General features: G+C 67.5%; 109 protein-coding genes and 4 tRNA genes (2 of these 113 running past the window's edge). 59 read left to right on the top strand and 54 right to left on the bottom strand.

The features are described 5' to 3' along the window. The 7 genes in view from asnB to SD37_RS38390 are tightly spaced (at most 15 nt apart) and all read left to right on the top strand, a layout consistent with a single transcriptional unit that may run on beyond the window. On the top strand, positions 1-1899 hold the 3' portion of the coding sequence (gene asnB / locus SD37_RS38420; protein WP_044855798.1) for an asparagine synthase (glutamine-hydrolyzing). 9 nt of this gene lie to the left of the window's left edge; 1899 of the gene's 1908 nt are visible here — the last part of the coding sequence; its start codon lies off the left edge, out of view; it ends in the stop codon at positions 1897-1899. Between the two features lie 15 nt (positions 1900-1914). After that, entirely contained in the window at positions 1915-4086 is a 2172-nt protein-coding gene (locus SD37_RS38415; RefSeq protein WP_044855797.1) for a bi-domain-containing oxidoreductase, read from the top strand. After that, positions 4086-6032: a heparinase II/III family protein gene (locus tag SD37_RS38410; protein ID WP_044855796.1), complete on the top strand. Its 1947-nt coding sequence runs from the start codon at positions 4086-4088 to the stop codon at positions 6030-6032. The genes SD37_RS38415 and SD37_RS38410 overlap by 1 nt, the downstream gene beginning before the upstream one ends. Then, on the top strand, positions 6029-7564 hold the full coding sequence (locus SD37_RS38405) for a right-handed parallel beta-helix repeat-containing protein (protein ID WP_044855795.1): 1536 nt from the start codon (positions 6029-6031) through the stop codon (positions 7562-7564). The genes SD37_RS38410 and SD37_RS38405 overlap by 4 nt, the downstream gene beginning before the upstream one ends. 1 nt (position 7565) lies before the next feature. After that, entirely contained in the window at positions 7566-8783 is a 1218-nt protein-coding gene (locus SD37_RS38400) for an O-antigen ligase family protein (protein WP_044855794.1), read from the top strand. Continuing rightward, positions 8780-9961, top strand: coding sequence for a glycosyltransferase family 4 protein (locus SD37_RS38395; RefSeq protein ID WP_044855793.1), 1182 nt, complete (start codon positions 8780-8782; stop codon positions 9959-9961). Before SD37_RS38400 ends, SD37_RS38395 begins: the two co-directional genes overlap by 4 nt. Next, positions 9958-10593 carry a phosphatase PAP2 family protein gene (locus SD37_RS38390; protein WP_044855792.1) on the top strand — a complete coding sequence of 212 codons (636 nt, stop codon included), beginning with the start codon at positions 9958-9960 and terminating at the stop codon, positions 10591-10593. The genes SD37_RS38395 and SD37_RS38390 overlap by 4 nt, the downstream gene beginning before the upstream one ends. Before the next feature lie 170 nt (positions 10594-10763). Here SD37_RS38390 and SD37_RS42920 read toward each other — a convergent pair whose 3' ends face one another. From SD37_RS42920 to SD37_RS38305, 17 genes are all read right to left on the bottom strand, one after another. Further along, positions 10764-11720 carry a hypothetical protein gene (locus tag SD37_RS42920; RefSeq protein ID WP_145926833.1) on the bottom strand — a complete coding sequence of 319 codons (957 nt, stop codon included), beginning with the start codon at positions 11718-11720 and terminating at the stop codon, positions 10764-10766. Positions 11721-11842: 122 nt separating this feature from the next. Continuing rightward, positions 11843-13282: a right-handed parallel beta-helix repeat-containing protein gene (locus SD37_RS38380; RefSeq protein ID WP_145926832.1), complete on the bottom strand. Its 1440-nt coding sequence runs from the start codon at positions 13280-13282 to the stop codon at positions 11843-11845. A gap of 56 nt (positions 13283-13338) precedes the next feature. Next, on the bottom strand, positions 13339-14838 hold the full coding sequence (locus SD37_RS38375; RefSeq protein ID WP_236725210.1) for a right-handed parallel beta-helix repeat-containing protein: 1500 nt from the start codon (positions 14836-14838) through the stop codon (positions 13339-13341). Then, the gene (locus SD37_RS38370) at positions 14835-16151 is read right to left on the bottom strand and encodes a glutamate-1-semialdehyde 2,1-aminomutase (protein WP_083255194.1); all 1317 of its coding nucleotides are present in this window, start codon (positions 16149-16151) and stop codon (positions 14835-14837) included. Before SD37_RS38370 ends, SD37_RS38375 begins: the two co-directional genes overlap by 4 nt. A 7-nt stretch (positions 16152-16158) precedes the next feature. Further along, a complete protein-coding gene (locus SD37_RS38365; protein WP_044855789.1) occupies positions 16159-16707 on the bottom strand; it encodes a dTDP-4-dehydrorhamnose 3,5-epimerase family protein in 549 nt (182 codons plus the stop codon). Next, complete coding sequence (locus SD37_RS38360) at positions 16704-17891, bottom strand: polysaccharide pyruvyl transferase family protein (RefSeq protein WP_044855788.1); 1188 nt, start codon at positions 17889-17891, stop codon at positions 16704-16706. Before SD37_RS38360 ends, SD37_RS38365 begins: the two co-directional genes overlap by 4 nt. Next, on the bottom strand, positions 17888-18838 hold the full coding sequence (locus SD37_RS38355) for a glycosyltransferase family 2 protein (RefSeq protein ID WP_044855787.1): 951 nt from the start codon (positions 18836-18838) through the stop codon (positions 17888-17890). The genes SD37_RS38360 and SD37_RS38355 overlap by 4 nt, the downstream gene beginning before the upstream one ends. Then, positions 18835-20109 (bottom strand): MATE family efflux transporter, encoded by a 1275-nt coding sequence (locus SD37_RS38350; protein WP_044855786.1) that lies wholly within the window; start codon positions 20107-20109, stop codon positions 18835-18837. Before SD37_RS38350 ends, SD37_RS38355 begins: the two co-directional genes overlap by 4 nt. 2 nt (positions 20110-20111) lie before the next feature. After that, entirely contained in the window at positions 20112-21389 is a 1278-nt protein-coding gene (locus SD37_RS38345) for a DUF4910 domain-containing protein (protein WP_044855785.1), read from the bottom strand. After that, positions 21389-22411 (bottom strand): NAD-dependent epimerase/dehydratase family protein, encoded by a 1023-nt coding sequence (locus SD37_RS38340; protein WP_044855784.1) that lies wholly within the window; start codon positions 22409-22411, stop codon positions 21389-21391. Before SD37_RS38340 ends, SD37_RS38345 begins: the two co-directional genes overlap by 1 nt. Positions 22412-22416: 5 nt before the next feature. Continuing rightward, the gene (locus tag SD37_RS38335) at positions 22417-23070 is read right to left on the bottom strand and encodes a PIG-L deacetylase family protein (protein WP_044855783.1); all 654 of its coding nucleotides are present in this window, start codon (positions 23068-23070) and stop codon (positions 22417-22419) included. Continuing rightward, complete coding sequence (locus SD37_RS38330; protein ID WP_044855782.1) at positions 23067-23864, bottom strand: sugar phosphate nucleotidyltransferase; 798 nt, start codon at positions 23862-23864, stop codon at positions 23067-23069. The genes SD37_RS38335 and SD37_RS38330 overlap by 4 nt, the downstream gene beginning before the upstream one ends. After that, the gene (locus SD37_RS38325; RefSeq protein ID WP_044855781.1) at positions 23861-25096 is read right to left on the bottom strand and encodes a class I SAM-dependent methyltransferase; all 1236 of its coding nucleotides are present in this window, start codon (positions 25094-25096) and stop codon (positions 23861-23863) included. The genes SD37_RS38330 and SD37_RS38325 overlap by 4 nt, the downstream gene beginning before the upstream one ends. A gap of 232 nt (positions 25097-25328) precedes the next feature. After that, the gene (locus tag SD37_RS38320; protein WP_044855780.1) at positions 25329-27296 is read right to left on the bottom strand and encodes a S8 family serine peptidase; all 1968 of its coding nucleotides are present in this window, start codon (positions 27294-27296) and stop codon (positions 25329-25331) included. Positions 27297-27446: 150 nt separating this feature from the next. After that, positions 27447-27971: an acyl-CoA thioesterase gene (locus tag SD37_RS38315; RefSeq protein WP_044855779.1), complete on the bottom strand. Its 525-nt coding sequence runs from the start codon at positions 27969-27971 to the stop codon at positions 27447-27449. A 10-nt stretch (positions 27972-27981) separates the two neighbouring features. Beyond that, on the bottom strand, positions 27982-29169 hold the full coding sequence (locus tag SD37_RS38310) for a BtrH N-terminal domain-containing protein (protein WP_044855778.1): 1188 nt from the start codon (positions 29167-29169) through the stop codon (positions 27982-27984). Positions 29170-29209: 40 nt separating this feature from the next. After that, entirely contained in the window at positions 29210-30178 is a 969-nt protein-coding gene (locus SD37_RS38305; RefSeq protein ID WP_044855777.1) for a YncE family protein, read from the bottom strand. A gap of 143 nt (positions 30179-30321) precedes the next feature. On the opposite strand from SD37_RS38305, the gene htpX reads away from it, so the two are divergent. Further along, complete coding sequence (htpX, locus tag SD37_RS38300; RefSeq protein WP_044855776.1) at positions 30322-31188, top strand: zinc metalloprotease HtpX; 867 nt, start codon at positions 30322-30324, stop codon at positions 31186-31188. A gap of 214 nt (positions 31189-31402) precedes the next feature. Here the strand turns inward: htpX and rfbA are convergent, their stop codons facing one another. Continuing rightward, positions 31403-32284, bottom strand: coding sequence for a glucose-1-phosphate thymidylyltransferase RfbA (gene rfbA, locus SD37_RS38295; protein ID WP_044855775.1), 882 nt, complete (start codon positions 32282-32284; stop codon positions 31403-31405). 53 nt (positions 32285-32337) lie between these two features. After that, on the bottom strand, positions 32338-33486 hold the full coding sequence (locus SD37_RS38290; protein WP_044855774.1) for a sialidase family protein: 1149 nt from the start codon (positions 33484-33486) through the stop codon (positions 32338-32340). Positions 33487-33669: 183 nt separating this feature from the next. On the opposite strand from SD37_RS38290, the gene SD37_RS38285 reads away from it, so the two are divergent. Next, a complete protein-coding gene (locus SD37_RS38285; RefSeq protein WP_044855773.1) occupies positions 33670-34353 on the top strand; it encodes a hypothetical protein in 684 nt (227 codons plus the stop codon). Between the two features lie 51 nt (positions 34354-34404). Here the strand turns inward: SD37_RS38285 and SD37_RS38280 are convergent, their stop codons facing one another. After that, positions 34405-34896 (bottom strand): YajQ family cyclic di-GMP-binding protein, encoded by a 492-nt coding sequence (locus tag SD37_RS38280; protein ID WP_044855772.1) that lies wholly within the window; start codon positions 34894-34896, stop codon positions 34405-34407. Positions 34897-35015: 119 nt separating this feature from the next. Between SD37_RS38280 and SD37_RS38275 the strand changes: the two genes are divergently transcribed. Then, a tRNA-Tyr gene (locus SD37_RS38275) sits at positions 35016-35097 on the top strand. Positions 35098-35228: 131 nt separating this feature from the next. On the opposite strand, the gene SD37_RS38270 is transcribed toward SD37_RS38275, so the two are convergent. The 11 genes from SD37_RS38270 to SD37_RS38220 all read right to left on the bottom strand — a co-directional run bounded on the left by SD37_RS38270 (position 35229) and on the right by SD37_RS38220 (position 44888). After that, the gene (locus tag SD37_RS38270; RefSeq protein ID WP_044855771.1) at positions 35229-36596 is read right to left on the bottom strand and encodes a tyrosine-type recombinase/integrase; all 1368 of its coding nucleotides are present in this window, start codon (positions 36594-36596) and stop codon (positions 35229-35231) included. Beyond that, positions 36596-36784: a helix-turn-helix transcriptional regulator gene (locus SD37_RS38265; RefSeq protein WP_044855770.1), complete on the bottom strand. Its 189-nt coding sequence runs from the start codon at positions 36782-36784 to the stop codon at positions 36596-36598. Before SD37_RS38265 ends, SD37_RS38270 begins: the two co-directional genes overlap by 1 nt. A 245-nt stretch (positions 36785-37029) precedes the next feature. After that, a complete protein-coding gene (locus SD37_RS38260; protein WP_065913054.1) occupies positions 37030-38184 on the bottom strand; it encodes a DUF3631 domain-containing protein in 1155 nt (384 codons plus the stop codon). Beyond that, positions 38184-39056, bottom strand: a complete 873-nt coding sequence (locus SD37_RS38255; protein ID WP_044855769.1) for a bifunctional DNA primase/polymerase — start codon at positions 39054-39056, stop codon at positions 38184-38186. Before SD37_RS38255 ends, SD37_RS38260 begins: the two co-directional genes overlap by 1 nt. 38 nt (positions 39057-39094) lie before the next feature. Continuing rightward, positions 39095-39727, bottom strand: coding sequence for an HNH endonuclease family protein (locus SD37_RS38250; protein ID WP_083255193.1), 633 nt, complete (start codon positions 39725-39727; stop codon positions 39095-39097). A 234-nt stretch (positions 39728-39961) separates the two neighbouring features. Then, positions 39962-42226 (bottom strand): cell division protein FtsK, encoded by a 2265-nt coding sequence (locus tag SD37_RS38245; protein ID WP_145926831.1) that lies wholly within the window; start codon positions 42224-42226, stop codon positions 39962-39964. After that, complete coding sequence (locus SD37_RS38240; RefSeq protein ID WP_044855768.1) at positions 42226-43173, bottom strand: hypothetical protein; 948 nt, start codon at positions 43171-43173, stop codon at positions 42226-42228. The genes SD37_RS38245 and SD37_RS38240 overlap by 1 nt, the downstream gene beginning before the upstream one ends. After that, the gene (locus tag SD37_RS38235) at positions 43173-43487 is read right to left on the bottom strand and encodes a hypothetical protein (RefSeq protein WP_044855767.1); all 315 of its coding nucleotides are present in this window, start codon (positions 43485-43487) and stop codon (positions 43173-43175) included. Before SD37_RS38235 ends, SD37_RS38240 begins: the two co-directional genes overlap by 1 nt. Beyond that, positions 43484-43903: an RRQRL motif-containing zinc-binding protein gene (locus SD37_RS38230; protein WP_044855835.1), complete on the bottom strand. Its 420-nt coding sequence runs from the start codon at positions 43901-43903 to the stop codon at positions 43484-43486. The genes SD37_RS38235 and SD37_RS38230 overlap by 4 nt, the downstream gene beginning before the upstream one ends. 158 nt (positions 43904-44061) lie before the next feature. Beyond that, positions 44062-44529, bottom strand: coding sequence for a Pycsar system effector family protein (locus tag SD37_RS38225; protein WP_145926830.1), 468 nt, complete (start codon positions 44527-44529; stop codon positions 44062-44064). Beyond that, entirely contained in the window at positions 44529-44888 is a 360-nt protein-coding gene (locus tag SD37_RS38220) for a hypothetical protein (RefSeq protein ID WP_145926829.1), read from the bottom strand. Before SD37_RS38220 ends, SD37_RS38225 begins: the two co-directional genes overlap by 1 nt. Positions 44889-45010: 122 nt before the next feature. On the opposite strand from SD37_RS38220, the gene SD37_RS38215 reads away from it, so the two are divergent. From SD37_RS38215 to SD37_RS42915, 4 genes are all read left to right on the top strand, one after another. After that, positions 45011-45811 (top strand): GntR family transcriptional regulator, encoded by an 801-nt coding sequence (locus SD37_RS38215; protein ID WP_044855833.1) that lies wholly within the window; start codon positions 45011-45013, stop codon positions 45809-45811. A gap of 3 nt (positions 45812-45814) precedes the next feature. Then, entirely contained in the window at positions 45815-46666 is an 852-nt protein-coding gene (locus SD37_RS38210; protein WP_052675137.1) for a glycosyltransferase, read from the top strand. 118 nt (positions 46667-46784) lie between these two features. Next, positions 46785-47987 carry a DUF262 domain-containing protein gene (locus tag SD37_RS42315; RefSeq protein WP_167369683.1) on the top strand — a complete coding sequence of 401 codons (1203 nt, stop codon included), beginning with the start codon at positions 46785-46787 and terminating at the stop codon, positions 47985-47987. Positions 47988-47995: 8 nt separating this feature from the next. Further along, positions 47996-48613: a hypothetical protein gene (locus SD37_RS42915; protein ID WP_145926827.1), complete on the top strand. Its 618-nt coding sequence runs from the start codon at positions 47996-47998 to the stop codon at positions 48611-48613. Between the two features lie 274 nt (positions 48614-48887). Here SD37_RS42915 and SD37_RS38205 read toward each other — a convergent pair whose 3' ends face one another. From SD37_RS38205 to SD37_RS38190, 4 genes are all read right to left on the bottom strand, one after another. Next, positions 48888-49883: a hypothetical protein gene (locus tag SD37_RS38205; RefSeq protein ID WP_044855765.1), complete on the bottom strand. Its 996-nt coding sequence runs from the start codon at positions 49881-49883 to the stop codon at positions 48888-48890. Positions 49884-49892: 9 nt separating this feature from the next. Further along, entirely contained in the window at positions 49893-50216 is a 324-nt protein-coding gene (locus SD37_RS38200; RefSeq protein ID WP_044855764.1) for a hypothetical protein, read from the bottom strand. Between the two features lie 113 nt (positions 50217-50329). Beyond that, positions 50330-50707 (bottom strand): hypothetical protein, encoded by a 378-nt coding sequence (locus tag SD37_RS38195; RefSeq protein WP_044855831.1) that lies wholly within the window; start codon positions 50705-50707, stop codon positions 50330-50332. A gap of 49 nt (positions 50708-50756) precedes the next feature. Next, complete coding sequence (locus SD37_RS38190) at positions 50757-51374, bottom strand: dihydrofolate reductase family protein (protein ID WP_044855763.1); 618 nt, start codon at positions 51372-51374, stop codon at positions 50757-50759. A 39-nt stretch (positions 51375-51413) separates the two neighbouring features. Between SD37_RS38190 and SD37_RS38185 the strand changes: the two genes are divergently transcribed. Continuing rightward, positions 51414-51953, top strand: a complete 540-nt coding sequence (locus SD37_RS38185; RefSeq protein WP_044855762.1) for a GNAT family N-acetyltransferase — start codon at positions 51414-51416, stop codon at positions 51951-51953. Here the strand turns inward: SD37_RS38185 and SD37_RS38180 are convergent. Next, positions 51935-52573: a TetR/AcrR family transcriptional regulator gene (locus SD37_RS38180; protein ID WP_044855761.1), complete on the bottom strand. Its 639-nt coding sequence runs from the start codon at positions 52571-52573 to the stop codon at positions 51935-51937. The two genes, SD37_RS38185 and SD37_RS38180, sit on opposite strands and share 19 nt — an antisense overlap. 96 nt (positions 52574-52669) lie before the next feature. On the opposite strand from SD37_RS38180, the gene SD37_RS43325 reads away from it, so the two are divergent. Both SD37_RS43325 and SD37_RS38175 read left to right on the top strand, forming a co-directional pair. After that, entirely contained in the window at positions 52670-52813 is a 144-nt protein-coding gene (locus tag SD37_RS43325) for a hypothetical protein (RefSeq protein WP_167369682.1), read from the top strand. Positions 52814-52859: 46 nt separating this feature from the next. Further along, a complete protein-coding gene (locus SD37_RS38175; protein ID WP_044855760.1) occupies positions 52860-53240 on the top strand; it encodes a VOC family protein in 381 nt (126 codons plus the stop codon). 61 nt (positions 53241-53301) lie between these two features. On the opposite strand, the gene SD37_RS38170 is transcribed toward SD37_RS38175, so the two are convergent. Genes SD37_RS38170 through SD37_RS38155 form a run of 4 tightly spaced genes read right to left on the bottom strand, consistent with a single transcriptional unit; the run spans position 53302 to position 55814 of the window. After that, positions 53302-53691, bottom strand: a complete 390-nt coding sequence (locus SD37_RS38170; RefSeq protein WP_037314028.1) for a VOC family protein — start codon at positions 53689-53691, stop codon at positions 53302-53304. Next, a complete protein-coding gene (locus SD37_RS38165) occupies positions 53688-53984 on the bottom strand; it encodes an ArsR/SmtB family transcription factor (RefSeq protein WP_044855759.1) in 297 nt (98 codons plus the stop codon). The genes SD37_RS38170 and SD37_RS38165 overlap by 4 nt, the downstream gene beginning before the upstream one ends. A 43-nt stretch (positions 53985-54027) precedes the next feature. Beyond that, a complete protein-coding gene (locus SD37_RS38160; RefSeq protein ID WP_044855758.1) occupies positions 54028-54672 on the bottom strand; it encodes a response regulator in 645 nt (214 codons plus the stop codon). Further along, a complete protein-coding gene (locus tag SD37_RS38155) occupies positions 54663-55814 on the bottom strand; it encodes a sensor histidine kinase (RefSeq protein WP_044855757.1) in 1152 nt (383 codons plus the stop codon). Before SD37_RS38155 ends, SD37_RS38160 begins: the two co-directional genes overlap by 10 nt. Positions 55815-55949: 135 nt before the next feature. Between SD37_RS38155 and SD37_RS38150 the strand changes: the two genes are divergently transcribed. Beyond that, on the top strand, positions 55950-56600 hold the full coding sequence (locus SD37_RS38150) for a DedA family protein (RefSeq protein ID WP_044855756.1): 651 nt from the start codon (positions 55950-55952) through the stop codon (positions 56598-56600). Between the two features lie 62 nt (positions 56601-56662). Here the strand turns inward: SD37_RS38150 and SD37_RS38145 are convergent, their stop codons facing one another. The 4 genes from SD37_RS38145 to SD37_RS38130 form a co-directional block, all read right to left on the bottom strand. Further along, positions 56663-57823, bottom strand: a complete 1161-nt coding sequence (locus tag SD37_RS38145; RefSeq protein WP_044855755.1) for an alkaline phosphatase PhoX — start codon at positions 57821-57823, stop codon at positions 56663-56665. 140 nt (positions 57824-57963) lie between these two features. After that, positions 57964-60366, bottom strand: coding sequence for an endopeptidase La (lon, locus tag SD37_RS38140; protein WP_044855754.1), 2403 nt, complete (start codon positions 60364-60366; stop codon positions 57964-57966). 326 nt (positions 60367-60692) lie between these two features. Next, entirely contained in the window at positions 60693-61544 is an 852-nt protein-coding gene (locus tag SD37_RS38135; protein WP_418189797.1) for an SAM-dependent methyltransferase, read from the bottom strand. A gap of 36 nt (positions 61545-61580) precedes the next feature. Beyond that, positions 61581-62519 carry a GNAT family N-acetyltransferase gene (locus SD37_RS38130; protein WP_044855753.1) on the bottom strand — a complete coding sequence of 313 codons (939 nt, stop codon included), beginning with the start codon at positions 62517-62519 and terminating at the stop codon, positions 61581-61583. A 280-nt stretch (positions 62520-62799) separates the two neighbouring features. On the opposite strand from SD37_RS38130, the gene SD37_RS38125 reads away from it, so the two are divergent. From SD37_RS38125 to SD37_RS38100, 6 genes are all read left to right on the top strand, one after another. After that, positions 62800-65415: a putative bifunctional diguanylate cyclase/phosphodiesterase gene (locus SD37_RS38125; RefSeq protein WP_037314049.1), complete on the top strand. Its 2616-nt coding sequence runs from the start codon at positions 62800-62802 to the stop codon at positions 65413-65415. A gap of 79 nt (positions 65416-65494) precedes the next feature. Further along, positions 65495-65567, top strand: a tRNA-Thr gene (locus SD37_RS38120). Between the two features lie 50 nt (positions 65568-65617). After that, positions 65618-65690, top strand: a tRNA-Met gene (locus tag SD37_RS38115). Between the two features lie 45 nt (positions 65691-65735). Then, the gene (gene rpmG, locus SD37_RS38110; RefSeq protein ID WP_005152047.1) at positions 65736-65900 is read left to right on the top strand and encodes a 50S ribosomal protein L33; all 165 of its coding nucleotides are present in this window, start codon (positions 65736-65738) and stop codon (positions 65898-65900) included. A gap of 89 nt (positions 65901-65989) precedes the next feature. Next, positions 65990-66439, top strand: a complete 450-nt coding sequence (locus SD37_RS38105; protein WP_037314051.1) for a MaoC family dehydratase N-terminal domain-containing protein — start codon at positions 65990-65992, stop codon at positions 66437-66439. Further along, the gene (locus SD37_RS38100; protein WP_037314065.1) at positions 66436-66840 is read left to right on the top strand and encodes a MaoC family dehydratase; all 405 of its coding nucleotides are present in this window, start codon (positions 66436-66438) and stop codon (positions 66838-66840) included. The genes SD37_RS38105 and SD37_RS38100 overlap by 4 nt, the downstream gene beginning before the upstream one ends. Positions 66841-67049: 209 nt before the next feature. Here the strand turns inward: SD37_RS38100 and SD37_RS38095 are convergent, their stop codons facing one another. From SD37_RS38095 to SD37_RS38085, 3 genes are read right to left on the bottom strand one after another with little or no spacing between them, the layout of a single operon-like run. Further along, the gene (locus SD37_RS38095) at positions 67050-67982 is read right to left on the bottom strand and encodes an SGNH/GDSL hydrolase family protein (protein ID WP_145927027.1); all 933 of its coding nucleotides are present in this window, start codon (positions 67980-67982) and stop codon (positions 67050-67052) included. 28 nt (positions 67983-68010) lie between these two features. Further along, the gene (locus tag SD37_RS38090; RefSeq protein ID WP_145926826.1) at positions 68011-68907 is read right to left on the bottom strand and encodes a TIGR03619 family F420-dependent LLM class oxidoreductase; all 897 of its coding nucleotides are present in this window, start codon (positions 68905-68907) and stop codon (positions 68011-68013) included. Next, positions 68904-70133, bottom strand: a complete 1230-nt coding sequence (locus tag SD37_RS38085; RefSeq protein WP_044855752.1) for a pyridoxal phosphate-dependent aminotransferase — start codon at positions 70131-70133, stop codon at positions 68904-68906. The genes SD37_RS38090 and SD37_RS38085 overlap by 4 nt, the downstream gene beginning before the upstream one ends. A gap of 206 nt (positions 70134-70339) precedes the next feature. Here SD37_RS38085 and SD37_RS38080 point away from each other — a divergent pair. The 6 genes from SD37_RS38080 to SD37_RS38055 all read left to right on the top strand — a co-directional run bounded on the left by SD37_RS38080 (position 70340) and on the right by SD37_RS38055 (position 73964). Continuing rightward, positions 70340-70412: transfer RNA gene (locus SD37_RS38080), tRNA-Trp, on the top strand. Positions 70413-70439: 27 nt separating this feature from the next. Next, entirely contained in the window at positions 70440-70892 is a 453-nt protein-coding gene (gene secE, locus SD37_RS38075) for a preprotein translocase subunit SecE (RefSeq protein WP_037314071.1), read from the top strand. 76 nt (positions 70893-70968) lie between these two features. Continuing rightward, complete coding sequence (nusG, locus tag SD37_RS38070) at positions 70969-71814, top strand: transcription termination/antitermination protein NusG (RefSeq protein WP_044855751.1); 846 nt, start codon at positions 70969-70971, stop codon at positions 71812-71814. Between the two features lie 78 nt (positions 71815-71892). Continuing rightward, the gene (rplK, locus tag SD37_RS38065) at positions 71893-72327 is read left to right on the top strand and encodes a 50S ribosomal protein L11 (RefSeq protein WP_020633284.1); all 435 of its coding nucleotides are present in this window, start codon (positions 71893-71895) and stop codon (positions 72325-72327) included. 81 nt (positions 72328-72408) lie between these two features. Next, positions 72409-73122 (top strand): 50S ribosomal protein L1, encoded by a 714-nt coding sequence (gene rplA / locus SD37_RS38060; protein ID WP_037314083.1) that lies wholly within the window; start codon positions 72409-72411, stop codon positions 73120-73122. Between the two features lie 77 nt (positions 73123-73199). Continuing rightward, complete coding sequence (locus SD37_RS38055) at positions 73200-73964, top strand: alpha/beta fold hydrolase (protein ID WP_044855750.1); 765 nt, start codon at positions 73200-73202, stop codon at positions 73962-73964. Between the two features lie 131 nt (positions 73965-74095). Here the strand turns inward: SD37_RS38055 and SD37_RS38050 are convergent, their stop codons facing one another. After that, positions 74096-74896 (bottom strand): hypothetical protein, encoded by an 801-nt coding sequence (locus SD37_RS38050; protein WP_236725209.1) that lies wholly within the window; start codon positions 74894-74896, stop codon positions 74096-74098. A 329-nt stretch (positions 74897-75225) separates the two neighbouring features. On the opposite strand from SD37_RS38050, the gene rplJ reads away from it, so the two are divergent. The 13 genes from rplJ to SD37_RS37985 all read left to right on the top strand — a co-directional run bounded on the left by rplJ (position 75226) and on the right by SD37_RS37985 (position 88126). Then, positions 75226-75777, top strand: coding sequence for a 50S ribosomal protein L10 (gene rplJ / locus SD37_RS38045; RefSeq protein ID WP_005152070.1), 552 nt, complete (start codon positions 75226-75228; stop codon positions 75775-75777). A 48-nt stretch (positions 75778-75825) separates the two neighbouring features. Then, positions 75826-76212: a 50S ribosomal protein L7/L12 gene (rplL, locus tag SD37_RS38040; protein ID WP_037314094.1), complete on the top strand. Its 387-nt coding sequence runs from the start codon at positions 75826-75828 to the stop codon at positions 76210-76212. A 532-nt stretch (positions 76213-76744) separates the two neighbouring features. After that, positions 76745-77914 (top strand): ABC transporter ATP-binding protein, encoded by a 1170-nt coding sequence (locus SD37_RS38035; protein WP_044855749.1) that lies wholly within the window; start codon positions 76745-76747, stop codon positions 77912-77914. A gap of 38 nt (positions 77915-77952) precedes the next feature. After that, entirely contained in the window at positions 77953-78705 is a 753-nt protein-coding gene (locus SD37_RS38030; RefSeq protein WP_020633292.1) for an MlaE family ABC transporter permease, read from the top strand. Between the two features lie 3 nt (positions 78706-78708). Next, positions 78709-79545 carry an MlaE family ABC transporter permease gene (locus tag SD37_RS38025; protein WP_037314104.1) on the top strand — a complete coding sequence of 279 codons (837 nt, stop codon included), beginning with the start codon at positions 78709-78711 and terminating at the stop codon, positions 79543-79545. After that, positions 79542-80885: an MCE family protein gene (locus tag SD37_RS38020; RefSeq protein ID WP_083255191.1), complete on the top strand. Its 1344-nt coding sequence runs from the start codon at positions 79542-79544 to the stop codon at positions 80883-80885. Before SD37_RS38025 ends, SD37_RS38020 begins: the two co-directional genes overlap by 4 nt. Continuing rightward, a complete protein-coding gene (locus SD37_RS38015; RefSeq protein WP_044855748.1) occupies positions 80882-81913 on the top strand; it encodes an MCE family protein in 1032 nt (343 codons plus the stop codon). The genes SD37_RS38020 and SD37_RS38015 overlap by 4 nt, the downstream gene beginning before the upstream one ends. After that, complete coding sequence (locus SD37_RS38010) at positions 81910-82896, top strand: MCE family protein (protein WP_044855826.1); 987 nt, start codon at positions 81910-81912, stop codon at positions 82894-82896. Before SD37_RS38015 ends, SD37_RS38010 begins: the two co-directional genes overlap by 4 nt. Further along, entirely contained in the window at positions 82893-84071 is a 1179-nt protein-coding gene (locus tag SD37_RS38005) for an MCE family protein (RefSeq protein WP_044855747.1), read from the top strand. The genes SD37_RS38010 and SD37_RS38005 overlap by 4 nt, the downstream gene beginning before the upstream one ends. Then, positions 84071-85270 carry an MCE family protein gene (locus tag SD37_RS38000; RefSeq protein WP_044855746.1) on the top strand — a complete coding sequence of 400 codons (1200 nt, stop codon included), beginning with the start codon at positions 84071-84073 and terminating at the stop codon, positions 85268-85270. Before SD37_RS38005 ends, SD37_RS38000 begins: the two co-directional genes overlap by 1 nt. After that, on the top strand, positions 85270-86535 hold the full coding sequence (locus tag SD37_RS37995) for an MCE family protein (RefSeq protein ID WP_044855745.1): 1266 nt from the start codon (positions 85270-85272) through the stop codon (positions 86533-86535). The genes SD37_RS38000 and SD37_RS37995 overlap by 1 nt, the downstream gene beginning before the upstream one ends. A gap of 31 nt (positions 86536-86566) precedes the next feature. Then, positions 86567-87100 carry a hypothetical protein gene (locus SD37_RS37990; protein ID WP_044855744.1) on the top strand — a complete coding sequence of 178 codons (534 nt, stop codon included), beginning with the start codon at positions 86567-86569 and terminating at the stop codon, positions 87098-87100. Between the two features lie 84 nt (positions 87101-87184). After that, a complete protein-coding gene (locus SD37_RS37985) occupies positions 87185-88126 on the top strand; it encodes a hypothetical protein (RefSeq protein WP_044855743.1) in 942 nt (313 codons plus the stop codon). Positions 88127-88322: 196 nt separating this feature from the next. Here the strand turns inward: SD37_RS37985 and SD37_RS37980 are convergent, their stop codons facing one another. Further along, a complete protein-coding gene (locus tag SD37_RS37980; protein WP_044855742.1) occupies positions 88323-89561 on the bottom strand; it encodes a hypothetical protein in 1239 nt (412 codons plus the stop codon). Between the two features lie 640 nt (positions 89562-90201). Between SD37_RS37980 and rpoB the strand changes: the two genes are divergently transcribed. From rpoB to SD37_RS37965, 3 genes are all read left to right on the top strand, one after another. After that, positions 90202-93702: a DNA-directed RNA polymerase subunit beta gene (gene rpoB / locus SD37_RS37975; RefSeq protein WP_044855741.1), complete on the top strand. Its 3501-nt coding sequence runs from the start codon at positions 90202-90204 to the stop codon at positions 93700-93702. Positions 93703-93787: 85 nt separating this feature from the next. Continuing rightward, positions 93788-97699, top strand: a complete 3912-nt coding sequence (locus SD37_RS37970; protein WP_044855740.1) for a DNA-directed RNA polymerase subunit beta' — start codon at positions 93788-93790, stop codon at positions 97697-97699. A 244-nt stretch (positions 97700-97943) separates the two neighbouring features. Further along, positions 97944-99059, top strand: a complete 1116-nt coding sequence (locus tag SD37_RS37965; RefSeq protein ID WP_044855825.1) for a serine hydrolase domain-containing protein — start codon at positions 97944-97946, stop codon at positions 99057-99059. A 214-nt stretch (positions 99060-99273) separates the two neighbouring features. Here the strand turns inward: SD37_RS37965 and SD37_RS37960 are convergent, their stop codons facing one another. Further along, positions 99274-100080: a M15 family metallopeptidase gene (locus SD37_RS37960; RefSeq protein ID WP_044855739.1), complete on the bottom strand. Its 807-nt coding sequence runs from the start codon at positions 100078-100080 to the stop codon at positions 99274-99276. Positions 100081-100719: 639 nt separating this feature from the next. On the opposite strand from SD37_RS37960, the gene SD37_RS37955 reads away from it, so the two are divergent. The 6 genes from SD37_RS37955 (at position 100720) to SD37_RS37930 (ending at position 106138) form a co-directional block, all read left to right on the top strand. After that, the gene (locus SD37_RS37955) at positions 100720-102519 is read left to right on the top strand and encodes a hypothetical protein (RefSeq protein ID WP_044855738.1); all 1800 of its coding nucleotides are present in this window, start codon (positions 100720-100722) and stop codon (positions 102517-102519) included. 80 nt (positions 102520-102599) lie between these two features. After that, the gene (locus SD37_RS37950; protein WP_044855824.1) at positions 102600-104360 is read left to right on the top strand and encodes a hypothetical protein; all 1761 of its coding nucleotides are present in this window, start codon (positions 102600-102602) and stop codon (positions 104358-104360) included. A 61-nt stretch (positions 104361-104421) separates the two neighbouring features. After that, positions 104422-104655, top strand: coding sequence for a hypothetical protein (locus SD37_RS37945; protein WP_044855737.1), 234 nt, complete (start codon positions 104422-104424; stop codon positions 104653-104655). Between the two features lie 26 nt (positions 104656-104681). After that, complete coding sequence (locus SD37_RS37940) at positions 104682-104915, top strand: hypothetical protein (RefSeq protein ID WP_044855736.1); 234 nt, start codon at positions 104682-104684, stop codon at positions 104913-104915. A 55-nt stretch (positions 104916-104970) separates the two neighbouring features. Next, positions 104971-105462: an MmpS family transport accessory protein gene (locus SD37_RS37935; protein ID WP_044855735.1), complete on the top strand. Its 492-nt coding sequence runs from the start codon at positions 104971-104973 to the stop codon at positions 105460-105462. A gap of 175 nt (positions 105463-105637) precedes the next feature. Then, a complete protein-coding gene (locus SD37_RS37930; RefSeq protein ID WP_044855734.1) occupies positions 105638-106138 on the top strand; it encodes a GNAT family N-acetyltransferase in 501 nt (166 codons plus the stop codon). A gap of 63 nt (positions 106139-106201) precedes the next feature. Here SD37_RS37930 and SD37_RS37925 read toward each other — a convergent pair whose 3' ends face one another. Genes SD37_RS37925 through SD37_RS37910 form a run of 4 tightly spaced genes read right to left on the bottom strand, consistent with a single transcriptional unit; the run spans position 106202 to position 109125 of the window. Then, the gene (locus SD37_RS37925; RefSeq protein ID WP_044855733.1) at positions 106202-106900 is read right to left on the bottom strand and encodes a hypothetical protein; all 699 of its coding nucleotides are present in this window, start codon (positions 106898-106900) and stop codon (positions 106202-106204) included. Positions 106901-106940: 40 nt separating this feature from the next. Then, positions 106941-108206 carry a WXG100 family type VII secretion target gene (locus SD37_RS37920; protein ID WP_052675136.1) on the bottom strand — a complete coding sequence of 422 codons (1266 nt, stop codon included), beginning with the start codon at positions 108204-108206 and terminating at the stop codon, positions 106941-106943. Further along, positions 108206-108562: a WXG100 family type VII secretion target gene (locus tag SD37_RS37915; RefSeq protein ID WP_044855732.1), complete on the bottom strand. Its 357-nt coding sequence runs from the start codon at positions 108560-108562 to the stop codon at positions 108206-108208. The genes SD37_RS37920 and SD37_RS37915 overlap by 1 nt, the downstream gene beginning before the upstream one ends. After that, the gene (locus SD37_RS37910) at positions 108562-109125 is read right to left on the bottom strand and encodes a YbaB/EbfC family nucleoid-associated protein (RefSeq protein WP_044855731.1); all 564 of its coding nucleotides are present in this window, start codon (positions 109123-109125) and stop codon (positions 108562-108564) included. The genes SD37_RS37915 and SD37_RS37910 overlap by 1 nt, the downstream gene beginning before the upstream one ends. 190 nt (positions 109126-109315) lie before the next feature. Here SD37_RS37910 and SD37_RS42910 point away from each other — a divergent pair, with 190 nt between their 5' ends. The 7 genes from SD37_RS42910 to rplC all read left to right on the top strand — a co-directional run. Further along, a complete protein-coding gene (locus SD37_RS42910; RefSeq protein WP_145926824.1) occupies positions 109316-109462 on the top strand; it encodes a hypothetical protein in 147 nt (48 codons plus the stop codon). Between the two features lie 324 nt (positions 109463-109786). Then, a complete protein-coding gene (gene rpsL, locus SD37_RS37905; protein ID WP_003102113.1) occupies positions 109787-110161 on the top strand; it encodes a 30S ribosomal protein S12 in 375 nt (124 codons plus the stop codon). Beyond that, positions 110161-110631, top strand: a complete 471-nt coding sequence (gene rpsG, locus SD37_RS37900) for a 30S ribosomal protein S7 (protein WP_005166770.1) — start codon at positions 110161-110163, stop codon at positions 110629-110631. The genes rpsL and rpsG overlap by 1 nt, the downstream gene beginning before the upstream one ends. Before the next feature lie 63 nt (positions 110632-110694). Continuing rightward, a complete protein-coding gene (gene fusA / locus SD37_RS37895; protein ID WP_044855730.1) occupies positions 110695-112794 on the top strand; it encodes an elongation factor G in 2100 nt (699 codons plus the stop codon). A gap of 127 nt (positions 112795-112921) precedes the next feature. Beyond that, the gene (gene tuf / locus SD37_RS37890) at positions 112922-114115 is read left to right on the top strand and encodes an elongation factor Tu (protein WP_007031035.1); all 1194 of its coding nucleotides are present in this window, start codon (positions 112922-112924) and stop codon (positions 114113-114115) included. Positions 114116-114507: 392 nt separating this feature from the next. After that, positions 114508-114813 carry a 30S ribosomal protein S10 gene (gene rpsJ / locus SD37_RS37885; protein ID WP_003102098.1) on the top strand — a complete coding sequence of 102 codons (306 nt, stop codon included), beginning with the start codon at positions 114508-114510 and terminating at the stop codon, positions 114811-114813. A 31-nt stretch (positions 114814-114844) separates the two neighbouring features. After that, positions 114845-115343 carry the 5' portion of a 50S ribosomal protein L3 gene (gene rplC, locus SD37_RS37880; protein ID WP_020633317.1) on the top strand. 152 nt of this gene lie beyond the right edge of the window, so only the first 499 of its 651 coding nucleotides appear in the window; its start codon is at positions 114845-114847; its stop codon lies off the right edge, out of view.

The raw sequence follows: 115343 nt of genomic DNA, 5'->3' as shown, positions 1-115343 counted from the left end.
ATCGCAGGGGCCTACCTCTGGCCGGACGGGGGACCGCTCCGGGATCGGCTCACCAAGACCCTCGCCCACCGCGGACCCGACGGTTCCGGCCGGTACGACCACCGGGCCGGTGACGGCGAGGTCCACTTAGGACACCGAAGGCTGTCGATCGTCGACCTGACCGAGACCGGTGCGCAGCCGATGGTCAAGGACGGTCTCGCGCTGACCTACAACGGAGAGCTGTACAACGCGCCGGAGCTGCGGAAGGAACTCGAAGCCACGGGCGTGCGGTTCCGGGGGACGTCCGACACCGAAGTCCTCCTGGAGGCCTGGCGTAAGTGGGGCACCGAGGGGCTTTCCCGGCTGCGCGGCATGTTCGCGTTCGGGGTCTTCGACGAGCGTTCCGGCGAACTGGTGCTCGTCCGCGACCAGCTGGGCATCAAACCGCTGTTCCTGGTACGCCGGGGCAAGGGGGTGGCGTTCGCCTCAGAGCTGAAGGCACTGGCCGCCGAACTCGGCGGTTCGCTGACCGTCGACGACACCGCGCTCGTCGCTTCCCTGCTCTACTACTGGGTTCCGGACGGCCGTTGCGCCTTCACGGAGGCCGAGAAGCTGCCGCCGGGCAGCTGGGCGCGGTTCCGGCCCAACGGCGACGTCGAGCGCGGCACCTTCTGGTCACTGCGTCAGGTCGCCGAAGAGGGCGCCGCCTATGAGGGCGAGTTCGACCTCAACGCCGTCATCGAGGACTCGACGCGCAAACACCTGATCGCCGACGTGCCGGTCGCCACGTTCCTTTCCGGCGGGCTCGACTCCAGCTACCTGACCGCGCTCGCCGCCCGCGAGCAGCCGGGGATCTCCGCGTACACCATCGGTTTCCGGGCCGAGGACGCGAAGTTCGAGGCGATGCCGGACGACCTGATGTACGCGAAGAAGGTCGCCGCGAAGTTCGGTGTCGACCTGCACGAGATCGAGATCGCGCCGCAGGTGCTCGACCTGCTCCCGCGGATGACCTATCACCTCGACGAGCCGATCGGCGACCCGGCGGCGATCAACAGCTACCTGATCTGTACCGCCGCCCGCGAGGCCGGCGTCAAGGTGATGCTCTCCGGGATGGGCGCGGACGAGTTGTTCGCCGGATACCGCAAGCATCTCGCGAACAAGATCGCCGTGCAGTACCAGCGGGTGCCCGGGCTCGTGCGGCGGCCGGTGGAGTCCCTTGTGGACAGACTGCCGGTGGCGACTTCGAAGCGCGGGTTCCGCTCGGTCCGGTTCGCCAAGCGGTTCCTTTCGTTCGCGGAACTGCCGGAGGAGACCGCCTTCCGGCGTAGTTACACGATGTACGACCAGGCCGAACTCGTCGGCCTGGTGAACCCGGATCTCGCGGGCGCCGTCGACGACGTGATCACCGAACACGCGGACACCTATCACGACAACACGTTGACCGATTTCGTGAACCGCATGTGCCTGGCCGATTCCCGGCTCTTCCTGCCGGGGCTTAACCTTGCCTACACCGACCGGTCCAGTATGGCCGCCTCCACCGAGGTGCGGACGCCGTTCGTCGACATCGAAGTCGTCAAGGCCGCGTTCCGGATCCCCGGCGACAAGAAGATCGTGAAGCGCCAAGGGAAGATGGCGCTGAAGGAAGCGGCGCTGTCGATCCTTCCCGCCGAGATCGTGCACCGGCCGAAGGGCCTGTTCAGCGCGCCGCTGCGAGCCTGGATGAGCCGCGACCTCGCGCCGCTGGTGCGCGAGGTGACGAACGAAGGCGAATTGGTGAAGGCCGGTTTCCTCAGGCGTGAGGCCCTGCAACGGCTCGTCGACGAAGACGCGTCCGGGCAGCAGGACCGGTCCAAGCATCTCTGGCACATCTTGACCCTCGAGTACTGGTACCGCGGCGCCGTTTCGGCCCGATCCACTTGATCGCTTAGGAGCGACGTGAAGCAGGTAGTGCAGAACTACAAGAGCGGGGAGCTGGCGCTCCTCGACGTTGGAGTCCCCGCGTGCAAACCGGGTGGTGTGCTGGTCCGCACCGCCTATTCGCTGATCTCCACCGGCACCGAGATGATGAAGGTGTCCGAGGCGAGTCTTTCCCTGGTGGGCAAGGCGAAGGCGCGGCCGGATCAGGTCGCGAAGGTGATGCAGAGCGTCGCGACCAACGGGTTGGCGGCCACCTACCGCAAGGCGATGAACAAGCTCGACTCCTACACGCCGCTGGGGTACTCGCTGTGCGGGGTGGTCGAGGAGGTCGGCGCGGGCATCGACGACGTCGCCGTCGGCGACTACGTGGCGTGCGCCGGAAACGAGCACGCGCTGCACGCGGAACTCAACTGGGTGCCCAAGAACCTCTACTCGAAGGTGCCGGACGGCGTCGATCCCCGGCACGCCGCGTTCGGCACGGTCGGTTCGATCGCGATGCAGGGTGTCCGCCGCGGTGAGCCGCAGATCGGTGACATCGCGCTGGTCATTGGGCTCGGGCTGATCGGCCAGCTGGTCGTCCAGCTGCTGGTCGCCTCCGGCGTCCGCGTGCTCGGCGTCGATCCGGACCCGGCGCGCTGCGCGCTGGCCGAACAGCTCGGCGCGCTCAAATGCGGTGACCCGGGGTCCGGCGTCGTCGACACCGCGGTCGCGGAGGTCACCGCCGGGCACGGCGTCGACCAGGTGTACCTCGCCGCGGGCGGCAGCACGAACGAGCCGGTGGAGCTGGCCGCGAAGCTGAGCCGCGACCGGGGCCGGGTGATCGACATCGGCAAATGCTCGCTGAACCTGCCGTGGAACGCCTACTACGAAAAGGAACTCGACGTCCGGTTCTCGCGTTCGTACGGCCCCGGCCGCTACGACCCCGAGTACGAACTCGAGGGCCGCGACTATCCGATCGGCCAGGTCCGCTGGACCGAGCGCCGTAACCTCGAATGCGTCGTCGACCTGATGGGCAGTGGCCGCCTCGACGTCGAACCGCTGATCTCGCACGTCTCGGACTTCTCCGACGCCGTCGAGACGTACCGGAAGCTGAACGAGGGCGAGCTCAAGGCCGTCGCGGTGCTGTTCGAGTACGAGAAGCGGGCGGCGGGCGCCGCCGAGCAGGCCGTCGCCTCGGTCTCCGTGCCGAAGCCCTCGGCGGTCCGCGCGGCCCCGAAGTCCGGCGGCGTGCGGATCGCGTTCATCGGCGCGGGCAACTACGCGTCGTCGATGCTCCTGCCGCATCTGGCGGAGATGGAGTACGTCGATCTCACCGAGGTCGTCACCACCTCGGCACTCTCGGGCGCGAACGCCAAGCGCAAGTTCGGGTTCGCCCGCGCCACCACCGATCTCGACGCGATGCTCGAAGACACCTCCATCGACGCGGTGTTCATCGTGACCAGGCACAGCTCGCACGCCGAGCTGACCAGGCGCGCGCTGCTCGCGGGCAAGGCCGTCTTCGTCGAGAAGCCGCTGGCCCTGACCGAGAAGGAACTCGAGATCGTGCTCGGCGCGATCGAGGAGTCCGGCAACGACCGGCTGCAGGTCGGCTTCAACCGCCGGTTCGCGCCGCTGCTGAACGAGTCGATGCTCCACTTCGGACCGCGGATCGGCCCGGCTTCCGTGCGCTACCTGGTCAACGCCGGTCAGCTCGACGCCGGCAGCTGGTACAACCAGGCCGACAGCGAGGGTTCGCGGTTCGCCGGCGAGGGCGGCCACTTCATCGACACGGTCAGCTGGCTGCTCGGCTCCGACCCGGTCTCGGTGTACGCCACCGCGACGCCGGGGCACCAGGACCTGCAGATCCTGCTGCGCTACCCGGACGGCTCGACCGCGTCGATCGCCTACACCACCAGCGGTTCGTCGGCGTTCCCCAAGGAGACGATCGACGTCACCGCCGACGGCAAGGTGCTGAAGTTCGACGACTTCGCGCGCGCGTCGGTGTTCGGCCGCAAGAAGTGGGCGAGTTCCCGGATCCCCAAGGGTCGCGACAAGGGCCAGGCCGCGGAACTGGAAGCGTTCGTGAACGCGCTGACGACCGGGGTCGCGATGCCGGTGTCCGTCGATTCGCTGGTCTCCACGACGTTGGCCACGCTCGCGGTGAACCGCAGCCTGGAAACCGGCGCGCCCGTCCAGATCGGGCGCGACTGATGGATCCGTCCTGGTACCTGCGAAGACTGTCGCGGATGGGGCCCGCCGAGATCGCGGGCCGGGTCACCGACGTCGTGCGCAAACGCCAGTGGCGCGCGGTCGCGGGGGAGAAGGCGGCCTGGCTGCCGGACCGCCGGTTCGCGCCGGTGCCCGGTGAGGAGGTCCTCGCCGCCGTCTCCGGTGAAGCGGTGAAGGATCTGCTCGTCACGGCGGATCGCCTGATGGAGGGGCGCGCCGAATACTTCGGTGTCGAACGGGACGACCTCGTCGACCCCGACTGGTCCTTCGATCCGAAGACCGGCAGGCGCGCACCGTCCGATGTGTACTCCTTCGACATCCCGTACCGGAGCGAGGACGCGGTCGGCGACATCAAGCAGATCTGGGAGCCGTCCCGGCATCAGCACCTCACCGTGCTGGCCGCCGCGTACGCCCTGACCGGCGAGGATCGCTACGCCGAACGCGTGGCCGCGCACCTGAAGTCCTGGTGGGCGGCCAATCCGCCGATGCGCGGGGTGCACTGGGTCAGCGGGATCGAACTCGGCATCCGGCTGCTGTCCTGGGTGTGGGTCCGGCGGCTGCTCGACGGCTGGGCGCCCGCCACGGCGTTGTTCGAGGACAACCCGGTGGCGCTCAACCAGATCTGGCATCACCAGCGCTGGCTCGCCGCGTTCCCCAGCCGGGGTTCGTCGGCGAACAACCACGTGATCGCCGAGGACGCCGGGCAGCTCGCCGCCGCCTGCGCGTTCGGCTGGTTCCCGGAATCGCCGCGGTGGCGGGACGCGGCGCTGGCTTCGCTGGACAAGATGCTGGGCCACAACACCTTCGACTCCGGCATCAACCGCGAACTCGCCACCGAGTACCACGGGCTCGTCCTGGAACTGGGGCTCGCCGGGGCGCTGGAGGCGAAGGCCGCCGGTGTCGCGATTCCCGAATCGACCTGGCTCGTCCTGCTCCGGATGACCGACGCGCTGGCGTCCCTGGTGGACAGCAGGCTGCGGCCGCCGCGCCAGGGTGACGCGGACGACGGCTTCGGGCTTGTCGTGGATGGGGACGGAACCAGTCGCTGGGCGTCCCTGCTCGACACCGGATCCGTCCTTTTCGGACGGTTGGACTGGTGGCCCGAGACGCCGGGCGGCGATGTCCGCACGCAGCTGTTCTCCGCACTGGCCAAGGACATCCAGGTCGACTCGCGGCGTCCGGTGCGGCGGCGGGACGACTTCGCCGACGCCGGGATGACCATTCTGCGTGAGGGCGGGATCTGGTGCCGGTGCGACGGCGGGCCGCACGGCTTCCTGTCCATCGCCGCGCACGCGCACGCGGACGCGCTCTCGGTCGAGGTGCGGCACGACGGCGTCGACATCCTCGCCGACCCCGGGACCTACTGCTACCACGGTGAACCGAAGTGGCGGTCGTACTTCCGCTCCACGGCCGGGCACAACACGCTAGAACTGGGCGGTCGCGACCAGTCCGTGTCCGGCGGCCCGTTCCTGTGGACGAAACACGCCGTCACCACGGTGATCTCGGCCGGGACGCCGTCACGCTGGAGCGCCGAGCACGACGGCTACGCCCCCGCCGTCCACCGGCGCTCGGTCGACCTGGAGGGTTCCGGGCTGCGGATCGTCGACGAGGTCCGCGGCGGCGAGGCCCAGCCGTGCCGCCTCGCGTTCCACTTCGGCCCGGCCGTCGAGGTCGCGCTTTCCGGTGGGACGGCGACGCTGTCCTGGACGGTCGACGGCCAGGAGCGGAAGGCTTCACTCGCACTGCCGCCGGAGCTGCGTTGGTCGGCGCATCGCGGGGAGACCACCCCGCCACTGGGCTGGTACTCGGCCGGGTTCGGCAGGCGCGAGCCCGCGTGGACGGTGCTCGGCGCCGGAACCGCCGCCGACGGGGCCACGTTCACCACCACGCTCACCTTCGAATCAGGTAACGAGGATCCCCCATTGTGATCGCACGACCGCCCCGCCTCCGCCGGGCAGCGCTGCTGGTGCTGCTCGGTTCGATGACGCTCACCGCCTGCACCACCCCGGCCGACGAGGCCGGACCGGGACCGGGACCGGATCCGGCCAAGGTGCCGTCCGGTTCGCTCGCCCAGGTGTGCGACAAACTGCCGGAAGGCCCGGCGGAGGTGCCGTCGGGGGCGGTGAGAGTCGATCCGGCGGTGCCGGGTGATCTCGCCGCGAAGACGCGGTCGAGCCCGCCGGGGACGACGTTCTGGCTGGCACCGGGTACGCACAAGCTCGGTGACGACCGCTACGACCAGGTCAATCCGAAGCCGGGCAACAGCTACGTGGGCGCCCCGAAAGCCGTCCTGGACGGCCGGAAGATCAACCAGTACGCCTTCGCGGGCAACGCCGCCGATGTCAAGATCCAGTACCTGACCGTGCAGGGCTTCGTCGCACCGCACGACGAGGGCGTGGTCAACCACGATTCGGCCGACGGCTGGATCATCGAGCACAACGCCGTCCAGGACAACGACGGCGCCGCGCTGATGGCGGGCGCGCGGCAGCAGGTCCGGGGGAACTGCCTGCGGCGCAACGGGCAGTACGGGATGAACGCCTACGCCCAGGGCAACCGGATCACCGGCCTCGTCGTCGAGGGCAACGAGATCTCCGGCAACAACACCGGCGACTGGGAACGCAAGATCGACGGCTGCGGCTGCACCGGCGGTATCAAGTTCTGGTCGGTCGACGGCGCCGACATCCGCGGCAACTGGGTGCACGACAACCGCGGCGTCGGACTGTGGGCCGACACGAACAACAACGACTTCCTCATCGAGGGCAACGTCATCGAGAACAACGACGGCTCCGCCCTGATGTACGAGACCAGCTACAACGCCGTCATCCGCGGCAACACGATCCGCCGGAACAACTGGGTGGACGGCAAGGGCTACATCGACCGCGGCGACAGCTTCCCGGTGGCGGCGATCTACGTGTCCGAATCCGGCGGCGAGCCGAGGGTGAAGGCGCGGACGGACAAACTGGAGATCTCCGGGAACTCGTTCGAGAACAACTGGAACGGGGTCACCCTCTGGGAGAACTCCGACCGGTTCTGCAACAGCCCGGCCAACACCTCGTCCGGATCCTGCACGCGGCTGGTGCCCGAGCAGGCGAAATGCGCGCAACCCGGGATCGGGGCGGGCGCGCTGAACGCCGACTGCCGGTGGAAGACCCAGCGCGTCGAGATCCACCACAACCGGTTCGTACTCGATCCGGCCGCCACCGGCTGTGAGGAGAGCTGCGCGCGGATGGCGATGCTCGCGAACTTCGGCACGTTCCCGGAGTGGTCACCGTACAAGGGCGAGATCGTCCAGCACGCGATCACCTTCGCTCAGGGCAACCGGCTCTACGACAACACCTACTCCGGCCCGTGGACCTTCGTGGCCTTCGAGCCGAGCCGCGTACTGGGCTTCGGCGAGTGGCAGGGCGCACCGTACAAACAGGACGAAGGCAGCAAATTCGCCCGAGCGGGAGGTGGCTGACGTGCTCGATCCCGCGGTTCGCCCGGAAACCGTCACCCGGCCCCGTCTGCCCAAGGCCGCCGGCCTCGCCTGGACGCTGCTGATCATCAACACGCTGGGCTCGACCGGCGCGAAGACGGTCATCCCGCTGCCGAGGTCGGTCAGCCAGCTGATCACCATGGGCTCGCTCGGTGCCGCGTTCCTCATCGCGCTCGCCCTGAACCACAAGCTGAGGATCAGGCCCAGTGCGTACCTCTCCCTGCTCACCCTGTTGCTGGTCTTGAGCACCTTCGCGAGCTTGGACCTCGAAGGCGGTTTCGGCTCGCTGTTCCGCTGCTTCCGGTTCACCCTGTTCCTCAGCACCCTGTGGTTGCTCACCCGCTGGTGGGGCAGCCTCGACCTCGTCCGCACCTACATCCGCGCGTACGCCGTGGTGCTGGTGACGGTGGTGATCGGGCTCGCGCTGAGCCCGGCGAAAGCGATGCCGTTCGAGTACGGCGGACGGCTCACCGGCGCGCTGTGGCCGCTGACCCCGCCGCAGGTCGGCCAGTACTCGGCCATCGTCATCGGGCTCACGATCCTGTTGTGGCTCGGGGGACGGCTGGACCGGCGGAACGCGCTGATCGTCATCGTCCCGGCGTTCGGGATCCTACTGCTGACCCATACGCGCACCGCCATGCTCGGCCTGGTGGCCGGGACCGTGGTGGCGCTGATGTCGCAGTGGATGTCCAGCGCCCGTGCCCGCAAGGTGTTCACCGGGCTGGTCTTCGGTGGTGTGTTCCTCGTGGTGGTGCTGGGCGGACTGCTGCAGGCGTGGTTCCTGCGGGGGCAGTCCGAGGAGAACTTCTCCAGCCTCACGGGCCGGGCGAAGGTGTGGGACGCGCTCCTCGACGCGCCGCGCACGACGCTGGAGTACCTGTTCGGCGTCGGCCTGACCGACAAGTCCTACGACGGGCTCCCGATCGACAGCAGCTGGCTCGCGGTCTACCACGAGCAGGGCTTCGTCGGGATCGCGATCGTGGCGGCGTTCCTGCTCGTGCTGATCGTGGTCGCGGTGCTGCGGCCGCCGTCACCGGCCAGGGCGTGCGCGATCTTCCTGATCACCTACTGTCTTTCCGCCTCCTACACTGAGGCGGGCCTCGGCGACGCGTCGCCGTACCTGCTGCACCTGGCCCTGGCCGCGTCGCTGCTGGTGCGTGTACCCGCCGAAGAACCCGAATTCCTCAAGGAGACGGCGTGAAGGTCCTCGTGATCCACAACCGGTACAGATCCGAGCAGCCGAGCGGCGAGAACAACGTCGTCGACCAGGAGGTCGCGCTGCTGGCCGAGGCCGGACACGACGTCGGCCTGTTCGAACGGCGCAGCGACGACATCTCGGAGATGTCGTTGCCGCGCAAGGCCGTCGTCCCGCTCCAGGTGCCGTGGAACCGGGCCGTGCGCGCGGAACTCGCCCGCCGCCTCGCCGACGACCGGCCCGACGTCGTCCACATCCACAACACGTTCCCGTTGCTGTCGCCGTCGGTGCTGGCCGCCTGTGCCGACGCCGGTGTCCCGACGGTCGCGACCGTGCACAACTACACCCTGATCTGCCCGCCCGGCACGCTGTACCGCGACGGCCAGGTCTGCACGGACTGCGTGGGGCGCAAGCCGATCCCGGCGGTGCGGCACGGGTGCTACCGCGGTTCGGCGCTCGCCACCGTGCCGATGGCGGCGAGCCTGATGCTGAACCGCGGGCGCTGGTGGTCCGGGGTTTCGCGGTTCTTCTGCATTTCGCGGGCACAACGCGAGGTGCTGATCACCGCCGGGATGCCCGCCGAGCGGCTCGCGGTGAAGTACAACTACGTCGATGACCCGGGCAAGACCCGCCGGGGCGCGGGGGAGCATGTGCTGTTCCTCGGCCGGATCACCGCGGAAAAGGGCGTCGGCCTCCTGATGACCGCCTGGGACCAGCTCGCCGCGGCGGGCGGGCCGCTGCCGCCGCTGGTGATCGCGGGCACCGGCCCGATGCAGGACGAGGTCGCCCGCTGGGCGCACGGCCGCGACGACGTCCGCTACGTCGGCCTTCAGTCCAAAGAGGAGTGTCGCGACCTGATCGCCCGCTCGAACGCCGTCGTCGCCCCCTCGGAATGGCTGGAGACGTTCGGGCTGGTCGTCGTCGAGGCGATGGCCGCCGGTGTCCCCACGGTCGCCGCGGCCCACGGCGCCTTCCGCGAACTGGTGGAAGACGGCGTCACCGGCCTGCTGCACGAACCCGGGAACCCCGAATCACTCGCGGCGCGGCTTCGGGAGATCGTCGGCGACGCCGAACGGAACCAGCAGATGGGCTGGGCGGCCCGGCTGGTGTACGAACAGGAGTTCACGCCGAAGGTCGGTCTCGAACGACTTGTCGGTGGATACCAGGCCGCGATCGACGCATGATCACCGGTCCGCCCGCGGTCCCGCCGAGGGCACGGATCCCGCTCTGGGTCTTGGGCGCTTTCGGTTTCCTCGTCGCACTCGTCCTCGGCGTGCGCTACGCCGGTACCTCCCACACCGCCGGACTGGACGCGCTCCTGCTGCCCGCCATCGACCGCGTCGAAGGCCCGCTCTGGTACCTGGCGACCGCGATCGACTTCGCGGGCGAACCGGTGGGCGCGGTCGTGGTCATCGCGCTGTTCGGCTGGGTGTGCCTGCGGCACCGGCGGCCGAGGACCGCGATCCTGCTGGTGGCCGCCGCCGGGGTGACGGTGGCGCTGACCACCGGCCTGAAACCGCTGACCGGCAGGTTGATCCACGGCGAGTTCCTCTCGTATCCCAGCGGGCACACGGCCTTCGCGGTGACCGTGGCGTCGGTCGTCGCGCTGCTGGTGATCGACGTGAGCGATCTCGGGCCGGGTCGTGCGGCTTCGGTGCTGGTGGGTCTGGTCGCCTTCGCGGGGCTCGCGATGGGATGGGCCGAAGTGGCGCTGGGCGCGCACTACCCGACGGACACCTTCGGCGGTTTCGGCGTCGCTGTCGCGGTGGTGCCGGTGGTGGGGTGGGCGGTGGACCGGCTCACGCGGCGGGATTGACGTCCGGGCGCTGCCGGGCCCGTGCGGCCCGGAAAGCGGCGTGGAGCTCGGCGAGTACCCGGTCCGGCTCGGTGCGTAGCCGGGAGGGGAGGGTCTGCAGCACGACGATCCCGGCGGCGGCGTATCGGTGAGCACAGGTGAAGGCTGGGGCGGCTCTGCAATTCCTCACGTTACGCCGCCCGCTTGAGCAGGATCTCCGGCTGCGGGCGACCCTGCGCCGCCTGGAACGCGGCGTGGAGCTCGGCGAGTACCTGGTCCGGCTCGGTGCGTAGCCGGGAGGGGAGGGTCTGCAGCACGACGATCCCGGCGGCGGCGTATCGGGCGTTGCGGGCGACGGTGGCGCGGTGGTCTTCGAGGCTCGTGTGGTGACGGTAGGAGTCGATCTCCCAGGCGAAGGCGACCTCGTCACACCAGAAGTCGGAAGTGGCGATGTAGTTCCCCTTCGCGTCGAAGATCGAGACGTTCCACTGGCCGGGCGGGAGACCGGAGCGTTGCCAGAGGCGGTAGGCGTCGGCCTCGGCGACTGATCTGGCGCCGGCTACGAGTGGGGTCAGGGCCTTCCTGAGCAGGGCGGTTCCGGTGCGTCCCGCTTGGTCGAGTTCGCGGGTGAGCATGTCGGTGGTGCAGAAGCGGCGTTGGACGGCCTCGGCCATCATCGCCTGGATCTCGTCTTCATTGGTGAGCCTGCGTGCGGCGTCGATGACGGCTCGGGGGACTGGCGCGACGGGCAGACCCCCTCGGAGGTGGGGGCGGGGCAGCCGATGAGTCCGCTCAACGTGGGCGAACCCGGCGTTCGCGACCCCGCGGTTCGCCGGAATGAGGACATGGATCTTCTCCTGCCGAGGAACCCTTTCCAAGCCGTGGCGATGGAGCGCCCAAGTGCCGGTGAGCATTGCGTCCTGCCGCGAATGGAGCAACGCGGCGCGGACGCGATGTTCGTCGGTGGGTGCGCCGGTGCTCAACAGCACGATGCCGGGCAGCAGCAGTTGCCACGGCCCGCCCGCCGCGCACCGCCGGGAGATGGTCCGGCGTGGGACACCGATCTGTTCGAGGTCGTTCGCACGGACCACTTCCGGCCGATCCGGAGCGGTGAGCAAAGGATGGGTGGCCCAGGTTCCTCTTCGCACCGGATGATCATGTACCCGGGCACCGACAATTCTCGCGCTTGACCGGATGAAAGTACCTTTCACGACCAAGAGGCGGTGACGATGTAGGAATTGGGACACTCAATGTCCCAATTCCTACATCGTCAACTCCCCTCCACGCTCGACCCAGCGTCCTGCGAGTAAGGAGCCCCTCGCCACTCCGAAAACCCCACCGTCCGCGAAGTGTCATGAACGACAAACCGCCACTCACCCGAGTAAGCGTTCTCGTACCACCGATTCTCCTGCCGAAAGGTGATCGCGTCCGAAACGGAAGAGCCCCGGTAAGGCGACCAGTCCGGATAGGTCCCGAAATTCGCCAGGAGCGCCATCCGCCCGCAGAACCCCGTGCACCCCGATCCGTGAGAGAACCTGTTGCCGTGCAACGAAACCCGCTGCGTCTTCCACCGGCAGTCGTCGTACAGCGGCCGCGAAGCGATCCCCGGCGCGGAACAGGAAGACACCGAAGGCACAAGCCGGGTGCAGGAGCCCGAAGAAGTGTTCGCCGGGCTGTTGCAGAAGCGGTCCGCGTTCTCCCACAGGGTGATCCCGGCCCAGTTGTCCTCGAAGACGTTGTCGACGATCTCCACCGAAGAGGTCCGCGCCTTCAACCGGGGCTCGCCGCCGGACTCGGACAGGTAGATCGTCCCGACCGGGAAGTCGTCCCCGCGCGCGGCGAACGCGCGTCCTTGCACAAGGGTGTTGCGCCGGAACGTGTTCCCCCGGACGACGAGGTTGTAGGAGATCTCGTAGAACAACGCCTCCGCCTCGTTGTCCTCGATCACGTTGTCCTCGATGAGGAAATCGTTGTTGTTCGTGTCCGCCCACAGTCCGGCGCCGTGGTTGTGGTGGACCCAGTTGCCGCGGACGTCGGCGCCGTCGACCGCCCAGAACTTGACGCCGCCGCTGCACCCGCAGCCGGGGACCTTCTTCTCCCAGTCGTCGGTGTTGTTCCCGCTGATCTCGTTGCCCTCGACGAGCAGCCCGGTGATCCCGTCGCCGGCGCGGTAGGCGTTGATGCCGTACTGGCCGTTGTTCCGCAGGCAGTTCCGCGAAATCTCCTGGCGCGGCCCCGCCATCATCGCCGCGCCGCGGTTGTCCTCGATGGTGTTGCCCTCGATGATCCAGTGTTCACCGGAGTCGTGGTTGACCACGCCCTGATCCTGTGGCGCCGCGAACCCGCGGATCGTCAAGCCGCGGATCACGACGTCGCGCGCCTGCTGGGTGAAGGCGTAGCGGTTGACGCCGCCGCCGTCCAGGACGGCGCCGGGTGCGCCGAGATAGGCGTTGCCGTCCTTCGGGATGATCTGGCCGAACTCGTCGGGGCCCAGCGTGTGCTTGCCCCCGGCCAGCCAGAACGTCGTGCCGGCCGGGAGTTCGCGGGTCTTCGCGGAAAGATCGATTCCCGGTTCGATGACCACGGCGTCGGCCGGTTTCGACGGACTCACCGGTCCCGCGTCGCAGACCGCGGCAGGAGCCGCCGAGGCCGGTGAGGCTGTGACGACTCCCGCCGCGAGGAGCAGCGACAAAATCAGGGACACGGGCATACCGCAAACGGTAAGCCACTATGGACAGTCCCAGAGGGACACTTACAGGTGAAACTTCAGCAGGTCGTCCCCTCCCCGAACCCACTGCAAACGTCCTGTCGATACGGCTCGGCCTGCCATTGCGCCGCGGTCAGCCGCCGCGACGTGTCGTGGGCGACGAACGTCCACGGCCCGTAGTACTGGTTGTCGTACCACCGGTTCTCCTGCCGGAAGGTGATCGCCTCCGAGATCACCGCACCCCGGTACGGCGACCAGGCCGGATAGGTCCCGTAGTTCGAGAGCACCGCCATCCGCCCGCAGAGGCCGAGGCAGCCTTCCAGCGTCGAGTTGAACTCGAAGGTGTTCTCGTGCACGGAAACCCGCTGGGTCTTCCACCGGCAGTCGCTGTACAGCGGTGCCGTGGCGATACCCGGGTCGGAACAGGCCGAGGTCGGGGAGACCAGCGCCGTACAGGACAGCGTCGAGGTGTTGGCCGGGCTGTTGCAGAAGCGGTCCGCGTTCTCCCACAGGGTGATCCCCGACCAGTTGTCGGAGAACATGTTGCCGCGGATTTCGATCTTGTCGGTCCGGGCAGGCAGCCGGGGTTCCCCGCCCGATTCGCTGAGGTACACGGCGGCGACCGGGAAGTTGTCGCCCTTGGCGGCCCGGGTGCGGCCCTGGACCAGCGCGTTGCGCCGGAACGTGTTCCCGATCAGCTCCAGGTTGTAGGAGATCTCGTAGAACACACCCTCGGACGCGTTGTCCTCGATCAGATTGTCCTCGATGAGGAAGTCGTTGTTGTTCGTGTCGGCCCAGAGCCCGACACCGTGGTTGTGGTGGACCCAGTTGCCGACGATGTCGGCGCGGTTCACCGACCAGAATTTCGCGCCACCACTGCAGCCGCAGCCCGGGATCTTCGCTTCCCAGTCGCCGGTGTTGTTGCCGGAGATCTCGTTGCCTTCGATGACCAGATCGGTCAGCCCGGCACCGAACCGGTAGGCGTTGATGCCGTACTGGCCGTTGTTGCGCAGGCAGTTCCCGATCACCCGCTGGCCCGATCCGGTCATCATGGCGGCGCCGTCGTTGTTCTCGATGACGTTGCCCTCGATGACCCAGCGGTCACCGGAGTCGTGGTTCACCACGCCCTGATCGCGTTCGGCGACGAACCCGCGGATGGTCAGCCCGCGGATCACGACGTCCTTGGCCGACGTGGTGAAGGCCGCGCGGTTGAGTCCGCGTCCGTCCAGAATGGATCCCGGTGCGCCGAGGTAGACGTTGCCGTCCTTGGGCATCACCTGCCCGTACTGATCGGAACTCAAGGTGTGCGTGCCGGGGGCGAGCCAGAACGTGGTCCCCGCCGGGTTGAAGCGGGTCTTGTCGGTCAGATCCGTTCCCGGTTCGATGACCAGGGCGCCTTCCGGGGCGGTGGGGACGCCGACGGTCGTGCCGCACACCCCTCGGGTCGGCTCAGGATCCGCCACCGCTGTGCTTTCAACGGCGACCTGGAGCAATAACACCGACAACGCGACGCAAAGCGTGCGCGTGCCGGCCGAGCGGCGTGCGATCCCTAGGGTCATACCCTTCTCCGAAATACCGGCTTCACCGGACGGCCACCCAGCCACGGCGCCGGATCATCCGCGTCGAGTGCTTTGCGGTACACGAGGCAGGCCTGCGCGACCACTTCGACAGTCCGGTCGATGTCTTCTTCGGACAACGCGCTGCTGACCACGAACGACGGTCCGATGATCCCGCCGGTGATCAGCTGCCGCAGGAACAACGTTCGGTAGTCCTGCGACGGTTTCTTCTCCGCGTCGAGCGTGCCGAAGACGAGGTTGCTCGCCCGGCCGCGCACGACGACGTGTTCGCCGACTCCGGCCGAGGCCGCGACTTCGCGGACCCCGGCGGCGAGCCGGTCGCCGAGCGCGTGCAGCCGCGCGGCGATGCCTTCTTCGGTGTAGGTCTCCATGACCGCGATCGCGGCGGCCAGTGAATGCGTCTCGGCGCCGTGGGTGGTGGACAGCAGGAAGACGCGGTCCTCGCCGGTGCGGAGCCCGCCGAGTTCCATCAGCTCACGCTTGCCGGCCAGCGCCGAGACGGCGAACCCGTTCCCGAGCGCCTTGCCGAACGTCGAAAGATCCGGCGTGACACCGTAGAGCCCCTGCGCTCCGGCCTCCGACCAGCGGAAACCGGTGATCATCTCGTCGAAGATCAGCACACAGCCGTACCGGTCGGCGAGCTCCCGCAGCCCGATGAGGTACCCCGCCGGGGGTTCCTGCTGCGTGGCCGCCTCCAGGATCAGGCACGCGATCCGGCCCGCGTGCTCCCGCAGCAACGCTTCCGTCGCGGTGAGGTCGCCGTAGGGGAACGACACGGTCAGGCCGGTGATCTCGGCCGGGATCCCCGAGGCCATCGGCGTGGTGCCGATGAACCAGTCGTCGATGGAGAAGAACGCGTGGTCACGGCAGATCGCCACCAGCGGCCTGCCGGTGGCCGCCCTGGCGAGCTTGACCGCGGCCGTGGTGGCGTCCGAACCGTTCTTGGCGAACTTGACCATCTCCGCGGTGGGAACGGTCTCCAGGAACTTCGTCGCCGCCTGTTCCTCCACAATGGACGGACGGACGAAGTTGGCGCCCCGGTCGATCTCGCGGTGGGCGGCCTCGCTGACCCTCGGGTGCACGTGCCCGAGGCTGACCGCGCGCAGCCCCGAGCCGTACTCGATGTACTCGTGCCCGTCGACGTCCCAGACGTGCGCGCCGCGCCCGTGGGAGATGACCGGTGCCAGGTTCTCGGGGTACTGGTCGTCGCCCTTGGCGTAGGTGTGGGCGCCTCCGGGGATCATCGCGTGGAGACGCTCGTTGGCCCGCATGGATCGGGGAAGATGCCGATGCACCTTGTTCTCACCTCATGTTCTGTAGTGCCTCGGAAAGCGAGAGGGCCTGCCGGTCCCGTGCCGAGACGAACGCGACCGGCAGGGGCCAGGAGATCGCCAGCTCGGGGTCGTCGTAGGCGATCGCGACGTCTTCCGCTGGATCGTGGGCGCGGTCGATCCGGTAGGAGACGTCGGCGTACTCGGTGAGCGCCTGGAATCCGTGCGCGCAGCCCGCCGGGATGTACACCGACACCTGGGTGTCCCCGGTGAGTTCGAACGTCTCCTTGCCGAGGTAGGTCGGCGAATCCGGCCTGAGGTCGACGACGACGTCGAAGACGGCGCCCCACGAGCACCGGACCAGTTTCGCCTCGCCGAGACCCGACCGGAGGTGCATTCCGCGCAGCACTCCCTTGCGGGACCGCGAAACACTGTCCTGGAGGAACCCGTCCGGGTCGATCCCCACCGACCGGACGACGTCGGCGTCGAACGTGCGGCTGAAGAAGCCGCGTTCGTCGACGTGCGGCGTCGGCTCGAACAGGTACGCCCCCGCGATGGCGGGCACCGGGATCGCTTTCATCGGACTCCCCTCGGGAGGAAGGCGGCCGAGAGCTCGGAGAACTGCCGGTCCAGCAGCCGCTCCTGCTCCGCGCCTCGTTTCGCCACGACTTCGGTCAGCTCGCCGGCCCGGGATTCGAGTTCGGCGAACTGGCGGACCAGCTCGTCGAAGTCGATGTCCTTGGCCTGCTGGCAGAACTCCCCGAGTCCCAGTTCGGTCATGAGCACGTCGTTCTTGCGGGCGTACCCGATGGACAACGTCGGTTTCGCCAGCTTCAGCGCGCACAGGACGTTGTGGTACCGGGTGGCCACGACGATCTCGACCCGCGACATCGACCGCAGCAGTTCGTCCAAAGTGGACGTGTCGGCCGCCGAGACCAGCGGCGAGCCGACCACCGTCACGATCTCGTCGACGACCTGCCGGTCCGCCTGGTCGCCGATGAACAACCGGACCGGGCGGCCGTCGGCGACCAGCTTGGCGACGAACCGGGTCATCTTGTCCACATAGGACCGATAGATCTCGTCCGCGCGCGCCCTGTCCTCGTTCCCGCCGTAGTAGGCCATCACCCCGACCCCGACGGAGCGGGGCAGCACCGGTTCGGACGGCACCGGCAAGGCGAAGGCCAGATCGGGATAGACGTGATCGCGGGTGACGTCGACGCCCATCTCGCGCATCGCGTCGCGGGAAGGTTCGTCCCGGTAGGACCGGAACGCCGCCAGCCGCGCGGCGCCGCCGACGATCGCCCGGATGGCCCGTTGCCCGCTCACGTTGGCCCCGACGCTCACCAGCGCCACCTTGGTGCCGACCAGACGGCCGGACGCCGACAGCAGGAACAGGGAGTACGGGAAACCCCACGGGCGCAGGGGAAGGGTGGCTTCGAGGACGCCCATCCCCGGCACGATCACCAGATCCTGACGCCGGACCCACGCCGCCGTGCGGACGACGTCGACGAGCTTGCCGAACCCCTTCATCGCGATGGACAGCGGTCCCGATGCCGTCCGGTACTCACCCCGGTACCAGTTCAACGCCGTCGTCTGGAGCCCGTAGCGCGACGCGACGATCTCCGGACCGCCGCACATCACGCTGATCGCCGCGTCCGGATGTGCCGCGCGCAAATACCCGAGAACCGCCTCGAAGGAACCGTCGTTGCCGAGGTTCCCGGATCCGAGGAGCCCGAAAAGGCCGATCCTCGCGGGCGGGGTCAAGAGACTCTTCCCTCCTGGCCGGCGACGACTGAGACCACGGAGACCTCACGCGGGCCGAGTTCGGCCTCGGCCTGCACCGGCATCCTTCCCATGGCCGGGTTCCCCGCCCGGTTCAGCAGCCATTGCCGCAGGTACCGGAAGCACTCGCGCTTCTCCGCGCCGGAGATCGGCGCGTTGCGGATCGCCTTGACGTAGCCCAGGACGTACTCGCCGAGCAGCCGGACCATCGGGTGGCGCAGTTTGTCCGCCCGTTTCGGGTCCAGGTTGCTGGCGCGTTTGCGCACCGTCGGGTACTCGTGCTCGGAGCGGCCTGGGTGGTCGCGGCGGAAGTACAGCCAGTCCGGCACCTGGTGGAACGGGCCGTGCAGCGCCAGTTCCGAGATGATCGTGCGGTCCGCGTGGTGGTAGCTGTCCAGCGGCGCGACCCGGCGGAGCACCTCGGTCCGGATGACCGCGCCGTCGTCGTCCCCGCCGGTGGCGAACAGTGTGCTGCGGAAGCGTTCCGCGGCATGCGGCGAAACCGTGTTGAGCGGGTACTTGAGCGCCTGTGTGACGACGCCCTTTTCGTCGATCATCGCCGTCCACGAATGCGACAGCACGAACTCGGGGTGTTCGTCGAGCGCCTCGATGCAGCGCTCAAGCAGGTCACGCGCGTACAGGTCGTCGTCGGAGCCCCACTTGAACAGCTCGCCGCGGGCGACGTCGACGCAGTAGTTGTGGTTGGGCGCGCAGCCGATGTTCACCGGCTGACGCACGTAGCGAACTCGGGAATCCTGCTTCGCGTACGCACGGCTGATCTCTTCGGTGTGGTCCGTGGACGCGTTGTCCGAGATGATCAGCTCGAAGTTCTCGTAGCTTTGGCCGAGGAGTGCGTCCAGCGCTTCGGCGAGGTAGTCCTCGCCGTTGTAGACCGGGACCCCGATGCTCAGCCGAGGAGCGGTGCTCATGACGTCCTCATTTCTTCCTTTTCAGAAGTCAGGTGTTCTTTGAGAGCGGCATGCAGCTGAAGCCACCACACCGCCGACCCGCTGGTGATCGCCAACGCGACCCCCCAAGCGGATCCGGACGCCCCGGCCAAGAAGGCGCCAATGAGCCCGAAGCCGACATAGCCGGCGGAGTTGATCAGCTGGGCGCGAAGGCTCCGTTTCGCAGCGCCGAGCGCACGCAGTCCGGCGGCCGCCCCGGTGTTGAAGCCCGCCGCGGCGATACCGATGGTCACCGGGAGGATCAGTTCCGAAGCGGGATCCCAGACGTCGCCGAGGACGAACCGGCCGGCGTCGTGGGGTACCAGAAGCAAGGCGAAGCCCCAGAGCAGGGCAGCGGCCGCCTGGCCGGCGCCGAGAACGGCGCAGAAGTGCCGGAGGCGGTGCGGGGCCCGTTGGAGCACCCGCGCGCCTTCGGCCACCGTGGCCAGGGAAAGTCCCATCAGCAGGGCGAAGAACGGCCCGAGGAGCAGTTCGGCGCCGCGCACCGCGCCGACACTCGCCAGTCCCGCGATCGCGCCGAGCCCGTACATCCGCAGTTGTGACGAGCCGCTGTTGCTGACGTTCTCGATCAGGTACCGGGTACCGAGGTCCCGGTGCCGTTTGAGCCATTCGAGGGTGCCGCGCGGATCGGGCCGGACCCCGGCCTGCAGGCAGCCGTACCCGGCGGCGACCGCCCCCGACAGGCCCCACGCCAGGATGAAGGCGACGACGGTGTCGAACCATCGGTGCGCGATGAACAAGGCCGGGATCAGCGCGATACCCCAGACGACGTCGTTGACGAACGCCTTCTTCCCGTGCCCCGCGGCGAAGAACGAGAACCGCCAGGCGTCCTGCAGCAACAGCGCGGGGATGACGATGCCGAGCGCGACGAACGCGCCGCCGATGTCCTCGCCCACCAGGAGACCGACGACGACGCTGAGCACGCCTGTCGCGACGCCCGCGGTGAGGGCGGTGCCGGTCGCCCTGGCGGTCGCGGCCCGCCAGGACTCGGTGGACACGCCGGAGAACCGGACCATCAGCGGATCCGTGGTCAGTCCGCGCGAGAGGTTGAGCACCACGCCGTAGGTGACCCAGGCGAGGCTGAACATGCCGAACGCCGTCGTGCCGAGCGAACGGGCGACGTAGAGACCGACGATGAAGTTGGTGATGCTGGAGACGGCCTGGTCGCCGAGCCCCCAGCTGAGCCGTCCGGCCATGGCCCGGACGGCTTGGGAACGCAGAAGTGATCGCATGGTCAGTCCTTGAGCAATCCGGCGTCGTGCAGTGCCTGAGCGGCCGCGACGACGGAATCGAACGGCAATCCGGATCGCTCGGCGACGTCGAGCAGGCTGTGCTCGCCGTCCGAGAGGTTGAGCACCCAGAGCATCGCCATCTGGGCCTGTTTCGCGTCGCTCCGGCCACCGAGCGAGTCATACAGCCCGCGTTTGCCGAGTTGCGGCTCGCCGTAAGGACTGAGGTTGACGTAGCTGCGGTTGCGGTCGAGGACGGCGAAGGTGTCCCGCAAGGTCTGCAGGGTCTCCTCCATGGCCTCGGTCGAGACGAAATCGAGGTTGTCGGCCGAGGTGTGGTACTCGGGGTAACCCGCGTACGGCGTCCTCGTCAACGATCCGACACCGAGGTTGAAGCCGGGGGAGCAGAACTGGCGCTCGTCGTAGCCGTACGGCGAGAAGTCCACGACCTTGTGCGCGCGATCGGCGAGGACGTACGCGAGCACGCGGTCGATCTCGGCGTCGCCTCGGCGGCTTCGCTTGTACGTCAGCGATCCCGGGTCACCGGCGCAGGCCAGCACGAGCCCGGCCTTGATCCGGTCGACGCGATCGGTGTTGCGCGCGAGCCAGGTGATGGCGCCGATCGTGCCCGGCATGAACAGGAATCGGTACGTGTGGTGGGGATTCTCCAGCGTCTGCGCGAAGGCCGCGGCGATCGCGATCCCGGCCACGTTGTCGTTCGCCAGCGACGGATGGCAGGTGTGGCAGGAGATGATCACCTCGTCGGCGACCTCGCCCGGCACGACGTGCTCGGCGTAGGTGAGCTGCCCATCGTCCAAAGTGGAATCGATATGCACCTCGTATTCGCCGTCCGGCATCGCGTCGAGGGTCTCCTGCGCCAGGCAGAACCCCCACGTCGGCGAGTAGTAGCTGGTCCGGTACGGCACCCAGGACGGCTGGTCGGGCAGCGTGTGCAGGTGTTCGCGCAGCTCGGCGAGCGGCATCTTCCGCGACACCGGGACGCTGTAGCCGACGACGTGCAGGTTCGACTCACCGAAGTCGACCACGCGGCGGCCGGAGGTGTCCTTGATGTACGCGTCGCGGATGTTCCACTCCTGCGGCACGGTCCAGTCCAGTACCTGGGTGCCGGTGGGGACTTCGTGGATCTCCAGCGGGATGTGCTCGCCGACGATCTCCAGCGTGCGGCGGACGCCGTCGCCGGTGATGCTGCGGCACAGCGGATACAGGCGCTCGACCAGCTTGCGCAGGTCGGCGCCCGTCTCCAGGCGCTGGTGGTCGGTCATCAGCGACGCCGCAGGGTGTCGTCGAGCTCGCCGGCGGCGGTGCGGTCCTGCAACCGGGCCAGCCGGGTGAACAGGCGCTGGAAGCCGTGCTCGGTGAGACCGTGGGTCCGGTAGGCCTCGATCAGTTCGAGCGCGCCGTCCTTGACCGACCAGTCGCAGTCGAAGCCGGGGATCGCCGCGCGGAACCGGGAGAAGTCGACCCGGTAGGAGCGCGGGTCCGCGCCCGCCTCGCCGGTGATCCGCAGCGTCGAACCGGGAACGGCCTCGACGACCTCTTCGGCGATCTCGGCCACGGTCACGTTGTTGCGTTCGGTGCCGATGTTGAACGCCTTGCCGTGCACGGCCTCCCTCGGCGCCTCCAGCGCCGCGGTGAAGGCCCGCGCGATGTCCTTGGCGTGCACCAGCGGCCGCCACGGCGTGCCGTCGGAGAGCACCAGCACCTCGCCGGAGAGGTGCGCGTGCGCGGTCAGGTTGTTGAGCACGATGTCGCCGCGCAGCCGGGGCGAGAAACCGAACGCGGTGGCGTTGCGCATGTACACCGGGCTGAAGTCGGCGTCGGCGAGTTCCTGGACGTCGTCCTCGACCCGCACCTTCGACTCGGCGTACGGCGTCACCGGGCGCAGCGGCGCGTCCTCGTCGACCAGGCCGTCGCCGCCCGAGGCGCCGTAGACCGAACACGTCGAGGCGTAGAGGTAGCGCTTGACCCCGGCGTCCTTCGCCAGCTTGGCGAGCTTGACCGAAGCGTGGTGGTTGATGTCGTAGGTCAGTTCCGGCGCCAGCGAACCGAGCGGGTCGTTGGACAGCGCGCCGAGGTGGATCACGGCGTCCATCCCGGACACGTGCTCGGCGGTGACGTCGCGGAGGTCGACCTCGTAACCCTCGGGATCTTCGGGCTTGGGGCCCAGCACGCAGGTGTCGTAGAGACCGGAGTCGAGGCCGATCACCTCGTGGCCGGCGGCGGCCAGCACCGGGGCCATCACCGTGCCCAGGTAACCCTTGTGCCCGGTCAGCAGCACACGCATGGCTTTCAGCCTTTCGAGGAGAGATCGAGCGTCAGTTTTTTGAGGTCGAAGGCTTCCGCGTATCGCTGCCCGCATTCGATACCGCGGACGCGGGCGAGGCCGAGGAAGGCTTCCCGGTCGTACCAGGGGCGGTGCCGCTGCGAGGCGTAGTGCTCCTGCAGCAGGCGGACCTTCTCCTCGGCACGCTCGGCGGGCAGCGGGACGTACGCGGACGGCTTGCCGAGGTCGCCGTCCCATTTGACGATCTCGTACTCCAGCTGGAGATGGGTGCGGAACACCGTCGGCACCAGCTTCGCCAGGCCACGGTGGTCCTGATGCGCGTCGGCCGTGCGCGGGGAGAGGACGAGGTCCGGATCCGTGCGGCGCCGCAGCTCCTCCAGCGCGTTCTTGGCCTCTTCCCAATGCGAGGGAAACCGGCCGTCGGGCAGTTTCAGCACGGTGACCTCGACGTCGGCACCCGGGCAGAAGGCCGCGAGCGCGGCACGCTCCTCGGCCTCCCGTTCGGTGCCGCCGCCGGACAGGACGAGCGCGTCGACCCGGACACCCGGGTTGTCCGCGCAGATCGCCAGCAGTGTGCCGCCCGCGCCGATGGCGATGTCGTCACAATGCGCGCCGAGCGCGACGATCCGCTGGAGCCCGCCGGTACCGAGTGCGATCACGCGATGCCCACCGGAGCCGGTTCGTGTTCCCACAACGCCCACGGGCGGTCGCCGTGCGCGTAGGCCTCGTCGAGCTGGACCCGCTCTTTGACCGTGTCGGTCGGCTTCCAGAAGCCGCGGTACGGGTACGCGAGCAGCTTCCCCTGCTTGGCGAGTTCGCCGCAGCCGTCGGCCACCAGGTCGCCGCCCGCGGGGATGTGGTCGAAGACCTCCTGGCGCAGCACGAAGTACCCGCCGTTCTCCCACAGCGGCATCTCGCTGACCGGGGTCAGCGCGCCGATCCGGCCGTCCTCGCCCATTTCGACGCAGTGGAACGACGACTGCGGCGGCACCACCATCATCGAGGCACCGGCGTCGGAGTTCGAGAACCGCTCGATCATCTCCGGCAGCGGGGCGTCGGTGAGGACGTCGGCGTAGTTGGCGAGGAACATCTCGTCGCCTTCGAGGTGCGGGCGCACCCGGCGCAGCCGCTCGCCGATGGCCGATTCGAGGCCGGTCTGCACGAAGGAGATCGACCAGTCCGCGATGTCGGTCGACAGCAGTTCCGCCTTGCCGTTGCGCAGGACGAAGTCGTTGGAGGTGGTCTCCTGGTAATTGAGGAAGAATTCCTTGATGTGGTGCGCGCCGTAACCGAGGCAGAGGATGAACTCGGTGTGGCCGAAATGCGCGTAGTACCGCATCACGTGCCAGATCAGGGGTCTGGGGCCGACCATGGCCATCGGCTTGGGCACGTCGGACGCGTCACCGTTGCGCATCCGCATGCCGTAGCCGCCGCAGAAGAGCACTACCTTCACGACTTCACCTCGACGATTTCCAGGTGCGGGATGGGAAAGACCAGTTTTCCGCCCCATTCGTCCACAAAGGACAGCTGGGCGGTCAGTTCCTTCCGGAGGTTCCACGGAAGGACGAGCACATAGTCGGGCCGGTCCGCCTCGATGCGCTCCGGCGGGAGGATGGGGATCCGGGTGCCGGGGGTGAACCGGCCGTGCTTGTACGGATTGCGGTCGACGGTGTACCGCAGTACGTCCGGGCGGATGCCGCAGTGGTTCAGCAGCGTGTTGCCCTTGCCCGGGGCGCCGTAGCCGACGACGGTCTTGCCTTCGAGTGCCGCGTCGGTGAGGAACTTGTTCAGCTCGAGCCGGACCTTGGTGACCCGCTCGGAGAATTCGGTGTAGCCGGACATTTCGTGCAGTCCGGCGGCCTTCTCGGCGTCGAGGACCTGCATCATCCGCTCGCTCGGCTCACCGGCGACGGCGTCCGGGCGTGCCCACAGCCGGATCGAACCGCCGTGGGTGGGGAGGAGTTCGACGTCCACAACGGACAATCCGCCCCGCGAGAGGGCCCGGCGCGCGGATTCCACCGTGTAGTACTGGAAGTGCTCGTGGTAGATCGTGTCGTACTGGTTCTCCTGGATCAGCGTCAGCAGGTGCTGGACCTCGATGCTGACCCAGCCGTCGTCGGCGACCAGGGCGCGAAGGCCCTCCGAGAAGCCGATGATGTCCGGAATGTGAGCGTAAACATTGTTCGCCACGACGAGATCGGCGGGACCGTGCTCCGCCCGGACGTCGTGTCCGGTTTCGGGGCTGAGGAAGGCGGTCTTCGTCGGCACCCCGGCGTCACGCGCGGCTTGGCCCACGTTCACCGAAGGTTCCACGCCGAGACACCGGATCTGCTGCGCCACAACGTGTTTGAGCAGGTACCCGTCGTTGCTGGCGACCTCGACGACGAAAGAGGACTCGTCGAGCCCGAGCCGTTCGACGGCGCCGTCGACGAACGTCTTGGCGTGTTCGACCCAGGAGGCGGAATACGACGAAAAGTACGCGTATTCGGTGAAGGTCTCTTCGGGGGTGATCAGCGGCGGGATCTGGGCCAGCCAGCATTCGGTGCAGATCTGCAGGTGCAGGGGGTAGGTCGGCTCCGGTTCCGCGAGCTGTTCCGCGGTGAGGAAACGCTCGCACGGCGGCGTCGCCCCGAGGTCGACGACACTGGCGAGATGGGCCGAGCCGCAGAGTCGGCAGGTGGTCATCGAGAGGGCTCCTTGGCTCGCGTCACGTATCCCAGACGTCGGCCCCCCGGGTCACCTCGTTACATGCCTTTCAAAGCTCTCGTGCTTCCGTCTCCCAACCGAAACCTGCCGTCTCGGCCATCGGCGCAGGCGCCTCGGCCATCCGGGCGCGGGCAACTCGGTGCGGATGCGCGTCGCGTTTAGCGGGCTAAACGCGACGCGGCGGGCGCGCAGCGTGGCGCCTCTCACACCGTCAAGAAACCACCAACGCGTAGTCCGCGTCGGTCGCCGAGGTCTCCGGATGCCCGTCGGCGTTGACCTGCGTCGCCACGACCTCCACCGTCCAAGTCCCCGCCGCCGGCTTTTCGAGGATGACGTTCTCCACCGTGTCGACGGTGTTCGGCGACCCGCCCGCGGTCGAGAAATTGCCCGCACGCAGGCCGTTGTTGCCGTAGTACACGGTCCCGTCCGGCGCGGTGACCTTCAGCGTCAGGTCGTTGACCCTGGTGACCGACGCGGTCGGCGAACCGGCCGGATCGGTGTAGGCCAGCGTCGCCTTGAACTGTTTCGTCCCGTTCACCGCGACCGTGTACTTCTTGCTCTGCCCGGTGCCCAGCAGATCCGTCTCGTTGACCAGCACCGGCAGTTTCCACCCGTTCGCCTTGGCCTGTTCGTGCAGGTAGCGCACGTTCGCGGTACCCCAGCCCTGATGCGTGCGGGTCATGTCGTGCGACGTGCCGGTGAACGCGAACTGGTCGGCTCCGTTGATCAGCAGCGCCTTCGCGGTCGCGGCGTGCGGGCGGCTCGCGAAGACGTCACGGGCCTTGCCGGGACCGCCGTCGAACACGCCGTCGGCCCACATCTGGAACAGCAGCCCGGCGTTTCCGCAGGTGATCGGGGTCGCGCCGCTCGTGCCGCCGAACGAGGTCGTGTACGAGGTGTCACTGGTGGACGACGTCGTGTCGATCCGGTCGTAGTAGTTCGACAGCTCGGGCTTGATCCGACCGTCGGCGGCCGGGCCGATGCTGGCGCCGCCGTTCCACTTGTCGTCGGTGCGGCCCAGCGTGTTGTAGTGGTACTGCCCGCCGACCGAGAGCACGTTCTTCGACCACGCCTGCGGCCGCGACTGCTGCGTCCCCGCGTTGCTCTGCGACTGGCAGATCAGCAGGTCGTGATCGAAGACGATCTTGTCGAGTTCAGCCGAAACCGAGTTGTACGCCGTCGTCAGCCCGCCGCCCCAGCTGTTGCTCTGGAACACCGCGCGGTACTTGCCCGCCGGGTCGACGAGTTCCTTCGTGTGGGCGTAACGGTCCGGTGCGTTGTAGGTGGCGAAGATGCCCTGGCCCTCGGGCAGCAGGCCGCGCTGCGGCGCGCTCACACCGGAGGCGAAGATCTCGCCGTAGGTCGAAGTGCCGTGGCTGGTGCTGGTCGAGTTCGAGCCGTGCAGCACCGTCGGCCGGGCCTTGAACTCCTGGTGGGTGACGCGCAGCCCGCCGTCCATCACCTCACCGCGGACGCCCTGGCCGCGGTAGCCCCCGACGCTTTCCAGGTAGTTCGCGCCCCCGCTTTCGCGGGCGTTGGCCATGTCGGTCTCGGGCGCGGTGATCGCGCCGACCGCGAGCACCTCGGCACCCTCGGCCACGGCACCGACCTGACCGGCGCCGAGCGTCGCGACGATGTGCTGCCCGCTCTGCGAGATCGCCTCGATGCCGCCGCCGAGCCCCAGGATCCGCTCGGCGACCGCGCGCTGGTCCCGCGCGTCGGCTTCGACCAGCGTCACCAGATAGCTCCCGGTGCCGCTCGCCGAGAATGCCGACGACTCCACCTTGTCGCCCGGCCGGTATTCACCGAGCCAGCGGACGAAATTCAATTTCGCGATCGATTCCCTGTTCTCCGGACGCAGGCGCACCACGTACGCGAAATCGGGAACGTAGGTCCCGATTCGCACGCCGAGCGCACGCAACCGCCCGCGCTGCGCGTCGGTCAGCGCACCCCGGACCTGGAGCAGGTAGGCACCCCGCCACTCCTGGCTCGCGGTACCCCGCTGACTTGCGTTTAGCGGGCTAAACGCGCTCCGCTCGCCGAGCGGGTCGAAGGTTCCGCTGGCCAGGCGGATGAACTGCGGGTCGCCCTCGGCCGGGGCGGCGGCGGCCACCCCGCTGGTCAGGAGGAGCGCGCCGACCAAGGGCGCGAGTAAGCGGACAGACTTCGACCGTGGCATGAAATACCTCCGGGGATCTCTGCAGGGGAGAGTCTTTCGAAGGTACCGGCCGAAAGAGGCGGTGATCAGCCGCTGAACGGCCCAGCTGTATTCCGTGCCTACGGGAAATGGAGCATAAACGGTTAAAAAGAATTCCGTCGCCGCTCTTGCTCAGCGCGCGGCGGGGAGCTCGTCGATCGTTCCGCTGAACCGGGTCAACCGGACGCGTTCCTCGTCGTCGAGGCGCCGGGTGCTCCCCTCGGGCAGGATGCACGCGATCCAGATCGTCCGGCAGCGCGCGTAGACGGCCCGCTCGTCACGCAGCCTGCTGTTCACCACGACGTCGGAGGTCCCGATCCGGCCGACCACGGTCTCCACCTCGACGGGGTGATCGCGGAACGTCAGCCGCCGCACGTAGCTGACGTTGTGCTTCGCGATCAGATAGGTCGGCCCCTTCGTCCGGAAAACGCGCTCACGCCGCGGGTCGAGCATCGCGACCTGGGCTTCCTGGAGGTAGTCCAGCAGCCGCACGTTCCCGACGTAGCCGAGGTGGTCCAGGTCGGTGACACGCAGGCGGTGGCGGTACAGGTGGATCTCGGGAGCGGGACGCGCACTGGTCGTCCCCAGCGGATGTGCGTGCACGAAGTGGATCTTGAACGATCGTGAGGCGATCCGGCCGCGCGGCGCCACGGACACCGGGCCGGGTTCACTCCATCAGGGCTTCGGCGAGTTCGCGGATCGCGGCCGTCTCGGCGGTGTGGATATCGCGGAGCAGCGTCCCCGTCGTGCCGAAGAGCGCGTCGACCTCGGCGTCGGTGAACGGCCTTTCGTCGTTGTAGTGCGCGCGCAGCTTCCACAGCTCCGTACCGGCCGCGGCGGCCGCGTCCTGCCCGGCGTCGCCCTCGCGGACCCCCGCCGACACCGCGCTGACCAGCCCGCGCACCCAGGCGAACTCCGCGTTGGCCGCCGGGAAGGCGGCCTCGGCCAGTTCGGCCCAGCGTTCGCCGATCCCGCGCCACGTCGAAGCCTGCTCGGCCAGTGCCGGGAGTTCGAGCAGACCGGAGGCCTCGGTGAGCGCGTCGGCGAACAGCCCGCGCAGATGCCCGCCCGTCATCCCGGCAGGCGTGACGCTCTCCCAGACGTTGAGCAGCGCCCCGACGAGCCCGCTCCGCTCGCCGAACGCGCGCGGCCAGCCCTTGGGATCGCGTTCGTCGGTCATCGCCGTCGCCCAGCGCTCCCACGCGGGCAGCGAGAACGATTTCGACGGCTCCGAGAGGTTCCGCGCGCAGTCCGTCAGCCCGGCACGCACGGCGGCCCGCCAATCGGAGACCTCGCCGGGCTGAAGCGTCGCGAGGAGACTCTTGTACGAGCCGACCCGGCCGCGCGCGAGATCGAAGGTCTTGCGGTCGACCGTCAGCGGGGCGAGATTCCGGTCGTCGACGAGCACCCGGCCGTCCTCTTCGCCGTACGCGACGACGAAATGCCCGCCGTCGCCGGACGCCTCCGGCGGGAGCTGCCAGTAACCGAGCGACTCGCGGTCGGGGAGCACGATCACCGGCCGTCCTGCTTCGAGGTCCGCGGTGAGCCGTTTCGCGGCGGCGCGTTTGCCGCCGGTGGTGTGGATGTCCGCCCGAAGGCCGAGACGGTCCATTGTGGACTTCAGCCATTCCTGCGGATACTGCCAGCGCGCACGGAAGCCGAACACCACCGTCGACTGCGAATCACGCGCGAAATCCCACAGGATGTAGCCCGCCCCGATCCCGCCGGAAACGGCGAAGATCAACGCCTCGCTGGGCGCCTTCCCGTCCGGCCCTTCGACACCGTGGTGCGCCAGGACGGCGGTCACCGCCGACACGTCCGGCTGGAGCCCGCCCCGCAACTCGTACTCGCTCACCCTGCCATCATGCCCGCGAACGCCCGCGCGGGGTACTGCCTCAGAAATCCCTGATCAGGGAAACCCTGCCATGCAAGGGATCCGTCACGTACACGGCTTTGGAGCGCTGGTCGATCGCGACCGCGCCCGGGTTCACGCCGAGCGACAGGTCACCGGTGAGCAGGTTGGTCACGCCGTCGATCCGGGCGACCCCGTTGGCCCCGCCGTTGGCGTACACGGTGTTCGTTCCCTGGTGCATCGCGACCGCCGAGGACTCGGAGCGCAGCAGCACCGTCGCCTTCTCCTTGCGCGCGCCCACGTCCACAACGGACAGATGATGGATCGCCGAATTCGCGACGAACGCCGTTCCGCTGCCGCGATGCACGGTGACCCCGGTCGGTGCTTTGCCGACCTTCACGCCGCCGGTGAACTTCTCCGCGCCGATGTCGAAGATCTCCAGGGAGTCGGTGGTCGGGCTGGTGCAGTGCGCGAGTTTGCGGCCGCCGTCCACCGCGATCGAGGACAGCCCGGACGTGGGCCCGGGGACCAGTTTCAGCAGGCGGCAGCCGACGCCGTCGATGACGGCGAGCATCCCGGTGACGTCGCTGACCGCGTAGATCCGGTTCGCCTGCTCGTCGATGTCGATACGGGACGCCCCGGGCCCGGCGGGGACCACGCTGACGACGTCGTTGGTCAGCCCGTCGAGGACGAGGACGGTCCCGGCCGGCGGGTTGGTGACGAAGACCCTGTTGGTCACGGTGTCCACGGCCAGTCCGGCGGGTTCGCCGCCGACCGGGATCACCGCGCCGACGGTCCCGGTCCGCGAGTCGAGTACGACGATCGTGCCGGTGGAGGGGTCCGAGACGTAGGCGAACCCGGTGACGGAGTTCACCGCGACCGCCTCCGGAGTGCCCCCGACCTCGATCACCAGGACTTTCTCGGCTCTGGCCGCCGGGGCGAAGGCGACCGCGGAAGCGCCGGCCGCGGCCAGCGTGAGCAGGGCTCGGCGGCTCAGTTCGGGTCCTCGCACAGGCGCCTCCCCAAGATCGTTCCGGGGCTCGACGATAACCCGCGGTCCGTCCGGGCGAAGGAACTTCGCGTCCCCCGATCGCGTTGTTTCCGGTGAGTAACCCCCACATCGCATACTCGGAGCAGGAGAGGAGCAGGGCGGACGTGCACAAGCATCAGAACGGGCTGAAGACCGTCGTCCTGCTCGGCGTGCTGTCCGCGCTCATCGTCGGGATCAGCGGTTTCTTCGGGCGGGGCGCGCTGGTCATCGGCCTGGTGGTGGCGCTCGCGGTCAACGCCTACGCCTATTTCAACTCGGACAAGCTCGCGCTGCGGGCCATGCGGGCCCGTGCGGTCTCCGAGGCCGAGCAGCCGGCGATGTACCGGATCGTGCGCGAGCTGGCGACCACGGCGCGTCAGCCGATGCCGCGGCTGTACATCAGCCCCACCCAGGCCCCGAACGCGTTCGCCACCGGCCGCAGCCCCCGGCACGCGGCGGTGTGCTGCACCACCGGGATCCTCGACCTGCTCGACGAGCGCGAGCTGCGGGCGGTGCTCGGGCACGAACTGTCGCATGTCTACAACCGCGACATCCTCATTTCGTGCGTCGCGGGGGCGCTGGCGAGCGTGATCAGCGTGATCGCCAACATCGCGATGTTCGCGAGCGTCTTCGGCGGCGGAAACCGCGAGGACGATGACAGCCCGCTGGTCGCGCTGCTGCTGGTGCTGATCGGGCCGATCGCGGCCGCCATCGTGAAACTCGGCGTGAGCCGGTCGCGGGAGTACCAGGCCGACGCGTCGGGCGCGGAACTCACCGGCGACCCGCTCGGCCTCGCGTCGGCACTGCGGAAACTCGACCGGGGGACGCGCGCGGCGCCGCTGGTACCGGAGCCGAAACTCGTGTCGCAGTCGCACCTCATGATCGCGAACCCGTTCCGGCCGGGCGAGGGCCTCTCGAAGCTCTTCTCGACCCACCCGCCCATGGCCGAGCGCATCCGCCGCCTCGAAGAGATGGCCCGCCGCCCCCTCTGACCCCCTCGCGCGTCGCCTTTAGCCCCCTAATCGCGCTCCGCGCGTCGCGATTAGGGGGCGAAACGCAAGTCGCGCGCGCTCTGCCTCAGGACCGCATTCAGAGGACGAAACGCGCCCCGTCTCGAGCGCGTCGCGATTAGGGGGCGAAACGCAAGTGGGCCGCGGTCGCCTGAGGAGCGCGTTTAGCGGGCTAAACGCGACGCGGTGGGAGGCGTCAGCCGGTGGCGCCCTGGGTGCGGGCGACGTTCATCAGGTACTCGCCGTACCCCGACTTCGCCAGCTTCGCGCCCAGCGCGAAGCACTGGTCCGCGTCGATGAAGCCCATCCGCAGCGCGACCTCCTCGAGACAGGCGATCCGGACACCCGTCCGGTGCTCGAGGACCTGCACGAACTGGCCCGCTTCCAGCAGCGAGTCGTGCGTCCCGGTGTCGAGCCACGCGAAGCCACGCCCGAGGTCGATCAGGGTGGCTCGGTCCTGCCGCAGGTAGGTGAGGTTGACGTCGGTGATCTCCAGCTCGCCGCGCGGCGACGGCTTGAGGTCGCGCGCGATCTCCAGGACCTGGTTGTCGTAGAAGTACAGGCCGGTGATGGCCTTGTTCGACTTCGGCTTCGCGGGCTTCTCCTCGATGGAGAGGAGCTTGCCGTCCGCGTCGATCTCGCCGACGCCGTAGCGCTGCGGATCCTTGACCGGGTAGCCGAACAGCACACAGCCGTCGAGCGCGGTCGCGGCGGCCTGCAGCCTGCTGGAGAACCCCTGGCCGTAGAAGATGTTGTCCCCGAGCACGAGCGCGACGTCGTCATCGCCGACGAAGTCCGCGCCGATGACGAACGCCTCGGCGAGCCCGTTGGGGGCGGCCTGCTCGGCGTAGCTGAAGCTGAGCCCGAACTGGCTGCCGTCGCCGAGCAGCCGCCGGAAATGCGGCAGGTCGACCGGGGTCGAGATGATCAGGATCTCGCGGATCCCGGCGAACATCAGCACCGAGATCGGGTAGTAGATCATCGGTTTGTCGTACACCGGGAGCAGCTGTTTCGAGATCGCCTGGGTGATGGGATGCAAGCGCGTCCCACTGCCCCCCGCCAGCACGATGCCCTTCATGCGATGCCCCCGCTTCGTAACCGATCGCTCGGGATCTCACACTACCGGGTGGCTCAGAACGCCGGGCCCTTCGCGAAGTAGGCCTTGCAGCCGAGGTTGTACTCGGTGGAGATCTGCAACACGTTCTTGCCGCCGTCGACAGGCAGCAGTGTCGAGCTGTAGTTGGGGCAGAAGTTGTTGTGGATGCCGGTGATGTGCACCGGCGCGGGCAGTTCGTACCAGTGCCCGGAGCCGAAGTTGTCGTTGGCGAGCAGGACCTGGCCGTTCTTGGCCTGGGGGACGCCCGCCGCGTTCGTGTAGATCTGCCCGACCATCACCAGCCGCACGCCGTTCGGGCCGCCCGGGAACAGCGTGATCGTCTGGGCGTGCTGGAAGTAGTTGCCGCTGGCCGTGGTGACGCGGGTGCCGGGATCGAGCGGATCACCCCAGTTGGCGCCGTCGGAGGAGATCTTGAAGTACGGGTCGCAGTAGCGGTCGCCGTAATTGCAGATCTCGTAGGCCAGGTAGTACCGCCCGTCGGGGAGGCGGCGGATGATCGGCATACCCGGCCGCACCCGATGCGGCGGGATGGCCATCGTGCGCTGCTTGGTGCCCCAGTGCACCCCATCGGTGGACGCGACCCGGTTCATCACCTGCGCGAACTGCGGCGCCTCGGTCTCGTCGGCGTAATGCAGCCACAGCGTGCCGCCCGCGTCGACGACGAACTCGGGCTCCCAGATGCCGTCGTGGTTGTGCGAGCGGGCGGCCTCGGACAGGAACGACCAACTGCGGCCGGCGTCGCGACTGGCCCAGATCTTGATGCCGATTCGCCGCTGCGGCCCGGCGTCCTGACGGTAACTCGCCGCCCACAACAGCGTGCCCGGACGAAGCCTGCCGACACGCTGCGGCAGTTCGTACAGCGTTCCGCAGCACATGCCGTAGCGGCCGTCGCGGTCGCGGATCTCGCCGATCTTGTGGAAGCTCTGTCCCTCGTCGGTGCTCTCCATGATCGGGGTGAACTTGCCTCCGCCGTCTTCGCTGGTCAGCGACGCGATGATCCGGCCACGGCCGGACGCGGAATGTTCCAGGCGGATGAGCCGCGCGTACGAGCCGTAGCCGGGTACGAGCTGTTGCCGCTCGGCGGCTTGCGCGGACGTGAGCAGCGACGCGATCACGGTGAGTGACAATGCGAGGGCGAATACGGTGCTGAGACGGCGCTTCATCGGGACCTTCCTTGAACGCGACCGCCGGATTACACCATGGGAATTTGTCCACTTCGGACTGCCGCGAAGGCGTCGCGGCAGAAACCCACGCCCGGGTGGCCTGAATCGCTCGGCCGGGTGGTCCGGTAACGCTGGGCTATCGGACGGCGAAGATCCCATGACTGCTCGACTAGGGGGAACAACGTGATCAGGCGCTTGTGCGCGGGTTTGGGCGCCGTGCTGCTTACCGCCGGCCTGGTGGCCTGCTCGCCGGCGAACACGGGCCGCGTCGTCCCGCGGGCCGCGTCGGAGGGCCTGCGTTCCTCGCCAACCCCGTCCTTGCCCACCCCGCCGCCGTCGACCTCCCCGAAGCCCGGCCCTCAGCCGCCGGAGACGCACTCGGGTAAGGGAAACGCCTCGGTCCCGATGACCTGGCCGATGCGCCTCGGCTTCGTGACCTTCGACTGTCCCAAATGCTCCGGGCACGTCGCGGTCAACACCGAGAACGAGCTGATCGTCAACGACATCGGCCCGTACAAGGGCACGCAGTGGATCAACGACATGCCCGGCCATCAGGCGAGGACGTTCACGGTCAAGGCCAACGCCGCCTGGACCCTGACCATCACCGACGAAAGCGGCCTGCCCGTGCTGGAGCCGGGCAAGACCCTCTCGGGCAAACGCGACGCGGTCGTCTCCGTGCCCGACGCCGTCTCGTCGGTCGCCGTCACCACCAAGGGCAACGGCAACACCGCGGTCTGGGTGCACAGCGGCGACTTCTCGGATCTTCCCGTGAACCAGCTGGGCGACTACAAGGGCAGCGTGCCGGTGTCCGGCCCGGCCGTCGTCTCGCTCGAAGGCGACGGGAGCTGGACGGTCACGGCGTCCTAGATATGACGAAGGCCACCTTCGGGACGTCCGAAGGTGGCCTTCCCGCCGGACTCAGCGGTAGTTCGTGAACTGCAGCGCGATCTCGAAGTCCTTGCCCTTCAGCAAGGCGATCACGTCCTGCAGCTGGTCCTTCTTCTTGCCGGACACCCGCAGCTGGTCACCCTGGATCTGCGCCTGGACGCCCTTCGGGCCTTCGTCCCGGATGAACTTGGCGATCTGCTTCGCCTTGTCCGACGCGATCCCCTGCAGGATCTTGCCGCTCACCTTGTAGATCTTGCCGGAGAGCGCGGGCTCGTCCGCCTCGAAGGCCTTCAGGGAGATGCCGCGCTTGATCAGTTTTTCCTTGAACACCTCGACCGCCGCCAGCGCCCGCTCCTCGGTCTCGGACTCGATCACGATCGCCTCCTCACCGGACCAGTCGATCTTGGTCCCGGTACCCCGGAAGTCGAACCGTGTACCGAGTTCCTTGCCGGCCTGGTTCAGGGCGTTGTCCACCTCCTGGCGATCGACCTTGCTCACCACGTCGAAAGAGGGATCCGCCACGTGTTCTCACACCTCGTACTCGCTTGTCAGGAGCTTCCACCCTAGCCCTGCGTAACCCGGTTGACGGGCCCGCCACGGCCTTGGGTATTCTTTCATCTCGACCGGGCTTGCCCGGCCACGGCGAGTTGCCCGAGCGGCCAAAGGGATCTGACTGTAAATCAGACGGCACTGCCTTCGGGGGTTCGAATCCCTCACTCGCCACACCAGCAAGATCGGCCCCCTGACCTGCGAAACCAGGTCAGGGGGCCGATCTTGTTATGTGCAGTTGTGTGCAGCACTGCGCGGCTGTAGGCGGCTGTCCGCCCCAAATACGCCCCAAAGCTCCCCGGGGCCTACTCGCCACCAAGAGCCCTGGTCACGCGGTCTCGGGCGGCCTGCTCTCCGCCGTCGAGGCACTTCGCGTAGACCCTCAGCAGGACAGAGAGACTGTGTCCCGCCCACTTGGCCACCCGCGTGGGCTCCACACCGCCGTTGAGCCACGTCGACACCGCAGCGTGGCGAAGGTCGTAGGGGCGCTTCCCCAGCGGTCCAGCGGCCACCTCAGCCGTGAAAACCCTCTCGCGTGCCGTAGCCCACACTCGGCCGTAGACCGAGCTGCCGACGCGGCCGCCGTCGCGGGCTCCTCGGAACAGCCTGCCGTCCGGCGCGGTCCCGAACTGGCGTAGGTGCTCGTGGAGTAGGGCTGTGAGTTGAGGTGGGCACGGCACCGTCCGCTCCTCCTCTTCGGCCCGGTGCTTGAGCGGCCCCTCTTCGGATGCCTCGCCGGAGTCCGTCCATTCCTGCCCGATCTCCGGGCGCGCTCTCCTGAGGAGCAGATCTCCCCACCCTTCCTTGGGGAGGGACAGGTCAGCCTTGTTCAGGTTCGCTACCTCCTCCGGCCGGAGAGCGGCGTAGTACATCAGCCCGTAGAACGCGACCAGGGGCGGCCCCTGCTTCCCGATCGTGCCGACTGCTTCGAGCAGCATTCGCCCCTGAATCGGATTCACGACGGATTTCGGGTCCACCTCATGGACGACGAACTTTCGTTTCTTCATCTTCACGTCCTCAACCGGATTCGCCGTCAGAAGCTTTTGTTCGGGCGACATTGCGTACTCGATGGCGTTTCCGAGGGCGACGCGGCGAAGTCGAACGGTGTTGGTCGCTGCCTTCTTTCCGTCCAGCTTGAGATCCAGGGCGCGTAGAACAGTGCGCAGCGTGTCCGCATTCGCCAACTCGCCAACGTTGCGGCTCGCCTTCGCAGCGAACGAGATAGCCTGTCGGACTTCGTCGGTTTGAGGAGCGTTCCGGGTGTTCAGGTTGAAGGCGGTCTTGAGGGCCTTTCGCAGGGTCTTGGGATCGCACGGCGGCTTCCCCTTGAGCATGGGAACCGTGATGGTCATCAGGGACTCTGCGAGAGAAGCGCGGTACTTGGGCGACGATTCCGGCCACTTCATGTCTGCGTACTCGCACGCGAACGTGAACCAAGACTTGACCTCGGTCGCGCGAAGCATTGAGACCGGTAGTCCACTCTCGGTGTCGAACGCCTCACCCTCACGGGCGGCCGTGAGCAGCTTGGAGCGGAAACTGTCCGCGAGTGCGAGGGTTTCGAAGCTTTCGCCGAATCGTTCGCCGTCGACAACCCAGCGAACTCGATAGGTTGTCTTTTGCTTCCCCTCGTACTTTTCGAGTTTCCAGATGCGGACGTCATGTGTAGTCGCCATCAGGCGGCAGCCTCCTCGCACAGGTCCAGAAAGCGTTCGTATTCAGAACGGCGGATACGGAGGTCGCCGTTCGGAAGTTTCAGGCAGCTAGGTCCGCGCCCGGTGGCGCGCCATTGCTGGAATGTCCGGCGTGAGATCTTCATTTCGGCGCAGAATTCGGCGACTGTGAGCCAGTTCGTGGTGGCCATGGTGGCGGGTTCTCCTCGCGCGGCGGTGCGTGGTGGTGGTGGTGGCGTGCGCGACGTGCATGGCGGTCTCCTTGACGGCTTGAGCGGGTGTTGTCGGTAACTGCGGTAACCTCGGTAATTTCGCTGGTCAGACGGTTACCGAGGGATTTTCGGCTCGGTAACCTCGGTAACCGGGTTACCGCAGTTACCGCAGCGATTTCGGCTCGGTAACCGTCTGACCTGCACGGTTACCGGGGTTACCGCAGTTACCGGGAATCCCCGGTTTCGGGCGGTGGGAGGTAGCGGGTCCAGGCGTCGGCAAGGCCGGTTTCTCCGGTGGTGCGGTAGCCCTTGGCGGTGGTGCCGTTGTGCTTGAACGCGTGGACTTCCACCCCGTACCTGCCGAGTTCCTTGGACAGGTGGCGGGCGTCGAACGGCTTGCCGTAGTAGTCGGCCCAGGGGCCTTCCTCCATCGCGTGGAGGAATTCGAGGATGACGGTGGTGGGCAGCCGTTCGGCCTGGTGCGCGGTGAAGACATCGCGGAGGTCTGCGAGCAGGCGGGTTCCGATGCTTCCGGCGCGCGGGTTGTTGTTGGCCACGAAATGTTTGCAGGCTTCGCGGGCTTTCTCCGGCCAGTCGCCTCCGGCGGCGTCGGCTAGGGCAAGCAGCGGTTCCCAGATTTCGGCGGAGCGGTCAGTGACGCCGTCGGGCATCTCGGGTTCGGCCTCGCCGACCTGTTCGGCGACGCTGCGAACCCAGTCGGCGAGCCGGTCCCGCAGGGGTTCGGCCTCGGACTCGATGCGGCGGGTCTTGAAGGGTTCGACGGTTTCGCCCGGTGCGCGGCGACGCATGTGGACGGTGATGGCGCGGGTGGTGATGGTGTCGGGCATGTGCCCAGCTATGCCGGCCAAAGCAGCGGGGGCGTAGACCTTGAACCGCTGCACTGCCATGGCCTTGGCGTCGCCGACACAGCGCGGGATCGTCGCCGACCGCTTGTATCCGGCGTTGAGCAGCGCGCGCAGGTCCTCGGTGTTGCCGGTGTTCTTCGGGTTGAAGATGGCGTCCACCTCATCGAACAGGATCGTGATCGGTGCGGCGGACACGAGCCGGAACAGCGCGGCCGGTGAGGCGGACAACGTCATCTCCGGTGAGGCCACGAGGTACTGCGCGACCTCCAGAACGCGGGTCTTCCCGCTACCGGGCTCGGCGGAGGAGAGGATAAGCCGCGGGGTGATGTAGAAGTGCTCGGCGGCGTGGGTGTGGGCGTACCAGAGCGCGAGCATCGGGGCGCAGTGCTCGGACGGGAAGACGTTGAAGCGGGACACGAACTCTCCGATCTGATCCAGGACTTCGGCGCCATCGGCGGACGTGGCGGTCGGCTCACGGGGAGGCGACACCACCCGCAGGGCGGGCACGGTCATCAGGCGGCCTTTCCTCGGGTGACAGGGTTTCGGGCACCGGCGGTCAGCCCGGCGTCCACCACGCGGACGACTTCGCGGGCGTTGGGCGGCCAGTGGGCGGAGCCGATGAGGGTTTCCCCGGCGGCGATGAGATCGGCGCGGGCGGTGGCGTGGTCGATGATTCCGGCGCCTACCTTGCGGCCGATGGTGTAGGCCGCGCTGGAGAGGACTTCGTTGTAGGTGCCTGGTGTGGCGTTGCGGACGCGGTCGCACTCCCCGGCGAGTGCAGCGGACCCGTAGCGGCTGGTGTCCGTAGAGCGAATCTCAAGCGGCCCTGAGTTGGCCGTAGAGCGCCGTTCCGCGCACACCTGGACCAACCAGCCCGGCAGTTCCACGGGGTCGGTGTCGTCGGCGAGGTCGTAGGCGCCGTTGGGGAGCACCGACCCCGGCCCCACCACGTATCCGCCTCCCGCTCGTGTGTCCACACAGGAGGTGAGTTGTCCCTGACTGTTGCGCAGCGTGGTTCCGGCCGGGGCGAGGTAGTACAGGTGCCGCCCACCGGACGGGGTGCTCACGGTGTAGGTGTCCGGGACCGGTCCGCCGCGTTCGGCGGCGAGTGCGGCGAGGGCGGTCACGCCGTCCGGGCCGCTGCCATCCTTGGGCATGTCCAGGTCCACCACGACCAACCGGGACGGCCCGGTGGCCACGCCGATGTTGAAGCGGTCGGCTGACCAGCACCGGCGGATACGGAGGGGGTCGGTGGTGGCGCGGTTCTCCCAGTCCTTCACGGCGGGCTGCCGCTTGGTTCCCGGCGCGAGCGGGAACACGGCCCATCCCATCCCCGCGAGGTACAGCGCCCAGTCCAAGAGCGGGTTTCCAGCGTGCGCGGTCATCGAACTACCTTCCACAGTGGACAGTCAGGGACAGTCGGTCAGCAGTGCTTGAGGATGGCGGCGATGGCGTCGTGCTCGGCCTGGTCGACGCTCATCCGATAGGTGGTCTTCACCCGTACCCAGTGCGCGACGTAGCCGCACCGGTCCTTGGAGGGCAGCCACTTCGCGGGGTCTTGGTCACCCTTCGAGCGGTTGGACTTCGCCGACACCGCGACCAAGACGTTGGGGTCGTTGGCGTAGCGGGTCCGCTGTGCCTCGGTCCAGTCGCGGGTGTGCGAGCGGGACGCCTCTTTGAGCGGCACCATGTGGTCGATATCGACGCCTTCGGGGTCGGTGACCTTCACGCCGTCGTAGCGGCTGGTCCACTCTCCACTCAGGACCTTGCAGCCCTTCCCGGTGGTGACGTTGCGGCCCTGGGACTTGAGGGTGTCCTCGCGGCGGTTGCAGCCCTTGCCGACGCTGTCCCAGTGGGGCCAGTCGTCGCGGTTGTAGTGCGCGCCGGTGTCGGCGGGCTTCACGGCGAGTTTCGCGAGTTGCCGGGTGACAGTGGTGGCGTCGGTACTGCCGGGGGTTCCGGTGGCGGCCGGGACCTCGCAGCCGGTGACGAACAGGGCGGTGAGGGCGAGCGGGACGGCGGCGATGAGGGCGCGGCCGGTGATGTGCGCGGTCAAAGCGAGTCCTATCGTCGGTGACTGTGTGTGCCTGTTTTGGGCAGTGCTTGACCAGGGCTAGGGCCGGTGGCGATGGCGGCTAGCCGGGGGTTTTCGCGGGTTTCCGCTGGTCGGCGTGGGGGTGGTCTAGGTCCCTAGAGTCCTGGTCAGAAGTTCGCGGGGTTCTAGAGTGGGGGTCTAGGTCTAGGGGCGCTCCGGTCTAGAGCGCGGAGCGCCCCTAGCTCCACTCGGCGGTTACTTTCGGTTATCGCGGGCCTTGGTGAGGGCGTCTCGGGTGTAGCCGTTGCGGTTGCTGCCCTTGCCGGTTTCGGGGTCGGCGGCCCACACCTGTCCGGGCTTCACCCCGTCCGGCTTGAGCGCGGTAGCCAGGGCGGCCGGGTTCCACTTCCCGTAGGTCGAGGGGCGGAGTTCGGCGAGCCGGGACACGATCACATCGGACCAGAGCTTCTCTTCGCCCTTCGCGAACACCGACAGGACGTCGGCGAGGGTGTCCAGGCGCGCGGTGTCCAGGTCGACTTCTTCCCCGGCGGCGTAGCCGGTGATGTTGCCCAGGGCTTCGCGCTGTTTGCGGGCACCGGCGGCGATGCGCTTGGCGGTCGGCCCGTCCTGGTAGACGGACCGGGTGATCTGCGCGTCGCTACCCTCACCTCGGAGGTAGCCGATTCCCTTGTCAGACCAGGCAAACGTGGTCGCCCGGATGCCGTTCTTGTACTGCGAGGTACCCAGGACCATGTCGTTTTCGGTCTGCCCCATGACTTTCAGGCAGTACCGGATGGACAGGTTCGCCGAAATATCGGTCGGGATGGCCTTCGCGTCCGGCCGTTGCGTGGCGAGGAACAGCCCGATACCCAGCGCGGGACCACGTTTCACCAGGTCAGTGCAGATTTCGCGGAGTTCGTCGCCGTGGTCGGGGTGCTCGAACCACACCTGGCACTCGTCGACACCGATGATGATGGGCGCCAACCCCAAGTCCTTCCGCGACGCCAGAGCGGGGGTGACCTTGTTGTCCGGGCACACATCCTCGGGAAGGTTGCGGATGACCTTCGCGCGGCGGCGCAGTTCCTCCCGGAGGGCACGGAGTTCGACGACGGCGGTTTCGATGTCCTCGGGGTCATCGCCGACGCCGTAGCCATGGCAGACCTGCGCGAGTGCGGACAGGTCGCCGGTGCCCTTGAGGTCGTAGGCGTAGAGCACCGAACGCGGGTCCAGAGCGGCGATGAGCAGGATTTCGCGCAGGGACACGGTTTTGCCCATGCGGGGGATGGCGCCGATGGCCCCGGAGGCGAACATCAGGGTGATGGGCACCCACCGGCCGCGCTGGTCCGTGCCGAACGGCTGGGGCTTGAACAGGTCCACCGTCGCGCCCGGCCTGGCGAGCGGCCACGGGGCCTGCTTGGTGGTGGACATGTCCTTATCCCCGACCCAGATGATCAGGCGGCCTTCATGGATGGTCGGGTCACCCTCGGGCCACACGCACCCAAGCTGACGACGCAGGCCAGAGGAGAGCCGTTCACGGCGGTCGATGACGTCCCCGGCCGTGACGCCCGGCGGCAGGTCGATATCCGCGCGCCATCCGGGGCCGTCGCGCACGATCGGCGAGGGGAATCCGATGCCCTTGCCCTTCGCGAGGGCCTGGTTGATCCCCGCGATACCCAGCGCCCCAAGAGCGTCCTCGATCATCGACGACGTGAGCTTCGGCGCCTTCGCGCTGTCCACCGCACGTCCGGCCACGGGCTTGTCCTTCGGCGCCCCGAACCAGCCCACCAAAGTCATGGCAGTGATGAGGATGGTCCAGTTCCAGAACGGCGTGACATAGGTGATGGCCAGGTACACGATCCCGATGAGGACCAGGACACCGACCATCACCGGCGCGGACCGGCGGCGAACGGTCTCGTTCCGGGCCTCGCGCAACCTCATGTACTCGTTCACGTCGGCCCGATCCCGGGCGTCCATGCGCACCGGCTTCGACTCCGCGTCGAACACCCAGCGGTGTACACGAACGGTCCCCCGGCACAACGCGCCCGGCGCCTTGAGCAGCGCGGACGGGACGTACACGGGCACCCGCAGCGCGTGGAACGCGGTCTGGTGTCCGGCGAGCTGCACGAGGAACTTCGCGCGGGACTTGAACTCCTCGGCCGAGAGCAGCCAGGACGCGACCAGCGGCCGGGCCTTGGCGTCGGACACGGTCTCCCACCAGGACTTCTTCACATCCTTGGGGTCCACCGTCACCGTGGAGGTGACGGGCTCGGACTCGTCCACGATCGCCGCGTCGACGACGTCCGAGCGGACCACGGCGGCGGTGTCGCGCGGGGTCGGGATCTCCTCCGGGGCGCGGGCGGTGCCCGGCTTGAACTCCACCACGTTGCCGTTCACGACGCGGCCGTCCGGGCGTTCGTCAGAGGTGGTGTCCGGGGTCGGGTTGGGCGTGTTCACCGTTGTGTCCCTCTCGGGTTCGGGGCCGTTCGCGGATGCGGGGGTGTGGTCGGCGGTGGTGGACATCAGGCGGCCTCCTCCGAGTCGGTGCGGGCGGTGGTGGTCGGGGCTGGCACCGGCAGGACGGTGGGCGCGGTGCGGGTTTCGGCGATCAGGTCGTCGGCGACGTTCTTGGAGGTGCCGCGCGAGACCTCGGGGCAGACCTCACGCACCCAGGCGGGGGTGATCTCGATGCCGGGAGCCCATGCGGCGCGGGCTTCGGCGAGGTAATCGGCGCGTAGCTTGCGGCCCTGCTTGGCGGGCGCCTTGGCCTTGCGGGTGGTGCGGCGCGGAGCCGGGGCCGGGGAGAGTGCCGGCGTCGGCACCGGCTCCTCCGCGTCCGGGGTCTCGGCGGGTGCGGAGGGGGTGACCTCGGCGGCCGGGGCCGTCTCCTGCGTATTCGCCTCGCCGGTGAAGGCGTGCCCAGCGGCGGCCATGACTGCCTCGGTGAGCTTGTCCCGCAGCACGGGGGCGGTTTCGGCGGCGAGGAACACCAGCACCGGAGGAACGGAGTGCAGCGCGACCCCAGCGATGTCGAGGTGGGTCCAGGACTTCCAGGTGTTCATGACGTAGGTGGCCAGGAACGCGAACCACTTCGTCCGGTGCGCCCACCGGCCGGTCTGGACCTGGTAGCGGGCGGTGATCTGCTCCGCCCGCAGCACCGCGACCAGCACGAGCGACACCATCGGGTCCAGCAACCACGCGGACAGCCACGCCAGCGACCACACGGCCGCACCGGATGCGGCGAAAGCCTGGACGTTGACCATCGTGAACGCGAGACCAAGGAAGATCCCAACCCACAACAGCACGTCGATCTGAGTGCGGACCTTCTCCACCCGCAGCGCGATCACGTCGGGGTGGTTGGCCAGACGGCGGACCTGAGCAGCCGACTCGGCATCCTGCCGGAGCTTGTCCGCCTCGGACAGCGGCACGTGCTGCGCGTCCTGCGGCCCGGCAACGGTTTCGATGCTCATCAGTGACGACCTCCCCGCGTAGTGACGACCTCGGTGATGGCCATGAGCCGCACGATGGTGGCGGCGGCGAACAGGGCCGGGACGATGAGCGCGATCCAGGTAGCGGTGGTGTTGCCGATCTTCACGACCACGAGCCACTGGACGAACGCGATGACGGCGGTGGCCAGGATGAGGCGGATGGTGTTGCCGGTCATGCGGGTCACCTCCCGCACGCCCTTCTGTGCCTTGGTGGCGGACTTCCGTCCGGCACGCCACACGCTGAACACACCGACCAGCGCGAGCCCGCCCAGGACCATGAGGGTTTGCGTGTTCATGCGGCCACCTCCACGGCGTTGGCCATCTCGATTTCCAGGCAGGACCAGCACTGACGAGTGCTGGTCGGCACGCGGTAGTCCTTCTCCTGCGCGCATTCCACGCAGGTGCGCAGCGCCCGCTGGGCGTATTCGAGGTTCCGCAGACGGGCCACGCGCTGGGCCTCGGTCGGCTCCGGCCGGGCGGCAGCCGCAACCGCGGAATACAGCTCCGCCACGGTCAGACGGGCGTAGGGCTTGCGGTGGCGGAACACCAGCAGGGCCAGCGGATCCAGCCCGGCGGGCGACAGCCCGGCCGCCCGGAGTTGGGTGGTGGTGAGCAGTCCGGCCGGGGCCTCGCCCCACCCGAACACCGGGAGCCCGTCCCGGGTCCCTCGGGCCAGCGCCACGAGGGTGGTGTCGCCGTCAGCGATGTGCACGACGTTCTGCTTCCTGCTCCGTACCATGAGGGGCCTTCCCGTGTAGCTACCTGCGTGGTGGTGGGGAGTCCCGGTCTGCGCGGAGCGTTCTTGGCGGTTCGAGCCGCGCAGGTCGGGGTCAGAAACAGCGGATACGGCGGAGAAGATCAGCCGGGCCGTCATGTCAGCACCGCCAGCACCAGGGCGACGGCGAGGACGCAGATCCCGACGAACAGCAGCCCGACAGCGCGGGAAATCCGCTGGTACTTCCGCACCGCGACCCCGCCGATCAGCGCCACGTCCGCCGCGATGGTCTGCGCGGCCGCCGAGCTCGCCGCTTCCAGCAGCGCGGCCGGGCCGTGGTAGACCGCGTGCAGCCAAGACCCCGGCGTGGGGAACTGCGAAATTCGGGGACGCAGGGCCGACAGCAGCACCAGCACCGCCCCGAACACCGGAACAGCGGCCGCCCACAGCGCGACCATCGCCGCCGGCGACACCGACCGCGTGGACAGCGCGACCACACCGGCCAGCACCGCAGCCACGATCGACAGCAGCGCTTGTGCCTTCGTATCCGCCTTGCGCAGGTCGTCCCGCACGTGCTCGTGAGCTCGCTGGACCTGCGGCAACGCCTCATCAAAGGTGTGCATCACGCGGCCTCGCCCTCAGACGACGCGGCAGCGGTGGCGTCCAGCAGCGACGGCAACGCCCGCAGCACCGTCCGGCCGCTACGGCGCTCCGAGCGGGTCGCCCGGCGGACGTCGGTAAACGAGTGCGTCACCCGCACATCCGCCGCAACAGTCGCAGCCGCCAGCTCCGCGTCAACCGACGCGATCAGCGCGTCAACCTCACGCTCTTCGTCGGTGTACTCCAGGAAGTCCCACGCCATCGGCGCAGCAGCCTGAACAGCAGAAACATCGAACTCCAGCCCGTCAAAAGACGCTTCGGCTTGACGGCGGGAGATGTGTGCCGACCTCATCGGATCCCCTTCGTTCGGTTCTAGGTTCATCCTGGGATGTGTTCTCCATCCCGGGATGGCGTACCGAGAACTTTGCCGTTTGCATCCCGGCATTGTCAAGTCCATCCCGGGATGAAGTTTCGAAACCTGGGATGGTGTGCGAGGATGAGGGCATGGAACGAATGGACGCGAAAGCGGTAGCTGAGCAGCTCCGGGCGGACATCCACGAGGGCAAGTTCGCGCCAGGGGAGACCTTGCCGAACACCGAGCAACTTCGAGAGCGGTTTGGCGTCGGGAAGAACGTCGTTTCCGCCGCTGTGCAGACCCTGAAGGGGGAGGGTCTTCTAGCGCCCGGCGGTCGAGGGCAGCCCGTTCGTGTTCGCGTGGTTCCGCAGAAGTTGACGCGCTCGAACATCAACTACCAGGCGGAGAAAGACCTGGTTAAAGAGCCTGAGGACGTTCGTCGGCGCCACGGCTCGGCGGAGCGTGATGCCAAGGTTGAGATCGCTGCCGTCAATGACGACAAGGTGACCTATGAGGTCGTACCCCCGCCGGACGAGGTAGCCAAGATCATGGGGCTTGCGTCGAGTGACTACGTCCTACGCAGGACTTACCTGCGGCAATATCGGGAAGGCGAGGGCTACAGCAGGATGGTCTCGTACCTGCCGTATTCGCTCGTCAAGGATCACCCGCCGCTACTGGACTCGTCCAACGAGCCATGGCCCGGCGGTACCCTTCACCAGCTCTACACGGCAGGGGTGGAGGTGGGGAAGATTGAGGACCGCGTTTCCGCGCGCATGCCCACCGAGGAAGAAGTGGTCCTCTATGACATCCCGTTCAACGTGCCCGTGATTCCCATTCTGAAGATCAGCTACGACACGTCGGGTCGTGCGGTGGATGTGGCCGAACTCCTGACTCCAGCAGATCGAATTTCTCTGTCGTACACCACCGAGCTACGAAAGTGGGACGAGTAAGCAATGGCAACGCCACGCTTGATCTCGGTAGTGACGGCCGTCTTCGAGGGCGGACACCACTACCTCAAGGAAGCTTACGAGTCTCTACGGGCTCAGGAGATGCCGGAAGGCTGGTCCTGGGAGTGGTGCGTTCAGGAAGACGGCAGTAGCGGTGTGCCGAAACAAGAGCTTCCCGCCGATGATCCTCGCGTCCACTACGGCACCGGTTTGGCCGGCCGCGCGGCCGTCACCCGCAACATGGCGCTATCTCAGGCGCAGGGGATCGTGATTCGCAACCTTGATGCGGACGACCTGCTGCTGCCGGGTGCACTAGCGCGGGATATCGACGCGTTGCACCGCGTCGCGTGGTGCGTCTCGGCGGGTCTGGACCTGGACGAGGATGGGACGACAACGCCCGGGCCCTACGACCCTCCCAATGGCCCTGTGGAGCCCGGCCGCTTCTACAAGGAGCAGGCAGAGAACAGGCTCTCGGTGCTTGCGGCGAATGTCGCGATGCACACGGATCTCATCTGGTCCTTGGGTGGGTGGATGGCTCTCACGGGGGCCGAGACCATCGCCACGTTGTTGGCGGCGGAAGCAGTGACGCCGGGGGAGTTCATCGCCGAACCGAGCATGCTCTATCGGAAGCATTCGGCGCAGACAACGGCATCTGAGTCTTACTGGAACCCGCAGGAGGACGAGGCGCGCAGGCGGCTTATTCAAATGCGCGTGGACGCCATCCATGCCAATGGAACACGGTACGCGCCGGGGTCAATTGACGGAGCGGAGTCGGAGGTAGATCCTTCCGTGCCGCCAGAAGGACGTCAGGCTCAAGGGTTATCCCGCTTGACGCGTGGGAGAGATGAGCAGGTCTAGCTACTTGGCAACTGCTTACATGTCTATCGGTCGGCGAGCTTACGTCTAGGGCTCTACAATGTTGTAATTGATGATGTGACGTTATTAAGTGGGTTTCGATACGTGGAGGGGTACTGCATTGACTGACGAAGATTTCCTACTAGAAGACGATATTGATGAGGAAGAAGATCTCGACACGGCCACTCTTAAGGCGGAAGATGTCGAAGATGTTCTCCTTTATACACTCGACTGGAGCGTCCAGAGTCTTCTGGAGCGCATCGGTACCACCTTTAATATTAACCCGGCATTTCAGCGGCGAGATGCTTGGAATACGTTAAAGAAAAGTCGTTACATTGAATCGTTGATGCTGGGCTTGCCTGTACCTCAGGTGGTTCTAGCTGAAGATAATCATAGGAAAGGGAGCTTTATTGTATTGGATGGTAAGCAGCGGCTTGTCACGATGAAGCAGTTTGCTGCTCCGTCTGATATTTTCCCGTCCTTCAAGCTTAGGAACTTGGAGTTTCTTTCGGATCTCAATAGGTATAACTTTGAGAAGATCCAGAACTCGGCAGAGTATGGCGACTTCGCGGAGAACCTCTTAGCGCAACCTGTGCGAACTATCGTAGTTCGGAACTGGCGAAAGCCGGCGGTTCTGTATCAAATCTTTGTGCGCCTAAACCAGGGCAGCCTCTCACTTTCTCCTCAGGAATTACGTCAGGCTCTCTTTCCTGGCAAATTTACATCCTGGATTAATTCGCGTTCTGCTGATAGTTCACTTATCCATAGGGCGCGAAGGATCAAGGGCGAAGATTTTCGTATGCGTGACGCTGAAATGCTACTAAGGGCGGTTGCATTCAGTGAAAGGCTGGAAGATTACCAGGGTGACCTGCGAAAGTTTCTTGACGAAATGTGTTCCAAAGGAAACGCATCCTGGGATGAAAACGCGGACCACTACGAATCGCGTGCCGAGCAAGTTGAGTTGGCTATAAGTCGGACGCTAAATACGTTCGGTGAACGCGACAGTTTTCTTCGCTTTGCCGACGACGAGTATGTTCGCCGCTTCAACGTCGCGGTATTCGACGCAATGTGTCTTGTTTTCGGATCGCCGGAGATCTCTGATGATTCCTTGCGCGAGAAGAAGGCTGAGATTGTGGAGGGATACAAGAACCTCTGTGTGACAAATGAGCGGTTCCAATCTTCCTTGAAGTCGACCACCAAGACTGCTAGGGCGACGTCGGATCGAGTTATCCTATTCGGGGAAGTTGTAGAAAAAGTGTTGGATGTGAACCTGAGTGTGATCACGCGGGCGAAGCGGTTAGTTGCGAAGACGAATGAAAAATAGGGGAAAACATGCCTTCTCCTCTCTTCGTATCTCTCCGGGGCTCGCTGGATTCTCTGCGGAAAGACCTGATTGTCAGCGGCAAGGCTTACTATGCGTACACATCAGGGGATCACGCGCGTGCTCTGGGATTCCGTGTTCTGGCAAGCGCACACCTTGAAGACTATGCGGAACAGCGTTGTGCGGCGGTAGCAAAGGCTGGAATTCAGCGTCTAAAGAGGCAGCAGCCAACGCGTACGGGTGTTTGCCTGATGACTTGGTATTTCGTTCGCGAAGAAGACGAACCGATTCCGCTCGACGTATCCGAGTTTAACTTCGACGATAAGTTGGATAGTGCGCTTTCAAAATACGAGCGCATGGTAAGCAAGAAGCATGGTATTAGTGCGTCGAACCTGAGAAATTTAGTAGTTCCACTTGGCGTTCGTGAAGCGGATCTTGACGAGCATCTTTTCAATCTGCTGCAGGACTTGGCGGTAAGTAGAGGTGCCGCTGCGCACATTAAGGTGAACCGGGCAAAGCAGATGCAAGAGCCGGAGCAAGAGTGGAAGAAGGTTAGTGCCGTCCTTCCGCTCTTGGAGAAGCTAGATGAAGGACTCGATGCTGTGTTGGAGGACCGGCCAATCGTATAGAACTCGATGTCTGGCCGGCATCACCAGTCGGCCCCGGGAGCTGGAGACGGGATGTGGCGCGACACCTCGATCTGGAACTTCGGCAGGTTTGTGGCCCCAAATGCGCCCCAAGATTACCTTGGAAAATCGTAAAACTGCAGCTCAAGGTGTCGCTGAGGACTCCTCTGTAAATCAGACGGCACTGCCTTCGGGGGTTCGAATCCCTCACTCGCCACACCAGAGCGGCCCCGTGATCACGTCACGGGGCCGCTCTTGTTCGTCTGGTCCGGCGGGCTCAGGTCCCGACGGGTGGCCCGGGCGGGCGGTGTTCTTCCTTCTTCTTCTCCTGGGGCATCTCCGGCGCCTTCGTCTCGCCCGCCTTCTTCCCGAGTTCCGGGGTCGCGTTCCCGTTGGCCAGCGAGAGCAGCTGCGCCAGCGTGAGGCCGGTGTGCCCTTCCCAGCTGGGAATGTGGTCCTTCCACTCCAGATCCGCGGTGTTGCGGGCGTCGATGTGGGCGAACAACCGGTCCATCCGGCTGTTCAGCGCCTTCACGGCGTTGCGGTAGTTCTCCATCACCTTGTTCAGTTGCTGCTGGAACGCCCACATCACGTCGGTGACCCCGCTGCTGTGGCCGACCTCGATATGCGTCGGGTCCCCACCCTGCGTCTGCACGGGTGATCCGGGGGTCAACCCGCTGGTGCCCCACAGCAGCCTGACCACGTCGAGGCCGAGTTTCCCGTTGGGAACGGTGCCGATCGCGAGTTCGGCCACCTTGCCGCAGAAGAGCATGGCCGCGTGCATGTCGGCGCCCTCGTCGAGCCGGTCCAGTGCCGAGTCCAGCGACTTCCCCAGCTCGTGCAGGTCGTTCTTGCGGGCGGCTTGGACCGCGAACGCCGCGTCCAGCAGGCCGGACGCCTCGGGCAGGTAACCCTCGGCGTCGTCGATGTTCTCGGATCCGCCCGCGAAGTACCCCAGGTGGTCTTGCACCAGGCCGAGGTACGTGACGTACTCTCGCGCCGCCTCCCCGGACCAGTGGCTGTTCAGCCGGTCGCCGATGCCTTTCAGGATGTTCCGGGACTCCTCGAAGGCCTCCTTCTTCCGGAGCACGTCACCGGGCGCCCCGGCGAACGCGCCGAGGTCGCCGTCCACGGCGTATTTCAGCCAGTCCCGCAGCGGCTGCAGCAGGAAAAGGGTGTCGTCAGTGGCGTTCGTCGTGGGCCACTCGCTGCGGGCCTTCTCGCACAGGCTCTTGTACATCGCCTCGAAGGCCGCTGGGCTGAGGTCGGTCATCGAAGTCCCCTACTTCCCGGCGATTTCTCGTTCGATCCGCTCGTACATCTCGGCGATGGTCTTGAGCCGGTCCGACGCCACGTCGAGCGAATCGCTGATGCCCAGCCCGCCCGTGATCAGCAGCGCGATCAGCTTGTTCCGATTGCGGCCCAGGTCGGCCGCCTCGGCGACCTCGGTCCCGAACGCCTCCGTGGGCGAGGTGTAGAGATCGCGCATCGACGTCGACGCCGATCGGACCAGGTTCTCGGCACTGGGCATCCCGTGGCCGCCCCTGTCCGTGGCCATGGCCTTCAGATCGTCGATCTCGACGCTGAATCCCTGGGACTGTGGCATTTGACCCCTCCATGTCACTTAGGCCGGTCGAACAGCAGACGTTAGACGAGGCTCGTCGGTTTCCCGAGGCGCAAGGTGGGGAAAAATCAATCGCATCCGCAAACGCGGGAGGCTCACCGGCCGGGATCCGGCCTCGACGGCCACGCCGGATGCCTGCTCGGTTCGGCCAAGTCTTCGAGGTAGGTGAGCTGGCTGAAGTCCTCGTCGTCCGCCGGAGGCGCTTCGGACGCGCGGGCGCGCTTCTTGGGTTCAGCGGGCGCGGGCTTGAGGTCCGCGGCGACCTCGGCCAGCAGCGGCCACAACTTCTCCTGGGCCTTCGGCGTGAACAGCGCCTGCGCGAGCGGATGCGTGCAGGTCCCGGCGGCGACCTCCGCCCAGCTGAACTTGCCCTCCAGGACGCAGTCCGCCGCCCTGCTCAACCGCGGCGGCGCGTCGGGCCGCGCGGCCGCGCGGGCGAACACCTCGGCCGTGAACTTCGACGCGTCGACCATGATCGCCACCTCCGTCGTCCTCCGGTCGCTACGCCGGAGTACGACGACCCTACCGAGCCGTCGGTGCACCCGACCCGGTGAAGCCGCGATCCGGGAGCCAGCCGGCCGTGGCCCGGTAGCGCAGCAGCACGATGCCCGACGTGAACGCCCGCTCCTCCACCAGGCGCAGCTTGGGGACGCCGGTCGCGCCGTCGAACAGCCGACGGCCTTTCCCGGCCACCACGGGGTAGACGAACAACCGGTACTCGTCGACGAGCCCCTCGGCGATGAGCGACCGCACCAGCGAGATGCTGCCCGTCGTCACGATGTCCTTGCCGTCCGCCGCCTTCAGCGCCTCGATCTCCGTGCGCAGACTGCCGGAAAGGACCGTCGTGTTCTCCCAAGCCGGTTCGGTCAGGGTGCTGGAGACCACGTACTTGTTCACTGAGTCGAGATAAGCCGAAATGCCCGTCGTGTCGTCTGTCCGTTTCGGCCAATAGCCGCGCATGTCCTCGAAGCTGGCGCGACCGAGCAGCAGCGCGTCCGCGGCGTTCCGCTGCTGTTCGAGCGCGCCCAGGACGTCCGACCTGTCGACGTCCGGGTCGGTGTCACCAGGGCTGAACCAGCCGCCCGCCAGCTCGACGACGCCGTCGATGGTGCTGTTCTCCGTGACGACCAGCTTTCGCATCGTGCGACGGTAGCGCCGGGGTCCGACAAGAATGGGCCGATGACCGAGCCCCCGCCCTGGCCGGGCACGCCACCGGCGCACGGAGCCGTCGTCCTCCGTGAGTTCACCGAAGCCGACGTCCGACTGGCGCTCGAACTCGGCGAAGACCCGTACGTGCCGCTCATCGGCAGCCTTCCCGCGAAGCCGACCCGGCGAGAAGCCGAAGACTGGGTGCGGCGCCAGCAGAGCCGCCACGCGGAAGGCCGGGGGTTCCCGTTCGTGATCGACGTGCGGGGGACCGGCGTGGGCACCATCGGGCTCTGGCTGCGGAAACTGTCCGAGGGAATCGGGATCGTGGGCTATTCGGTCTCGCCCGCGCATCGGCGCCGCGGTTTCGCCTCCGACGCGCTCAAGGCGATCACCGGGTTCGCCTGGACGGTGCCGGGTGTGGAGCGGATCGAGCTGTACATCGAACCGTGGAACCGCGGCTCGATTCGGGCGGCCGAGAAGGCGGGCTACCGGAACGCCGGACTGCTGCCCGCCCACCAGGAGATCGGCGGGACCGCGCGGGACATGCTCCTCTACTCCCGGATCGCGTAGTCGCCGAAAGCGGGTTCCAGCAGCTCGAAAGCCCGCTTGGCCGCTTTCGTCAGCGCCTCGGCGATCTCGTCGTTGTTCTCGCCGGCGTGCGAGCGCCGCAGGACCTCGCGGAAGAGGACACGGTCGATCGCGTTGAGTTCGGCGGCCGCCATGACCGGGGTGACGTCGTCCGCGGCGGCGCCGGTCTCGGTCGCGAGGAGGTCGGCGAGCGCCGCCTCCCGCAGCTCGTGCAGCTCCCGCAGTCGCGCGGTCAGGGTCGGGCTTTCCAGCACCATCTTCGCGAAGGCCGGCCCGGTGAAGCCGATCACGGGCGAGTGCGCCGCCACCGCGTCCAGGAAGGTGCGCCGTAGCGCGGCGAGCGCCGACTCACCGGCCTCCCTGGCGGCGACCGCGTTCGCCAGCCCGTTCGTGAACTCTTCGTGCTGGTCGAGGGCCAGATCCTCTTTGCGAGCGAAGTAGTTGGTGACGGTCTTCTTCGCGACCCTCGCCGCCGCGGCGATCTCGGCGATCGTCGTCTCCTCGAAGCCCTTCTCGATGAAGAGGGCCGTCGCGTGGTCGGAGATCAGCTGCCGCGTCTCCTGCTTCTTGAGCTCCCGTAGGCCCACATCCGCACTGGTCATGAGCGAACTTTACCACCGACGCAAAAATATCCTTGACTTACGATAGTCCGGATGTAAACTTACGTCCGTACTACCGACTGAGAGAGAAGAGGCTCCTTGACTGCTCGAATCCCCCAAGGCAATGACGGCACCAACCGCGCCCAGGCCCGGCGGAACGACCGCCGTCATCAGCAGCCGTTCCCCGGCCGCTTGATGCCCGTGCGCCGCTCGATCGGCGTTCCGCGCCGCCGGTCGTACTGACCGATCAGCTCCTCTCGAAACCACTGCCGAACGAAGGGATTCGCCCATGAACGTCCTTGCTTCCACCGTCTCGCTGACCGTCGGCGACGTCGCCGCCTCCAGCCGCTTCTTCACCGAGCACTTCGGTTTCACCGAACAGATGGCCGCGGAGGGGTTCGTCTCCCTCGGGCACGAAACCGCGAAACTGTCCATCGTGCTGCTCCAGGCGGGGATCGAGGTCCTGCCGGAGAACCTGCGGCAGCAGCGCGCGTCCGGCGTGATCGTGGCCTTCACGGTCGAGAACCTCGAAGCCGAGGAGAAGCGCCTGCGCGACGAGGGGGTCGAGATCACCTTGCCGCTGCGGGAAGAACCGTGGGGTGAACGCCTCTTCATGGTCACCGATCCGAACGGGGTCTGCGTGGAACTCGTGGAATGGGTTCAGCAGTAAGGAAACATCGAAACGGGGTTTGGTCCACAGTGGACAAAACCCCGTTTTTCGTGCCGTTCGCCTACTTCATCGCGGCGAGCTGGATCAGGTTGCCGCAGGTGTCGTCGAAGACGGCGGTGACGACGGGGCCCATGTCGACGGCGTCTTGGGTGAACTCGACGCCCAGTCCCTTGAGTCGCTCGACCTCGGCGTACACGTCGTCGACGGCGAACTGCGTGAACGGGATGCCGTCGCTGACCAGCGCCTTCTTGAACGGGCCGGCCGCCGGGTGGCCGTCCGGCTCCAGGAGCAGTTCGACGCCGTCCGGATCGGCGGGGGAGACCACGGTGAGCCACCGGGCGTCGCCGGTGGGCACGTCGTTCTTCTTGCGGAACCCCAGTTTCTCGGTGTAGAAGGCGAGCGCCTTGGCCTGGTCGTCGACGAAGACGCTGGTGAGGTTGACGCGGATCATGGGTTCGGTTCCTCTCGGTCGAGGGGCCACCGCTCGGCGATCGAACGCAGCGGGCTCGTGTCGATGTGGTGGAACTTGTAGCGGCCCTGCCGCCGGGTGCGCACCAGGCCCGCTTGTTCGAGCATCGCGAGGTGCTGCGAAATGGCCTGGCGCGAGGAGGCCAGCCCGTGCTTCATGGTCAGCCGTCCGCAGATCTCGAACAGCGTCTGACCGTCCTTTTCGGTCAGTTCGTCCAGGATGACGCGTCGTGTCGCGTCGCCGAGGGCCTTGAACAGGTCGGGGTCGGCGTCCACGGATCAGTTATAGGCAAGCCGTCACTTGCCTGTCAAGTCGGGGTCAGGAGCCCAGATAACGCAGGATCGCCAGGACACGGCGGCTGTAGCCGGCGGTGTTGGCCAGGCCGAGCTTGTCGAAGATCGCGTTCACGTGCTTCTCGACGGCGCTCTGCGACACGTACAGCGATTCGGCGATCCCGGCGTTCGTGTGGCCCTGCGCCATTTTCTCCAGCACTTCCCGCTCGCGAGCGGTCAGCTTCGCGAGCGGATCGGTGTGCGTGGTCCGCGCGAGCAGCCGTCGCACCACCTCCGGATCGAACGCCGCCCCGCCCGCGGCGACCCGGTCGAGCGCGTCCAGGAATTCGCCCACCTGGGCGACCCTGTCCTTCAGCAGATAGCCCACGCGTTCACCGTCGCCGGTGATCAGCTCGGCGGCGTAGCGTTTCTCGACATACTGCGACAGCACCAGGACGCCGATCTCCGGCCAGCGGTTCCGGATTTCGAGTGCCGCGCGCAGGCCCTCGTCGGTGTGGGTCGGCGGCATGCGGACGTCGGTGACGACCACGTCGGGCCGGTACGCGGCGGTCGTCGAGACGAGCGCCTCGCCGTCGCCGACCGACGCCACGACGTCATGCCCCTCCTCGATCAACAGCCGGACCAGGCCTTCCCGCAGCAAGATCGAGTCCTCGGCCAGGATCACGCGCACGGCAGCACCGCCGTCACGACGGTCGGCCCGCCGGGCGGACTGTCCACGGTGAACTCTCCGTCCGCCGCCGCGACCCGCCGCGCGAGGCCGGAGAGGCCGCCGCCGGACTCCCTCGCCCCGCCGGTGCCGTCATCGGTGATCCGCACCCGCACGCTGTCCCCGTCCCGCTCGGCCTCGATGTCGATCCGCGTCGCCGCGGCGTGCTTGATCGTATTGGTGACCGCTTCGGAGGCGACGAAGTAGACGACGGTCTCGATGGCCGCCGCCGGCCGTTCCGGCAGGTCGACCCGCAGGTGGACCGGCACGCCCGAGCGTTCCGCGAGTGCCTCCAGCGCGGGATGCAGCCCATCGGTGTCCAACGCGATCGGGTACACCCGCCACGAGACCTCGCGCAGATCGTTCAGAGCGCGCTGGGACTCCTCGTGCGCCTGCCGCAGCAGCTCCGACGCGTGGTCCGGATCGGCGGCGCGCCGGGCCCGGCCGAGCAGCATGCCGAGCGCCACGAGCCGCTGCTGGACGCCGTCGTGCAGGTCCCGCTCGATCCGGCGGCGTTCGTCGTTGACCGCTTCGACCACCTCGGCGCGGCTGGTGGCCAGCTCGGAAACCCGGCGGCGCAACTGTTCCTTCTTGCTGGGGCCGAGAAAGCGCCGGGCCAGCTTGCGATCCAAGGTGGCGATGCCGACGAGTCCTTGCACGGCAAGGAAGACGAGCAGCGCGCCGAACAGCGTGGTGGTGACGAAGTCGTACCAGTCCGCGGGCGCCCCGCCGCCGGGCGACTCGCCGTTGAGCAGCTGGTGGATCACGATCACGCCGGAGGCGGCGCCCAGCAGGGTCAGGATGAGGATCCCGGCGCCGAGCAGGCCCACGACACAGCGCGGGACGAGGTAGGCCATCGCACGGCGTCCGGTGTGGTCCGTCGCGTTCTCGGCGCCGAAGTACTTCTCCAGCCGCCGTCGCTCCACTTCGGACAGTGCGCGGGCACCCGCGAAGACGGGGCGGCGCAGTGCGGGGATCGCGAGCGCGATGCCGCCGAAGAGGACGTAGAAGAACTCGGCGAACGCTGTCGTGGCGCCGATCGCCAGGCCCAGCGTGCCGCGGAGCAGCTTGCGCAGATGGCGGCGCGTAGCGGCCGGAACAGGCATAACGCCAGGTTAGCGGGGTAGCCGAAGATCGGGATTGCGGTTTTCCGCAGTGATCTGTGCCGCTTCACCGCAGGGTGCGGAACCCGGGCAATTCGTACGTTCGTTGGCACCTGCAGACGACCATGAAAGGCCGCCATGAACCTCCTCCTCGCCGAAGCCGCCAACGAACCGATGAGCGGCCTCGCCGGCTGGGCAGTCTCACTGATGGACGCACTGGGTGGGCCGGGGGCGGCGATCATCGTCGGACTGGACAACCTTTTCCCGCCGATCCCCAGCGAACTGGTGCTGCCGCTCGCCGGGTTCTCCGCCAGCCAGGGCACGTTCAGCCTGGTGGAAGCCCTGGTGTGGACGACCTTCGGCTCGGTCGCCGGCGCGATCATCGTGTACTACCTCGGTCTGCTGCTCGGCCGTGACCGCACGCGCCGCTGGATGGCGAAGATCCCGCTGGTCAAGACGTCCGACTTCGACAAGACCGAGGCCTGGTTCCAGAAACACGGCGCCAAGGCGGTGTTCTTCGGCCGGATGGTGCCGATCTTCCGCAGCCTCATCTCCCTGCCCGCCGGGATCGAGCGGATGCCGTTCTGGCGCTTCCTGACCCTGACGACACTGGGCAGCCTGATCTGGAACACGGCGTTCGTGCTGGCCGGGTACGGGCTGGGGGAGAGCTGGCACCTCGTCGAGGAGTACGCCGGGTTCTTCCAGTACTTCGTGATCGCGGCCGTCGTGGTGGCGCTCGCGCTCTTCGTCGTCACGCGGCTTCGCGAGAAGTCGCGCACCGACGCCTGACGAACGCACGTGAAGGCCCCCTTCCCTCGGCTGAGCCGAGGGAAGGGGGCCTTCACGCGGGATCAGGAGCGGAAGGGACCGGTGACCTCGTAGGTGATCCCACCCGAGGAGGACCCGGAAGTCCCGCGCTGCGACGAGAAGTACAGCCGGTCGCCCGCCGGGGTGAACGCGGGACCGCAGATCTCCGACGAGCTCTGGCCGGTGATCCGCAGGAACGGCGCCACGATGTCGTCCGGCGTGATGATGCAGATCTCCATGTTGCCGCCGTCCTCGGCGACGAACAGGTCGCCCGACGAGGTGCCGGTGACGTTGTCGACCCCGGTCAGCGGCGCCGAACCCGGGCTGACCAGCGAGTCGTCGTAGGCCAGTTCGTAGGTGCTGTTCGTCAGGTTGAGCTGCCAGACCCGGTTGTCGCCCTTGGTCGTGAACCAGGCGGTGTCGTTGGCGTAATGCAGCCCCTCGCCGCCGGTGAACCGCTTCGCACCGGACACCTGGTTGCGCGTGGCGGTGGGGGAGCCGTCGGGGTCGGGCACGTTCGCCCAGGTGAAGCTGCCGGACGTCGCCGTGCCGGCCTTCAGCACCTGGAGCGTCCCGGCGGAGAGGTCGCCCCAGGTCGTCGGGACGAACCGGTAGAAGCAGCCGTCCGTGACGTCCTCGGTCAGGTAGACGACCTTGCGCACCGGGTCGGCCGCGGCGGCTTCGTGCTTGAACCTCCCCATCGCGGGCCGCTGGACCGCGGCCGTGGCAGGCCCGCCCGGCTGGCATTCGTAGACGAAGCCGAGGTCGATCTCCTCACAGGAAAGCCAAGTGTTCCAAGGGGTTTTGCCGCCTGCGCAGTTCTGGCGCGTATTCGCCAGGATGCGGTGGGCGCCGGTGATGTTCCCGCTCGCGTCGAATTTGACCGCGCTGGCACCGCCGCCGGGGGTGATCTCCGAGTTCGACACGTAGATCCAGCCGCTGCCGTCGGCGAACACCGCGCCGCCGTCGGGCGCGCTGTGCCAGGTGTAGCCGGTGCTCGCGACCTGACGGCCGGAGCGCGCGATGACGCGGCTGGTGAATCCCGCGGGCAGCTGGATCCCGTTCGCGTCGGCCGCCTGGAGCGCGCCGTACGGGCTGGGTCCGTTCTGCGCGGGCGCCGCCAGTGCCGCCCCCGAAAGCCTGTTGCCGAACGCCGTGACACCGGCGCCGATCACGGCCGCGCGCAGGAAATTCCGTCGCTTCACTCGTGCCTCCAAGAAACCGCTGATGTGGTGGTGCGGGAAGGAGCGGATCGGAGGTTACGGGTGGAAGGGGGCCGGTAGGTGAATTCCCGACATACTTCGGCGGCGGACCGCGAGCCGGTCCGCCGCCGGAGCAAGATGCGTTACGCCGCCTGGGCGACCGGGGTGGACGCCGGGGTCAGCGCGAGGTCCAGCACGTCGCGGACGTTCGCCACGGCGTGGACGTCCAGCTGTGCCAGCACTTCGGCCGGGACGTCGTCGAGATCCGGCTCGTTGCGCTGCGGGATGATCACCGTCTTCATCCCGGCCCGGTGCGCGGCCAGCAGCTTCTGCTTGACCCCGCCGATGGGCAGCACGCGCCCGGTCAGCGACACCTCACCGGTCATCGCGACGTCCGATTTCACGACCCGGCCCGAAAGCAGGGACGCCAGCGCGGTCGTCATCGTGATCCCCGCGCTCGGCCCGTCCTTGGGCACCGCGCCCGCCGGGACGTGCACGTGGATGCCGCGTTCCTTCAGGTCGCCGACCGGCAGTTCCAGTTCGGCGCCGTGCGAGCGCAGGTACGACAGCGCGATCTGCACCGACTCCTTCATCACCTCGCCCAGCTGGCCGGTCAGCTGCAGCCCGGTCGCGCCGGACTCCGGATCCGCCAGCGACGCCTCGATGTAGAGGACGTCACCACCGGCGCCGGTCACCGCCAGCCCGGTCGCCACTCCCGGGGTCGACGTCCGCTGGGTCGACGCGGGCAGCGACGACTCCGGCAGGTGCCTCGGGCGGCCGAGGTAGGTCTCGAGCCCGTCGGCGTCGATGGTCAGCGGCAGCTCGACCTCGTCCAGCGCGACCTTGGTCGCCACCTTCCGCAGCACCTTCGCGATGGTCCGGTTCGCGTTGCGCACCCCGGCTTCCCGCGTGTACTCGGCGGCGATGCGGCTGAAGGCGTCGTCGGTCAGCTTGACGTCTTCCTTGCCGAGACCGGCGCGGTCCAGCTCGCGGGGGAGCAGGTGGTCGCGGGCGATGGTGACCTTCTCGTGCTCGGTGTAGCCGTCGAGGGTGACCAGCTCCATCCGGTCCAGCAGCGGGCCGGGGATGGTTTCGAGCGCGTTCGCCGTCGCGAGGAACACGACGTCGGAGAGGTCGAGTTCGACCTCCAGGTAGTGGTCGCGGAACGTGTGGTTCTGCTCCGGGTCCAGCACCTCCAGCAGGGCGGCCGTCGGGTCGCCGCGGTAGTCGGCGCCGACCTTGTCGATCTCGTCGAGCAGCACGACCGGGTTCATCGAGCCCGCTTCCTTGATGGCGCGGACGATCCGGCCGGGCAGCGCGCCGACGTAGGTGCGGCGGTGCCCGCGGATCTCGGCCTCGTCCCGGATGCCGCCGAGCGCGACGCGGACGAACTTGCGGCCCATCGCCTTCGCCACGGACTCGCCGAGCGAGGTCTTGCCGACCCCGGGAGGACCGGCGAGCGCGAGCACCGCACCCGAACGGCGGCCGCCGACCGGGCCGAGACCGGACTCCGCTCGGCGCTTGCGCACGGCCAGGTACTCGATGATGCGTTCCTTCACGTCGTCGAGACCAGCGTGGTCGGCGTCGAGGATTTCCCGCGCGGCGGCGATGTCGTGGACGTCGGTGGTGCGCTCGTTCCACGGCAGTTCGAGGACGGTGTCCAGCCAGGTGCGGATCCAGCCGCCCTCGGGGGACTGGTCCGACGTCCGCTCCAATTTGTCCACTTCGGACAGTGCGGCTTTCTTGACGGCGTCCGGCAGTTCGGCGGCCTCGACCCTGGCGCGGTAGTCGTCGTCGTTCGCGGTGCCGTCGAGTTCGCCCAGCTCCTTGCGGATCGCTTCGAGCTGGCGGCGCAGCAGGAACTCCTTCTGCTGCTTCTCCATGCCCTCCTGGACGTCCTTGCGGATGGTGTCGGTGACCTCGAGTTCCGCCAGCTGCTCGCGGCTCCATTCGAGCGCTTTTTCGAGCCTGGTCGAAACGTCGAGCGTGGAGAGCAGTTCGAGCTTCTGCTCGGTGCTCAGGTACGACGAGTTGCCCGCGAGGTCGGCGAGCGCGGACGGATCCTCGACCTCCTGCACGGCGTCGATCATCTGCCAGCCGCCGCGCTGCTGGAGGATCGCGATGACGACGCTCTTGTACTCGGACGCGAGCTTCGCGGAGTTGTCGTCGGTGGTCTCGGCGGCGACCTCGGCGTGGACCCAGCGCGCGGCGCCGGGGCCGTCGGCGATGCGGCCGACGACGGCGCGGCGGGTGCCGCGCAGCAGCACGGCGGTCTTGCCGCCGGGGACGCGGCCGATGCGCTCGACGGTCGCGATGGTGCCGAGTTCGGCGTACTCGCCGTGGACGCGGGGGACGATCAGCACCTCGGCCTTGGCCGTGGCGCTGGAGCGGATCCCCGGGAAGGACGCCTGGGCAGGCGTGTTGGCCTGGGCGGACTCCACCGCGGCCCGCGTCTCCGTGTCGGCGAGGTCGAGCGGGACGATCATGCCCGGCAGCACGACGTCGTCATCGAGCGGGAGGACGGGCAGGAGGCGGTTGTCGGTCATCTGTGCACTCCTCGGTTAGTTGAGTCTGCCTAGCTCAACTCTCCGGTCGACCCGTTTGTTTCCTTTCCGCGTTCGCCGTCAGCGATCATCCACCCCTCCTACCTCTGCTCCCCAACGCGGCGCAGTTAGCCCGCTAAAGGCGACGTGACGGGGGCAGAGATCGGAGGGCTACGGAGCCACCGGGCGCATCCTGTGGGTGCCCCCGGACACAGGGCGCCCCGAAAATGACCCCAGGGGCTGCCGGGTGCCCACTCCTCCGATGTCTGCGCCCCAACGCGGCACGGTTAGCCCGCTAAAGGCGACGCGACCAGGGCAGAGGTCGGACGTCAGGGGTGCGTGGCGACCCCGCACCAGGCGAACGGGCGGGCACCTTCCTCGTCCCGCCGGAGTTCGCGGACGGGCCGCCAGTCGGGCAGGTGCACGATGCCGGGTTCCAGCAGCGGCCAGTCCCCGAAGAGGGGCTCGATCTCTTCGCGGTCCCGCATCCACACGGGGTTGCTCGTCTTCCGGTACTGCTCGACCATCCACTGGAGCCCGTCGGCGTCCTCGCCGGTCTGGCCACCGAAGCTCATATGCGACAGCCCCAGCCAGCTCCCCGGCGCCAGCGCGTTCCGGTAGGTCGCGACCAGCGCGGGCGGATCGTCGTGCGGTCCGGCGAAATGCAGCACCGCCATCAGCATCAGGCACATCGGCTGGTCGAAATCGATCAGCCGCCGCGTCTCCGGATGCCCGAGGACGTCCTTCGGCCGCCGCATGTCCGCCTGGATGATCCCGGCCCAGTCGGTCGCCTCGTGCCGTTCGAGGATCAGTTCCGCGTGCGCCACCGCCACCGGCTCGTAGTCGACGTACACGACCTTCGCCGTATCGCCCGGCTCCAGTTCCTCCTGGACGATCTCGTGCACGTTCCCGGCCGTCGGGACACCGGAGCCCAGATCGATGAACTGCCGGATCCCCGCCGCCAGCGCCGCACGCACGACGCGGTTCATGAACTCACGGTTGTGCCGCGCCCCCGGTTTGACCCATCGCCACTGTCGTTCCAGCTTGCGGGCGAACTCGCGATCGACAGCCCAGTTGTGGGTCCCGCCGAGATACCAGTCGTAGATCCTCGCCGCGGACGGCTTTTCGGTGTCGACCCCGGTCGGCGCCACCGGTGCCGTGTCATCGTCGCTGGTCACCATGAACCCCCTGATCCTCGAAAGATCAGCGTATCGGGATCAGTACACCGCCGGCCGCCGCTGCCAGTAGGTCCAGAGCGGCCGGTAACCCTGCGCGTACCAGAACGGCGTCGAGCGCGGATTGGCCAGCGCGTGGTGCAGCAGCACGGCTTCCGTCCCGCATTCGTCGAAGACCTGGTGCGCGTGCGCGGCGAGCGCGGACCCGACTCCGCTCGATCGCGCCTGCTCGGCCACCGCCAGCGACGACAGATAGCCGACCCGGTCGGCCGCGACCCGGTCGCCGATCCACGAGGTCTCGTCGGGGAACTGCACCCGGACCATCCCGAGCGGACGCCCGTACAGCTCCGCGATCCACAACGTCGGGTTTTCCCGGCCCAGCTGTTTCGACAGATCCGCGGTGATCGCTTCCTTCGCGCCTTCGCGCAAAGTGACAGATCCGAACTGCGCGTCATATCGCTGCAATTCCAGCTCGAGCCCGACGGCGGTTTCGAGATCATCCGCTTCGGCGGGCCGGATGTGCACTCCGGGCGTCGCGGGCGGCCCCGTCACGGCCAGCCGGTCGGCCGGGCGGACCGCGATCACCAGCACCGGCGCGAATCCGCGGCGCAGCAATTCGGCCGAGCCCGGCGAATCGCGGCTGGGCCGTACCACGGTCGCCGCCGTCTCGACATCCCCAGGTGGGGCGACCGCCTTCAGATGTTCATCCCATCGGGTGAGTAATGCGTCGAGGGCCGCTTCCGGGCGAGGTCCGGTGAGCCGGGCCTCGAGGCGATGTTCGACGAGGGCCCGCCACGGAGAGTCAACAGAATCGGGGCCCGCTTCGGTGCGTACCGACAATCCGGCGGCGGCCGAGTCGCCGGCTGTAGCGGAGAGTGACACGGAACCCTCGACAGGCTCCAGTGCAGGCATTTCCGGGAGCAGAGCGTCCACAGTGGCGAGCCGCTCGGCGTGCCCGGCAGCGATCGCGTGGCTATTCATAGGGCTATTCAAGCCCCTACTGACGGGTCCGCGGGGAACTTCACGAGATTGGCCGCGCCGTGGCCCCAGGTGACTTCCGGTAGTCGGAAGGAACGCGAATAACGCTCCCATTTCACCCCTTGGTCCACGCAGGTCAGCGCGACGCGCCCATTGTTAACCCTGGGGTGATCTCATACTGTCTCGAATGGGACTTGGGTACGCCCTCCGGGGTACTGTATTGCCCTCGTCCCCGAGGTCGCGGTAGGACAAGACCGGTTGGGCAGCCGGGAAGGAAGGTCGGATGCCGGACACGAACGGCAGGCCCGGGAGCGCCGCACAGGCGGCACCGGGCAAGGGAGGGGCCGTTACGGAGGCTCGTACCGACGAGCGACGATTCCGCGTCTACACCTTCGCAGTACTCACCATGGGCATCGCCGCCGCGGCCGCGGTCAGCCTCTGGCTGGACTTCGAGGCCTCCGACGATCTGCTGTGGATCGGGCCCATCCTCGCGCTCGCCTTCCTGCTCGCCGAACAACTCGGGATCAACGTCGACGTCCGCAGCGGTATCTCGTGGACGATCTCGTTCACCGAGATCCCGCTGGTCATCGGTTTCTTCGTCGCCCCCTTCGAAGTCGTCCTCGCCGCGCATCTCGCGGCGGGCATCGGAACCTTGCTGGCCCGCAAGGTCGCTGGCCGCGTCCTCTACAACGCCGGCGCCTTCCTCCTGGAGATCACCGGCGCGTTCGCCGTGGCAGGACTGGTGAAACAGGCCTCCGGCGCGCACAGCATGACGTGGATCGCCGCGCTGGCAGGCACTTTGACCGCGCCGCTGGTCAGCACGCTGCTCGCGCTCGCCGCCGTCCGTGTACTGCGCCGCCGCATGCGCGTCAGCACCGCGATCCGGCTGACCGGCCGCATCCTCGTCGTCGGCTTCGTCAACGCTTCGGTCGGTCTTTCCGGTTATTTGGTCATTTCCGGTACCCCGAAGGCCTGGCCGCTCGTGCTGGCCGTCTTCCTCGGACTCACCGCGTTGTACTGGGCGTACTCCGATCTCCTCCGCGAACAGCGCGACATGGAAGCGCTATCCGACGTGAGCCTGATGGTCGCGCGTTCCGGTCAGCAGGCCGCCGCGCGGCCGGCCGGGCGGACCGACGAACTCGTCGGCGGGGTGGACGTCCGCGAGTGGGCGACCATCGCCGAACGCATCAAGGACCAGCTGGCCGCCGGCCGCGTCGTGCTCAGACTGCGGCTGGAACCCAAGGACACCATGCGCATGGTCGTCGCGGGCGACGAACTCCCGCCCGTGGACCCGGCCGCCGACGACCCGCTGTTGCGCCTGCCCGGCGCGCACGTCCGGCATTTCCGGATCACCGAAGCCAATCCCGACGTCCGTTCCGCGTTGCTCGACCGCGGCGCGCAGGAGGCGCTGGTCGTCCCCCTGCGCAGCGCCAACCAGCTTCTCGGCGTCGTCGAAGCGCACGACAGGCTGTCCCGCTGGCGTGGTTTCGGCAAGTACGACGTCCAGCTCCTGGGCACGATGGCCAGCCACCTCGCGACGTCGCTGGACAACCGGCGCCTGCTCGCGACCCTGCGCCACGACGCCTATCACGATCCGCTGACCGGTCTGCTCAACCGGCCGGGCTTCCGCCAGGTCGCCAAGGAACCGTTGCGGGAACAGGTCGACGCCGTCGTGCTCCGGGTCGATCTGGACGTTTTCTCCACCGTCAGCGACGCGCTCGGCTATGTGTGGGCCGATCGGATGGTCATCGCCGCCGGCCGCCGCATCCGCGACGCGCTCGGCCCCGACGTCCCGCTCGCCAGGCTCGAAGGCGCGTCCTTCGCGGCACTCCTCGTCGGCTGCGCGCCGGAACGCGCTCAGGCCGCCGCGGAACTGCTCCGCGCGGAACTCGTCGCCCCGTATCCGGTGGACCGGCTTTCCGTCGAGGCCAACGCGATGATCGGCTACGCGACCTCCTCCGCGGACGACGACGACCAGGTCGACGTCGACGGCCTCCTGCAGCGCGCCGACGTCGCCGTCCGCGCGACCAAGGGCGGTGAAGAGGTCCGCGGCTACATGGCCAGCATGGGCCAGATCTTCATGCGCCGGTTCCAGATGGTCACCCAGTTCCGGCAGTCGCTCGAAGAAGGCCAGCTGAGCGTCCACTACCAGCCCAAGATCACCCTGCCGAACCGGCAGATCCAGGGCGTCGAGGCGCTGGTGCGCTGGGTGCATCCGGAGTTCGGCAGGCTCGGCCCGGACGAGTTCGTCCCCGCGATCGAAGCGGCAGGCCTCATCGGCGTCCTGACGTCCTTCGTGCTCGAAGAATCGTTGAAGCGCGTGCGGAAGTGGCTCGACGAAGGCCTGCGCATCTCCGCCGCGGTGAACCTGTCGGTGCGGAACCTGGCCGACGAGGACTTCCCGACGAAGGTCGCGCGCGAACTGGACCGCTTCGGCATCCCGCCCGAGCTGCTCACCTTCGAGCTGACCGAATCCGGTGTGATGTCCGACCCACAGAAGGCGCTGCCGATCCTGCGGGAACTGCACTCGCTGGGCATCGTGCTCGCCGTGGACGACTTCGGCACCGGCTACTCGTCGCTGGCCTACCTGCGGCAGCTCCCGGTCGATCAGGTCAAGATCGACAAGAGTTTCGTCCTCGGCATGGGCACCGACCTCGGCGACCTCGCCGTCGTGCGCTCCATCGTCGAACTGGGCCACTCGCTCGGCCTCACGGTCGTCGCCGAGGGTGTCGAGGAGGACGTCGCGCGGGATCAGCTGGAAGCGATGGGATGTGACGTGGCACAGGGCTACCTCATCTCGCGGCCGCTGCCGGAGGACCGTCTGGAGGCGTGGCTGCAGGCGCGCACGGCGCGTTCGCCCGGCCGCCACTCCGAGACCGTCCTGACCCTGCTGACCTGAGGTTTTGCGGTAAGAGGACCCCCCTGAACTCCGGGTCTTCCGGCGTTGGTAATCTTTCCAAGTCCTCGCGAGAGGCCAGGCCCCTTTAGCTCAGTCGGCAGAGCGTCTCCATGGTAAGGAGAAGGTCTACGGTTCGATTCCGTAAAGGGGCTCGCGACCTCAGCCGCGTCACGCAAGCGTGTCGCGGCTTGGAGCATGTAAGGGCGGTGTAGCTCAGTTGGCAGAGCAAGCGGCTCATAATCGCTGTGTCGCCGGTTCAAGTCCGGCCACCGCTACGCGGTAACCCTGGGTGTCCCAGGCCTAGTAGAGAAGGAAATGCTGTGGCTGCCACTGACGTGCGACCGAAGATCACGCTCGCGTGTGAGGAGTGCAAGCACCGCAACTACATCACCAAGAAGAACCGGCGCAACAACCCGGATCGCCTGGAGATGAAGAAGTTCTGCCCGAACTGCGGTACGCACCGGACTCACAAAGAGACCCGCTGAGCGTCTGGCGGTTCTACAAGTCTCACCCGAAGCCGTCCTGGTCACACCAGGGCGGCTTCGGGCATTTCCGGGTTCTGTAGCCTGCTCGGGTGGCCTTGGACCAGTCGTTCACCGGGCGGGTGTACCCGCCGACCAGTACCTATGAAGTGAGTCGCGAGAAGATCCGGGAGTTCGCCGACGCGCTCGGCGACACGAACCCGCTCTACCGCGACACCGAAGCGGCGAAGGCGGCCGGATACCCCGACGTCATCGCGCCGCCGACGTTCCTCACGATCATCAACCTCGCCTCGATCAACGCGATCGTCACCGACCCCGAGCTGGGGCTCGACTATTCGCGGATGGTCCACGGCGATCAGCGGTTCACCTACGTGCGGCCGGTGCACGCGGGCGACGTCCTGTCGCTCACCACGCATATCGACAACATCATGGCCCGCGCCGGGAACGACTTCATCAACCTGCGCGCCGAGATCGCCGGCGCCGACGGTGGCCCGATCGCCACCACGCACGCGCAGCTCGTGGTCCGAGGGGAGGGCGCGTGAGCACTTTCACCGCCGGAGAAGAACTGGCGCCGCTGACCGTCGACGTCACCAGGGACCAGCTGGTGCGGTATGCCGGCGCCTCGCTGGACTTCAACCCCATCCACTGGAACGAGGCCTTCGCCAAGGAGGTCGGCCTGCCGGACGTCATCGCGCACGGCATGCTGACGATGGCGCTCGGCGCGCGGCTCGTCACCGACTGGCTCGGCGACCCCGGGCGCCTCGTCGACTACTTCGCGCGCTTCACGCGTCCCGTGGTCGTGCCGAACGACGGTGCGGCGACGATCGAGTTCACCGGGAAGGTCGCCGTGGTTAACGACGACGGCACGGCGCGGATCGACATCACCGCCAAGTTCGACGGCAAGGCCGTCCTGGGGAAGGCTCAAGCGGTCGTCCGGGCCTGACCAAAACGACAGCAAGGGACCTTTGCTATCGCTCGCTTAGCATGCCTAAGTAAGCGACAGCAAAGGTCCCTTGCTCTCTTTGCCCAGGTCAGCGAGCTATCAGCCCGCGCGAACCGGCTCGCGTAGAGGCGCGAAGCGCCCTTCGCGAGCTTAAGAAAGGCTGCTTCGCGGGCGAAGGAGCCCTCAGCCGCCCCGGCCGAGAAGAAGCGTTAAGCGACCTTAAGTAGCTTCTCGATGACCTCCGCCATTCCTGCCTCACCCCGAGCGTTCGGATGCAGCGGCGCCGCGGGCACCGCGGGTGAGGGCCCCTCGACCCACCTCCGGTTCGCGGCGCTGCACATGTCGCGCCCCTTGCTCGCTGTCGACATGTCGGCGAAGCCCGCTTCGTGGCTCTTCGCCGTCTCCTTCAGCACCGTGTTCAGTCGCGCCAGCGAGCCGCGGAAGTAGACGACATCCCCGGAACCGACCGGCAGGACCGGCCAGCAGCCGTTGTCGTCGTCGGGAAGCACCGTCGGGTACCCCACGACCACGATGCGCGCTTCGGGCGCCTTCGCGCGGATCTGGTCCAGGATTCCGCCGAGCCGGTCCGCCGCGGCGGTGATCCGCTCGACGAGCTGGTCGCGTCCGCCCGCGGTCAACTGGGTCTTGCAGGGCGAAGCGGTCTGGTGCTGCGTCGCGCATTGGTTCGCGAAACCGGCGAAGCCCACGTCGTTGCCGCCGATCCCGACGGTCACCAAGGTCGTGTCCCCGTCGATCGCGTCGATTTGCGGAGCGTTGGTGCCGTCGCGGGTCTTCTGCTCGCCGGTGAGATGTTCGGTCGTGGCGCCGCCGCAGCTGACATCGACGAACTCGGCCGGACGCAGCTTCGCGGCGAGCAGGTTCGGGTAGTTGTTGTCCGAGCGGTCGCAGCCGGCGGGCGTGCCCACGGGCCGTCCGGTGCCAGGCGACGCCGTGTAAGAATCACCGAGAGCGACATATCGGCCGGTGCCCGCCGAGGTGGTGACCCCCGCTGGTGTGACCGATGTGCCGCGCTCCCACAGGTGGTAGGCGATCCCCAGGACGGAAAGCACGATCACCAGGAACAGACAACCGCCGCCAGTTCTCCGCTGCGTCACCCATTCGTTGTACGCGACCATGGTCACCTTTGTCACCGGTCGACTGAGACATGGATCACCCGTGGGGAACGAGGGCACGCAGTTCGGCGGCGAGTTCCAGGGCGTGGGTGACGTCGCGCGCGAGGTAGTGCGGATCGACGAAGGCCTCGGCGATCCCGGTTTCGGCGGCCGCGTCCAAGTCCTCGGCGACCTTCTTGAGGTCGGTGCCGGGTTTCGGGTTGATCCGCAGCACCCGCCGCAGCGCACCCGGGTCGCGGCCCGCCTTCTCGGCCGCGTTCGTCACGGTCTCCCACATCTTCGCCAGATACGGCGCGGGCAGTCCGGCGGGCAGCCAGCCGTCCGCGCGACGGCCGACGCGCTCCAACGCCGCCGCCGAAAGCCCGCCCAGCAACACCGGCGGCCGCGGGCTCTGGACCGGCCGCAGACCCACCTTCGACGCGGGAATCCGCCAGCGGTCGCCCTCGTGCTCGACCGGGTCACCGGTCCAGAACTCCCGGAGGACGTCGAGAAGCTCCTCCAGCTGCTTGCCGCGCCCCTTCCAGGGCGTGCCGGTCGCGGTGTACTCGTCACGAAGCCAGCCCGTCCCCAGCCCGACGTCCAGGCGGCCTCCGCTCACCTGATCCAGCGAAGTGAGCGCCCGGGCGAGCAGCACGGCCGGATACACCGTTCCGGTGAGTGTGCTCGTCCCCAGCCGGACCTTCTTCGTGACGCTCGCGGCCACCGTCAGCAGGATCAGCGGATCGGCGAAGGTGACGAATTCGGGCGGATACGGCTGTTCCGGCGTGCCGCCGGGATAGAAGTCCGACGGCGAAACCGGTGCCAGCACGCGATCTCCGACCCACAAGGACGCGTAGCCGAGTTCTTCGGCGGCCGTCGCGAAACCGGCGACGGCGTCCATCTTCGCGAGGGGGCCGTACTGCGGAAGAGCGATTCCCAGGCGCATCGCGGTCACCGTGCCTCCGAGAGCAGACTGCCCATCCTGGTGATCCCTTCGGCCAGCTCGTTTTCGCCCAGCGCATAGGAAATCCGGAAGTACCCCGGCGTCCCGAACGCCTCGCCGGGCACCACGGCGACCTCGGCCTCGCGCAGGATCAGATCGGCCAGCGCCACCGTGTCCGCCGGTCGCTCACCGCGGATCTCCTTGCCCAGCAAGGCTTTCATTGACGGGTAGACGTAGAAGGCGCCGAGTGGCACCGGAGTCTCGACCCCCGGGATCTCGGAAAGCAGCGAGAGCGCGGTCTTGCGCCGGGAGTCGAACGCTTCGCGCATCGAGAAAACGGCGTCGAGCGGGCCGCTCACCGCGGCCAGCGCGGCCCGCTGCGCGACGTTCGAAACGTTGCCGCACAAGTGCGATTGGTACGCCGTCGCCGCCTTGACCACGTCCTGCGGGCCGAGCAGCCAGCCCACCCGCCAGCCGGTCATCGAGTACGTCTTCGCGACGCCGTTGAGGACGACCGTCCGGTCGGCGAGTTCCGGGACCACGACGGGCATCGAGGGCGCTTCGGCGCCGTCGTAGACCAGGTGTTCGTAGATCTCGTCGGTGATGACCCAGAGGCCGTTTTCGTACGCCCAGCGCCCGATCGCCTCGACCTGCTCGCGCGGGTACACCGCGCCTGTCGGGTTCGACGGCGAGACGAACAGCAGCACCTTCGTGCGCGGTGTCCTGGCGGCTTCGAGCTGCTCGACGGTAACCAGATAGTCCGTCGTCTCGTCGGCGGTGACCTGCACTCCGACACCGCCGGCGAGGGCGATCGACTCCGGGTAGGTGGTCCAGTACGGCGCGGGCAGCAGCACCTCGTCGCCCGGGTCGAGCAGCGTGGCGAACGCGGAATAGACCGCTTGCTTGCCGCCGTTCGTCACCAGGACGCGACCCGGGTCGACGTCGAGACCGGAATCGCGGGCGGTCTTCGCCGCGATCGCCTCGCGGAGTTCCGGCAGCCCGCCCGCGGCGGTGTAGCCGTGGTTGACCCTGTCCCGGACGGCCGCTTCGGCGGCTTCGAGCACGTTGGCCGGGGTGGGGAAGTCCGGTTGCCCGGCCCCGAACCCGATCACCGGACGACCCTGCGCCTTCAGCTCCCGGGCCTTCGCGTCGACGGCCAGCGTGGCCGACGGCGTGATGCCGCCGATCCGGGCCGAGACGCGGGAAGCCGGGGACGGTGAGGGTGCGGGAGCGCTCATGGCGACATCGTGGCACGATCATGGGGTCGGCCGTGGGGGAGTTTCCTCGCGGAAGGCTGCTCCGCGCCGCTTTGAGGGGCGCGGTTGCGAAGCTGTTCGGGGGTTGCCGTAGACTTCTGGTCTCGGAACGCACTACGGTCATCCCCGCCACGGCGGTGGGGACGATGGAATGCGTCCTCCGGAGCCCCAGAGCATCGGGGTTCCAAAGGGGTGTAGCTCAATTGGCAGAGCAGCGGTCTCCAAAACCGCAGGTTGCAGGTTCAAGTCCTGTCACCCCTGCGTAAGCGAACTGGTGAAGGCGGAGGAGTGGTCGTGAGCGACAGCGACGCCAGCGGTGAGAAGGCGCAGGACGGCGCCGGGCGGAAGCCCGACGAACAGTCCCGCCCGGTGACCGCCGCTGCCCGGCGTGAGCGCCGTGCGTCCGCGCGCCCGTCCGGTAAGGCCGACGCCAAGTCGGACGACAAGACCCGCCCCGCCGGCAAGGCGAAGGCCGGGGACAAGACCGAGAAAACCAAGGACGCCAAGGGCACGGCGACTCCGAAGCGCGACCGCAAGCCGAAGCAGGCGTCGATCTTCGCCCGGCTCATGCGGTTCATCCGCGAAGTCTGGGCCGAGCTGCGCAAGGTCATCTGGCCGAACCGCAAGCAGATGGTCACCTACACCGCGGTCGTGCTGGTCTTCGTGGTGTTCATGGTGGCGCTGGTGAGCGGCCTCGACCTGGCCTTCAAAGAGGTCGTCGGTGCCGTCTTCGGCAGCTGAGGCAGCCGGTCGCGGCGCTTGAGCGCGCCGCACGGTGGCTGGCGCCACGGCAACCGATCAACTGAGAGGACGGAACGTGACCTCCGACAACGGCACAGCAGCCGGTCATGAGCTGACCGAGCTTTCCGACGAGCAGGTGCACGCGGCACTCGGCGACGAGCAGTCCGAGCACCTGGACTCCGTCGAGGTGCCCGCCGCAGGCGACGAGGTCGACGAAGCCGGAGATGTCGCGGAGGCCGAAGAGGCGTCCGTCGAGACCGAAGACGACGACACCGCCGCCGAGGCCGAGCCCGACGAGTACGTCGACCCGGTCGCGAAGCTGCGCGCGGAACTCAACGCCGCTCCCGGTGAGTGGTACGTCGTGCATTCGTACGCGGGTTACGAGAACAAGGTGAAGACCAACCTCGAGACCCGTACCCAGACGCTGGACGTCGAGGACTACATCTTCCAGATCGAGGTCCCGACCGAAGAGGTCACCGAGATCAAGAACGGCCAGCGCAAGCAGGTGCAGCGCAAGGTGCTGCCCGGCTACATCCTGGTCCGGATGGACCTGAACGACGCCTCGTGGAGCGCCGTGCGCAACACGCCGGGTGTCACCGGGTTCGTCGGTGCCACGTCGCGCCCGTCGCCGCTGACCGTGGACGAGGTGCTGAAGTTCCTCGCGCCCAAGGTCGAGGCCGCCGCTCCCGCGAAGCCCGGCAAGGGCGACGCCGCTTCTTCCGAGTCGCAGCTGGGTGGCCCCGCGGTCGAGGTCGACTTCGAGATCGGCGAGTCGGTCACCGTCATGGACGGCCCGTTCGCGACGCTGCCCGCGACGATCTCCGAGGTAAACGTGGACGGGCAGAAGCTGAAGGTCCTGGTGTCGATCTTCGGCCGGGAGACCCCGGTCGAGCTGTCGTTCAACCAGGTCTCCAAGATCTGACGGCCGCCAGACGGCCGGCAGTCCCCGCGTACTGGCAGGTGTGCGGGGGACTCAAGTCAGTAAGAAGGAACAAACGAAATGCCACCCAAGAAGAAGAAGCTTGCGGCGATCATCAAGCTGCAGATCAAGGCGGGTGCGGCCAACCCCGCGCCGCCGGTCGGCCCCGCGCTGGGTCAGCACGGCGTCAACATCATGGAGTTCTGCAAGGCCTACAACGCCGCGACCGAGTCGCAGCGCGGGGACGTCGTCCCGGTCGAGATCTCCGTGTACGAAGACCGCTCGTTCGACTTCAAGCTCAAGACGCCGCCGGCCGCGAAGCTGCTGCTGAAGGCCGCGGGCGTGGAGAAGGGTTCCGGCGAGCCGCACAAGACCAAGGTCGCCAAGGTCACTTGGGACCAGGTCCGCGACATCGCGAAGACCAAGGAATCCGACCTGAACGCGCACGACATCGACCAGGCCGCGAAGATCATCGCCGGCACCGCCCGCTCGATGGGCATCACGGTCGTCGACTGAGCTTCACCCCGCACCACCGTGGGAGAGCCAGGGCTGGCTCCAACACCACACTGATCCGTTGAAGAGTTAAGGACAGAAGTAATGCCCAAGCACAGCAAGGCCTACCGTCAGGCTCTTGAGCTGGTGGACCGCGAGCGGCTCTACGCCCCGCTCGAGGCCGCGAAGCTGGCCAAGGAGACCTCCAAGTCGAAGATGGACGCCACCGTCGAGGTCGCCATGCGCCTCGGTGTCGACCCTCGTAAGGCCGACCAGATGGTCCGCGGCACCGTGAACCTGCCGCACGGCACCGGTAAGACCGCTCGCGTCATCGTTTTCGCCGTTGGTGACAAGGCCGCCGAGGCCGAAGCCGCCGGCGCTGACGCGGTCGGCACCGACGAACTGATCGAGCGCATCCAGGGTGGCTGGCTCGACTTCGACGCCGCGATCGCGACGCCGGACCAGATGGCGAAGGTCGGGCGCATCGCCCGCATCCTCGGCCCGCGTGGCCTCATGCCGAACCCGAAGACCGGCACCGTGACCCCCGCGGTCGCGAAGGCCGTCTCGGACATCAAGGGCGGTAAGATCAACTTCCGCGTCGACAAGCAGGCCAACCTGCACTTCGTCATCGGCAAGGTGTCGTTCGACACCGAGAAGCTGGTGGAGAACTACGCGGCCGCGCTGGACGAGATCCTCCGCGCCAAGCCGTCGTCGGCGAAGGGCCGTTACCTGCGCAAGGTCGTCGTCTCCACGACGATGGGCCCGGGTATCCCGGTCGACCCCGCCCGGACCCGCAACCTCCTCTCCGAGGACGCGTAAGTCTGAGTCACACATCACTGACGAAGGGGCGGTCCCGCTACAGCGGGGCCGCCCCTTTTTCGTGTTTGCTGGAGGGCATGCCGACTTTCGCGTCGTTCGACGGGCTCCAGCTGAGCTACACCGTGTGGGAGGGCGAAGGGCGTCCGGTACTGCTGCAGCACGGCTTCGCCGCCGACACGAACGCCAACTGGATCGCGCCCGGCGTCGTCGCCACCCTCCAGCAGGCGGGTCTGACCGTGATCGGACTCGACGCGCGAGGGCACGGGCGGTCGGCCAAACCGCACGATGAGGCCAGTTACGGCGACGACGCGATGGTCCGCGACGTGTCCGCGCTCCTCGACGTGCTGGGGCTCGACGAGGTTTCGATGGTCGGCTACTCGATGGGCGCGATGATCGGGCTCGGCGCGGTGGCCGCCGATCCGCGGATCCGGTGTCTCGCGATCGGCGGGGTCGGTTCGGGGATCGTCGACTTCGGCGGCGTGGACACGCGCGTCGTCACGCCGGAGGCGATCAGCGACGCACTGCTCGCTTCGGACCCTTCGACGCTTCCGCCGTCTTCGGCGCCTTTCAGGGCGCTGGCCGACGCCCTCCGCGCGGACCGCGTCGCACTGGCGGCCGTCGCACGCGGGACCGCGAACCCCAAACTGGACCTGACGGCGATCGCCGTCCCGACCCTGGTCCTGGCCGGCGAGGCCGACCCGCTGGCGGCCGAACCCGAACGCCTGGCCGCCGCCATCGCGGGCGCCCGCCTCGTCCGCGTCCCCGGCGACCACATGACCGCCGTCATGCACCCCGCCTTCGGCTCCGCCCTGACCGGCTTCCTGACCGCGCACGACCTCTGACCCGCGTCGCCTTTAGCGGGCTGAACGCGCTCCGGCGGGCACTTGCGTTTCGCCCCCTAATCGCGATCAGCGGGGGGTGGTGGACGGGGCAGGCGGGGGACAGGTTTTGGGTCCGGGTGCGTGTCCGGTGATCAGCCACTGACCGTTCTGCACCGTCGAGACGGTGAAGTCGCCGAGGGCCGGGCCCCCGAGATGGTGAAATCGCAGGACTTCACGAGCACGCTTTCGCCCGGCGGCCATCCGGTTCGCTTGGAGATCGACTCCGCGTAGTCGTTGATCCCGCCGGGCTTGACCTCGGCGTGGAGCCTCTCGACGGCGTCGCGACAGTCTTTGGCGTTGACGTCGATCGCGAACTGCTGCTGAGTTCGTTCTTCGAACTTGCCGCAGACCAGGTCGACCATGCTCTTCTCTCCCACGCCGTGCTGAGCGATCCCGTCATAGACGCTGCGAACGGCTTCGTAGGGGGAGGCACTGGTGAGGATCTTGTTCGTCTTGTAGGTCCCGCCGCCTTCCGCGGCGATCTGCTCCGACGTCTTGCCCTCGCTGTCGGGGAAGATCTGGCGGTAGGCGATGGTGGCCCCGATGCAGATCAGCGCGATCACGATCACCCAGGCGAGAAGCTTTCCGCCCAGTCGTCGCAGCCACCGCGGCATGCGAGGTCGAGGAGCCGGAACGAGCTCGCCGTGAGGCGGTCCCGGAGGCCCTGGAACTTGTCCGCCGTAGTGCTGGGTCACGGGCTGCGCGGGCTGGGACGGCACGAGGCCCTGCTGCTGCGCCTCGGTGAACTTCAGATAGTCCTGGAACTGCTGAAACTGCTGGAACTGGCGCAGTTGCTCCTCGTCCAGCCGAGGCGCGGGCTGACCTCCCGCCTTGGGCTCGATGTCCGTGCCGGGCTCGCTTCCCGGCTTTCCGTCATCACGCTGCTCCGCCACGTCACCATGATGCCCCGCGCCGCTCTCCGCGCACTCCGCCGGTCGCGTTTAGCCCGCTAAACGCGACCTGGCAGGGGCCCGGTGCGAAGGCCGGGAGAGGGTCACGTATTCTTGTCAAGGTTCTACCGAAGACCGCTGGTCTTCTCCTGGTCATCTGGCCTGGAGAACGAAGGCCCCGCTAGGGCGGGCGACCCGCGCAGGAGGAACGAGGCTCGCCCGCGCCGTATCACGTCGCGTGCCCTGACGCCCCGCGCCTGTCTGCGCTGGGGCGTTTCGTCGTTTCAGGGCTCTCACGGCCAGTGGACCACTAGCCAAGAGAGGAGGCGACCATGGCGAAGCCCGACAAGGAGGCGGCCGTCGCCGAGATCGCGGAGAGCTTCCGCAGCAGCTCGGCCACAGTCGTTACCCAGTACACCGGCCTCTCCGTGTCCCAGCTGTCCCAGCTGCGCCGCGCTCTCGGCACCAGTGCCAAGTACCGGGTCGCGAAGAACACCCTCGTCAAGCGTGCCGCCACGGACGCCGGTATCGAGGGCCTTGAAGACCTGTTCGTCGGCCCGACCGCCATCGCCTTCGTCGAAGGTGAAGCTGTTGACGCCGCGAAGGCGCTTCGCGACTTCGCGAAGGACAACAACGCGCTTGTGATCAAGGGCGGCTTCATGGACGGCAAGACGCTGTCCGTGGACGAGATCAACCAGATCGCCGATCTCGACAGCCGTGAGGTCCTGCTCGCCAAGGCGGCGGGCGCGTTCAAGGCGAAGCTGTCCCAGGCCGCCGCGCTGTTCCAGGCGCCGGCGTCCCAGGTCGCTCGCCTGGCTGCCGCGCTGGAGGAGAAGCAGCGCAACGCCGGTACCGAAGCAGCCGAAGCACCCGCCGAGAGCTGAACACCCCCCACCCCGAACTTTTAGTTCGTTTCAGAGAGGAAAGCCACCATGGCGAAGCTGAGCACCGCCGAGCTGATCGACGCCTTCAAGGAGCTCACCCTTCTTGAGCTGTCCGAGTTCGTCAAGGAGTTCGAGACCACCTTCGACGTGACCGCGGCCGCCCCGGCTGCCGTCGTCGCCGCCGGCCCGGTGGGCGCTGCCCCGGCCGCCGCCGAGGAGCAGGACGAGTTCGACGTCGTTCTCGAGTCGGCCGGCGAGAAGAAGATCCAGGTCATCAAGGTCGTCCGTGAGGTCGTCTCGGGCCTGGGCCTGAAGGAGGCCAAGGAGCTGGTCGAGGCCGCTCCCAAGGCCCTCCTGGAGAAGGTCGACAAGGAGGCCGCCGAGGCCGCCAAGGAGAAGCTCGAGGCTGCTGGCGCCAAGATCGCCATCAAGTGATCTGGGGCGCGTCAGCGCCTGCCGCAGTACCGCCGAAGGGGCGGGCATCCACCACGGATGCCCGCCCCTTCGCTTTGGCCCACCCCGCCCCCGTGTCGACTTTCGCCCCCTAACCGCGACGCGTAGCCACGCTAAGTACCTGAGTGCGCCCAGGGCCCCGGATCGCGTTTAGCCCGCTAAAGGCGCTCCGGTGGGGCGCCCGGCGGCTGGGAGCGGCACCCCCGCTGACCTGCGTTTAGCCCCCTAATCGTGACGCGCGGCCGCGCCGACCTGGGCGAAGTGGGCGGGCTGTGGACCTGCGCCCAGGGGTGACGTGCACTACGGTGCTGCCAGCGGTGCACGGGCCGGTAGCGGGCTGCGCGAAAAGTTATCCGCGGGTCTGGCCAGAAAAGAAAACTGGTGAGTAACCTGTTCGCACTCAGCTCGTTGCACCTGGTTGACGCGGGTATCGCTGCGCGGACGCGTGCGCTCTCTCGAGCCAGTGGGACGGGAAAGCAGTGCGCGACGACGCGGAACAGCTCCTGGAGGTGCGATGGGTGCCGAGGTGGTCATCGAAGGTCTTTCGAAGTCCTTCGGTAAGCAGGCCATCTGGCGGGACGTCACGCTGACCCTGCCCCCGGGCGAGGTGTCGGCGATGCTCGGTCCGTCCGGAACCGGTAAGTCCGTCTTCTTGAAGTCGATGATCGGTCTGCTCAAGCCCGACAAGGGCCGCTGCATGATCAACGGCGTCGACATCGTGACGTGCTCCGAACACCAGCTCTACGAGGTGCGCAAGCTCTTCGGCGTCCTCTTCCAGGACGGCGCGCTGTTCGGGTCGATGAACCTCTACGACAACGTCGCCTTCCCGCTGCGCGAGCACACGAAGAAGTCCGAGACCGAGGTCCGCCGGATCGTGCTCGAGAAACTCGAGATGACCGGTCTCAACGGCGCCGACAAGAAGCTGCCGGGTGAGATCTCCGGCGGTATGCGCAAGCGCGCCGGTCTCGCCCGCGCCCTGGTGCTCGACCCGCAGATCATCCTGGTCGACGAGCCGGACTCCGGTCTCGACCCGGTCCGCACGACCTACATCTCCCAGCTCTTCCTCGACGTCAACGCGCAGATCGACGCGACGTTCCTGATCGTCACGCACAACATCAACCTCGCCCGCACCGTGCCGGACAACCTGGGCATGCTCTTCCGCAAGGAACTGGTCATGTTCGGCCCGCGCGAGGTGCTGTTGACCAGCGAGGAGCCGGTCGTCAAGCAGTTCCTCAACGGCAAGATGGACGGCCCCATCGGCATGAGCGAGGAGAAGGACTCGGCCCAGCTCGCCGCCGAACGCGCGATGTTCGAGGCCGGCCACCACGCGGGCGGTGTCGAGGACGTGTCCGGGGTGCCGCCGCAGATGCAGCCCACCCCCGGCGTGCCGACCCGGATGGGCGCGGTCCGCCGCAAGGACCGCGTCATGCAGATCCTGCACGGCCTCCCGCCCGAGGCGCAGCAGAGCATCATCGAGTCGCTCTCCCCGGAGGAGCAGCAGCGCTACGGTGTCCGCCCGCAGCGGCTCGCGACCGCGGGCCACCGGTCGGCACCTGCCGAAAGCTCGATCCCGAACCACCATCAGGGCCAGCTGCCCGACGACCAGGTCGCCCACATCCCGCATCCCGGGAGAGCGGGCAACCACCGCTTGCGGCCACAAGATCCGGGGTCAGGTGGCGCGTGAGCTCTTCCGCTTCATCGGCGAAGATTCCAGGGATCGGCATGTTGCGCGAGACCGGGAACCTGTTCGCCCTTGGCCTCGACATCGTTCGTGGCATCTTCCAACGGCCGTTCCAGCTGCGGGAGTTCATCCAGCAGGCCTGGTTCATCGCGAGCGTCACGATCCTGCCGACGGCGCTCGTCGCGATCCCGTTCGGCGCGGTCATCTCGCTGCAGTTCGGTTCGCTCGCCCGCCAACTCGGCGCCCAGTCCTACACGGGCGCCGGGTCGGTGCTCGCCACTGTGCAGCAGGCCAGCCCCCTGGTCACCGCGCTGCTGGTCGCGGGCGCCGGTGGTAGCGCCGTCTGCGCCGACATCGGCGCGCGGACGATCCGTGAAGAGATCGACGCGATGGAGGTGCTGGGCGTCTCCGCCGTCCAGCGCCTGATCGTGCCGCGCGTGCTCGCGATGATGCTGGTCGCGCTCCTGCTCAACGGCATGGTCAGCGTCATCGGCGTGCTCGGCGGCTACTTCTTCAACGTCGTCCTCCAGGGCGGGACGCCGGGCGCATACCTGGCGAGCTTCTCCGCGCTGGCCCAGCTTCCCGACCTCTGGGTCGGCGAACTGAAGGCGCTGATCTTCGGCTTCATCGCCGCTGTCGTCGCCTCTTACCGGGGACTGAACCCGTCCGGCGGCCCGAAGGGGGTCGGCGACGCGGTGAACCAGTCGGTCGTCATCACGTTCCTGATGCTGTTCGTGGTGAACTTCGTGATCACGCTGATCTACCTGCAGATCGTGCCCGGAAAGCTGGACTGACGGATGACCTTCCTCCAAGGCGCCAAGCGGGTCGCCAACCGTCCACTGCAGACTTTGGACACGCTCGGCGACCAGATGTCCTTCTACGGCCGCGCGTTGCTGTGGACGCCGCGGACGCTGCGCCGCTACATGAAAGAGGTCCTGCGGCTGCTGGCCGAGGTGAGCTTCGGTTCCGGCTCGCTCGCGGTCATCGGCGGCACGGTCGGCGTGATGGTCGGCCTGACGCTGTTCACCGGTGTGCTCGTGGGCCTGCAGGGTTACTCGGCGCTGAACTCGATCGGAACGTCGGCCTTCACCGGCTTCCTCACCGCGTTCTTCAACACCCGCGAGATCGCGCCGCTGGTCGCGGGCCTGGCGCTTTCGGCGACGGTCGGCGCCGGGTTCACCGCCCAGCTGGGCGCGATGCGGATCTCCGAGGAGATCGACGCGCTCGAGGTGATGGGCGTCCCGAGCCTGCCGTACCTGGTGACCACGCGGATCATCGCCGGTTTCGTCGCGGTCATCCCGCTGTACGTCATCGGCCTGCTGAGTTCGTATCTCGCGTCCCGGTTGGTCGTTATCTACATCTACAACCAGTCAGCGGGTACCTACGACCATTACTTCGACCTTTTCCTACCTCCACAGGATGTGCTGTATTCGTTCATCAAGGTGCTGTTGTTCAGCGTCCTGATCATCCTGTCCCATTGTTATTTCGGTTACCGGGCCTCCGGTGGCCCCGCCGGTGTCGGCGTGGCCGTCGGCAAGGCGGTCCGGCTGAGCATCGTCACGGTGTCCATCATGAACTTCTTCATCGGTTTCGCGATCTGGGGAACCGACGTCACGGTGAGGATCGCAGGATGATCGTGACAATCCGGCGCAGGCTGCTGGGCCTGCTCTTGGTCGCCGTGATCGTCGGCGGGGTGGCGCTGAGCGTCGCGTTGTACGAAAAGGCGTTCACGCCCGTGGTGAGTGTGAAGCTGCAATCGGACAGCATCGGGAACCAGTTGCTGAAGCAGTCCGATGTGAAGGTCCGCGGTCTCATCGTCGGTTCGGTGCAGGACATCGCCGCGACGCCGGACGGCGCCGAACTCACCCTCGCGCTCAAGCCGGAGTCGGCGAAACTGATCCCGCAGAACGTTTCGGCGCGATTCCTGCCGAAGACGTTGTTCGGTGAGCGGTTCGTCTCCCTCGAAATCCCGGACGCGCCGTCGGCGAGGACGATCGCCGAGGGCGATGTGATCACCCAGGACCGCACGTCCAGCGCGGTCGAACTGGAGCAGGCCTTCGCGCACCTGATGCCGGTGCTGCAGGCCGTCCAGCCGCAGAAGCTGTCGAGCACGCTGTCCGCGATCTCCACCGCGCTCAACGGCCGCGGCGACCAGCTCGGCGACACCCTCGCGCAGCTCGGCACCTATGTCGGCGACCTGAACCCGCACGAACCCCAGCTCCAGCAGAACCTCAAGGAACTGGCGAAGTTCTCGGACAACTTCAGCGCCGTCGCGCCGGATCTGGTGCAGACGCTGGACAACCTGAGCACCACCGCGCGCACCGTGGCCGACCAGAAGCTGAACCTGTCGAACCTCTACGGCAGCGTCACCCAGGCCTCGGTGGACCTCCAGACCTTCCTGCGGAACAACGCCGACAACCTGATCCGCCTCGCCGACACCGCCCGCCCGACGGCGGAACTGCTGGCGAAGTACTCGCCGGAGTACCCGTGCGTGATCGGGCAGATGGCCGACAACCTGCCGAAGATCGACAAGGCCCTCGGCAAGGGCACCGACCGGCCCGGGCTGCACGCGACCATCGAGATCACCGTCAACCGCGGCCCGTACCTGCCCGGCAAGGACGAGCCGAGGTTCGAGGACAAACGCGGTCCGCGCTGCTACGACCTCAAGCAGTTCCCGGACCCCTTCCCGCAGTATCCGCCGGACGGCCCGATCAAGGACGGCAGCACGGTCAAGGCGCCCGCCCGGTCTGCCAACGACGGTCTCTCGCCGTCCAACAACTTCGCGAACTACGGCGGCTACAACGGGAACGGCGGCGGCGCGCCCGCGGGCAACCCGTCCTACGGGGCTTCCGAAGCCGATTTCCTCGCGCAGCTGGTCGGCCCGCAGGTCGGGATGCCCGCCTCGGACATGCCCGGCTGGGGCTCGCTGCTCGTCGGCCCGCTCTACCGTGGGGCGGAGGTGCACGTCCAGTGAGGGGATTGCTCGCGCCGCTGATCAAGCTCTGCGTCTTCGTCGTGATCACCGTGCTGTTCACGACGATCCTCGGGATCAGCATCGCCAACATCAACACCACCAGCACGAACGCCTACAAGGCGCGGTTCAGTGACGCGACCTTGTTGCTGCCCAACGACGACGTCCGTATCGCGGGGGTCAGGGTCGGGCAGGTCAAGGACGTCCGGATCGTCGACCGCCGCCAGGCCGAGGTCGAGTTCGAAGTGGACGCCGGCCGCAAGCTGCCGGCCGGGGTGACCGCGCAGATCAAGTTCCGGAACCTGGTCGGCCAGCGCTACGTCTCGCTCGGGCAGGGCACCGACTCCTCCGGCAAGAACCTGGAGCCGGGCGGGAACATCCCGCTGGAGCGGACCACGCCCGCGCTCGACCTGACGCAGCTGTTCAACGGGTTCAAGCCGCTGTTCACCGCGCTCAACCCGGACGACATCAACAAGCTGTCCTACGAGGTCATCCAGGTCCTGCAGGGCGAGGGCGGCACGATCGAAAGCCTGCTGCAGCACACCGCGTCGCTGGCGACCAAGATCTCCGACAAGGACCAGGTGATCGGTGAGGTCATCGACAACCTGAACTCGGTGCTCGACACGGTCAACGCGCATACGCCGCAGCTGAACGACCTGATCGTCAAGCTGCAGAAGCTGGTCTCCGGGCTGGCCGCCGACCGCGAGCCGATCGGTGACGCCATCGACTCGCTCGGCACCCTCGCGCAGACGACGTCCGGCCTGCTCGGTGAGGCCCGCGAGCCGCTCAAGCAGGACATCGCGGCGCTCGGCACCCTGTCGAAGAACCTCAACGACAGCCAGCCGATCGTCGAGCACTTCATCCAGTTCCTGCCGCAGAAGGTGACCGCGCTGACCCGCACCGCCGACTACGGCTCCTGGTTCAACTTCTTCGCCTGTGAGCTGAAGGGGGCCGTCGCCCTGCCTCCGCTGATCAACGAACCGATCAATCTGCCGCTGCTGCCGGTGAACCGGGCGAGGTGCACGGCATGAAGTCGTTCCAGAAACGCAATCCCATCCCGATCGCGCTGGTCGGCATCTCGGTGCTGCTGCTCGGGTTCCTCGCCGCGCTCAACTCCGACGACCTGCCCGTGATCGGCGGCGGGACGACCTACAGCGCGGACTTCTCGGAGACTTCGGGCCTGCAGAAGGACAACGACGTCCGCGTCGCGGGCGTGAAGGTCGGCAAGGTCTCCGATATCAAGCTCGACGGCGACAAGGTCCGGATCTCCTTCAGGGTCAAGGACGCCTGGCTCGGCGACAAGACCAGCGCGGCGATCAAGATCAAGACGGTGCTCGGCCAGAAGTACCTGGCGCTCGACCCGCAGGGCCAGCGCACGCTCGACCCGAGCACGACCATCCCGCGTGAGCGCACGATGTCGCCGTTCGACGTCCTCGACGCCTTCCGCGGGCTTTCGCAGACCGTCGACAACATCGACACCGCTCAGCTGGCGAAGAGCTTCGACGTCATCTCGGAGACCTTCGCCGACACCCCGGCGGACGTGAAGGGCGCCCTGAACGGCCTTTCGCGCCTCTCGGACACGATCGCTTCGCGGGACACGCAGCTGGCGAACCTGCTCGCCAACACGCGGCAGGTCTCGCAGACGCTCGTCGACCGCGACGCCGAGTTCCAGAAGCTCCTCGCCGACGGCAACAAGCTGCTCGGGGAGGTGTCCCGCCGCAAGGACGCGATCTCCGCGCTGCTGGACGGCTCGCGCAACCTCGCCACCCAGCTCAAGGGCCTGGTGGACGACAACGACGCGCAGCTCGACCCGGTGCTCACCCAGCTCGACCAGCTGACCTCGATGCTGCAGCGCAACCAGGACGCCCTCGGTCAGGGCATCGCGCGGTTCGCGCCGTTCATCCGGGTGTTCACGAACACGATCGGCAACGGCCGCTGGTTCGACAACTACATCTGCGGACTGGTCCTGCCGTCGTTCGGCCCGATCAACGAGAAGGGGTGCTACGAGAAATGAGTACCCGTCTCGGAGAGAGCCTCGCCCGCGGCGTCACCATCGCGATCGTGCTCGCGCTGGTGGTCGCCGGTGCGCTGTGGTGGACGCTCAAGGACGCCGGCCGCAACCACCTGACCGCCTATTTCGCCGGTGCCGTCGGCCTGTACGAGGGCAACGGCGTCCGGATGCTCGGCGTCGACATGGGCACGGTCACCAAGATCCAGCCGATGGGCAACCAGGTCCGCGTCGACCTCGAGTACGACCGTTCGGTGGCGGTGCCCGCGGACGCGAAGGCGATCATCGTGGCGCCGTCGCTGGTCAGCGACCGTTACGTGCAGCTGGCCCCGGCCTACAAGGGCGGCCCGCGGATCGAAGACGGCGCCGTGATCGGCCTCGACCGCACCGAGGTGCCCCTGGAGGTCGACGAACTCGCCGCCAGCCTCTCGCGGGTCAGCAAATCGCTCGGCCCCAACGGCGCCAACAAGAACGGTTCCCTGTCGAACCTGCTCGACACCGCCGCGAAGAACTTCGACGGCAACGGGCAGGCGCTGCACGACACGATCACCAAACTCGGCCAGGCGGCGGGCACGTTGTCCGGGAACAAGGACGACCTGTTCAAGACCGTCGAGAACCTCGGCTCCTTCTCGCAGACGCTGGTGAACAGCGACTCGCAGGTCCGTGACTTCGAGCGGCAGCTCGCCGACGTCAGCGGATTCCTGGCGGGGGAGCGGGAGAACCTCGCGGCGACGGTGAAGCAGCTGTCCGACACCCTCACCGCGGTGCAGGCGTTCATCGAGAAGAACCGCGACCGGCTCAAGTCCAATGTGGACAAGCTGGCCAGTGTGACCAAGGTGCTCGTCGACCAGCGCGGCGCGCTCGCCGAGATCCTCGACGTCGCCCCGGTGGGCCTCGGGAACCTGGTCAACACCTACAACGCGTCTTCGGGCACGCTCGACGCGCGGGCCAACCTCAACGAGCTCACCCAGCCGCCGCTGGTGATGGTGTGCAACCTGCTCAAGCAGACCCCGGACGCGCTCGACGCGCTCGGCGACGCGTGCAAGGGGATCGCCGGGCTGGTCGACGGGCTGGTGCCGCTGCCGTCGATCGCGCAGGTGATCCAGTCGTCGCAGGCGGGCCAGCTGCCGCCGTTGCCGCTCCCCATCGCCGGTCAGCTCTACGGTTCGGGGGCGAAGTGATGCGGAAACTTGCTCTGGTGGCCTGTGGAACCGTCGCCGCGCTGACGTTGAGCGGGTGCGGATTCAGCGGGATCTACGACATCCCGCTGCCCGGCGGCGCCGAACTCGGCGACCACCCGTACACGGTCAAGGTGCAGTTCCGGGACGTGCTCGACCTGACCCCGCAGGCCGGGGTGAAGGTCAACGAGGTGTCCATCGGCCGGGTCGAGGCGATCGGGCTCACCCCGGACGGCTGGAACGCCGAGGTCACCCTGCGGGTCAACGGCGACGTGAAGCTCCCCGCGAACGCCATGGCCAACGTCAGGCAGTCGAGCCTGCTCGGTGAGAAGTACGTCGAGCTGGCCGCCCCCGCGGACGGTCAGGGCAAACTCGCCGACAACGCGGTCATCCCGCTGGCGCGGACGAACCGCAGTGTCGAGGTCGAAGAGCTGCTCGGCGCGCTTTCGCTGCTGCTCAACGGCGGCGGCGTGGAACAGCTCAACACCATCACCAAGGAACTCAACAACGCCACGAGCGGCCGTTCGCCGGAACTCAAGGCGCTGCTGAACAACACCAACCAGCTGGTGACGAACCTCGACCGGCAGTCCGCGAACATCACGCGGGCGCTCGACGGGCTGAACCGGCTCTCGCTCACACTGAACGGGCAGAAGGACAAGCTGGTCGGCGCGGTCGACAACCTCGGTCCCGGGCTCGGCGTGCTGGAGCAGCAGCGCGGTCAGCTGGTGACCATGCTGAACGCGCTCAACCACCTTTCCGGTGTCGCCGTCGACACGGTGAACAAGAGCAAGGAAGACCTCGTGGCCGACCTCAAAGCACTGCAGCCGACGCTGCAGAAGCTCGGCGAGGCGGGCTCGGATCTGCCCAAGGCGCTGGAGATCCTGCTGACCTTCCCGTTCAGTGACGCCGCCTACGACGGCGTCAAGGGTGACTACTTCAACCTGTTCGCGAAGGTCGACCTGAACTTGAACGAGATCCTCAAGAACCTCGGCCGCAGCCGTCAGAACCCGCTCCAGGACGTCGTCCCGGTGCCCGGGCTGACCGGCGGGACCGAGGGGCCCGGCGTGAACCCGCCGCTGCCGATCCCGGACAGCGTCGGGGGTGTCGCCGGCAGTCAGGCGGGCGCGCCGCGGGGCGGCGGACAGCCGCAGCAGACCGGACCCGCCGGGATCTTCGGCCTGCTGGCGGGAGGTGCGGGCTGATGCTGATCCGGAGGACGAAGATCCAGCTGGTCCTGTTCGCGGTCATCTCCGTGGTCGCCATCGTGTACGCGCTGATCCGGTTCGCCGGGCTCGGCTCGGTCTTCGGCGACGAGGGCTACACGGTGAAGCTCGAACTCAAGGAGTCGGGCGGCATCTTCCAGAACGCCGAGGTCACCTACCGCGGCTTCAACATCGGCCGCGTCGGCGAACTGCGCCTGACCAAGACCGGGCTGGAGGCCGACCTCAACATCGCGCCCGACGCCCCGCAGGTGCCCGCCGATCTCGACGCCGTCGTCGCGAACCGGTCGGCGGTCGGCGAGCAGTTCGTCGACCTGCGGCCCAAGAGCGAAAAGGGGCCGTTCCTCCAGCCGGGTTCGGTCATCCCGGCAGGCAAGGTCAAGACGCCGGTGCCCACCGAACAGCTCATCGGCGACCTCGACAGCCTCGCGGCGTCCGTGCCGACCGACTCGCTGCGCAAGGTCGTCGACGAGTCGTACAACGCCTTCAACGGCACCGGCCCGGACCTGCAGCGGCTGCTCGACACCGCGCGCAGCTTCACCACGACCGCGCAGGAGTACCTGCCGCAGACGATCCAGCTGCTGGAAAAGGGCGGACAGGTCCTCGACACGCAGAACGACATGGCGAGTTCGATGAAGTCGTTCAGCGCGGATCTCAACAAGCTGTCCGGCACGCTGAAGAACTCCGACGCCGACATCCGGAAGCTGATCGGGATCACCCCGCAGGTGGCGAACCAGATCAGCTCGGTGCTCGCCGAATCGGGACCCGGACTGGGCGCGCTGACGGCGAACCTGCTCACGACGTCGAACCTGCTCGTGACCCGGCTCGACGGGCTGGAGCAGGGGCTGGTGACCTACCCGATGCTCGCGGCGGGCGCCAACACGGTCGCCAACGACGGCACCGCGCATCTCGGGCTCGCGCTCAACCTGTTCAACCCGCCTTCGTGCACGAAGGGCTACATCGGCCTCGACAAGTACCGCGAAGGCACCGACACGACGCCGCGCGCGCCGAAGGACGACGCGTACTGCGCCGAGCCGAAGGGCAGCCCGATCAACGTGCGCGGTTCGCAGAACGTGCCGTACAACGGGGTCCCGCAGATCCCGTCGCAGGGCGACGTCGCCGCGAACGCCGGGCGGTCGGCCGACGAGCTGGCCAGCCTGCGCGCGGCGCAGGGCATGCCGAGTGTCCTGCAGGGCCCCGGGGTCAGCCTGGCCAGCCTCGGCGCCTTGCTGGGACTGCCCGGCTGAGCCTCAGACCGCATACCTACCCTGGAGTGTCATGAGTTCTTCTCGATCGTGGACCTCGCCGCGAACGCTGGTGCTGGGCGCCGCGGCGTTCGCACTGGCCGCCCTGCTCGCCGCGGCCCTGTTCGGGATCCAGTGGGCGGTGGCGGCCGCGGACGACAACGCCGACCTGGCGCGGACGCGGGACGACGTGGTCAAGGCCGGTGGCACCGCGATCAAGGCCTACACCGAGGTCGATTTCGAGGACCTCGACGGGTACTTCGCCAAACAGAAGGCCGTCTCCGACAAGAAGATGACGGACGAGCTGACCCAGCTGGAGCCGAGTTACCGCAAGGCGCTCGGTGAGGCGAAGACCAAGGTCGTCACCACCATCCAGGACATCGCGGTGGAGGAACTCGACGACCACGAGGGCAAGACGAGCTTCCTCGCCGCCATCTCGACACAGGTCACCCAGGGCGACAAGGTGATCTCCAAGCCGATGCGCCTGGAAGTCTCGATGACCAGGGTCGGCGAGGAGTGGAAGGTCTCCGGGATCAGCAACGTGCCCCTCGTCGCGGCCGGTCAGTAAGAGCGTCACCTAGAACGGAGCCACGTAGTGCCCCCCTCCCGCCGCCAGCCCCCTCGCAGCACCCCGCCGGTGCGCCGCCCCCGGGTGGCCGGTCTGCGCCGGCCCGGCGCGGCCCCCGTCGACGCGGCTCCCGCACCTGAGGTCGAGTCCGTCGAGACGCCGGCGCCGGTCCGTCGTCCTTCGCCGCGGCCTGCTCCGCGTCCGGCTCCTGCTCCTGCGCCCGAGGTCGTCGCTGAGCCCGCTGTCGAAGCCGAGGTGGCGGCTGTCGAGGTGGAGGACGCACCGGAGGCTGTCGAGGCTCCTGAGAGTGCTGAGGCCACCGAAGACGAGGTTGTCGCGAAGCCGAGTCCGCGGGCGAAGGCCCGTACGACCGCCAAGGCGAAGCCGGAGGACCTCGAAGAGGCCGAAGCCGAGGTCGCCGCCGAAGCCGACTCCGAGTCCGAAAAGCCGAAGACGCCGGGATCGCGGCAGCTGATCCTGGCGGGCGCGCTGGTCGTCGTCGGGCTGCTGCTGGCCGGGGCCGCGGTGCTGTTCAAGATCCAAGCGGACGACGTGACCAGCTCGACGAACAACACCGCGCTGCTGGACGTCGCGAAGACGTCGCAGGTCAAGGACCAGGTCTCGAAGGCGACCGAGGCCCTGTTCTCGTACGACTACACCAACATCGCGAAGACCGAGGCCGCGGCGGCCGATCTGCTGGTCAACGACGAGGTGCGGGCGAAGTACAACCTGCTGATGGGCGAGGTCAAGCGGCTGGCCCCGCAGCAGAAGATGGTCGTGACGTGCAAGGTCACCCGCAGCGCCGTCATCCGGCTGGAGGGGGACCGGGCCGACGTGATGGTGTTCGTCGACCAGAGCTCGACGCGGGCCGACACGAACAAGACCACCGCCGGGAGCGCGCAGCTGCACTTGAACGCGGAGCTTCAGGGTGACAAGTGGAAGATCACGGCGATGAACACCTACTCCGCTCCGCCCAACCCGGCCGCCTCCTCCGCGCCCCCCGCCTCCCCGGCCCCCTCCAAGTAGCCCCCCACTTGCGTTTAGCCCCCTAATCGCGACACCGCAGCTCGGCCCCTCCCCAGGCCCACCACGTCGCGTTTAGCGGGCTAAACGCGCTCTGGGCACCCGGGCCCACCCCCACCGGCAAGAGCGCCCCGACCTGCGTTTAGCCCCCTAATCGTGACGTGTCGGCGCGCTGACCTGGGCGTACCTCGACGAGGGGTCAGAGGCCTCGCGACCGCAGTTTGAAGCGGGCCTTCCTCGCCTTCTTGGCCATCACCCGGTCCGGATGGTCCGTGGCGACGACGTCGAGGAGTTCGAGCGTGGCGGGGTGGTCGGAGGACGTCAGCAGGTCGACGATGTCGAATCCGTCGTCCATCTCGGCCAGCTGGTGCACGAAGGCGCCGAGCTGATGCATCGCCGCGAAGTGGTCGGTCATCCCGACGACGACCTCGTCGCGGTCGACCGTTTCGGGACCGATCGCCCCGCGTTCCGACAGCCACATCGCCGCGACAGCGCCGGGCAGGCCGCCCTCCCCGCGGATCCCGGCGGCGGTCTCGAGGCCATGACCTCCGGTTTCACCGAGCGCGATCAAGGCGAGCAGCCGTTCGGACGGGCTCGTCGCCCCCCGGAGGAACTCGCCTGCTTCGGTCGCCGCGTCGACGGGAGACCGGTGCCGAGCCCAGGCTTTGATCTCCGCGTCGATGATCTCCGGCGGGGCGTCGAGGAGGTGCGAACCCAGTTTGTCGAGCCGCTCGCCCGCGACCTCGCCGACGATCGGCGCCGCAACCCCGGCCTCCCGGAGTTCCCGGTTGGTCGCCCACACCGTGAGCGGGGTGAGCTTGATCAGCGTCGGGTCCGGATCCGGGTTGCCGGTGATGTCGGCGACTTTGGCCAGGAAGTCCGGATCCGTCATGGTGTCCTGCTCGATCGCGCCGAGCCGGTCCAGCAGCTCCAGCAGGACGGTCGTCGCGTAGCGGAGACCGGGACTCGGCTCGGGAGCGCGTTCGAACATCTCCGCGAGGACCCCGAGGGCGAGCTCGACGGGCACCGGCACGTCGCCCGACCGGTACAAGGTGAGGGAAAGCGCCGAAACCAGCTGAGGGAACAGCGCCGCGAACTCATCGGACTTCTCTCCGGCGAGGTCGTACGCGGCCGCGCCGACCGTCGAAAACGCCCGTTCCCACAGCGCGAGCGGGTCCTCGAGGAGGCCGGCGTTCTTCTTGACCGGTACGTACGAGCCCTTGATGACGCGGATGAGGCCGCAATCCTCGGCCCAGCGACCGACCGGGCCGGTCCGTGGCTCGCTGTGCTCGGGCAAATCGGCGACGAAGCGTCGGAGTTCCTGGAGTACCGGACTTCGCTCGGCGGCCAGGCGCAGCTCGGCCTCCGGTGGCACGGCTACGGGCGACATCGGTGGGGTGCTGTCGAAGGCCGGCTCGTCCTCGCGCGTCTGGACCATCGGCCCAGTCTGACACCGTCCGGCGGATCGCGTTCAGCCCCCTGATCGCGATCCCGGGGGCGTTCCTGTGCGCCGCCCCAGAAGGCGCACCGGCCACAACGGTCACACGGTCAGACCCCGCGGAAGTCACCTCTCCGGCCGCCCGTCCCCCACCTGGTGACTCTCCGAAACGGACCCCGGCGGCGTCGCGTTTAGCCCGCTAAACGCAGGTCGGCGGGCCGACGCCGTCACCTGCGGGTACCGAGCGGTAACCGGACGCGCGTCCTGTTCGTCACCCTCCGCGCGACCTCTTCGACGCTGCGCCAACCGGCGGGACCACCGCGCGGCATCTTGACTACGAGCCCGCGTGGGGTCACGCTTACTGGCAACGGCGAGAACCGGCGGTTCCCTTGCGGGAGGGACGGCCCCGGGGAAGCCGAGGAGAGGCATACCTGAAGACGTTGCGATGCAGGCTGGGCCCCATCGGGAGCGCCCCCTGGACAGACCGCGACGTTCGGGCTAGACTGCTTCTTTGCGCTGCCCTCTTTCAGGCTGCCCGGAGCCGGTAGTTAGGATAGTGGGCACACGGCACCCTTGACAGACCGCATCAGCTGTTGCTGACGCGGCTGCTCACCGCTCATTGTCCCCGGAAGGACGCATCTTGGCAGTCTCTCCCGCGAACCAGGCCACTGCTGCGACCACCTCGGCTGTATCTCGCTCGGAGTCCACGGGAATCCCGGGAGCCCCCAAGCGGGTCTCCTTCGCAAAGATTCGCGAGCCGCTCAACACCCCGAACCTGCTCGACGTGCAGATCAGGTCCTTCGAATGGTTCACCGGCGACGAGGCGTGGTTCGAACGCCGCGTCGAAGAAGGTGAAGAAAACCCGGTCGGTGGCCTGGAAGAGGTCCTCAACGAGATCTCGCCGATCGAGGACTTCTCCGGATCCATGTCGCTGTCCTTCTCCGACCCGCGCTTCGACGAGGTCAAGGCCTCCGTCGAGGAGTGCAAGGACAAGGACATGACGTACGCGGCCCCGCTGTTCGTGACCGCCGAGTTCGTGAACAACAACACCGGCGAGATCAAGAGCCAGACGGTCTTCATGGGCGACTTCCCGGTGATGACCGACAAGGGCACCTTCGTCATCAACGGCACCGAGCGTGTCGTCGTGTCCCAGCTGGTCCGGTCGCCGGGTGTGTACTTCGACACCAGTGTCGACAAGACCACGGACAAGGACGTCTTCAACGTCCGCGTCATCCCGAGCCGCGGTGCGTGGCTCGAGTTCGACGTCGACAAGCGCGACACCGTCGGTGTCCGTATCGACCGCAAGCGCCGTCAGCCGGTGACCGTGTTGCTGAAGGCGCTCGGCTGGACCACCGAGGCGATCCGCGAGCGTTTCTCCTTCTCCGAGACGCTGCTCGCCACCCTCGAGAAGGACCACACCGCCGGCACCGACGAGGCGCTGCTCGACATCTACCGCAAGCTGCGCCCGGGCGAACCGCCCACCAAGGAGAGCGCGCAGACGCTGCTGGAGAACCTGTTCTTCAAGCCGAAGCGCTACGACCTCGCCAAGGTCGGCCGGTACAAGCTGAACAAGAAGCTCGGCCTCACCACCCCGTACGACACCGGGACGCTGACCGAAGAGGACATCGTCTCGACGATCGAGTACCTGGTCCGGCTGCACGCCGGCGAGGACAAGGCGACCGTCGGCGACCAGGTCATCCCGGTCGAGACCGACGACATCGACCACTTCGGCAACCGTCGTCTCCGCACCGTCGGCGAGCTCATCCAGAACCAGATCCGCGTGGGTCTGTCCCGGATGGAGCGCGTCGTCCGTGAGCGGATGACCACCCAGGACGTCGAGGCGATCACGCCGCAGACCCTGATCAACATCCGTCCCGTCGTGGCGGCGATCAAGGAGTTCTTCGGTACTTCGCAGCTGTCGCAGTTCATGGACCAGAACAACCCGCTGTCGGGGCTGACGCACAAGCGTCGTCTGTCCGCCCTCGGCCCCGGTGGTCTGTCGCGTGAGCGCGCCGGCATGGAGGTCCGTGACGTCCACCCGTCGCACTACGGCCGCATGTGCCCGATCGAGACGCCGGAAGGCCCGAACATCGGCCTGATCGGTTCGCTCTGCTCGTACGCGCGGGTCAACCCGTTCGGTTTCATCGAGACCCCGTACCGCAAGGTCGTCGAGGGCCGCGTCACCGACCAGGTCGACTACCTCACCGCGGACGAGGAAGACCGCTTCGTGAAGGCGCAGGCGAACGCGCCGATCCACGACGACGGCACCTTCGTCGAAGACCGCGTCCTGGTCCGTAAGAAGGGCGGCGAGGTCGAGCTGATCGACCCGCTCGACGTGGACTACATGGACGTCTCGCCGCGGCAGATGGTCTCGGTCGCGACCGCGATGATCCCGTTCCTCGAGCACGACGACGCGAACCGCGCCCTGATGGGTGCGAACATGCAGCGCCAGGCCGTGCCGCTGCTCCGCAACCAGGCGCCGTACGTCGGCACCGGGGTGGAGCTGCGTGCCGCGGTCGACGCCGGTGACGTGCTCGTCGCCGAGCAGGCCGGTGTCGTCGAGGAGCTCTCGGCGGACCTGATCACGATCATGCACGACGACGGCACGCGGAAGAGCTACGGACTGTACAAGTTCCGCCGCTCCAACCACGGCACCTGCTTCAACCACCGCCCGATCGTCAACGAGGGCGACCGGGTCGAGCAGGGTCAGGTCATCGCCGACGGCCCGTCCACCGAGAACGGTGAGATGGCGCTCGGCAAGAACCTGCTCGTCGCGGTCATGCCGTGGGAGGGCCACAACTACGAGGACGCGATCATCCTCTCCGAGCGCCTGGTGCAGGACGACGTGCTCACGTCGATCCACATCGAGGAGCACGAGATCGACGCCCGCGACACCAAGCTGGGCGCCGAGGAGATCACCCGGGACATCCCGAACGTCTCCGAGGAGGTCCTGGCCGACCTCGACGAGCGCGGCATCATCCGCATCGGTGCCGAGGTCCGCGACGGCGACATCCTGGTCGGCAAGGTCACGCCCAAGGGTGAGACCGAGCTGACCCCGGAAGAGCGCCTCCTCCGCGCGATCTTCGGCGAGAAGGCCCGCGAGGTCCGCGACACCTCGCTGAAGGTGCCGCACGGCGAGACCGGCAAGGTCATCGGCATCCGCGTGTTCTCGCGCGAGGACGACGACGAGCTGCCCCCGGGCGTCAACGAACTGGTCCGCGTCTACGTGGCCCAGAAGCGGAAGATCCAGCCGGGCGACAAGCTCGCCGGCCGCCACGGGAACAAGGGTGTCATCGGCAAGATCCTCCCCGTCGAGGACATGCCGTTCATGGAGGACGGCACGCCCGTCGACATCATCCTGAACACCCACGGTGTCCCGCGTCGTATGAACATCGGCCAGGTCCTGGAACTCCACCTGGGCTGGCTGGCGTCGCAGGGGTGGAAGATCGAGGGCAACCCGGAGTGGGCGAAGAACCTCAACGAGGAGCTCTACGACGTCGACCCCGGCACGAACACCGCCACCCCGGTGTTCGACGGTGCGAAGGAAGACGAGCTGACCGGCCTGCTCGGCGCCACCAAGCCGAACCGCGACGGTGAGCGCATGGTCAAGCAGAACGGCAAGGCCACGCTGCTGGACGGCCGCTCCGGCGAGCCGTACCCGTACCCGGTCGCCGTCGGCTACATGTACATCCTGAAGCTGCACCACCTGGTCGACGACAAGATCCACGCCCGGTCCACCGGTCCGTACTCGATGATCACGCAGCAGCCGCTGGGTGGTAAGGCGCAGTTCGGTGGCCAGCGCTTCGGTGAGATGGAGTGCTGGGCGATGCAGGCCTACGGCGCGGCTTACACGCTGCAGGAGCTGCTGACGATCAAGTCGGACGACGTGGTCGGCCGCGTGAAGGTGTACGAGGCCATCGTCAAGGGGGAGAACATCCCCGAGCCGGGTATCCCGGAGTCGTTCAAGGTGCTCCTGAAGGAGCTCCAGTCGCTTTGCCTCAACGTCGAGGTGCTGTCGAGCGACGGCGCCGCGATCGAGATGCGCGACTCCGACGACGAGGACCTCGAGCGTGCCGCGGCGAACCTCGGCATCAACCTGTCCCGCAACGAGTCGCCCTCGGTGGACGACGTCGTGCACTGATCCGCGATGAGGCGGGAGCCACTCAGGCTCCCGCCTCCGCTCGCCAACTCCTCTAGTCGCATCAACCCCAAGGGGATGTAAAGACGTGCTGGACGTCAACTTCTTCGATGAGCTCCGCATCGGCCTCGCTACCGCCGACGACATTCGTCAGTGGTCCTTCGGCGAGGTCAAGAAGCCGGAGACCATCAACTACCGGACGCTCAAGCCCGAGAAGGACGGCCTCTTCTGCGAGAAGATCTTCGGCCCGACCCGGGACTGGGAATGCTACTGCGGTAAGTACAAGCGGGTCCGCTTCAAGGGCATCATCTGCGAGCGCTGTGGCGTCGAGGTCACCCGCGCCAAGGTGCGTCGTGAGCGGATGGGCCACATCGAGCTGGCCGCGCCCGTCACCCACATCTGGTACTTCAAGGGTGTTCCTTCCCGCCTCGGCTACCTGCTCGACCTGGCGCCGAAGGACCTCGAGAAGATCATCTACTTCGCGGCCTACGTGATCACCGGTGTGAACACCGAGCTGCGGCACAACGACCTGCCGACCCTCGAGAACGAGATCGGCGTCGAGCGCAAGAACCTCGAGACCAAGCGTGACGCGGACATCGAGGCACGGGCGCAGAAGCTGGAAGCCGACCTGGCCGAGCTGGAGGCGGAGGGCGCCAAGTCCGACGTCCGCCGCAAGGTCAAGGAGGGCGGCGAGCGCGAGATGCGCCAGATCCGTGACCGCGCCGGTCGCGAGCTGGACCGTCTCGAGGAGGTCTGGACGACCTTCACCAAGCTCGACGTCCGTCAGCTGATCGCCGACGAGCTGCTCTACCGCGAGCTCGTCGACCGCTACGGCGAGTACTTCACCGGCGGCATGGGCGCGGAGGCCATCCAGAAGTTGGCCACCGAGTTCGACGTCGCGGCCGAGGCCGAGAACCTGCGCGACACCATCCGCAACGGCAAGGGGCAGAAGAAGCTCCGCGCGCTGAAGCGGCTCAAGGTCGTCGCGGCCTTCCAGGCCACCGGCAACGACCCGCGCGGCATGGTGCTCGACGCCGTCCCGGTGATCCCGCCGGACCTGCGCCCGATGGTCCAGCTCGACGGTGGCCGCTTCGCCACCTCCGACCTGAACGACCTCTACCGCCGGGTCATCAACCGGAACAACCGGTTGAAGCGGCTGATCGACCTCGGCGCGCCCGAGATCATCGTCAACAACGAGAAGCGGATGCTGCAGGAGGCCGTCGACGCGCTGTTCGACAACGGCCGCCGCGGCCGCCCGGTCACCGGTCCCGGTAACCGCCCGCTGAAGTCGCTGTCCGACCTGCTCAAGGGCAAGCAGGGCCGGTTCCGTCAGAACCTGCTCGGCAAGCGTGTCGACTACTCCGGCCGTTCGGTCATCATCGTCGGTCCGCAGCTGAAGCTGCACCAGTGCGGTCTGCCGAAGGACATGGCGCTCGAGCTGTTCAAGCCGTTCGTCATGAAGCGGCTGGTCGACCTGAACCACGCGCAGAACATCAAGTCCGCCAAGCGGATGGTGGAGCGCTCGCGCCCGCAGGTGTGGGACGTGCTCGAAGAGGTCATCACCGGCCACCCGGTGATGCTGAACCGTGCGCCGACCCTGCACCGCCTCGGTATCCAGGCCTTCGAGCCGCAGCTGGTCGAAGGCAAGGCCATCCAGCTGCACCCGCTGGTCTGTGAGGCGTTCAACGCGGACTTCGACGGTGACCAGATGGCCGTGCACCTCCCGCTGTCCGCGGAGGCGCAGGCCGAGGCCCGCATCCTGATGCTGTCGGCGAACAACATCCTTTCGCCGGCGTCGGGCCGCCCGCTCGCCATGCCGCGTCTGGACATGGTGACCGGTCTGTTCCACCTGACCCGCCTGAACGACAAGGCCGAGGGTGCGGGCAACGCCTACTCCTCGCCCGCCGAAGCGATCATGGCGTACGACCGCAAGGCGCTGAGCCTGCACGCCCCGGTCAAGATCCGCATCACCGACCGTCAGCCCGCCAAGGCCGACGAAGCGGCGCTCGCGGAGAAGGGCTGGGAGCCGGGCAAGGCTTGGCTGGCCGAGACCACCCTGGGCCGCGTGCTGTTCAACGAGCTGCTGCCGGCGGACTACCCGTTCATCAACGAGCCGATGCCGAAGAAGCGTCAGGCCCTGATCGTGAACGACCTCGCCGAGCGCTACTCGATGACCCAGGTCGCGCAGACCCTGGACCGCCTGAAGGACGCCGGTTTCTACTGGGCGACCCGTTCGGGCGTCACGGTCGCGATCTCCGACGTGCTGGTCCCGACGGGCAAGAAGGCCATTCTGGACGAGTACGAAGGCAAGGCCGACCAGGTCGAGAAGCGGTACCAGCGTGGTCAGCTGTCGCACGCCGAGCGCAACAACGAGCTCGTCAAGGTGTGGACGCAGGCCACCGAAGAGGTCCACAAGATCATGGAGACGGCGCTGCCGGACGACAACCCGATCGCGATGATCGTGAAGTCGGGCGCGGCGGGCAACATGACGCAGGTCCGGTCGCTGGCCGGTATGCGTGGTCTGGTGTCGAACCCGAAGGGTGAGTACATCCCGCGTCCGATCAAGGCCAACTTCCGTGAAGGCCTGTCGGTGGCGGAGTACTTCATCGCGACGCACGGTGCCCGTAAGGGTCTGGCGGACACGGCGCTCCGTACCGCCGACTCGGGTTACCTGACCCGTCGTCTGGTGGACGTGTCGCAGGACGTCATCGTCCGCGAGATCGACTGTGGCACCACCCGCGGTATCAACATGCCGATCGGTGAGGACCTCGGCGACGGCAAGGTCCTGCGCGACCAGCACGTCGAGACCAGCGTGTACGCGCGGAACCTGGCGACCGACGCGGTCGACGCCAAGGGCAACGTCGTGCTCAACGCCGGTGACGACATCGGTGACCCGGCGATCGACAAGCTCATCTCGAGCGGGATCTCCAAGGTCAAGGTGCGTTCGGTGCTGACCTGCGAGTCGGCCGTCGGTATCTGCGCCACCTGCTACGGCCGGTCCATGGCGACCGGTCAGCTCGTCGACGTCGGCGAGGCCGTGGGTATCGTCGCGGCCCAGTCGATCGGTGAGCCGGGTACGCAGCTGACGATGCGTACGTTCCACCAGGGTGGTGTCGCCGGTGACGACATCACGACCGGTCTGCCCCGTGTCCAGGAGCTGTTCGAGGCCCGGGTCCCGAAGGGCAAGGCGCCGATCGCCGACGTCGATGGCCGTGTGCGCATCGAGGAGAGCGAGCGGTTCTGGAAGATCACGCTGATCCCGGACGACGGCAGCGAAGAGATCGTCTTCGACAAGCTGTCCAAGCGTCAGCGGCTCGCGAACACCCCGAACGGCCCGCTGGGTGACGGTGACCGCGTCGCGGTCGGCCAGCAGCTGCTCGAGGGCACCCCGGACCCGCACGAGGTTCTGCGGGTCATGGGGCCGCGCGAGGCGCAGATGCACCTGGTGGACGAGGTCCAGAAGGTGTACCGGGCGCAGGGTGTGTCGATCCACGACAAGCACATCGAGGTCATCGTCCGGCAGATGCTGCGCCGGGTGACGATCATCGACTCCGGTGCCACGGACTTCCTCCCGGGCGAACTGCCCGAGCGGACCAAGTTCGAGGCCAAGAACCGGGCGTCGGTCGCCGAGGGCGGCGAGCCCGCTTCGGGTCGCCCGGTGCTGATGGGGATCACGAAGGCCTCGCTGACCACGGACTCGTGGCTGTCGGCGGCCTCGTTCCAGGAGACCACGCGTGTCCTGACCGACGCGGCCATCAACGGCCGCTCGGACAAGCTCGTGGGCCTCAAGGAGAACGTGATCATCGGTAAGCTGATCCCGGCCGGTACCGGGATCAACAAGTACCGCAACATCCAGGTGCAGCCGACCGAGGAGGCGCGGGTCGCCGCTTACGCGATCCCGTCCTACGACGACGGCTACTACACCCCGGATGTCTTCGGCTCCACCCCGGGTGCCGCGGTGCCGCTGGACGATTACGACTTCGGCCGCGACTTCCGCTGATCCACCCCCGCTCCACCCGAAGCGCCCCTGGCCCCCCGGCCAGGGGCGCTTCGCTTTCCCCGCCCCAGCCCCCACCCCACTCGCGTTTAGCCCGCTAACCGCGGCCCGTGCCCCCCACCTGCCGGATCGCGGTTAGCCCGCGAAAGTCGACCTGGCCGGGGGAGCGACGATCGGTGCGGTATCCGCCTGGATGCGCGACGCTTGGCGGGCGATCTCGGGAGCGCCGGCCGAAAGGATGGTCGGCATGGATTCCCTCAAGACAGATGAGAACACGGCGTTCGCGCAGCTTCAGTCCGCTTTGGACGAAGTCCACCGGGCGGGGGTGCCCGGTGTGTTCGCCGAGGTGCGGGTGGGCGAGCAGGTCTGGCGCGGTGCCTCCGGTGTCGCGGACCTCGAGACCGGTCGCCCCGTCGAGCCAGAGATGCTGCAACGCGTCGGCAGCATCACCAAGACCTTCGTCTCCGCCGCGGTGCTGCAGCAGGTCGAGGCCGGGCGAACCGGGCTCGACGTGCCGATCGGGGATCACCTGCCGCAGCTGGTCCCCGGTGAGCGCGGCCGCGAGATCACGGTCCGGATGTTGATCAACCACACCAGCGGCCTCGCCGAATATCTGCCGCACGCCTTCCCTTCGCTCAAGGAATTCGCGCCCGGGAGCCTGGACGACAACCGCTTCCGGAAGTTCCGCCCGGCCGAGTTGATCGCGCTGGGCGTCGGCGCACCCGCCACCGGCGAGCCGGGGAGCACGCCGGGGGTGTACTCCAACACGAACTACTTCCTCCTGGGAGAACTGCTGGAGCAGCTGACCGGCACCCCGGTCGAGGAGCACATCCGCCGCGCCATCATCGAGCCCGCGGGCCTCACGCACACCGGGTTTCCCTCCGTCGCGTGGATCGAGGAACCGCACTCGCGGATGTACGAAGCGCTGTTCGGCCTGATCGACCCGCCCCGTGACTACAGCACTTACGACATGTCCTGGGTGACGGCCGGCGCCGGTCTCGTGTCGACCGTCGAGGATCTCAACCGCTTCTACCGCAAGCTTCTCGGCGGCGAGATCGTCAGCCCGTCTTCCTTGGCCGAGATGCAGCGTCTCGTTCCGGTCATCAGGCAGAACGGGAAGCTGGTCGACTACGGCCTCGGTCTCGACAAGACCGAGATCCCCGGGCACGGCACCTTCTGGGGCCATGACGGAACGGTTTGGGGAGCCTCGACACTGTCCTGGACCAGCGTCGACGGCGAGCGGCAGTTCTCCGCCGCGATGAACCTCGCGCGGTGGCGCAAGCCGGACGCCGAGGGGACGTCGCACCCCATCGACGAGGCAGTGACGGCCCTCAAGCACCTCGCCCTCACCGCCCCCGCCTGACCCCCAGCCCGCTCGCTCCGATCACCTTTAGCCCGCGAAACGCACCTCCCGGCCCCGGAGCGCGATTAGGGGGCGAAACGCAAGTCGCGCCCCTCGCCCCGGGGGATCGCGTTTCGCCCCCTAATCGCGATCGGGCGCCGGCGGCGGGGCGACTTGCGTTTCGCGGGCTAAGCGTGATCCGGGCACCCGGGTGGGCTGACTTGCGTTTCGCCCCCTAATCGCGATCCGTGGGGGAGGGGGCGCAGGTCAGGGAGTGCCGGGCGACGGGGAAGTCGAAGTAGGTGTCCGGGAACGGCTCCGCGTTGAGGGTGTAGTGCCACCACTCCTCGGCGAGGTTCCGGAAGCCGGCCGCCGCGAGGGTGCCCTTGAGGAGTTGCCGGTTCGCCCGCGCCTCGCCGGTGATCCGCGGGTCGTCGGTGTGCGAGAGCGTGTCGAAGCAGTCGTACCCGGTCCCCATGTCGACCATGTTGTCCGGGAACCGGTCCGGCGCGAAGCACGGCACCAGCGCCTCACCCGGGCGATAGGGCCGCTGCGGCCGGGGCGGCAGCTTCACGATCGTCAGGTCCACCGTGCTCCCGCGACTGTGCCCGGACTTCTCCGCGATGTACCCGTCGGCGAACAGCCTGTCCTTCGCCACGTTCGGGTAGAACTCCGCCTTCATCTTCTCGTCGGAGAGGTCCTTGGCCCACCGGACGAAGTGATCGACGGCGCGCTGCGGCCGGTAGCAGTCGTACACCTTGAGCGTGTAGCCCTGCCGCAGCAGCCGCCGCTGGGCCACACGCAATCCCTCTGCGGCTTGCCGGGTCAGCAGGCACAGCGGTTGGACGTACCCGTCGATCTTCCGGCCGACGAAGTTGTGCCGCCCGCGATACCGGATCTCGTGCAAAATCGTCGGCGCCACGTCCGAGAGTGCGACGAACTCCGGCGGCGCCGTCTGCTCCGAAGCCTGCGCGGGCACGGGAAACGTGGTGAGCACGGCGAGGACGGCAACGGCCAGCGCCCGCCTGATCGTCTTGGGCATGGCCCCTGTCTTACCGCGTTGGTGAGTTTCGCGGACCCGCCGATCGTGCGATGCCACGGGCTGGTTCCCGAGAGTTCATAACGAACTCATAACGCCCTCGCGGTCGTCGGGAGCAGGTTACTGGGCCGTTGTGACCTGCTGTAGTGCCGCCAGGTGGCCTAGTTCCCACTACTCGGAAGATCGTCACTCGTTCGGCCTAACGGCTCATCCGTATTGTGGGAATTTCACCCGCCCGTGGCATGTCCCATTCTTTGATCACAAGATTGACACTCCGACGGCTTCGCACGAGTATTTCGCCCATGCAATCCCCAGTCGCCTTGGTGTGGCGCCGGCACGTTGACTTGCGGCAGCAAGCAAGCGCGCTGTGTATGGATTCCTGACCCTTTACGGCTCTTCGCGTTCCGGGCGATTCGAGCATCCGAAACGGATGCGCGACTTCGGCGTGCGCTAACGATTTCTGCTGTGCCGCAACGGTTTCCTGTTCGAACCGGCGGTTGATCGCTTTCCCCTGATCCGTGCCGGTGACGCCTGCGCGAAAGAGGGGAGAGGTATGCCAATTGTCTGGCGCTTCGGTAGTGAAAACAGGGAGAAAGAATGCTATCCAACTCGCCCAAGTGGCGAAAAGTGGCGATAGGCGCCATGGCGGCGGCGCTCGCCGTGGGCACGGTGACCTATACCGGCTCGTCCACGAGTGCCTATGCCGACGTCCAGGTCGTCAAGGACGCGAAGAAGGCGGCGGACGGCAAGGAGTACTGGGTCCAGAACCACCTGGTCACCAAGGATGTCGCGGCGGCTCGGAGTGCCGATGGCAAGCGCAAGAAGTGGCTGCTGGTCTGGGCCGGTGACGAGAACATCGCCGACACCCTGGTCAAGGACATCAAGAACCTGCCGGGTTCGCTCGGCGGCGGCCTGAACAAGATCAAGAACGCGCTGCCCGGTCCGGACTTCCTCGCCGTGATCGACGCGACGCAGGGCTCGCCGACCTACGGCAAGGTCGTCAACACCGCCACCGTCGGACCCCTCGTCGAGAACGAGCCGCACCACATGCAGTACGTGTGGCACAAGGGGGACACGATCTACGCCGGCGCGCTGTTCGCCGCCGCGACGTACGCCTTCGACGTCTCCGCGCTGCCGCAACTGAAGCTCAAGGGCGTCAGCCTCCCGACCCAGACCCTCGGCGGCTCCGTGCCGGACGCGTATTGGGTGCTCAAGGACGGCACGGCATACGGGACCTACATGGGTGGCCCGGTCGTGCCCGGCCCGCACACCTACGCCAACGGGTCCACCGTGGTGGGCAATGGTTTCGCCGGCAGCCCCGGCGAGGTCGTCCGCTTCGACCAGAACGCGCAGGTGCTTTCCGAGTCCCCGGCGGCCACCCCGCAGGGCGACAACAAGAAGCTGTGCGACAACCTCCCGCAACTGGACAAGCCGACCTGCGCCAACCCGCACGGCATCCAGGCCCGCGAGGACCTCAACACCCTGGTCACCAGTGACTACGCCGAGCCTCGCAACATCATCCTCGACCCGGTGAAGCAGCCGTCGCCGTACCTGCGGCGCCCGACCGTCCGGACCTGGGACATCTCCGACCGCAACAAGCCGAAGCTCAAGGCGGTCTCGTACCTGCCGGATGGTCCGCGGGCCGACCCGGCCGACCCGCTGCACGCCGAGAGCCGCGCGGTCATGGAGACCACGGTGACCAACCTGCCCGGCCACAAGGGTGCCTTCGCCCAGACGATGCAGGGCGGCGCGGTGTTCTACACACCGGACATCACCGCCAAGGAACCGCACTGGATCCAGGTGTTCGACGACGGTGCCGCGAACAAGGCCATCCACCCGAACAACGATTCCAACGGCGGTGGTTCGAACGGCGGCTGGATCCAGACCAGCCCCGACGACAAGTACCTCTACCGCGCGATCACCGGACGCTCCAAGGGCGCGCTCGGCCCGGACGACCCCGGCACCACGGGTGGTGTGTACGTCCTCGACATCCAGAAGCTCGTCGCCGCGGGTGACAAGGTCGAGAACATCAACGGCCGGATCGACACGAAGGAGAAGTCGCAGCAGGGCGGTGGCGGCGACCTGCCGACCGTTGTCGGCGCGGCGCCGATCAACCCGGGTACGTCGGGTGGTGGGCCGCACTGGGGCGCGTACGACAACTTCGTGCTCGGTGACGACGGTTATTACCACGAAACCGACAAGCCGCGGCACCTCGCGGTGTCGAACTACTTCGTCGCACGGTCCGGTTTGGACGGTGACCACAAGGTCAACCTGCTGAACCTCGGCGAGGACGGGAAGATCGCGGTCGACCAGAACTTCCGGGACGAGTTCACCGGACAGGTCGGGATCAACTTCAACCGGAAGACCTGGCCGCACGGGTCCTTCGGAAACGCCAAACCGCACTCCGAACTGTTCGTCGTAGCGGACGCGGATCTCAAATAACCCTGCTCGGCGCGGAAGACCGGGGGTGGCGGGTGCACCCCGTCACCCCCGGTTCCGCCGATTCGTTCCGGAAGGTCCCCATGGATCACCACGTCATACCGGCGAGTTCCGGTTCGCCCGGAGTCGGCATCGCCTTGATCCTGCTCCGGCTCGGGCTCCTGCTGACGACCGCTTTCCTTGCCGGAACCGGGATTCTGCGCCCGCTGGTGGGTGAACTTCCCCGACGCCTGTCTCTCACCATCGCCGCGCTCGGCGGGATTTCCGCCACTCTCGCGGCGGTTTCGGCCTTCGCGACCGACGTCAACGCCATCGCGCTGATCGTGCACATCGTGCTGGCGCTGGCCATTCCCGTCCTGGTGCGGTGGCCGTCAACCGTCCGGTGGGCTTCCCTCGCGCTGGCCGCTTTGGTGGTGCTCGAAACCTCGCTCGGGCGGTCCGGTGTCGAGTTCGCCATCGACACCGTCTACGTCGCGGCGGCGGCCTTGTGGTTCGGCGTCACCGTTCTTTCCGTCTGGGTGCCCGCCGAGCGATGGCGCCAGACGAACTTCCGGCTCGGCCCGCTTTCCCTGACACTCGGCGGACTTCTCGTCGTCGCCGGCGCGGTCCAGCTGTTCTCGTCCGGACTCGGGTTCGACCGCCGGGTCTACGAAACCTTCTTCGGGATCACGTTGCTGGTGATCACCGTGCTTCCGGTCGTCGCCACCGCCGTCGCCGGATTCTTCTTGTCGGACAAGGAATCCACCCGTGCCTATCGGTTCGGTGCAGGCGCCGTGGCCGTCGGTTTCGTTGCCTGGAGCGCACTCGCGGCCATTCCCCGACCATCTGAACTTCCGATTCCCGGGGTTCCGCTGCTCGCCGACGCCTCCGTCGGAGACCAGCGGTTCCCGGTACTGGTGAGCCCGCAGCGGCCCGGCAGGAACCTCGTCCATTTCCCGGCGAGCGCGGGGGACGACCTGTCCGCCGGCGTCGAAGGCGGCCTGATCGGCAAGGCCATCGTGCGTCCCGGTGCCGAGGGCACCTGGGCCGAGGTCGACCTGCCGAAGGGGCGCAGTGACCTGATCATCAGCCGTGGCGCGGAAAAGACGACGATCGAGGTCGACGCGGGTGAGGAGCAGGGCCCCGAGATCGCCGACACGGAAGCGCCCGAGTGCGCTTCGGCCGCGTTGGGCGGCCTGATCGCCGACCGCCGCGAGGCCCTCACGTCGTGCCCGTCCGACGCGCTTTTGGGTGAGGACCGTGGTTCGTTGGTGAAACTCGTCGAGTTTCTCGCCGGCCGCAAGCCTTCCGCGCTCACCCTTGTCGAAGACGACTCGCCGCGCGGTGTCGCCGCCGCGAAACTGGTCCGCGAGACCGCCGCTCGTGCCGGGCTCCCGGTTCAGACCGAAGCGGGCCCGAACACCGCGCTGCTGGTGGTGTCCGGCTGGGCGGGCGGCTACACGGCGATGACCCGCGCGGCCGAGTCCCAGCGGCTCAAACCGACCCACCAGTACGGCCTGTACCTCGCGCCGTGGTTGCTCAACGGGCCGATCGTCAACTCGGTCGCGAGTTCTTCGGTGCCGCTGAGGTTCGACCCGCGAGAGCAGGTCGCCGTCAGCTTCGCGGTCGCCGCGAACAACGCCTTCGGCGGCGAAAGCCCCACGCTCGGCGGTTTCCGGAACTGGCTGGGCGGCCAGTGGACGTCGGTGAACGGCGACGTCCAGATCTTCGCCGCGGCGCAGGTCAACGCCATGCCGATGTACCCGGGTGAACCGCACCCCGCCGGGATGATCGCCCACCGCGACTACGCGGGGCAATGGATCCCCGACGGCACGATCGTGCCGGTCAGCTCGGTGCTGCGGTGAAGGATTCCGCTCGATTCCAGCAGCGGTAAGGCTCGATTTCCACGAAAGAAAGGGAAATGAAATGAAGCGAATCGCGGCTCGTGTGCTGCTGCCGCTCGCCGTGGCGGGCGCGTTGTCCGGACTGGCGGGCGGGGTCGCCTCGGCCGACCCGCTGCCGGCCCCGCCGGCCGGTGGCGGCGGTCCGGGGCTCTGGCTGATCCCCGGCGTCGACCTCGGTGGCCTGCTCGGCCCGGCCGTCACGGCGCCGACCGGCGTCCTCGCGCCGATCTTCGGGATCATCACGCCGATTTCGTAAAACCGTTACCAGTAAAGGAGAAACTCATGAAGAAGACACTCGCCCACGCGGTCGCCGGTGTGGCGCTCGCCGGTCTCGTCGTGCTCGGCTCGGCAGCCCCGGCGCTCGCCGCGGAAGCCGCCCCGAACGATGTCGTGGTCGTCGACGAACCCGACACGAGCGACCTCAACAACATCTGGACGTTCGCCCCGCTCGGCGTCCCGGTGTTCGGTCTCATCCAGTCGCTCAACGGCGTCCCCGGCAGGCTGCTGCCGTCCTGATTTCCGTGGCGGCGCGGCTGCCGGGCCGCGCCGCCGCCTTCGGTGAGGAGAACCGATGGCCGACAGACAACTGATCGGGCGCGCCGCCATCGCGGGGATCGTGGTGGCCGCGCTCGCGACCTGTGTGGTGCTGCTCAACGGCGATGAGGAGCCGCGCGCCGAAACCGTGGCCGTCGTCGGTGAGCCGACAGAGAGTGCGCCGTCGCGCGAGCCGGACCGCACGATCACACGGACGCTCAGCCAGGAGCGGCCGCAACCGGTGTCGAACGACTGGCGGATCACCTACGAGCTCGACGGCACGGGGACCGCGACCGTCGTCTACGACTCGAACGGGCTGGGGCTCGTGCACCAAGAACCGCAGGTGACGCTCCCGTGGCGCAAGGAACTCACGTGGAAGAACACCGGCGCGCCGCCGACCGTCCAGCTGCTGGGGCAGGGCGAGGGCGCCGTCGAATGCCGGGTGACCGTGGGCGGCGCCGTCGTCACGTCCCAGAAGTCCGCCCCCGGCGAGGTCGCGACCTGCGCCGGCCGCCTGACCCCCTCCTGACCCCGCCCCCAGGTCGACTTTCGCCCCCTAATCGCGCTCCCGGCCCAGTCTCCCTCCCGTACGCCCCAGGTCGACTTTCGCGGGCTAACCGTGCTCTGGCAGCCATGTCGACTTTCGCGGGCTAACCGTGATCCGGGGGCGGAAATTCGCTGGCCGGGCCAGGGATCATGGAGTCATGAGCTGGAGTTTCGAAGTGACCCCCGTCGACCACCCGGACGCGGCCCAGTTGCTGCGCGAGTACCTGGACGAGATCGCGTCGCGTTACTACGGTCGCCAGGTCCCCGAGGAGGAGCTCGACACCCTTCTCGAGCAACACCACAGCCGGGATCTGGTCCCGCCGACCGGCGCCTTCCTCCTCGCGTACCGCGACGGGGTGCTCGCCGGATGCGCCGGGGTCCGGGGTGCCACGCCCGAAATCGCCGAACTCACCCGTGTCTTCCTCCGGAAGTCCGAGCGTGGCCGAGGTGGGGCGGCGCTGCTCGTGGCCGCCGCCGAGGACGTCGCCCGGGGCCTCGGGGCCACGTCCATCCGCCTGGACACCCGCAGCGATCTGGTCGAGGCGAGGGCCCTGTACGCGCGTCTCGGCTACGACGAGGTCGAGCGCTTCAACGACAACCCCCTTGCCCACTACTTCTTCTCGAAGTCCCTGGTCCAGGCCCTGTCAGATCGCGTTTAGGGGGCTAAAGTCGCTCCGGGGCTCACGCGGGCCCGGAGCGACTTTAGCCCCCTAAACGCGATTTCAGCGGGGGAGTCGGGCGGCGACGTCGATGAGGAAGTCGGCCTCGGCGAGCAGGGTTTCGCGGTCCAGGGACCGGCGCCCGCCGGTGCGGATCGTCCCCCGCTCGACGAACACGGGCCACCGGCCGAACCGCGGCTCGGCGAGGATCCACGCGCGCACCTCGGGCGTGAGCAGCGCCGCCGCCCGGTCCCGGTCGGCGGCGCGGACCTTGATCGCGCCGTCGAACGCCTTGTCGAACGTCTTGACCTGCTCGAACTCCCGCAGCACCCGGGTCGGGAACACGCCGTCGGCGGCCAGGAAGAGCGCCGCGGAATCCGGCACCCGCACCTGGACCGAATGGAAGGCACGCTGCGTCGTGTCCCCGCCCGGCTGATGGCGATCGTCCAGGAAGTCGACCCCGGCGACGTCGTGGTCGCGGTGCCGGAACTCCACCGCCCGCGTCACCGAAGCCTCGGCCAGCGGCCTGTCCCGCCCGACCGGATCGACGCCGAACCCGGGCGAAGTGCCGGCGTCCTCGGCGTGGAACCGGCCGGACCTCTCCGCGGCGAAGCCGCTCATCCAGTGCCCCCGTTCGTGACGGCCGCGCACCTTCCCGGCGAGGAACAGGACCAGGAACAGAAGCCCGACGCCGACCGCGAGCATGAGGATCGCCCCTAGGGTGATCATGACCGGCGAATCGGCGTCGAGTGCCGAGACCATCGTGAATTCCCTTTCCCCGCCAACCAGAAGCCCGGAAGCCTCAGAAGTCCAGATCGTTCTTGGTCTCCTGATCGGACTGCTCCTGACCGCGGTCGCCGTGGTCCGCGGCCGTCTTGAAGCCCTTGGCGTAGCCGATCACCTTGCCACTGGCGTCGAGGATGGCCTTGCCGCGCTTGTCCTGCCAGTCGCCCGTCGTCGCACCGGTCACGCCCTTGACGACGCCGTCCACCGCCGCCTTGCCGACGTCGCGCCGCATCTCGGCGCGCAAAGTCGCGTCGACGTCGACCGCGTCCTTGGTGGCGTTGAACACCGGGCGCGGGGTGTCGAGCCGCTTGCCCAGCATGCCCTTCTCACCCATCAGAGCGTCGACGTAACCCTTGCCGGACTTGGTGTTCGCCATCCGGTCGGCGAACCGGTCGGTCGCCCTGTTGCCGTCGGTGAGGAACTTGCCCATCTTGCTGTCGGCGAGTTTGGCCTGCATCTTCCGCAGCCACGCCAGCACGTCGGACAGGATCTTGCGGAGCCGGTTGACGAACCCCGTCGTCTTCGTCGCCGTGGACGCGACCTTCGGCGGCGTGGCGGCACCCGCGGCCGCCGTCGACGCGCCACAGGTGGGGACGGCCGCCGCGATCGCGGGCACCCACAACGTGATCAGCCAGCTGATGACCTCGGTCAGGATGGCCTTGATCAGCTCCTCGATGAAGGTCATCAGCATGCTGTTGAGCTGCAGCATCTGCGCCATGTCACCGGCCTTCGCCGCGACACCGTTGATACCGCTGGAGAACTCCGCGAGCCCCTTCTTCGCCGCGGTCCCCGCGTCGCCGGCCCAACCGGCCAGCCGCTCGTCCGCGACCTGGTCGAAGTTGACCGACATCTCCTGCAGCGCCTTCGCCAGCGCGCCGAAGTTCTCCGCCGCCTTGCTCAGCGCGGGGCCGTCGCCGCTGACGAAGTGGATGGCGTCCTGCACCGGCTGGACGACGTTGATCAGAAAGCTCAGTCCCTGCCCGATGAGCCAGCCGAGCGGATCCGTCGCGATGTCCACAATGGTCTGCGAACCGGACTGGATCAGTGTCCTGGCGTCCATCGCGATGGTGGTGACGCCCATCGCGATGTCCGCGCCGTCGGCCTGGGTCTTGCTGTCGAACACCTGCTTGTAGGCCGCGACGGAGTCCTTGCCCAGCTGGACGGCGTCGCCGACGATCGGCGTCTTCTTGATCGCGTTCTCGGTGTTGATCCCGGGGATCACGGTGTCGTCCTTGTAGGACTTCATCGAGACGCCCTCGGTCACGTCCTTGACCTCGGCCATTACGGCTTCCCCCCGGTCTTGGGTCCGTCGAGCTTCACTTCGAGCTTGTTGAACGTGGTCACGTGGTCTTCTTCGATGCCCTGGTAGATGTCGGCCGCCTGCGTCATCTTCGAGCCGGCGCTGTCCAGGCCCTTCGCCATGGCCTCCATCAACTCCTTGAGGGAGGCCAAGGTCTGCGTGTAACCGTCCTTGGTGAACAGGCCGACGAGTCCCCAGGACTGGTTGCCGACGTCGGCCTGGCCGACCATTTCCTTCAGCTTCCCGGTCTGGCCCCCGTAGTTGCCGAGTTCGCCGGAGTAGCGGCGGAGCGCGGCGGGATCCACGTTGTAGCCGCCGTTGACCGAACCGTCGGGCATCAGTGGTCACCTTCCTCGAACAGGTGCTTCAGGAACCGGTCACCGTCCGAGCCGCCGGACGACGGCGGTGCCGGTCGCGGCGGTTCCGGGTCGCTCTTGAGGACCGATCGCTCGGAGTAGTCGTCGGGGCTTTCCGGTGAAGGACGCGGGGGCGCCTCCTCCGCCATCTTCGACCGCATTTCCTCGACGGTGGTTCCGAAGATCTCCGCCTGCGTCTCCAGCACCTGGTCGACCAGGTGCAGGTCGTCCCCCATGTGCTCTTCGACGATGGCCGCCTGCTTGCGCGCCGATTCGGCGACGGCCTGCTGGATGGTCGACATCAGCGCGGCCGACAGGGCCTCCGGGCGCTGGCGCAGGGCCTCTTCGGTGAACCGGACGTCCATGATGGCGCCCGCCGGGCCCGCCACGACGGTGACCGAACGGTCCGGAGAGGACGCCGTGGCCTGCAGGGCGCTGAGTTCGCTCTGCATGTCGCCGATGTTCGCGAACCGATCGTCGACGTTCTGGATCCTGGACTGGAACTTCTCGAATTCCGCGACCAGCTGTTCGAACTCGGCTGACATGGAGCCTCCCCGTGAGTACCTGCGTCACCTGGAGCAACGCCCGATCGACGCTGTGACCGGTGTCATCGTGACCTATTCACCGGTTCGACGCGATGGTGTGCTTCCCGGATCCATCCGGCTCACCCGTTGGTGGAATGGGTAGCGTGGTTCGCCGAGTAAGGCGGTATCAGCACAGCGAGGGGAGGGCGTCGTGGACGCCGAGCAGCAGGAAAGCACCGAAGAACCCAGGCGGGGGAGTCACGCGGCGCCGGAGGGGGCACCCGTGCATCCGCTGATCGACCTCGGCCGGGATCCGAACCCGGGCAGGCCGGACCACGCGAAGCCCGACGAGGAATGAAAGCGGCCGAAACGCCGTTCCATCAGGGTGGCCGCGGCGTGACGCCCGGCACGATATAGTTATCGACCCCCCGATTTGGTCGGCCCCGAAGTGGCCGGGTATCTTTGGAGACCGTGCCCGGCAGGCGTCGGGCCGTCCCGTGTGCCGTGCGGCGTGAACGGGGTGCTCAGGCATCCGGTTCGAAGGCTTCGCCCACACGGGATCCGACGGAAAATCCCTACGGGAAGTTACCGGTCGAGAGACCGTGACGCGGGCCGACACGCCCGACCGCGGGGGCCGGAGACAGACACGTAGTAGCAAGATCGCGAACAGAAAGCTGGTCCATTGCCCACGATCCAGCAGCTGGTCCGTAAGGGCCGCCAGGACAAGGCTGCCAAGCAGAAGACCGCGGCCCTCAAGGGGAGCCCGCAGCGGCGTGGCGTGTGCACTCGCGTGTACACCACAACCCCCAAGAAGCCGAACTCGGCGCTTCGCAAGGTCGCTCGTGTGAAGTTGACCAGCGGCATCGAGGTCACCGCCTACATTCCCGGTGAAGGCCACAACCTGCAGGAGCACTCGATGGTGCTCGTGCGCGGTGGTCGTGTGAAGGACCTGCCGGGTGTCCGTTACAAGATCATCCGCGGTTCGCTCGACACCCAGGGTGTCAAGAACCGTAAGCAGGCGCGCAGCCGGTACGGCGCGAAGAAGGAGAAGAGCTAATGCCTCGCAAGGGTCCGGCGCCGAAGCGGCCGCTGATCTCTGACCCCGTCTACGCATCCCCGCTGGTCACCCAGCTGGTGAACAAGGTGCTGAAGGACGGCAAGCGGTCCCTGGCCGAGCGCATCGTCTACGGCGCCCTCGAAGGTGCTCGCGAGAAGACCGGCACCGACCCGGTCGTCACGCTGAAGCGCGCGCTCGACAACGTGAAGCCCACCATCGAGGTGAAGAGCCGCCGTGTCGGTGGCGCCACCTACCAGGTGCCGATCGAGGTCAAGCCGGGCCGCTCCACCACCCTCGCGCTTCGCTGGCTGGTGTCCTTCTCCGCGGCTCGCCGCGAGAAGACCATGATCGAGCGCCTGCAGAACGAGCTCCTCGACGCGAGCAACGGCCTCGGCGCCAGCGTGAAGCGGCGCGAGGACACGCACAAGATGGCCGAGTCCAACAAGGCCTTCGCGCACTACCGCTGGTGATGACCGCCCGGCTGCCGATCAAAGCCTTGCCGGGCCCCATTCTTGAGACAGGGGAACACTCTCGTGGCACGTGAAGTGCTGACCGACCTGAACAAGGTCCGCAACATCGGCATCATGGCCCACATCGACGCCGGTAAGACCACCACCACCGAGCGGATCCTGTTCTACACCGGGGTCAACTACAAGATCGGTGAAGTCCACGATGGCGCCGCCACCATGGACTGGATGGAGGAGGAGCAGAAGCGGGGTATCACCATCACCTCGGCTGCCACCACCACCTTCTGGGCCGATCACCAGATCAACATCATCGACACCCCGGGCCACGTCGACTTCACCGTCGAGGTGGAGCGTTCGCTCCGCGTGCTCGACGGTGCCGTCGCCGTCTTCGACGGCAAGGAAGGTGTCGAGCCGCAGTCCGAGCAGGTCTGGCGTCAGGCGGACAAGTACGAGGTTCCTCGTATCTGCTTCGTCAACAAGATGGACAAGCTCGGCGCGGACTTCTACTTCACCGTCCGCACCATCGAGGAGCGCCTCGGCGCCCGCCCGCTGGTCATCCAGCTGCCGATCGGCGCCGAGAACGAGTTCGAAGGCGTCGTCGACCTGGTCCGCATGAAGGCGCTGACCTGGCGCGGCGAGGTCCAGAAGGGTGAGGACTACGCCGTCGAGGAGATCCCGGCCGAGCTCGCCGACAAGGCGGCCGAGTACCGGGAGAAGCTGGTCGAGGCCATCGCCGAGACCGACGACTCCCTGATGGAGAAGTTCCTCGAGGGCGAGGAGCTGACCGAGGCCGAGCTGAAGGCCGGTATCCGGAAGCTCACCGTGAACCGCGAGGCGTACCCGGTGCTCACCGGTTCCGCCTTCAAGAACAAGGGCGTTCAGCCCATGCTCGACGCGGTCATCGACTACCTTCCGTCGCCGCTGGACGTCCCCGCCGTCGAGGGCACGCTGCCCGACGGCGAGACCGTCGTGTCGCGCAAGCCGTCGACCGAGGAGCCCTTCTCCGCCCTGGCGTTCAAGATCGCCGCGCACCCGTTCTTCGGCAAGCTGACCTACATCCGGGTGTACTCGGGCAAGGTCGCCGCCGGCGCGCAGCTGATCAACGCCACCAAGGAGCGCAAGGAGCGCATCGGGAAGCTCTTCCAGATGCACTCCAACAAGGAGAACCCGGTCGACGAGGCCCAGGCCGGCCACATCTACGCGGTCATCGGCCTGAAGGACACCACCACCGGTGACACCCTCGCCGACCCGCAGAACCCGGTCGTCCTCGAGTCGATGACGTTCCCGGCGCCGGTCATCCGCGTCGCGATCGAGCCGAAGACCAAGGCCGACCAGGAGAAGCTCTCCCTGGCGATCCAGAAGCTGGCCGAAGAGGACCCGACGTTCCAGGTCAACCTGGACGAGGACACCGGTCAGACGATCATCGCCGGTATGGGCGAGCTGCACCTCGAGGTGCTGGTCAACCGCATGAAGTCCGACTACAAGGTCGAGGCGAACATCGGTAAGCCGCAGGTCGCCTACCGCGAGACGGTGCGCAAGACGGTCGAGAAGCTCGACTACGTGCACAAGAAGCAGACCGGTGGTTCCGGTCAGTTCGCGAAGGTCATCGTCAAGCTCGAGCCGCTCGAGTCCACCGACGGTGCCCTCTACGAGTTCGACAACAAGGTCACCGGTGGCCGCGTGCCGCGGGAGTACATCCCGTCGGTCGACGCGGGCGCGCAGGACGCCATGCAGTACGGCGTGCTGGCCGGATACCCGCTCGTCGGGTTGAAGTTCACCTTGTTGGACGGCGCGTACCACGAGGTCGACTCTTCGGAAATGGCCTTCAAGATCGCCGGCTCCATGGCGATGAAGGAAGCCGCGAAGAAGGCCGGTCCGGTCATCCTGGAGCCGCTGATGGCCGTCGAGGTCACCACGCCCGAGGATTACATGGGTGATGTGATCGGCGACCTCAACTCCCGCCGTGGCCAGATCCAGGCCATGGAGGAGCGCGCCGGTACCCGTGTCGTCAAGGCACTGGTCCCGCTGTCGGAGATGTTCGGTTACGTCGGTGACCTGCGGTCGCGTACCCAGGGACGTGCCAACTACTCCATGGTGTTCGATTCCTACGCCGAGGTTCCCGCGAACGTCGCCAAGGAAATCATCGCGAAGGCGACGGGGGAGTAGTTCCCGTCCGTCCGCGGGCATAAGGGACACTCCTGACCGTCCGCAGCACCCACCGAGAAACGAATCTCCGTCCGACGACAGCCACGTTGGCCGGTGAGTAAGCAAAAAAGTCCAGGAGGACATTCCAGTGGCGAAGGCGAAATTCGAGCGGACCAAGCCGCACGTCAACATCGGGACCATCGGTCACGTCGACCACGGTAAGACCACTCTGACCGCGGCGATCACCAAGGTTCTGCACGACAAGTACCCCGAGCTGAACACCGCTTCGGCGTTCGACCAGATCGACAACGCGCCGGAAGAGAAGCAGCGCGGTATCACGATCAACATCTCGCACGTCGAGTACCAGACCGAGAAGCGTCACTACGCCCACGTGGACGCCCCCGGTCACGCGGACTACATCAAGAACATGATCACCGGTGCGGCGCAGATGGACGGCGCGATCCTCGTGGTCGCGGCGACCGACGGCCCGATGCCGCAGACCCGTGAGCACGTGCTGCTCGCGAAGCAGGTCGGCGTGCCCTACATCGTGGTCGCGCTGAACAAGGCCGACATGGTCGACGACGAGGAGATCCTGGAGCTCGTCGAGCTCGAGGTCCGCGAGCTGCTGTCCTCCCAGGACTTCCCGGGTGACGACGCTCCGGTCATCAAGGTCTCCGGCCTGAAGGCCCTCGAGGGCGACGCCAAGTGGGGCGAGAGCGTTCTCGAGCTGATGGAAGCCGTCGACGAGAACGTGCCGGACCCGGTCCGCGAGCTCGACAAGCCGTTCCTGATGCCGATCGAAGACGTCTTCACGATCACCGGCCGTGGCACGGTCGTGACCGGCCGTATCGAGCGTGGCCGCGTCAACGTGAACGAAGAGGTCGAGATCGTCGGCATCAAGGAGAAGTCGACCAAGACCACCGTCACCGGTGTCGAGATGTTCCGCAAGCTGCTCGACCAGGGTGAGGCCGGCGACAACGTCGGTCTGCTGGTCCGCGGTATCAAGCGCGAGGACGTCGAGCGCGGCCAGGTCGTCGTGAAGCCGGGCACCACCACCCCGCACACGGAGTTCGAGGGCTCGGTCTACATCCTGTCGAAGGACGAGGGTGGCCGTCACACCCCGTTCTTCAACAACTACCGCCCGCAGTTCTACTTCCGTACCACGGACGTGACCGGCGTCGTCACCCTCAAGGAGGGTGTCGAGATGGTCATGCCGGGCGACAACACGGACATCAGCGTTGTGCTGATCCAGCCGGTCGCCATGGACGAGGGTCTGCGTTTCGCCATCCGTGAGGGTGGACGGACCGTCGGCGCCGGCCAGGTCACCAAGATCATCAAGTGATTTAGACGCCCCGCCCGGGGGCAATACACCCCCGGGTTAGGGGCGTCAAATCACGTGTGCGACACTATTCAGGTTGCTCGTCCTGGGGCGGCCGAATCCGCGGTTCTTCGGAAACCGGGTTCCGGCCGCCCTGGTATGAGCGGCCACGGTCCGTGGAGCTCTTCCTTCGGGTGAGGCCAGCGGGCGCGGCGGTTGAGACGGCACGGCCGGATCGCTGCCTCCTCACATGAGGAAGACCAGCAAGACGACGATCCCGCGGGATCCGTCTGTGCGTCGGGCGCGACACGCCCGACCGCGTGGACCGGGGACAGGGCCGTTGAACTGCGAGAACCCAGGCCCGTCCGGGGTTTGAAGAGACAAAGCGGCACGAGACGACAAGGAACGCAGCCACCATGGCGGGACAGAAGATCCGCATCCGGCTCAAGGCCTACGACCACGAGGCGATCGACACCTCGGCGCGCAAGATCGTCGAGACGGTCACGCGCACCGGCGCCCGTGTTGTCGGGCCGGTGCCGCTGCCCACCGAGAAGAACGTTTACTGCGTCATCCGCTCGCCGCACAAGTACAAGGACTCGCGCGAGCACTTCGAGATGCGCACGCACAAGCGTCTGATCGACATCCTCGACCCGACGCCGAAGACGGTCGACGCGCTCATGCGCATCGACCTGCCGGCGAGCGTCGACGTCAACATCCAGTAGCGGCTGGCGAGCGGCGGAGAGTAAGAGACTCATGTCTGACAGGCAAGTGAAGGGCATCCTGGGCACCAAGCTCGGCATGACCCAGGTCTTCGACGAGAACAACCGGGTCGTCCCGGTGACCGTCGTGCAGGCCGGTCCGAACGTGGTCACCCAGGTTCGGACCCAGGAAAACGACGGCTACAAGGCCGTGCAGCTGGCTTTCGGCGCGGTCGACCCGCGCCGGGTCAACAAGCCGCGCACCGGCCACTTCGACAAGGCGAGCGTGACCCCGCGTCGTTTCCTTGCGGAGCTGCGTACCACCGACGCCGAGACCTACGAGGTCGGCCAGGAGATCACCGCTGAGGTGTTCGAGGCCGGCATCGAGGTCGACGTGACCGGTACCAGCAAGGGCAAGGGCTACGCCGGTGTCATGAAGCGTCACGGCTTCAAGGGCCAGGGCGCGAGCCACGGTGCCCAGGCCGTGCACCGCAAGCCCGGCTCGATCGGTGGCTGCGCCACCCCGGGCCGTGTCTTCAAGGGCCTGCGCATGG

Source organism: Amycolatopsis orientalis (assembly GCF_000943515.2).
GTDB lineage: Bacteria > Actinomycetota > Actinomycetes > Mycobacteriales > Pseudonocardiaceae > Amycolatopsis > Amycolatopsis orientalis.
This window is presented reverse-complemented; position numbering and strand designations above follow the sequence as displayed.

Bases quoted from the DNA above. Each gene is read 5' to 3' on its own strand.
- SD37_RS38410 (WP_044855796.1), top strand. From the start codon at position 4,086: ATGGATCCGTCCTGGTACCTGCGAAGACTGTCGCGGATGGGGCCCGCC.
- SD37_RS38390 (WP_044855792.1), top strand. From the start codon at position 9,958: ATGATCACCGGTCCGCCCGCGGTCCCGCCGAGGGCACGGATCCCGCTC.
- SD37_RS38380 (WP_145926832.1), bottom strand. From the start codon at position 13,282: ATGCCCGTGTCCCTGATTTTGTCGCTGCTCCTCGCGGCGGGAGTCGTC.
- SD37_RS38375 (WP_236725210.1), bottom strand. From the start codon at position 14,838: ATGACCCTAGGGATCGCACGCCGCTCGGCCGGCACGCGCACGCTTTGC.
- SD37_RS38365 (WP_044855789.1), bottom strand. From the start codon at position 16,707: ATGAAAGCGATCCCGGTGCCCGCCATCGCGGGGGCGTACCTGTTCGAG.
- SD37_RS38355 (WP_044855787.1), bottom strand. From the start codon at position 18,838: ATGAGCACCGCTCCTCGGCTGAGCATCGGGGTCCCGGTCTACAACGGC.
- SD37_RS38350 (WP_044855786.1), bottom strand. From the start codon at position 20,109: ATGCGATCACTTCTGCGTTCCCAAGCCGTCCGGGCCATGGCCGGACGG.
- SD37_RS38345 (WP_044855785.1), bottom strand. From the start codon at position 21,389: ATGACCGACCACCAGCGCCTGGAGACGGGCGCCGACCTGCGCAAGCTG.
- SD37_RS38340 (WP_044855784.1), bottom strand. From the start codon at position 22,411: ATGCGTGTGCTGCTGACCGGGCACAAGGGTTACCTGGGCACGGTGATG.
- SD37_RS38325 (WP_044855781.1), bottom strand. From the start codon at position 25,096: ATGACCACCTGCCGACTCTGCGGCTCGGCCCATCTCGCCAGTGTCGTC.
- SD37_RS38320 (WP_044855780.1), bottom strand. From the start codon at position 27,296: ATGCCACGGTCGAAGTCTGTCCGCTTACTCGCGCCCTTGGTCGGCGCG.
- rfbA (WP_044855775.1), bottom strand. From the start codon at position 32,284: ATGAAGGGCATCGTGCTGGCGGGGGGCAGTGGGACGCGCTTGCATCCC.
- SD37_RS38290 (WP_044855774.1), bottom strand. From the start codon at position 33,486: ATGAAGCGCCGTCTCAGCACCGTATTCGCCCTCGCATTGTCACTCACC.
- SD37_RS38270 (WP_044855771.1), bottom strand. From the start codon at position 36,596: ATGGCGACTACACATGACGTCCGCATCTGGAAACTCGAAAAGTACGAG.
- SD37_RS38265 (WP_044855770.1), bottom strand. From the start codon at position 36,784: ATGGCCACCACGAACTGGCTCACAGTCGCCGAATTCTGCGCCGAAATG.
- SD37_RS38260 (WP_065913054.1), bottom strand. From the start codon at position 38,184: ATGACCGTGCCCGCCCTGCGGGTGGTGTCGCCTCCCCGTGAGCCGACC.
- SD37_RS38255 (WP_044855769.1), bottom strand. From the start codon at position 39,056: ATGACCGCGCACGCTGGAAACCCGCTCTTGGACTGGGCGCTGTACCTC.
- SD37_RS38245 (WP_145926831.1), bottom strand. From the start codon at position 42,226: ATGTCCACCACCGCCGACCACACCCCCGCATCCGCGAACGGCCCCGAA.
- SD37_RS38240 (WP_044855768.1), bottom strand. From the start codon at position 43,173: ATGAGCATCGAAACCGTTGCCGGGCCGCAGGACGCGCAGCACGTGCCG.
- SD37_RS38235 (WP_044855767.1), bottom strand. From the start codon at position 43,487: ATGAACACGCAAACCCTCATGGTCCTGGGCGGGCTCGCGCTGGTCGGT.
- SD37_RS38225 (WP_145926830.1), bottom strand. From the start codon at position 44,529: ATGCACACCTTTGATGAGGCGTTGCCGCAGGTCCAGCGAGCTCACGAG.
- SD37_RS38220 (WP_145926829.1), bottom strand. From the start codon at position 44,888: ATGAACCTAGAACCGAACGAAGGGGATCCGATGAGGTCGGCACACATC.
- SD37_RS38215 (WP_044855833.1), top strand. From the start codon at position 45,011: ATGGAACGAATGGACGCGAAAGCGGTAGCTGAGCAGCTCCGGGCGGAC.
- SD37_RS38210 (WP_052675137.1), top strand. From the start codon at position 45,815: ATGGCAACGCCACGCTTGATCTCGGTAGTGACGGCCGTCTTCGAGGGC.
- SD37_RS42915 (WP_145926827.1), top strand. From the start codon at position 47,996: ATGCCTTCTCCTCTCTTCGTATCTCTCCGGGGCTCGCTGGATTCTCTG.
- SD37_RS38205 (WP_044855765.1), bottom strand. From the start codon at position 49,883: ATGACCGACCTCAGCCCAGCGGCCTTCGAGGCGATGTACAAGAGCCTG.
- SD37_RS38200 (WP_044855764.1), bottom strand. From the start codon at position 50,216: ATGCCACAGTCCCAGGGATTCAGCGTCGAGATCGACGATCTGAAGGCC.
- SD37_RS38195 (WP_044855831.1), bottom strand. From the start codon at position 50,707: ATGGTCGACGCGTCGAAGTTCACGGCCGAGGTGTTCGCCCGCGCGGCC.
- SD37_RS38190 (WP_044855763.1), bottom strand. From the start codon at position 51,374: ATGCGAAAGCTGGTCGTCACGGAGAACAGCACCATCGACGGCGTCGTC.
- SD37_RS38185 (WP_044855762.1), top strand. From the start codon at position 51,414: ATGACCGAGCCCCCGCCCTGGCCGGGCACGCCACCGGCGCACGGAGCC.
- SD37_RS38180 (WP_044855761.1), bottom strand. From the start codon at position 52,573: ATGACCAGTGCGGATGTGGGCCTACGGGAGCTCAAGAAGCAGGAGACG.
- SD37_RS38175 (WP_044855760.1), top strand. From the start codon at position 52,860: ATGAACGTCCTTGCTTCCACCGTCTCGCTGACCGTCGGCGACGTCGCC.
- SD37_RS38170 (WP_037314028.1), bottom strand. From the start codon at position 53,691: ATGATCCGCGTCAACCTCACCAGCGTCTTCGTCGACGACCAGGCCAAG.
- SD37_RS38155 (WP_044855757.1), bottom strand. From the start codon at position 55,814: ATGCCTGTTCCGGCCGCTACGCGCCGCCATCTGCGCAAGCTGCTCCGC.
- SD37_RS38150 (WP_044855756.1), top strand. From the start codon at position 55,950: ATGAACCTCCTCCTCGCCGAAGCCGCCAACGAACCGATGAGCGGCCTC.
- lon (WP_044855754.1), bottom strand. From the start codon at position 60,366: ATGACCGACAACCGCCTCCTGCCCGTCCTCCCGCTCGATGACGACGTC.
- SD37_RS38135 (WP_418189797.1), bottom strand. From the start codon at position 61,544: ATGGTGACCAGCGACGATGACACGGCACCGGTGGCGCCGACCGGGGTC.
- SD37_RS38130 (WP_044855753.1), bottom strand. From the start codon at position 62,519: ATGAATAGCCACGCGATCGCTGCCGGGCACGCCGAGCGGCTCGCCACT.
- SD37_RS38125 (WP_037314049.1), top strand. From the start codon at position 62,800: ATGCCGGACACGAACGGCAGGCCCGGGAGCGCCGCACAGGCGGCACCG.
- SD37_RS38085 (WP_044855752.1), bottom strand. From the start codon at position 70,133: ATGAGCGCTCCCGCACCCTCACCGTCCCCGGCTTCCCGCGTCTCGGCC.
- rplK (WP_020633284.1), top strand. From the start codon at position 71,893: ATGCCACCCAAGAAGAAGAAGCTTGCGGCGATCATCAAGCTGCAGATC.
- rplA (WP_037314083.1), top strand. From the start codon at position 72,409: ATGCCCAAGCACAGCAAGGCCTACCGTCAGGCTCTTGAGCTGGTGGAC.
- SD37_RS38055 (WP_044855750.1), top strand. From the start codon at position 73,200: ATGCCGACTTTCGCGTCGTTCGACGGGCTCCAGCTGAGCTACACCGTG.
- rplJ (WP_005152070.1), top strand. From the start codon at position 75,226: ATGGCGAAGCCCGACAAGGAGGCGGCCGTCGCCGAGATCGCGGAGAGC.
- rplL (WP_037314094.1), top strand. From the start codon at position 75,826: ATGGCGAAGCTGAGCACCGCCGAGCTGATCGACGCCTTCAAGGAGCTC.
- SD37_RS38035 (WP_044855749.1), top strand. From the start codon at position 76,745: ATGGGTGCCGAGGTGGTCATCGAAGGTCTTTCGAAGTCCTTCGGTAAG.
- SD37_RS38030 (WP_020633292.1), top strand. From the start codon at position 77,953: ATGTTGCGCGAGACCGGGAACCTGTTCGCCCTTGGCCTCGACATCGTT.
- SD37_RS38025 (WP_037314104.1), top strand. From the start codon at position 78,709: ATGACCTTCCTCCAAGGCGCCAAGCGGGTCGCCAACCGTCCACTGCAG.
- SD37_RS38020 (WP_083255191.1), top strand. From the start codon at position 79,542: ATGATCGTGACAATCCGGCGCAGGCTGCTGGGCCTGCTCTTGGTCGCC.
- SD37_RS38010 (WP_044855826.1), top strand. From the start codon at position 81,910: ATGAAGTCGTTCCAGAAACGCAATCCCATCCCGATCGCGCTGGTCGGC.
- SD37_RS38005 (WP_044855747.1), top strand. From the start codon at position 82,893: ATGAGTACCCGTCTCGGAGAGAGCCTCGCCCGCGGCGTCACCATCGCG.
- SD37_RS38000 (WP_044855746.1), top strand. From the start codon at position 84,071: ATGCGGAAACTTGCTCTGGTGGCCTGTGGAACCGTCGCCGCGCTGACG.
- SD37_RS37995 (WP_044855745.1), top strand. From the start codon at position 85,270: ATGCTGATCCGGAGGACGAAGATCCAGCTGGTCCTGTTCGCGGTCATC.
- SD37_RS37990 (WP_044855744.1), top strand. From the start codon at position 86,567: ATGAGTTCTTCTCGATCGTGGACCTCGCCGCGAACGCTGGTGCTGGGC.
- SD37_RS37980 (WP_044855742.1), bottom strand. From the start codon at position 89,561: ATGGTCCAGACGCGCGAGGACGAGCCGGCCTTCGACAGCACCCCACCG.
- SD37_RS37965 (WP_044855825.1), top strand. From the start codon at position 97,944: ATGGATTCCCTCAAGACAGATGAGAACACGGCGTTCGCGCAGCTTCAG.
- SD37_RS37960 (WP_044855739.1), bottom strand. From the start codon at position 100,080: ATGCCCAAGACGATCAGGCGGGCGCTGGCCGTTGCCGTCCTCGCCGTG.
- SD37_RS37955 (WP_044855738.1), top strand. From the start codon at position 100,720: ATGGCGGCGGCGCTCGCCGTGGGCACGGTGACCTATACCGGCTCGTCC.
- SD37_RS37950 (WP_044855824.1), top strand. From the start codon at position 102,600: ATGGATCACCACGTCATACCGGCGAGTTCCGGTTCGCCCGGAGTCGGC.
- SD37_RS37945 (WP_044855737.1), top strand. From the start codon at position 104,422: ATGAAGCGAATCGCGGCTCGTGTGCTGCTGCCGCTCGCCGTGGCGGGC.
- SD37_RS37940 (WP_044855736.1), top strand. From the start codon at position 104,682: ATGAAGAAGACACTCGCCCACGCGGTCGCCGGTGTGGCGCTCGCCGGT.
- SD37_RS37935 (WP_044855735.1), top strand. From the start codon at position 104,971: ATGGCCGACAGACAACTGATCGGGCGCGCCGCCATCGCGGGGATCGTG.
- SD37_RS37930 (WP_044855734.1), top strand. From the start codon at position 105,638: ATGAGCTGGAGTTTCGAAGTGACCCCCGTCGACCACCCGGACGCGGCC.
- SD37_RS37925 (WP_044855733.1), bottom strand. From the start codon at position 106,900: ATGGTCTCGGCACTCGACGCCGATTCGCCGGTCATGATCACCCTAGGG.
- SD37_RS37920 (WP_052675136.1), bottom strand. From the start codon at position 108,206: ATGGCCGAGGTCAAGGACGTGACCGAGGGCGTCTCGATGAAGTCCTAC.
- SD37_RS37915 (WP_044855732.1), bottom strand. From the start codon at position 108,562: ATGCCCGACGGTTCGGTCAACGGCGGCTACAACGTGGATCCCGCCGCG.
- SD37_RS37910 (WP_044855731.1), bottom strand. From the start codon at position 109,125: ATGTCAGCCGAGTTCGAACAGCTGGTCGCGGAATTCGAGAAGTTCCAG.
- rpsG (WP_005166770.1), top strand. From the start codon at position 110,161: ATGCCTCGCAAGGGTCCGGCGCCGAAGCGGCCGCTGATCTCTGACCCC.
- rpsJ (WP_003102098.1), top strand. From the start codon at position 114,508: ATGGCGGGACAGAAGATCCGCATCCGGCTCAAGGCCTACGACCACGAG.